The 114,479-nt window shown below is 71.9% G+C and carries 93 protein-coding genes, 1 tRNA gene and 2 pseudogenes (1 of these 96 running past the window's edge); 41 read left to right on the top strand and 55 right to left on the bottom strand.

The features are described from left to right. Positions 1–89 precede the first annotated feature (89 nt). The 4 genes and pseudogenes from ACZ45T_RS22150 to mgt all read right to left on the bottom strand — a co-directional run bounded on the left by ACZ45T_RS22150 (position 90) and on the right by mgt (position 3,537). Positions 90–755: a DUF4360 domain-containing protein gene (locus tag ACZ45T_RS22150; RefSeq protein WP_468443847.1), complete on the bottom strand. Its 666-nt coding sequence runs from the start codon at positions 753–755 to the stop codon at positions 90–92. 60 nt (positions 756–815) lie between these two features. Then, the gene (locus tag ACZ45T_RS22155; RefSeq protein ID WP_468443849.1) at positions 816–1,472 is read right to left on the bottom strand and encodes a DUF4360 domain-containing protein; all 657 of its coding nucleotides are present in this window, start codon (positions 1,470–1,472) and stop codon (positions 816–818) included. 239 nt (positions 1,473–1,711) lie between these two features. Then, positions 1,712–2,260: a DUF1697 domain-containing protein gene (locus ACZ45T_RS22160; RefSeq protein ID WP_468443851.1), complete on the bottom strand. Its 549-nt coding sequence runs from the start codon at positions 2,258–2,260 to the stop codon at positions 1,712–1,714. A 9-nt stretch (positions 2,261–2,269) separates the two neighbouring features. Next, positions 2,270–3,537, bottom strand: a pseudogene (gene mgt, locus ACZ45T_RS22165) (macrolide-inactivating glycosyltransferase). A 50-nt stretch (positions 3,538–3,587) separates the two neighbouring features. Between mgt and ACZ45T_RS22170 the strand changes: the two are divergent. Next, entirely contained in the window at positions 3,588–4,442 is an 855-nt protein-coding gene (locus tag ACZ45T_RS22170) for a phosphotransferase enzyme family protein (protein WP_468443853.1), read from the top strand. A 36-nt stretch (positions 4,443–4,478) separates the two neighbouring features. Here ACZ45T_RS22170 and ACZ45T_RS22175 read toward each other — a convergent pair whose 3' ends face one another. The 3 genes from ACZ45T_RS22175 to ACZ45T_RS22185 all read right to left on the bottom strand — a co-directional run bounded on the left by ACZ45T_RS22175 (position 4,479) and on the right by ACZ45T_RS22185 (position 6,993). Further along, positions 4,479–4,643: a hypothetical protein gene (locus tag ACZ45T_RS22175; protein WP_468443855.1), complete on the bottom strand. Its 165-nt coding sequence runs from the start codon at positions 4,641–4,643 to the stop codon at positions 4,479–4,481. 203 nt (positions 4,644–4,846) lie between these two features. After that, on the bottom strand, positions 4,847–5,635 hold the full coding sequence (locus ACZ45T_RS22180) for an exonuclease domain-containing protein (protein WP_468443857.1): 789 nt from the start codon (positions 5,633–5,635) through the stop codon (positions 4,847–4,849). 68 nt (positions 5,636–5,703) lie between these two features. Further along, entirely contained in the window at positions 5,704–6,993 is a 1,290-nt protein-coding gene (locus ACZ45T_RS22185; RefSeq protein WP_468443859.1) for an SAV2148 family HEPN domain-containing protein, read from the bottom strand. Between the two features lie 287 nt (positions 6,994–7,280). Here ACZ45T_RS22185 and glgX point away from each other — a divergent pair, with 287 nt between their 5' ends. Continuing rightward, positions 7,281–9,395, top strand: a complete 2,115-nt coding sequence (gene glgX, locus ACZ45T_RS22190) for a glycogen debranching protein GlgX (RefSeq protein WP_468443861.1) — start codon at positions 7,281–7,283, stop codon at positions 9,393–9,395. Here the strand turns inward: glgX and ACZ45T_RS22195 are convergent. Continuing rightward, positions 9,380–10,672: an MFS transporter gene (locus tag ACZ45T_RS22195; RefSeq protein WP_468443863.1), complete on the bottom strand. Its 1,293-nt coding sequence runs from the start codon at positions 10,670–10,672 to the stop codon at positions 9,380–9,382. The two genes, glgX and ACZ45T_RS22195, sit on opposite strands and share 16 nt — an antisense overlap. An 82-nt stretch (positions 10,673–10,754) precedes the next feature. On the opposite strand from ACZ45T_RS22195, the gene treY reads away from it, so the two are divergent. Next, on the top strand, positions 10,755–13,016 hold the full coding sequence (treY, locus tag ACZ45T_RS22200; protein ID WP_468443865.1) for a malto-oligosyltrehalose synthase: 2,262 nt from the start codon (positions 10,755–10,757) through the stop codon (positions 13,014–13,016). Here the strand turns inward: treY and ACZ45T_RS22205 are convergent. Further along, positions 12,999–13,871 carry a LysR family transcriptional regulator gene (locus ACZ45T_RS22205; RefSeq protein ID WP_468443867.1) on the bottom strand — a complete coding sequence of 291 codons (873 nt, stop codon included), beginning with the start codon at positions 13,869–13,871 and terminating at the stop codon, positions 12,999–13,001. The two genes, treY and ACZ45T_RS22205, sit on opposite strands and share 18 nt — an antisense overlap. Before the next feature lie 83 nt (positions 13,872–13,954). Between ACZ45T_RS22205 and lpdA the strand changes: the two genes are divergently transcribed. After that, a complete protein-coding gene (lpdA, locus tag ACZ45T_RS22210; RefSeq protein WP_468443869.1) occupies positions 13,955–15,376 on the top strand; it encodes a dihydrolipoyl dehydrogenase in 1,422 nt (473 codons plus the stop codon). Positions 15,377–15,506: 130 nt separating this feature from the next. Further along, positions 15,507–16,781, top strand: coding sequence for a M14 family zinc carboxypeptidase (locus ACZ45T_RS22215; protein ID WP_468443871.1), 1,275 nt, complete (start codon positions 15,507–15,509; stop codon positions 16,779–16,781). Positions 16,782–16,814: 33 nt separating this feature from the next. Here the strand turns inward: ACZ45T_RS22215 and ACZ45T_RS22220 are convergent, their stop codons facing one another. Beyond that, positions 16,815–17,288, bottom strand: a complete 474-nt coding sequence (locus tag ACZ45T_RS22220; RefSeq protein ID WP_468443873.1) for a GNAT family N-acetyltransferase — start codon at positions 17,286–17,288, stop codon at positions 16,815–16,817. A 104-nt stretch (positions 17,289–17,392) separates the two neighbouring features. Next, positions 17,393–17,956, bottom strand: a complete 564-nt coding sequence (locus ACZ45T_RS22225) for an FHA domain-containing protein (protein ID WP_468443875.1) — start codon at positions 17,954–17,956, stop codon at positions 17,393–17,395. 110 nt (positions 17,957–18,066) lie between these two features. Between ACZ45T_RS22225 and treZ the strand changes: the two genes are divergently transcribed. Further along, entirely contained in the window at positions 18,067–19,812 is a 1,746-nt protein-coding gene (treZ, locus tag ACZ45T_RS22230; protein WP_468443877.1) for a malto-oligosyltrehalose trehalohydrolase, read from the top strand. 9 nt (positions 19,813–19,821) lie between these two features. Here the strand turns inward: treZ and ACZ45T_RS22235 are convergent, their stop codons facing one another. Further along, positions 19,822–20,961: a M24 family metallopeptidase gene (locus ACZ45T_RS22235; protein WP_468443879.1), complete on the bottom strand. Its 1,140-nt coding sequence runs from the start codon at positions 20,959–20,961 to the stop codon at positions 19,822–19,824. Next, positions 20,958–21,803, bottom strand: a complete 846-nt coding sequence (locus ACZ45T_RS22240) for a LysR family transcriptional regulator (protein ID WP_468444158.1) — start codon at positions 21,801–21,803, stop codon at positions 20,958–20,960. Before ACZ45T_RS22240 ends, ACZ45T_RS22235 begins: the two co-directional genes overlap by 4 nt. A gap of 77 nt (positions 21,804–21,880) precedes the next feature. Here ACZ45T_RS22240 and ACZ45T_RS22245 point away from each other — a divergent pair, with 77 nt between their 5' ends. Both ACZ45T_RS22245 and ACZ45T_RS22250 read left to right on the top strand, forming a co-directional pair. Beyond that, a complete protein-coding gene (locus tag ACZ45T_RS22245) occupies positions 21,881–22,708 on the top strand; it encodes a CTP synthase C-terminal region-related (seleno)protein (RefSeq protein ID WP_468443881.1) in 828 nt (275 codons plus the stop codon). 74 nt (positions 22,709–22,782) lie between these two features. Continuing rightward, positions 22,783–22,855: transfer RNA gene (locus ACZ45T_RS22250), tRNA-His, on the top strand. 59 nt (positions 22,856–22,914) lie between these two features. Here ACZ45T_RS22250 and ACZ45T_RS22255 read toward each other — a convergent pair. Together ACZ45T_RS22255 and ACZ45T_RS22260 are read right to left on the bottom strand one after the other, a co-directional pair. Continuing rightward, positions 22,915–23,670, bottom strand: coding sequence for an alpha/beta fold hydrolase (locus ACZ45T_RS22255; protein WP_468443883.1), 756 nt, complete (start codon positions 23,668–23,670; stop codon positions 22,915–22,917). 727 nt (positions 23,671–24,397) lie between these two features. Continuing rightward, complete coding sequence (locus tag ACZ45T_RS22260; protein WP_468443885.1) at positions 24,398–26,458, bottom strand: phosphocholine-specific phospholipase C; 2,061 nt, start codon at positions 26,456–26,458, stop codon at positions 24,398–24,400. 298 nt (positions 26,459–26,756) lie between these two features. Here ACZ45T_RS22260 and ACZ45T_RS22265 point away from each other — a divergent pair, with 298 nt between their 5' ends. Genes ACZ45T_RS22265 through ACZ45T_RS22285 form a run of 5 tightly spaced genes read left to right on the top strand, consistent with a single transcriptional unit; the run spans position 26,757 to position 32,005 of the window. After that, entirely contained in the window at positions 26,757–27,779 is a 1,023-nt protein-coding gene (locus ACZ45T_RS22265) for a 3-oxoacyl-ACP synthase III family protein (protein WP_468443887.1), read from the top strand. Positions 27,780–27,784: 5 nt separating this feature from the next. Continuing rightward, complete coding sequence (locus ACZ45T_RS22270; RefSeq protein WP_468444160.1) at positions 27,785–28,516, top strand: glycosyltransferase family A protein; 732 nt, start codon at positions 27,785–27,787, stop codon at positions 28,514–28,516. After that, positions 28,516–29,997: an AMP-binding protein gene (locus tag ACZ45T_RS22275; RefSeq protein WP_468443889.1), complete on the top strand. Its 1,482-nt coding sequence runs from the start codon at positions 28,516–28,518 to the stop codon at positions 29,995–29,997. The genes ACZ45T_RS22270 and ACZ45T_RS22275 overlap by 1 nt, the downstream gene beginning before the upstream one ends. Beyond that, on the top strand, positions 29,994–31,088 hold the full coding sequence (locus ACZ45T_RS22280; protein ID WP_468443891.1) for a cytochrome P450: 1,095 nt from the start codon (positions 29,994–29,996) through the stop codon (positions 31,086–31,088). The genes ACZ45T_RS22275 and ACZ45T_RS22280 overlap by 4 nt, the downstream gene beginning before the upstream one ends. A 14-nt stretch (positions 31,089–31,102) precedes the next feature. Then, positions 31,103–32,005, top strand: a complete 903-nt coding sequence (locus ACZ45T_RS22285) for an NAD-dependent epimerase/dehydratase family protein (RefSeq protein ID WP_468443893.1) — start codon at positions 31,103–31,105, stop codon at positions 32,003–32,005. On the opposite strand, the gene ACZ45T_RS22290 is transcribed toward ACZ45T_RS22285, so the two are convergent. The 8 genes from ACZ45T_RS22290 to ACZ45T_RS22325 all read right to left on the bottom strand — a co-directional run bounded on the left by ACZ45T_RS22290 (position 31,995) and on the right by ACZ45T_RS22325 (position 39,224). Next, positions 31,995–32,594 carry a GTP-binding protein gene (locus ACZ45T_RS22290; RefSeq protein WP_468443895.1) on the bottom strand — a complete coding sequence of 200 codons (600 nt, stop codon included), beginning with the start codon at positions 32,592–32,594 and terminating at the stop codon, positions 31,995–31,997. The two genes, ACZ45T_RS22285 and ACZ45T_RS22290, sit on opposite strands and share 11 nt — an antisense overlap. Beyond that, a complete protein-coding gene (locus ACZ45T_RS22295) occupies positions 32,581–32,949 on the bottom strand; it encodes a DUF742 domain-containing protein (RefSeq protein ID WP_468443897.1) in 369 nt (122 codons plus the stop codon). Before ACZ45T_RS22295 ends, ACZ45T_RS22290 begins: the two co-directional genes overlap by 14 nt. Beyond that, positions 32,949–33,353 (bottom strand): roadblock/LC7 domain-containing protein, encoded by a 405-nt coding sequence (locus tag ACZ45T_RS22300; RefSeq protein WP_468443899.1) that lies wholly within the window; start codon positions 33,351–33,353, stop codon positions 32,949–32,951. Before ACZ45T_RS22300 ends, ACZ45T_RS22295 begins: the two co-directional genes overlap by 1 nt. Further along, positions 33,350–35,689, bottom strand: a complete 2,340-nt coding sequence (locus ACZ45T_RS22305) for a sensor histidine kinase (protein WP_468443901.1) — start codon at positions 35,687–35,689, stop codon at positions 33,350–33,352. Before ACZ45T_RS22305 ends, ACZ45T_RS22300 begins: the two co-directional genes overlap by 4 nt. 247 nt (positions 35,690–35,936) lie before the next feature. Continuing rightward, a complete protein-coding gene (gene msrB, locus ACZ45T_RS22310) occupies positions 35,937–36,350 on the bottom strand; it encodes a peptide-methionine (R)-S-oxide reductase MsrB (RefSeq protein WP_468443903.1) in 414 nt (137 codons plus the stop codon). Between the two features lie 15 nt (positions 36,351–36,365). Further along, the gene (murC, locus tag ACZ45T_RS22315; RefSeq protein WP_468443905.1) at positions 36,366–37,763 is read right to left on the bottom strand and encodes a UDP-N-acetylmuramate--L-alanine ligase; all 1,398 of its coding nucleotides are present in this window, start codon (positions 37,761–37,763) and stop codon (positions 36,366–36,368) included. Positions 37,764–37,823: 60 nt separating this feature from the next. Further along, a complete protein-coding gene (locus tag ACZ45T_RS22320; RefSeq protein WP_468443907.1) occupies positions 37,824–38,291 on the bottom strand; it encodes an indole-3-glycerol phosphate synthase in 468 nt (155 codons plus the stop codon). Positions 38,292–38,441: 150 nt separating this feature from the next. Further along, a complete protein-coding gene (locus ACZ45T_RS22325; RefSeq protein WP_468443909.1) occupies positions 38,442–39,224 on the bottom strand; it encodes a pyrimidine reductase family protein in 783 nt (260 codons plus the stop codon). An 84-nt stretch (positions 39,225–39,308) separates the two neighbouring features. Here ACZ45T_RS22325 and zapE point away from each other — a divergent pair, with 84 nt between their 5' ends. From zapE to ACZ45T_RS22345, 4 genes are all read left to right on the top strand, one after another. Further along, entirely contained in the window at positions 39,309–40,367 is a 1,059-nt protein-coding gene (gene zapE / locus ACZ45T_RS22330) for a cell division protein ZapE (RefSeq protein WP_468444162.1), read from the top strand. Positions 40,368–40,428: 61 nt separating this feature from the next. Beyond that, positions 40,429–40,857, top strand: coding sequence for an OsmC family protein (locus ACZ45T_RS22335; RefSeq protein ID WP_468443911.1), 429 nt, complete (start codon positions 40,429–40,431; stop codon positions 40,855–40,857). Between the two features lie 102 nt (positions 40,858–40,959). Beyond that, positions 40,960–42,312, top strand: coding sequence for an alkaline phosphatase PhoX (locus tag ACZ45T_RS22340; protein ID WP_468443913.1), 1,353 nt, complete (start codon positions 40,960–40,962; stop codon positions 42,310–42,312). 82 nt (positions 42,313–42,394) lie between these two features. Beyond that, on the top strand, positions 42,395–43,321 hold the full coding sequence (locus ACZ45T_RS22345) for a PPK2 family polyphosphate kinase (RefSeq protein ID WP_468443915.1): 927 nt from the start codon (positions 42,395–42,397) through the stop codon (positions 43,319–43,321). 21 nt (positions 43,322–43,342) lie between these two features. Here the strand turns inward: ACZ45T_RS22345 and ACZ45T_RS22350 are convergent, their stop codons facing one another. After that, complete coding sequence (locus tag ACZ45T_RS22350) at positions 43,343–44,581, bottom strand: HTTM domain-containing protein (protein ID WP_468443917.1); 1,239 nt, start codon at positions 44,579–44,581, stop codon at positions 43,343–43,345. Then, positions 44,578–45,225: a DUF5819 family protein gene (locus ACZ45T_RS22355; RefSeq protein WP_468443919.1), complete on the bottom strand. Its 648-nt coding sequence runs from the start codon at positions 45,223–45,225 to the stop codon at positions 44,578–44,580. Before ACZ45T_RS22355 ends, ACZ45T_RS22350 begins: the two co-directional genes overlap by 4 nt. 106 nt (positions 45,226–45,331) lie before the next feature. Between ACZ45T_RS22355 and ACZ45T_RS22360 the strand changes: the two genes are divergently transcribed. Then, positions 45,332–45,763, top strand: a complete 432-nt coding sequence (locus ACZ45T_RS22360; RefSeq protein WP_468443921.1) for a hypothetical protein — start codon at positions 45,332–45,334, stop codon at positions 45,761–45,763. Between the two features lie 352 nt (positions 45,764–46,115). After that, positions 46,116–47,024 (top strand): polysaccharide deacetylase family protein, encoded by a 909-nt coding sequence (locus ACZ45T_RS22365; protein WP_468443923.1) that lies wholly within the window; start codon positions 46,116–46,118, stop codon positions 47,022–47,024. A gap of 22 nt (positions 47,025–47,046) precedes the next feature. Here ACZ45T_RS22365 and ACZ45T_RS22370 read toward each other — a convergent pair whose 3' ends face one another. Next, positions 47,047–47,256: a hypothetical protein gene (locus ACZ45T_RS22370; protein WP_468443925.1), complete on the bottom strand. Its 210-nt coding sequence runs from the start codon at positions 47,254–47,256 to the stop codon at positions 47,047–47,049. A gap of 227 nt (positions 47,257–47,483) precedes the next feature. Between ACZ45T_RS22370 and ACZ45T_RS22375 the strand changes: the two genes are divergently transcribed. Genes ACZ45T_RS22375 through ACZ45T_RS22385 form a run of 3 tightly spaced genes read left to right on the top strand, consistent with a single transcriptional unit; the run spans position 47,484 to position 51,090 of the window. Continuing rightward, on the top strand, positions 47,484–48,815 hold the full coding sequence (locus tag ACZ45T_RS22375; protein WP_468443927.1) for a discoidin domain-containing protein: 1,332 nt from the start codon (positions 47,484–47,486) through the stop codon (positions 48,813–48,815). Continuing rightward, positions 48,815–50,104, top strand: coding sequence for an MFS transporter (locus ACZ45T_RS22380; protein WP_468443929.1), 1,290 nt, complete (start codon positions 48,815–48,817; stop codon positions 50,102–50,104). The genes ACZ45T_RS22375 and ACZ45T_RS22380 overlap by 1 nt, the downstream gene beginning before the upstream one ends. Further along, positions 50,101–51,090 carry a TolB family protein gene (locus ACZ45T_RS22385; protein WP_468443931.1) on the top strand — a complete coding sequence of 330 codons (990 nt, stop codon included), beginning with the start codon at positions 50,101–50,103 and terminating at the stop codon, positions 51,088–51,090. Before ACZ45T_RS22380 ends, ACZ45T_RS22385 begins: the two co-directional genes overlap by 4 nt. Before the next feature lie 15 nt (positions 51,091–51,105). On the opposite strand, the gene ACZ45T_RS22390 is transcribed toward ACZ45T_RS22385, so the two are convergent. From ACZ45T_RS22390 to ACZ45T_RS22400, 3 genes are read right to left on the bottom strand one after another with little or no spacing between them, the layout of a single operon-like run. Next, the gene (locus ACZ45T_RS22390; RefSeq protein WP_468443933.1) at positions 51,106–51,756 is read right to left on the bottom strand and encodes an ABC transporter; all 651 of its coding nucleotides are present in this window, start codon (positions 51,754–51,756) and stop codon (positions 51,106–51,108) included. After that, a complete protein-coding gene (locus tag ACZ45T_RS22395; protein ID WP_468444165.1) occupies positions 51,753–52,562 on the bottom strand; it encodes an ABC transporter ATP-binding protein in 810 nt (269 codons plus the stop codon). Before ACZ45T_RS22395 ends, ACZ45T_RS22390 begins: the two co-directional genes overlap by 4 nt. After that, positions 52,559–53,233 (bottom strand): AIM24 family protein, encoded by a 675-nt coding sequence (locus ACZ45T_RS22400; RefSeq protein ID WP_468443935.1) that lies wholly within the window; start codon positions 53,231–53,233, stop codon positions 52,559–52,561. Before ACZ45T_RS22400 ends, ACZ45T_RS22395 begins: the two co-directional genes overlap by 4 nt. Before the next feature lie 71 nt (positions 53,234–53,304). On the opposite strand from ACZ45T_RS22400, the gene ACZ45T_RS22405 reads away from it, so the two are divergent. From ACZ45T_RS22405 to ACZ45T_RS22415, 3 genes are all read left to right on the top strand, one after another. After that, positions 53,305–54,057 (top strand): aminoacyl-tRNA hydrolase, encoded by a 753-nt coding sequence (locus tag ACZ45T_RS22405; RefSeq protein WP_468443937.1) that lies wholly within the window; start codon positions 53,305–53,307, stop codon positions 54,055–54,057. Positions 54,058–54,177: 120 nt separating this feature from the next. Further along, positions 54,178–55,515 carry an MbnB/TglH/ChrH family RiPP precursor modification enzyme gene (locus ACZ45T_RS22410; RefSeq protein WP_468443939.1) on the top strand — a complete coding sequence of 446 codons (1,338 nt, stop codon included), beginning with the start codon at positions 54,178–54,180 and terminating at the stop codon, positions 55,513–55,515. Next, on the top strand, positions 55,512–56,519 hold the full coding sequence (locus ACZ45T_RS22415; protein ID WP_468443941.1) for a TIGR04222 domain-containing membrane protein: 1,008 nt from the start codon (positions 55,512–55,514) through the stop codon (positions 56,517–56,519). Before ACZ45T_RS22410 ends, ACZ45T_RS22415 begins: the two co-directional genes overlap by 4 nt. Positions 56,520–56,747: 228 nt before the next feature. Here the strand turns inward: ACZ45T_RS22415 and hemQ are convergent, their stop codons facing one another. Together hemQ and hemG are read right to left on the bottom strand one after the other, a co-directional pair. Further along, complete coding sequence (hemQ, locus tag ACZ45T_RS22420) at positions 56,748–57,461, bottom strand: hydrogen peroxide-dependent heme synthase (protein ID WP_468443943.1); 714 nt, start codon at positions 57,459–57,461, stop codon at positions 56,748–56,750. Between the two features lie 4 nt (positions 57,462–57,465). Then, entirely contained in the window at positions 57,466–58,944 is a 1,479-nt protein-coding gene (gene hemG, locus ACZ45T_RS22425; RefSeq protein ID WP_468443945.1) for a protoporphyrinogen oxidase, read from the bottom strand. Positions 58,945–59,083: 139 nt separating this feature from the next. On the opposite strand from hemG, the gene ACZ45T_RS22430 reads away from it, so the two are divergent. Both ACZ45T_RS22430 and ACZ45T_RS22435 read left to right on the top strand, forming a co-directional pair. After that, complete coding sequence (locus ACZ45T_RS22430) at positions 59,084–60,103, top strand: DUF4349 domain-containing protein (protein WP_468443947.1); 1,020 nt, start codon at positions 59,084–59,086, stop codon at positions 60,101–60,103. A gap of 63 nt (positions 60,104–60,166) precedes the next feature. Continuing rightward, positions 60,167–61,579 carry an FAD-dependent oxidoreductase gene (locus ACZ45T_RS22435; protein ID WP_468443949.1) on the top strand — a complete coding sequence of 471 codons (1,413 nt, stop codon included), beginning with the start codon at positions 60,167–60,169 and terminating at the stop codon, positions 61,577–61,579. A gap of 196 nt (positions 61,580–61,775) precedes the next feature. Here ACZ45T_RS22435 and hemE read toward each other — a convergent pair whose 3' ends face one another. Then, positions 61,776–62,840 (bottom strand): uroporphyrinogen decarboxylase, encoded by a 1,065-nt coding sequence (gene hemE / locus ACZ45T_RS22440; RefSeq protein ID WP_468443951.1) that lies wholly within the window; start codon positions 62,838–62,840, stop codon positions 61,776–61,778. 91 nt (positions 62,841–62,931) lie between these two features. Here hemE and ACZ45T_RS22445 point away from each other — a divergent pair, with 91 nt between their 5' ends. The 3 genes from ACZ45T_RS22445 (at position 62,932) to ACZ45T_RS22455 (ending at position 66,032) form a co-directional block, all read left to right on the top strand. Then, the gene (locus tag ACZ45T_RS22445) at positions 62,932–63,588 is read left to right on the top strand and encodes a DUF3000 domain-containing protein (RefSeq protein ID WP_468443953.1); all 657 of its coding nucleotides are present in this window, start codon (positions 62,932–62,934) and stop codon (positions 63,586–63,588) included. A 348-nt stretch (positions 63,589–63,936) separates the two neighbouring features. Further along, positions 63,937–64,599 carry a helix-turn-helix transcriptional regulator gene (locus ACZ45T_RS22450; RefSeq protein WP_007267191.1) on the top strand — a complete coding sequence of 221 codons (663 nt, stop codon included), beginning with the start codon at positions 63,937–63,939 and terminating at the stop codon, positions 64,597–64,599. Between the two features lie 149 nt (positions 64,600–64,748). Next, the gene (locus ACZ45T_RS22455) at positions 64,749–66,032 is read left to right on the top strand and encodes an HRDC domain-containing protein (protein WP_468443955.1); all 1,284 of its coding nucleotides are present in this window, start codon (positions 64,749–64,751) and stop codon (positions 66,030–66,032) included. A 50-nt stretch (positions 66,033–66,082) separates the two neighbouring features. Here ACZ45T_RS22455 and ACZ45T_RS22460 read toward each other — a convergent pair whose 3' ends face one another. Then, on the bottom strand, positions 66,083–67,240 hold the full coding sequence (locus ACZ45T_RS22460; protein ID WP_468443957.1) for an alpha/beta hydrolase: 1,158 nt from the start codon (positions 67,238–67,240) through the stop codon (positions 66,083–66,085). Positions 67,241–67,569: 329 nt separating this feature from the next. Between ACZ45T_RS22460 and ACZ45T_RS22465 the strand changes: the two genes are divergently transcribed. Next, entirely contained in the window at positions 67,570–68,796 is a 1,227-nt protein-coding gene (locus ACZ45T_RS22465) for a thiolase family protein (RefSeq protein WP_266634213.1), read from the top strand. Beyond that, complete coding sequence (locus tag ACZ45T_RS22470; RefSeq protein ID WP_468443959.1) at positions 68,793–70,922, top strand: 3-hydroxyacyl-CoA dehydrogenase NAD-binding domain-containing protein; 2,130 nt, start codon at positions 68,793–68,795, stop codon at positions 70,920–70,922. Before ACZ45T_RS22465 ends, ACZ45T_RS22470 begins: the two co-directional genes overlap by 4 nt. An 81-nt stretch (positions 70,923–71,003) precedes the next feature. Here ACZ45T_RS22470 and ACZ45T_RS22475 read toward each other — a convergent pair whose 3' ends face one another. The 7 genes from ACZ45T_RS22475 to ACZ45T_RS22505 all read right to left on the bottom strand — a co-directional run bounded on the left by ACZ45T_RS22475 (position 71,004) and on the right by ACZ45T_RS22505 (position 82,953). Next, positions 71,004–71,966, bottom strand: coding sequence for an endonuclease/exonuclease/phosphatase family protein (locus ACZ45T_RS22475; RefSeq protein ID WP_468443961.1), 963 nt, complete (start codon positions 71,964–71,966; stop codon positions 71,004–71,006). Then, a complete protein-coding gene (locus tag ACZ45T_RS22480) occupies positions 71,963–73,930 on the bottom strand; it encodes a PIG-L family deacetylase (RefSeq protein ID WP_468443963.1) in 1,968 nt (655 codons plus the stop codon). Before ACZ45T_RS22480 ends, ACZ45T_RS22475 begins: the two co-directional genes overlap by 4 nt. After that, positions 73,927–76,032 carry a glycosyltransferase family 4 protein gene (locus ACZ45T_RS22485; RefSeq protein ID WP_468443965.1) on the bottom strand — a complete coding sequence of 702 codons (2,106 nt, stop codon included), beginning with the start codon at positions 76,030–76,032 and terminating at the stop codon, positions 73,927–73,929. Before ACZ45T_RS22485 ends, ACZ45T_RS22480 begins: the two co-directional genes overlap by 4 nt. Further along, positions 76,029–77,792, bottom strand: coding sequence for a stealth conserved region 3 domain-containing protein (locus tag ACZ45T_RS22490; RefSeq protein WP_468443967.1), 1,764 nt, complete (start codon positions 77,790–77,792; stop codon positions 76,029–76,031). The genes ACZ45T_RS22485 and ACZ45T_RS22490 overlap by 4 nt, the downstream gene beginning before the upstream one ends. Beyond that, entirely contained in the window at positions 77,783–79,426 is a 1,644-nt protein-coding gene (locus tag ACZ45T_RS22495) for a sugar phosphotransferase (RefSeq protein WP_468443969.1), read from the bottom strand. Before ACZ45T_RS22495 ends, ACZ45T_RS22490 begins: the two co-directional genes overlap by 10 nt. Before the next feature lie 12 nt (positions 79,427–79,438). Next, complete coding sequence (locus ACZ45T_RS22500; protein ID WP_468444167.1) at positions 79,439–81,052, bottom strand: stealth family protein; 1,614 nt, start codon at positions 81,050–81,052, stop codon at positions 79,439–79,441. Between the two features lie 149 nt (positions 81,053–81,201). Then, complete coding sequence (locus ACZ45T_RS22505) at positions 81,202–82,953, bottom strand: PIG-L family deacetylase (protein ID WP_468443971.1); 1,752 nt, start codon at positions 82,951–82,953, stop codon at positions 81,202–81,204. 159 nt (positions 82,954–83,112) lie between these two features. Between ACZ45T_RS22505 and ACZ45T_RS22510 the strand changes: the two genes are divergently transcribed. After that, complete coding sequence (locus ACZ45T_RS22510) at positions 83,113–84,180, top strand: LCP family protein (RefSeq protein ID WP_468443973.1); 1,068 nt, start codon at positions 83,113–83,115, stop codon at positions 84,178–84,180. 27 nt (positions 84,181–84,207) lie between these two features. On the opposite strand, the gene ACZ45T_RS22515 is transcribed toward ACZ45T_RS22510, so the two are convergent. The 6 genes from ACZ45T_RS22515 to ACZ45T_RS22540 form a co-directional block, all read right to left on the bottom strand. Further along, positions 84,208–85,731, bottom strand: coding sequence for an amino acid permease (locus ACZ45T_RS22515; protein ID WP_468444169.1), 1,524 nt, complete (start codon positions 85,729–85,731; stop codon positions 84,208–84,210). A 117-nt stretch (positions 85,732–85,848) separates the two neighbouring features. Then, positions 85,849–87,765 carry a 1-deoxy-D-xylulose-5-phosphate synthase gene (gene dxs / locus ACZ45T_RS22520; RefSeq protein WP_468443975.1) on the bottom strand — a complete coding sequence of 639 codons (1,917 nt, stop codon included), beginning with the start codon at positions 87,763–87,765 and terminating at the stop codon, positions 85,849–85,851. Between the two features lie 278 nt (positions 87,766–88,043). After that, entirely contained in the window at positions 88,044–89,354 is a 1,311-nt protein-coding gene (locus tag ACZ45T_RS22525; protein ID WP_468443977.1) for a sugar ABC transporter permease, read from the bottom strand. Continuing rightward, on the bottom strand, positions 89,351–90,139 hold the full coding sequence (locus ACZ45T_RS22530) for an ATP-binding cassette domain-containing protein (RefSeq protein ID WP_468443979.1): 789 nt from the start codon (positions 90,137–90,139) through the stop codon (positions 89,351–89,353). The genes ACZ45T_RS22525 and ACZ45T_RS22530 overlap by 4 nt, the downstream gene beginning before the upstream one ends. Before the next feature lie 156 nt (positions 90,140–90,295). After that, positions 90,296–91,408 carry a sugar ABC transporter substrate-binding protein gene (locus tag ACZ45T_RS22535; RefSeq protein ID WP_468443982.1) on the bottom strand — a complete coding sequence of 371 codons (1,113 nt, stop codon included), beginning with the start codon at positions 91,406–91,408 and terminating at the stop codon, positions 90,296–90,298. A gap of 117 nt (positions 91,409–91,525) precedes the next feature. After that, the gene (locus ACZ45T_RS22540; protein ID WP_468443984.1) at positions 91,526–92,740 is read right to left on the bottom strand and encodes an ROK family transcriptional regulator; all 1,215 of its coding nucleotides are present in this window, start codon (positions 92,738–92,740) and stop codon (positions 91,526–91,528) included. 565 nt (positions 92,741–93,305) lie between these two features. Here ACZ45T_RS22540 and mgtA point away from each other — a divergent pair. Together mgtA and ACZ45T_RS22550 are read left to right on the top strand one after the other, a co-directional pair. Next, the gene (gene mgtA, locus ACZ45T_RS22545) at positions 93,306–96,053 is read left to right on the top strand and encodes a magnesium-translocating P-type ATPase (RefSeq protein WP_468443986.1); all 2,748 of its coding nucleotides are present in this window, start codon (positions 93,306–93,308) and stop codon (positions 96,051–96,053) included. 60 nt (positions 96,054–96,113) lie between these two features. Continuing rightward, positions 96,114–96,836, top strand: coding sequence for an MgtC/SapB family protein (locus ACZ45T_RS22550; protein ID WP_468443988.1), 723 nt, complete (start codon positions 96,114–96,116; stop codon positions 96,834–96,836). Positions 96,837–96,846: 10 nt separating this feature from the next. On the opposite strand, the gene ACZ45T_RS22555 is transcribed toward ACZ45T_RS22550, so the two are convergent. The 5 genes from ACZ45T_RS22555 to ACZ45T_RS22575 all read right to left on the bottom strand — a co-directional run bounded on the left by ACZ45T_RS22555 (position 96,847) and on the right by ACZ45T_RS22575 (position 104,404). Further along, positions 96,847–97,773 (bottom strand): carbohydrate ABC transporter permease, encoded by a 927-nt coding sequence (locus tag ACZ45T_RS22555; RefSeq protein ID WP_468443990.1) that lies wholly within the window; start codon positions 97,771–97,773, stop codon positions 96,847–96,849. A gap of 13 nt (positions 97,774–97,786) precedes the next feature. Further along, a complete protein-coding gene (locus tag ACZ45T_RS22560) occupies positions 97,787–98,731 on the bottom strand; it encodes a carbohydrate ABC transporter permease (RefSeq protein WP_468443992.1) in 945 nt (314 codons plus the stop codon). A 46-nt stretch (positions 98,732–98,777) separates the two neighbouring features. Then, entirely contained in the window at positions 98,778–100,208 is a 1,431-nt protein-coding gene (gene ngcE, locus ACZ45T_RS22565) for an N-acetylglucosamine/diacetylchitobiose ABC transporter substrate-binding protein (protein ID WP_468443995.1), read from the bottom strand. A gap of 315 nt (positions 100,209–100,523) precedes the next feature. Further along, the gene (gene acnA, locus ACZ45T_RS22570; protein WP_468443997.1) at positions 100,524–103,253 is read right to left on the bottom strand and encodes an aconitate hydratase AcnA; all 2,730 of its coding nucleotides are present in this window, start codon (positions 103,251–103,253) and stop codon (positions 100,524–100,526) included. A 140-nt stretch (positions 103,254–103,393) separates the two neighbouring features. Beyond that, positions 103,394–104,404, bottom strand: coding sequence for a LacI family DNA-binding transcriptional regulator (locus ACZ45T_RS22575; RefSeq protein WP_468443999.1), 1,011 nt, complete (start codon positions 104,402–104,404; stop codon positions 103,394–103,396). A 298-nt stretch (positions 104,405–104,702) separates the two neighbouring features. On the opposite strand from ACZ45T_RS22575, the gene ACZ45T_RS22580 reads away from it, so the two are divergent. Further along, complete coding sequence (locus tag ACZ45T_RS22580; protein WP_468444007.1) at positions 104,703–106,472, top strand: amidohydrolase; 1,770 nt, start codon at positions 104,703–104,705, stop codon at positions 106,470–106,472. A 61-nt stretch (positions 106,473–106,533) separates the two neighbouring features. On the opposite strand, the gene ACZ45T_RS22585 is transcribed toward ACZ45T_RS22580, so the two are convergent. Next, complete coding sequence (locus ACZ45T_RS22585; RefSeq protein ID WP_468444009.1) at positions 106,534–107,409, bottom strand: haloalkane dehalogenase; 876 nt, start codon at positions 107,407–107,409, stop codon at positions 106,534–106,536. 97 nt (positions 107,410–107,506) lie between these two features. Between ACZ45T_RS22585 and ACZ45T_RS22590 the strand changes: the two genes are divergently transcribed. Both ACZ45T_RS22590 and ACZ45T_RS22595 read left to right on the top strand, forming a co-directional pair. Then, positions 107,507–108,004 carry a MarR family winged helix-turn-helix transcriptional regulator gene (locus tag ACZ45T_RS22590; RefSeq protein WP_468444011.1) on the top strand — a complete coding sequence of 166 codons (498 nt, stop codon included), beginning with the start codon at positions 107,507–107,509 and terminating at the stop codon, positions 108,002–108,004. 83 nt (positions 108,005–108,087) lie between these two features. Next, the gene (locus ACZ45T_RS22595; RefSeq protein WP_468444013.1) at positions 108,088–109,617 is read left to right on the top strand and encodes a helix-turn-helix domain-containing protein; all 1,530 of its coding nucleotides are present in this window, start codon (positions 108,088–108,090) and stop codon (positions 109,615–109,617) included. 165 nt (positions 109,618–109,782) lie between these two features. Here ACZ45T_RS22595 and ACZ45T_RS22600 read toward each other — a convergent pair whose 3' ends face one another. Further along, the gene (locus ACZ45T_RS22600; RefSeq protein ID WP_468444015.1) at positions 109,783–110,109 is read right to left on the bottom strand and encodes a GYD domain-containing protein; all 327 of its coding nucleotides are present in this window, start codon (positions 110,107–110,109) and stop codon (positions 109,783–109,785) included. 531 nt (positions 110,110–110,640) lie between these two features. Between ACZ45T_RS22600 and ACZ45T_RS22605 the strand changes: the two genes are divergently transcribed. Both ACZ45T_RS22605 and ACZ45T_RS22610 read left to right on the top strand, forming a co-directional pair. Next, positions 110,641–110,955 carry a 4a-hydroxytetrahydrobiopterin dehydratase gene (locus ACZ45T_RS22605; RefSeq protein ID WP_468444017.1) on the top strand — a complete coding sequence of 105 codons (315 nt, stop codon included), beginning with the start codon at positions 110,641–110,643 and terminating at the stop codon, positions 110,953–110,955. Between the two features lie 597 nt (positions 110,956–111,552). After that, complete coding sequence (locus tag ACZ45T_RS22610; RefSeq protein WP_468444019.1) at positions 111,553–111,954, top strand: cupredoxin domain-containing protein; 402 nt, start codon at positions 111,553–111,555, stop codon at positions 111,952–111,954. A 224-nt stretch (positions 111,955–112,178) separates the two neighbouring features. On the opposite strand, the pseudogene ACZ45T_RS22615 reads toward ACZ45T_RS22610, so the two are convergent. Both ACZ45T_RS22615 and ACZ45T_RS22620 read right to left on the bottom strand, forming a co-directional pair. Continuing rightward, positions 112,179–112,856: pseudogene (locus tag ACZ45T_RS22615) on the bottom strand (transposase family protein); the annotation flags it as partial. 41 nt (positions 112,857–112,897) lie between these two features. Next, on the bottom strand, positions 112,898–113,662 hold the full coding sequence (locus tag ACZ45T_RS22620; RefSeq protein WP_468444021.1) for an IS5 family transposase: 765 nt from the start codon (positions 113,660–113,662) through the stop codon (positions 112,898–112,900). A gap of 168 nt (positions 113,663–113,830) precedes the next feature. Between ACZ45T_RS22620 and ACZ45T_RS22625 the strand changes: the two genes are divergently transcribed. Further along, on the top strand, positions 113,831–114,479 hold the 5' portion of the coding sequence (locus ACZ45T_RS22625) for an HAD family hydrolase (protein WP_468444023.1). 26 nt of this gene lie beyond the right edge of the window; 649 of the gene's 675 nt are visible here — the first part of the coding sequence; its start codon is at positions 113,831–113,833; its stop codon lies beyond the right edge, outside the window.

Here is a 114,479-nt window from a genome sequence, read left to right on the forward strand (position 1 = left end):
GTGCTGTCGCGAGGGTTTCGAGATCTGTCGTCACAAACGGATCAACGAGACCCTCGCTTCATGCCCCCGAAGACTTCGGACTTACTCGTCTAGGGGGTCGGACACACCTTCCAGGCGAGGTGGTAGAGGGTACTGACGCTGGCGTCCGTGGAGTCCATGGCCATGAAGCTGGTGGACGCCGGGTTGGACGTGCCCGCATTCACGCGCAGTTCGGTATTGATGTTGAAGTTGCGCCTTTCTCCGCACGGCGCCCAGACCAGATCGGCGTACTCCGTCTTGTCGGTCGCTTGCCAGTTGTCGTTGAGCGGCCCGTTGAACTGATGGGTCCGATGGAAAGTCTGGGGCATTCCCTGGAAGTAGTAGTTCGCCCGCTCCTGGCCCCAGGCGCCGGGCTGCAGAAATGCGAATCCGCGGTAGTCCGCCTGGACGATGGCGTAGGTGAAGCCTGAAGGCACGTGGACCCGGAGATTGAGCTGGCAGTTCTTGCGGAATGCCGTGGGCGGGGCGCCGGGGCCGACCTGCGCGAGGTACTCACTGTAGGTGACCGTGAAGGCGGTGTTGTCCGGTGCGACGGCCACCTCGGCGGTGCCTTCCCGACAGCCGGATCCGTTCACCGTGGCGAGCTCGATCACGATCTTGTCGGGCGGCGCCGTGATCAGCGGGCCGTGACCGGCGGCTCCGGCGGGCGTCGCCGTGGCGATCAGCGCGGCGGCCGCGCCGATGGTGAGCAGGGTACGAGACAGGGAATGAGACATCGTTGTCACTCCTGACCATGAGTCGGGTTCCTGCACTCACTCGGTGTCGGACGGCCGGTGTCAGACCGCCGTGCAGTCCTTCCACGCGAAGTGGTAGACCGTACTGACGCTGCCGTCCGTGGAATCCATGCTCATGAAGCTCAGGGCCTGCGGGTTGGACGTCCCGGCGTAGACGCGCAGTTCGGTGTTGACGTTGAGGTTGCGCTCCTCGCCGCACGGCGCCCAGACCAGGTCGGCGTACTCCGTCTGATCGCTCGCCTGCCAGTTGTCCGTGTAGGGGCCGTTGAACTGGTGGGTCGTGCGGGCCGTCTGCGCGGAGCCCTGGAAGTAGTAGTTCGCGCGCTCCTGGCCGAAGGCCCCGCGCTGGAGGTGTGCGAACCCGCGGTAGTCGGCGCGGGCGATGGCGTAGGTGAACCCCTGGGGCACGTGGATCCGGAGGGCGAGCTGGCAGTTCTTGCGGAACTCGGTACCGCCCGCGCCGGCTCCCGCCTGGGCGAGGTAGTTGCTGTACGTGACGGTGAAGGCGGTGTTGTCGGAGGCTGCGGCCACGTCCGCCGTCCCCTGCGCGCATCCCGAGCCGTTGACTCCGACCACGTCGACCGTAATTCTCCCGGGGGGCGTGTATGCGATATCGGATGCGACATCGGCCTGCGCGGGTGCGGCCACGGCCGATAACGCCGCCGCCGCCGCACTGACGGTCAGTCTGCGGAGCAACATCTTCATTTCTCCATTCATGCGGACCGGCGCCTGAATTAGGCATGCACATGTCATCACGAAGGAATGGGGTCGGGAAGGGTGCGATACGGCCAACGACCTCCGGCCGCATTCTCTGGCCGGTTCAGGGCACGGGCCCGCCCCCTCCCCGCCTCCCCATCAGCCCGCTCCCCCGCCCCTGCGGCCATCACGGCCACCCACGGACCGGGAGAATGACCAGAACCACCCGGGCGCGCCCCCGCTCAACCCTGCGTCAGTTCCACGAGCTTGGCGACGGTGTTCCAGTTGCGGGTGGTCACGTCGATGCCCTTGACGACGGCGGGCTTGGCGAGGGCCTCGGCCAGTTTGGAGCGGCCCAGGCCGTTCGGCGCGTAGAGGTAGAGGACCCGGTCGCCGAGCCGGTACTCCTCCGGGAGGTAGCCAACCCCGTCGATCGCGGCGAAGCGCTCCGCGCCGGGCTGCTCGGAGAAGAAGGTGGCGTGGAGCTGCTTGCCCTCCAGTTCGGCGGCGGGGAAGGGACAGGCGTCGGCGACGGCGCGCAGGTACGCCCCGTCGACGACCAGGCACCGCACCGGAAAGCCGAAGTGGGCCTCGATGGCCGCCTCCAGCTCCCGGGCGAGCGCCACCGGGTCCTTCTTCGCGCTGCTGAAGACGGCGTTGCCGCTCTGCAGGTACGTCTGTACGTCGCCGTGGCCGAGCCCCTCCAGCACGGAGCGCAGCTCCACCATCGGGACCTTCTTGCTCCCACCGACATTGATCCCGCGCAGCAGCGCCGCGTACTTCTTCGCCATGGGGGCAATCTAGTGCTGTGACAGTTCGGCTTCGATGAGGTCTGCGGCCCGCCGCGTGCCGCCCTCGGTGGCCATCTGTGCGCGGATCGCCTCGGCGCGGGCGGCGACTTCGGGGTCGGCGACCAGGGAGAGGACCGCCTCCCGGAGGGTCGCGGCGTCCGCCTCCGCCATCGGGACGTGCCGGGCCACGCCGAGGGAGGCCAGCATGTCGGCGTTGCCGAACTGGTCGACGGCCTGCGGGACGGCGACCATCGGGGTGGCGGTGGCGAGTCCTTCCTGGCTGCCGCCGGCGCCGGCGTGGGTGATGAAGGCGTCGGCCTGGCGCAGGATGTCCAGCTGGGGAACCCAGCGGTGGACCTCGACGTTGGCGGGGATCGCGCCCAGGTCGGCCTCGTCGGTGAACGCGCCGATCTGGAGGACGACGTGCCAGTCGGGCAGGTCCGCGAAGGCGTCGATGCAGGCGCGGTAGAAGGCGGGCTGCTTGGTGAAGGCGGAGCCGAGCGAGACCAGCACGACCTTGCTGCCCTCGGCCGACTCCGGGCGCCGCCAGCTTCCCCGGGTGGCCGTACGGTCGCCCTGGCAGGCGCCGACGAAGGTGTAAACGGACGCGTCGACGCGGTCGGCGTTCGGCTGGAGCGCCCGGGGGATCAGGACGACGCTGCGGCGCGGGCGGCTCTGGAAGCGGTCGACCTGGTCGCCGAGACCGTTCTCCCGCAGCCAGGCACCGAAGGTGGCGTAGTAGGCCTGTCCGCGCTCGGACGCCTTCAGCTCGGCGAACATCGGCTCGGCGACCTCCTCCTCGTACCCCTCCCAGGCGACGAGGTTGGGCGAGAGGGAAACGGCGGGGACTCCCCACCGGTGGGCGAGCATGGGCGCCGGGTAGGAGGCGATGTCGTGGATGACGAGGTCCGGTTCGTCGCCCTCGAAGGCGGCGACGAGCTGTGGGAGGGCCTGGACGGCGTCGTTCAGGAAGGGCTCCAGGTGGTCGATGAGCTCGGTCCCCCAGGCCTCCGGGTCGTCGTCGGTGGGGAGGGTGGAGCTGTAGATCACGGGTGTGGCGCCGGTCTCCGAGACCTTCTCGGCGAAGGCGGCGGGGATGGCGTAGCTGACGCGGTGGCCCCGGGCGACCAGCTCCCGGATCACCTCGATGCTCGGGTTCACGTGGCCGTGGGCGGCGATGGAGAACATGGCGATGTGTGCGGGCTTCGCTGAGGTCATGCCCCGACCATAACGAGACGAGACGTCTCGTGCAATTCCCTTTCGCCGTCCCCCCGCACCCGGATGGGAGACTTGGCGCATTCACGACGATCCGGAGCCGGGGTACGAAATGGACGAGGCGCGGGCCAGGGACGTACTGGCGACCGCCGGCCTGGGTGGCGGCGCCGCCCTGCTGGCCCTGGGCGAGAACGCGGTCTTCGCGATCGGCGAGCTGGTGATGAAGGTGAGCCGCGCGGATCCGGCCCTGGAGGCGCGGGCCGCGCACGAACTGGCCGTCGCACACTGGCTGGAACAGGCCGGCGTCCCGGCGGTCCGCGCGGCCGAACCGGAGCCGCGGCTGATCGCCGGGCACCCGGTGACGCTGTGGCACCGACTCCCGGACGCGGTGCGCCCCGCGGGACCGCAGGACCTCGCGGTGCTGCTGCGGCGGATCCACGCCCTGCCCGCGCCGCCGTTCCCGCTGGCCGCGCGGGACCTGCTGGGCGGTGTCGAACGCTGGCTGCGGCTGGCCGGCGACGCGATCGACCCAGCGGACGCGGCGTACCTGCGGGCCCGCCGCGACGCCTACGCGGACGAGGTGGCCGGGCTGGTTCCGCGGCTGCCCCCGGGGCCGATCCACGGCGACGCCCTGCCCCGCAACGTGCACGTCGGCCCGGACGGCCCGGTCCTGGTCGACCTGGAGACCGTCTCGGCCGACCTGCGCGAGCACGACCTGGTGGTGATGGCCCTCTCCCGCGACCGGTACGGGCTGCCCGCCGAGTCCTACGAGGCGTTCGTGGCGGCGTACGGCTGGGACGTCCGCGACTGGAAGGGCTGCACGGTGCTGCGCGGGGCCCGCGAGACGGCCAGCTGCGCCTGGGTCGCCCAGCACGCCCCGACCGACCCGAAGGCGCTGGCCGAATTCCGCCGCCGCGTGAACTCCCTGCGCGACGGCGCGTCCGAGGTCCGCTGGCACACCTTCTGAGGCGGGCCGCGAGCCGGTCGTCAGACCGTCAGACCGTCAGACCGTCGTTCCGGCAGTGTCGGCGACCACCGGGATCGCGCGCAGCCGGTGCAGGTAGAACTCCCCCATCGGGGGAGCGATGCAAGGCGACTGCACCTGGTAGCGGCCGTGGGGGATGTCGACACGGATCGAATGCTCCTCGCCTGCCTCTTCGCCGGGCACCAGGGAATCGATCAGGACCGGGAAGAGCCTCGCCGCCGATCGTGAGGACTTCTCCGTGGCCGGGGAGCAGAATCTTGCCGACGTGTTCCGACACCAAGTCGAACGCTTCCGTACCGTCCCACTCGCTTACATATCGGGCGGGGCACAACGCGTAGACGCCGAAGTCGGTCCCGTCGAGCCAGCCGATCGAAGCGGACACGCCCTCAGCCGCCCGCCGGAACCAGGCCCCGCAGCGGCCAGGCCGTGTCGATCACCGCGTCCGGGGTGCCCTGCCGGCGCAGGTACGACTGGAAGTCCCGGGCCCAGCGGGCGTGCCAGGCGCCCTGCCTCGCGTGCAGGTCGGCCGGGGTGAGCGCGGCCACCTCCGGATGCCGCTGGGCTATCGCGCGGGCCACCTGGACCGCTGCCAGCGCGTCCGCCCCCGCGTCGTGCGCGTCCTCCAGGGTGACCCCGTACACCCCGCAGACCGCCTCCAGGGTCCGCTTGCCCCGCCGGTAGCGGTCCACGGCCCGGTCGATGGTCAGCGGGTCCACCACCGGCCCGGTCCGTCCTCCCGGCTCCGCCGGGGGGACCCCCGCCCCGCCCAGCCGGTCGGCCAGCGACGGCAGCCCGTGCCGGGCCAGTTCCGCCGAGAGCAGGGTCAGGTCGAAGGCCGCGTTGTACGCGACGACCACCGCGCCGGCGCGCCAGTGCCCGACCAGCGCCTCCGCGACCTCGTCCGCGACCTCGCGCACCGGACGGCCCTCGGCGACCGCCCGCTCCGTGCTGATCCCGTGGATCGCCGAAGCCTCCCGCGGGATCGGTATCCCCGGATCCGCGAGCCAGCCGCGCCGCTCACCGACCACCGCGCCCCGTACCTCGACCAATGCCGCCGTCACGATCCGCGACTCCTCCGGCTCCGTGCCGGTCGTCTCCAGGTCGAACCCGATCAGCACACCGCCGTGCCAGTCCTCCACCCCGTGCCCCTCCCCCGTACGTACACCTTCGGTCAACGACTTTCAGCCTGCCACGGGGCACTGACAAGCCGCACGACGCCCCCCTCAGGTCTCCCTCGGGTCCCTCACGACACCGGGCGGGAGTCCTCCCACATCAACTCGAATTCCTCCCGGTACGTCGTGAACAGCCCGTGGTCCGCGTCCTTCGGCACACCGCGCCCGCCCCCGCGCAGCACCAGGACGGGCGACTCCATGCCGCGCGCCCGGCGCAGGTACGACTGGACCACGGCGATGCCCGAGGACTCCCCCTCCACCAGATAGGCGGTGAAGCGGGGCGTCTCGTCGAAGACGTGGATCTCGAACCGGGAGGGATCGCGCAGGCCCGCCCGGACCCGGCGGACGTGCAGGATGTTCATCTCCACCGAGCGGCTCAGCTCGCCCTTGCGCAGCCCGAGCTCCCGCTCGCGCCGCTTGACCGCGCTGCTCGCCGGGTTCAGGAACAGCAGCCGCACCCGGCAGCCGGCTTCCGTGAGCCGGACGAGTCTTCGGCCGGAGAAGTTCTGGACCAGCAGGTTGAGCCCGATGCCGATGGCGTCGAGCCGCCGCGCACCCCCGAACAGGTCCTCGGCCGGGAGCTGCCGCTGGAGCCGCACCCGGTCCGGGTGGACCGAGATGACGTCGGCGTACCGGTCGCCCACCAAGTCCTCGACGGCGTCGATCGGCAGCCGGTCCGCCGAGGGGCTGCCCGCGCCCCCGCCGAGCACCTCCAGCAGCCGCGCCGAGGCCCGCTCCGCCTGCTCCAGCACCGGACGCGACAGCGCCCGGTTGCGGGACACGACGTTGCGCGTGACCTCGAGCTCGTCGAGGGCCAGCTCGATCTCGCGCCGGTCGTCGAAGTACGGCTCGAAGCACGGCCAGTGCTGGACCATCAGCTCCCGCAGCTGCGGGAGGGTCAGGAAGCTCAGCACGTTGTCGTCGGCGGAGTCGAGCAGGTAGCCCTTGCGCCGGCTGACCTCGCGCACGGCCACCGCCCGCTGCACCCATTCCTGCCCGGCGGGCCCGGCGGCCGCGACCACCCAGTCGTCCCCGCCGTGCACCGGCTCGTAGATGGGCCGCAGCACCGCCCCGACCACCGACCGCAGCCGCTGTTCGATCAAGTTCAGCCAGATGTACGCACGGCCCGCGCGCTGGGCCCGCGTACGGACCTCGCCCCAGGCGTCCGCGCCCCAGTCCAGCTCGGCGCCCGCGGATCCCGGCCCCCGTGCGCTGCCGGCCGCCGCCGGTCCGCCCGCCAGGGAGACCGCTCCGGCGGCGATCCCCGCCGGTGCCCCGTCGGGGGCACTCTCCGGTGCGTCCGCCGGGCCACCCTCGTGACTGCTGTCACCAGGGGGCAGCTCCAGACCTCCCGAGCTCACCCGTGCACCGCCTTCTGCGTCTGGACGCCCGTCTCCAGTGATCACGGAAGGGTACTCCGCGCGCGCGGCCCGGTGCAGCCCGATGGTCCGCACACCGACTGCCGGTTGACCCATTATCGGATGCGCAGACAGTCCGTTGACCCGCATATCAGCTCTGCGGGTCACCCGGTAGGACCCCTCCCAAGTCCGCGTGTGCGGCCCCTCTTTCGGGGAAGATCGGGCAGTGACGTGGTCCACGCCGGATCAGCCGGGAACATCCTCCGACATAGAGGGAAGAGTCGTTATCCATGCAGGTCTGGCCGGGACAGGCGTATCCGCTCGGTGCCACTTACGACGGCGCCGGCACCAACTTCGCGGTCTACTCCGAGGCCGCCCGACGCATCGAGCTGTGCCTCCTCCACGACGACGGATCCGAGTCGGCCGTGGAACTGCGCGAGACGGACGCCTTCGTCCGGCACGCGTACCTGCCCGGGATCATGCCGGGCCAGCGCTACGGCTTCCGTGTCCACGGCCCCTACGAGCCCGAGCGCGGGCTGCGCTGCAACGCGGCGAAGCTCCTGCTGGACCCGTACGCCCGGGCGATCAGCGGCAGCGTGGCCTGGGGCGAACAGGTGTACGGCTACCACTTCGGCCGCCCCGATTCGCGCAACGACCTGGACTCCGCCCCGCACACCATGAGTTCGGTGGTGGTGAACCCGTACTTCGACTGGGCCAACGACCGGCCGCCGCGCCACGAGTACCACCACACCGTGCTGTACGAGGCCCACGTCAAGGGTCTGACCATGAACCATCCGGACCTTCCGGAGGAGCTGCGCGGCACGTACGGGGCGCTCGCGCACCCGGCGGTCATCGGTCACCTCGCCAAGCTCGGGGTGACGGCGCTGGAGCTGATGCCGGTGCACCAGTTCGTCAACGACCACCGGCTGGTCAACGACGGGCTGAGCAACTACTGGGGCTACAACACCATCGGGTTCTTCGCCCCGCACAACGGCTACGCCTCGGGTGACCGCGGCCAGCAGGTGCTGGAGTTCAAGTCGGCGGTCCGGGCCCTGCACGAGGCCGGGATCGAGGTGATCCTGGACGTGGTCTACAACCACACCGCCGAGGGGAACCACCTGGGCCCGACGCTGTCCTTCCGCGGGCTGGACAACGCCTCGTACTACCGGCTGGCGGACGATCCCCGGCACTACATGGACACCACCGGGACCGGGAACTCGCTGCTGATGCGCTCCCCGCACGTGCTCCAGCTGATCATGGACTCGCTGCGCTACTGGGTCACCGAGATGCACGTGGACGGCTTCCGCTTCGACCTGGCCGCCACGCTGGCGCGCCAGTTCCACGAGGTGGACCGGCTGTCCTCGTTCTTCGACCTGGTCCAGCAGGATCCGGTGGTCAGCCAGGTGAAGCTGATCGCGGAGCCCTGGGACCTGGGCGAGGGCGGCTACCAGGTGGGCAACTTCCCGCCGCTGTGGACCGAGTGGAACGGCAAGTACCGCGACACCGTACGGGACTTGTGGCGCGGGCAGCCGCGCACGCTGGCGGAGTTCGCGGGCCGGCTGACGGGCTCCTCGGACCTCTATCAGGACGACGGGCGGCGCCCGCTGGCCTCCATCAACTTCACCACCTGCCACGACGGTTTCACCCTGCACGACCTGGTCTCGTACAACGAGAAGCACAACGAGGCGAACCGGGAGGGCAACCGGGACGGCGAGACCCACAACCGTTCCTGGAACTGCGGGGTGGAGGGTCCGACCGAGGACCCGGAGATCGTCGAGCTGCGCGAGCGCCAGATGCGCAACTTCACGGCCACCCTGATGCTGTCGCAGGGGGTGCCCATGCTCAGCCACGGCGACGAGTTCGGCCGCACCCAGGGCGGCAACAACAACGCCTACTGCCAGGACAACGAACTGTCGTGGGTGCGCTGGCCGGAGCCCGGCAAACCACCGCCGTCCCTGCTGGAGTTCACCCGGCGGATGGTGTGGCTGCGCCGCGACCACCCCGTCTTCCGGCGGCGCCGGTTCTTCCACGGCCGCCCGGTGGAGGGCACGCACGACGAGCTCTCCGACATCGCCTGGTTCACCCCGCACGGCGAGGAGATGCGGGCGCGCGACTGGCAGGCGCAGCACGCGCGGGCGCTGACCGTCTTCCTCAACGGGGAGGCGATCTCCGAGCCGGGCACGCGCGGGGAGCGGATCACCGACGACTCGTTCCTGCTGATGTTCAACGCCGGTGCGGAACCTCAGGACTTCACCGTCCCGGCGGGGCACGGCGCGCAGTGGCGGCTGGTGGTGGACACGGCCCGGGCTGACGTGCTGCCACCCGGCACCGGGCCGCAGTACGCGGCGGGTGACCGGGTGGCGCTGACAGGACGGTGTCTGGTGGTGCTTCAGCGCCCGGCGTAGGCGGCGCCGCCCTCCCCGGCCACCGGGGATGCGGCCCGGCCGGTCTGCCGGCCCGGGAGGGCCTTGACGGTGTGCGTACGGTCGGCGGGCACCCGGGTGACCAGGGCGAGGGTCAGGCAGAGCGCGGCCGCCCCCACGGCCACGGCGAAGGCCCCGGCGGGCCCGTACGCCTCGGCGAGGCGCCCGCAGACGACGAGGGCCGTGGCCTGCCCGGCCACCAGGCAGCTGGCGGCGAAGGCCATGGACGCGGAGAGCCGGGCCGGCTCCACGGCGCGCTCGGTGAGCGCGAAGGCGGTGATCAGGTGGGGTGCGTAGGCGGCCCCGAGCACGGTGACGACGGCGTACAGCGGCAGCAGGCTGTCGGTGAACAGCAGGGGCGCCGAGAGCACCAGGGCCGCGCCGGTCGCCACCCGCCAGCGCAGCCGCAGTCCGAAGCGGGCGGGCAGCGCGCCGAGCGAGATGCCGACGACCGCGCTGACGACGCCCATCGCGGAGTAGACGACGGCGGCCTGGTCCGGAACGCCCAGCCGGACGGTGAGCGCCGTGATGCCGGCCTGACAGGCGCCGAACATGGCGCCCTGGAGGGCCAGCGAGCCGCGTACGGCGTGGACCACGCCCGGCGGCCGGACCCGGCTCCCCGTGCCCCGGGCGCGCGCGGGCGACCCGGCCGTGACGGCGGCGGTCGGGTGCAGCGCGTAGACGGTGCCGAAGACGGCGACGAGTCCGGCCGCGCCGGCGAGGGCGACGGCCGGGTGCGCGAGGAGCGCGGCGATCCCGACGAGGGCGGGCCCGAAGACGAACGAGACCTCGTCCAGGGTGCCTTCGAGTGCGTGGACGGCGCCCACGACGCTCTCGTCGGACTTGGCGCGGTGGGCCAGGGCCACGGAGCGGGTCCGGGCGAGCGGCCCGATCAGCGGTACGGAGGCGCCGGTGAGGGCGCCGATCGCGGCGAGCGGGACGGTGGCCAGATGGCCGAGCGCCCCGGCGACCAGAGCGGCGGTGGCGACGGCGTTGACGGCGGCGGCGGCCAGGACCACGGGCCGCTGCCCGTGCCGGTCGGCGAGCCAGCCGAGGACCGGTCCGAAGAGGACCTGGCCGAGGGAGAGGGCGCCTCCGACCACACCGGCGGTGGCGAGGGAGCCGCTGGTCTGGGCGACCAGCAGGAAGCTGCCGAACTGCGACATCGCGACGGGCAGTCGGGCGAGGAAAGAGACGAGCGGAAGTAGGGGCCCGGTCAGGGCGATGACTCTTCGATAGGTGTTGACGGTTCCAACCACTTGATCGACGATAACCCGGCGCAGTCACTCGGATGCATTGGGTAATGGCACGGAATCCGGCAGGCTGGGTACGTACGTTCTCATGAGCCAGCCGCACCCGACCACCGAATCGGAACCTGACGTTCCGACACCTGTCACCCCGGCGTCGACCTACCGCCTCCAGCTGCGTCCGGAGTTCCCCTTCGCGGCGGCCGAGGCGGCCGTGCCGTACCTCGCCTCGCTCGGCGTGTCGCACCTGCACCTCTCCCCCGTCCTGGAGGCGGTGCCCGGATCGGCCCACGGGTACGACGTCACCGACCACTCCCGCGTGCGGGCCGAGCTCGGCGGCGAGCCGGGCCTGCGGGCCCTCGCCGCGGCCGCCCGGGAGCACGGGCTCGGCCTGGTCCTCGACATCGTGCCCAACCACATGGCGGTGCCGACGCCGCTGCGCCTGAACCGGCCGCTGTGGGAGGTGCTCCGGGACGGGCCGGGCTCGCCGTACGCCCGCTGGTTCGACATCGACTGGGAGGCCGGCCGCGGGCAGGTGCTGCTGCCCGTGCTCGCCGGACCGGTGGAGACCTGCGAGCTGTGGGCCGACGGCGAGGTGCTGCGGTACGGGGAGCAGGAGTTCCCGCTGCGCGAAGGGACCGCGGGGCTGGCGCTGCCCGAGCTGCTCGCCGCGCAGTGGTACCGGCCGGCCTGGTGGCGGGAGGCCCGCACCTCCCTCAACTACCGGCGGTTCTTCACCATTTCGGAGCTGATCGGGGTCCGCGTGGAGGACCCCGAGGTGTTCACGGCCACCCACGCGAAGGTGCTGGAGCTGGTCCGGGACGGGGTCGCGCAGGGGCTGCGGATCGACCACGTGGACGGGCTGGCGGACCCGGAGCAGTACCTGCGGCGGCTGCGGGCGGCGGCCGGGGACGGCTGCTGGGTGGTGGTCGAGAAGATCCTGGCCCGCCACGAACGGCTGCCGCCGTCATGGCCGGTGGCGGGGACCACCGGATACGACGCGCTGCACCGGGTGGACGGGGTGTTCACCGACCCGGCGGGGGCCGCCGAACTGGCCGACCGCTACGGGAGGTCCACCGGTCTCCCGCCGTGGCCGCAGGCCGCCCGGGCCTCGGCGCGGGAGGTGCTGACCGGGGACCTGGCCGCCGAGCTGGGGGCACTGGAACGACAGGCCGGTCCGGAACTGGCGCAGGCCGTGAGGGAGTTGCTGATCGCCTATCCCGTCTACCGGCCGTATCCCGGTGATCCGGAGCCCGCGCCGCAGGCCCTGGAGCAGGCCGCCGCGCTGGCCGGTCCGGACGCGGTGGCCGGCGTACGGGAGCTGCTGCTGCGGGATCCGGCCTTCGCGGCCCGCTTCGCCCAGACCTCGGCGGCCCTGCGCGCCAAGTCCCTGGAGGACCGGGCCTTCTACCGGTACGCGGCCCTGCTGTCGGCCACCGAGGTCGGCGGGGAGCCGGGGCGGCCGGCGGTGTCCGCCGCGGAGTTCCACGCGTACTGCGCCGCCCTGGCGCGGGACTGGCCCGGGGCGGGCACGGTGCTGTCCACGCACGACACCAAGCGCAGCGCGGACGTCCGGGCCCGGATCTCGGCGCTGTCGCAGGCGCCGGAGCTGATGGGCGGCCCCGCCGGCCCGGACCCCCACCTGGCCTGGGTGGCCCGGCAGAGCGCGCTGGGGCTCGGCCGGGTCCCCGAGGCCGTGCCCCGGCTGGCCGAGGCCCTGCTCAAGTCGGTCCGCGAGGCCGCCCTGCACACCAGCTGGACCGACCGGGACGAGGACTACGAGGCGGGCGTCCCGGCGTACGTACAAGGCCCGCTCGACCTTCCGCCGGAGCTGGCGGAGGCGGCCCGCGCCAACCTCCTCGGCATGACCCTGCTGCACCTGGCGATGCCGGGCGTCCCGGAGGTCTACCAGGGCGCCGAGACGGAGTACCGGGCCCTGGTCGACCCCGACAACCGGCGCCCGGCCCGCTTCCCGCACCGGGAGCTGGCCCGGCTGGACGCGGGGGCCGCCCCGCAGGGACCGGCCGAGGAGAAGCTGGCCCTCACGGCCGCCCTGCTCCGGCTGCGCCGGGACCGGCCGGACCTGTTCGCCGGGTACGCCCCGCTGCCGGCCCGGGGCCCGGCGGCGGACCACTGCCTGGCCTTCGCCCGCTCGCCGGGCCTGCTGGTGGCGGCCACCCGGCTCTCGCACCGGCTGGCCGCGTCGGGCGGCTGGCGCGGCACCACCCTGCCGCTGCCGCCGGGGCGGTGGACCCCGCCGGCGGACGGGTCCCCGTACCGGTCCTACGAAGGCCGGCCGCGGCTGTCCGAACTGCTGGCCGCCCGGCCCGTGGCGGTCCTACTGCGCGAGGAGTAGCTCGGCGAAGGCCGCCGCCGCGCCGGTCAGCGGGACCCGGGAGAAGACCGCCAGGGGCCGGTGCCACGGCGGGTCGAGGGAGAGCAGCACGCAGTCCTCGCCGACGGCCCCCCGGACCATGTGGGCCGGGGCCATGACGACGCCGACCCCGGCGGCCGCCATCCGTACGGCGGTCGAGGTGTGCTCGGTGCGCAGGACCGTGCGCGGGGTGAATCCGGCCTCGCCGCACGCCCGGTCGAGGACGAGCTGCCCCTGGACCAGCGGTTCCATCGCGCAGCGGATCCAGTCCCGGTCGGCCAGCTCGGTCAGCTTGACGGCGCCCCGCCCGGCCAGGGGGTCGTCGAACGGCACGACGATCACCAGCTCCTCCCGGCCCAGCCGCAGCACCGGCCCGGCCCACTCCCTGGGCTCCGGACCGACCGCGAGATCGGCGACGCCGCGCTCCAGCTGCTCCGCCAGGGCCTCGGTGGAGCCGTACTCGCGCAGCACCAGTGCCACCCCCGGGTGCAGGGTCCGCCAGCGGGCGGCGACGCCGGGGAGCAGGCCGACGGCGAGGGCGTGGACGGTGGCGAGGTGCAGTTCCCCGCCGTCGGCCCCGGCGGCGGCGCGGGCGGCCCGCTCGGCCTGGCGGGCGCTGTGGACGGCGAGCTGGGCGTGCGGGAGGAAGGCGCGGCCCATGGGGGTGAGCCTCACTCCGCGCGGCATGCGCTCCAGCAGTTCGCCGCCCACGGACCGCTCCAGGGCCTTGACCTGATGGGAGAGCGCGGGCTGGGTCACGTGCAGGGCATCGGCGGCCCGGGTGAAGGAGGACTCCTCCACGACGGCGAGGAAGTACTCCATCTGACGCAGGCTCATGAGCAGGAAGCATAAACAGCCTGCATGGCGCCGAGAAGATCATTGCCTTGGACTCATGGGAACGGGCCGCGCAGGCTGGGCGCATGAACAGCGACAGCGGCAACACCGTGGACGTGATCGTGATCGGCGGCGGCACCGGCGGCTACAGCACCGCCCTGCGCGCCTCGGCCCTCGGACTGACCGTCCTCCTCGCGGAACGCGACAAGATCGGCGGGACCTGCCTGCACCGCGGCTGCATCCCCAGCAAGGCCATGCTGCACGCGGCCGAACTCGTCGACGGCATAACCGAGGCCCGGACCCGCTGGGGCGTGCGGGCGAGCGTGGAATCGGTGGACTGGGCTGCCCTGACCGCCACCCGGGACGACATCGTCTCGCGCAACCACAAGGGCGTGGAAGGGCACTTGGAGCACGCCGGGGTGCGCGTGGTGCGCAGCGGGGCCCGGCTGACCCGGCCGCGGTCGGTACGGACCGAGGATGGCCGGGAGTTCACCGCCACCCGCGGCATCGTGCTGGCCACCGGGTCGCGGCCGCGCACCCTGCCCGGCCTGGAACCCGACGGGCACACGGTCGTGACCAGCGACGACGCGCTGTTCGCCCCCGGGCTGCCGCGCTCGGTCCTGGTGCTGGGCGGCGGGGCGATCGGCGTGGAGTACGCCTCCTTCCACCGGTCGATGGGGGCCGAGGTGACGCTGGTGGAGGCCGCGGACCGGCTGGTTCCGCTGGAGGACGCCGACGTGTCCCGGCATCTGGCGCGGGGCCTGAAGAAGCGCGGGATCGACGTGCAGACGGGGGCCCGGCTGGAGGAGGCCGTCGTACGGGACGGGACGGTACGGGCCACCGTGCGCACCGCGCGCGGGGAGCTCCGGGAGCTCCGCGCGGAGCGGCTGCTCGTGGCGGTGGGCCGGGTCCCGGTGACCGACGGGCTGGACCTGGCGGCGGCCGGACTGGCCACCGACGAGCGGGGGTTCGTGGCGCCGGCCGACTGGTCGCGGCTGGAGACCGCCGTCCCCGGGATCCACGTGGTGGGCGACCTGCTGCCGCCGCCGTCACCGGGCCTGGCGCACGCCTCCTTCGCGGAGGGGCTGCTGGTGGCGGAGACCCTGGGGGGCGTGCCGACCGTGCCGGTGGACTACGCGACGGTGCCGCGGGTGACGTACTCGGCGCCGCAGACCGCCGCCGTCGGCCTGACGGAGGCGCAGGCGCGCGAGGCCGCGTACGACGTGGTGGTGAACTCGATGCCGCTGACGGCGGTGGCCAAGGGGATGGTGCACGGGCAGGGCGGCACGGTGAAGGTCGTCGCGGAACGGGGCGGGCGGGTGCTGGGCGTGCACCTGGTGGGGCCGCACGTGTCGGAGATGATCGCGGAGAGCCAGCTGATCGTGGGCTGGGACGCGGAACCGTCCGACGTGGCCCGGCACGTCCACGCCCACCCGACGCTGTCGGAGGCCGTGGGCGAAGCCTTCCTGTCGCTGGCAGGCCGCGGCCTGCACCAGCAACTGAAGTGAAGCCCCGCCGGCGTTTGAGGCGCGGGGGCCCGGGGGCAGCGCCCCCGGCAACGGCGCCGCACCCGACTGCCCGGGAACTGCGGGACCTGCGGAGCAGTAGGCGGTGGGCGCGGCGGGCATGGCATCCCTTGTGACTCTCCTCCGTGACATGTGCTACCCCACACCGCAGGAACTCGGGCTCGCCGCCCGTGCGCTGGCGGACGAACACCCCGGCGAGGCCCGGCTCCGCCAGGCCGGCACCTCCCGGGCCGGGCAGCCGCTGTGGGTGCTCTCCGTCGCACCCGTGGGCCCCGGCACCCGCAACGTCCTCGTCGTCGCCGGGGCGCACGCCAACGAGCCCGTCGGCGGCGCCACCGCGCTCTCGCTCGCCCGCCGCGTCCTGGGCGACCCGGCGCCGCGGGCGGGCTGCGGCTGGCACTTCCTGCTCTGCGCCGACCCGGACGGCGCGGACCTGCACCGTACGCCCCGCCCGTACTCGCTCCTGGACTACCACCGGAGCTTCTTCCGGCCGCCCGGCCCCGAACAGCCCGAGTGGGCACCGTCTTTACTGCCTCCGGACCGGCTGCCGCCCGAGACCCTGGCCCTGACCGCGCTCATCGACGAGCTGCGGCCCGTCCTCCAGGTCTCCCTGCACGCCACCGATCTCGGCGGCTCCTGGGTGCAGCTCACCCGGGACATACCGGGCCTCGCCGAGCCGTTCGCCAAATCGGCCGCCGAGCTGCGCATCCCGGTGGAGAACGGGGCCTCGGACGCCGCCGGCTGGCCCTCCCCCGGGCCCGGGATCTTCGTGATCCCGCAGCCGGGGAGCGAGGCCGCCGGGGCCTTCCACCCGGAGGACACCCGGCTCAGCACCTGGTACCACGCGCACCGGTACGCCGGCACGACCGCCATCGTCGAAGTCCCCATGTGGGCCTCCGACCTGGTGGACGATCCGGCCCCGCACCCCGATCCGCGCGGGGCCCTGCGGATGCTGGCCGGGCGGCTCACCGCGGACGCCGCGCTCGTCGCCGGGGTGCGGGACCGGATCCGGTCCGGCTCGCTGCCGTACGAGGACCCGGCCACGGCGCCGCTGCTGCGCGCGGTGGACTGGACGCTCGCGCTGATCCCCCGGATCGCCGTCGAGTGGACCGGCGCCGAGGCGCCCGCGGAGGCCACGGCCGCGTACATCGCCAGCATCGACGCCTTCGGCCGCCGGCTCTCGCTGCGCGCCGCCGCGATGCTGCTCCGGGTGCTGCGCGCCCAGGGGCATCCGGCGGCGCCCGGGCTGGACCGGCTGGTCACGGGGTGGTGCGAGGAGTTCGCGGCCCGCTTCGGTGCCCGCTGGGTCCCGGTGGCCACCCAGGTGGAACACCAGGCCCGGACCGTCCTGGCGGCCTACGAGCGGCTCGTGGCGGCCGAGCGGTAACCGACCGGCGCCCGGGGCTCGGCCGGCCCCCGCTCAGGACCCGGCGGGGGCCACGGGCAGGCCGTACCGGCGCTTGGGGTGGCCGGTGGCGCCGAGCCGGTCGTAGAAGCGGATCGCGCCCTCGTTCCAGTCGGGGGTCTGCCACTGGACCTGGTCCATGCCGAGCTCGCGGGCCAGGCCCGTCACGCCGTCCATCAGGGCGGCGCCGAGGCCGTGGCCGCGGGCGCCCTCCGCCAGGTAGAGGCAGTCCATGTGGAGGTAGTGCCGGGCGTCCCAGAAGGAGAACTCGGCCGAGCAGGAGGCGTATCCGGCGACCACGCCGTCCGGGGTCTCGGCGAGCAGCACCCACAGCCGCGCCTCCTCGGCGAAGAGCTGGGGGCCGAGCCGGCCGGCGAGGTCCGGCGGACGCGGCGCCGACTTCTCGTACGCGATGTGCTCGTGCATGAGCTCGACCAGGCGGGGCAGGTCCCCGACGCGTGCGCGGCGGATGACGGAGGTGTGTTCCATGTCCGCCATCCTGCGCGGTGCCCCCCGACGCCGAACCGGCGGGTCCGGCGGAGCGGCCGGCTCCTGTCCCGCGGACCTGTTTCCCGCGGTCCTGTCCCGCGGTCCTATCCCGCGGAAAGCCGGAAGGTCATCTTCCCGAAGCTGACCTGGTCCCCGTCCCGGACGACCGCGGAGCCCGTCACCCGGCGCCCGTTGACCGCGGTCCCGTTGGTCGAGCCGAGGTCCTTGAGCACCCACACCCCGTCGCGCAGGCTGAGCTCCGCGTGCGCCCGGGAGACGGTCTCGTGGCTGAGCCGCAGCCCGTTGCCGGGGTCGCGGCCGATCCGCAGGGCTCCCGCGCTCGGGTGCGGGAGCAGCAGCTTGGGCAGTCTCTCGGCGGCCCAGGCCTGCCGGATGCCGACGGACACCGCCGAGGCCCGGCCGACCCAGCCGAACAGCCGACGGGTCCACGGGCTTTCGGCTCCCTGCCGGGCCTGGAGATCGGCCGTGAGGACGGCGAGGTCCTCGGAGCGGCGGGCGACCAGGGCGAGTTCCATCCGGCGCAGGAAGGTGTCGTGGGACAGCTTGCCGAGGGCAGCCCCTTCCCGGAGCTGGCCCAGCGCCCGGTCGCGCTCGGCGTCGGACAGCCGCGGCGCGGGGAAGGCGGGGATTTCGAAACTCGACGTCACAGGGTGATTGTCGGCCCGTCGGGGCCGGAGTGTCCAGAACTCCCCCGCCACGCCCGGAATGATGGGCACGATACGCATGCTGGACACCGCCGGAGACGAGGGGACCGTCCGTGCAGTTCGAGGTGTGGGCACCGCTGACAGGTCATGTCGCCATGCGACTCGACGACGCCACGTACGAGATGGCGCGCGATCCGGACCGGGACGGCTGGTGGACCGTGCAGGCCCCGGCCGCCGACGGAAGCCGCTACGGGTTCGTGCTGGACGGCGACCCCGGCCCACGGCCCGACCCCCGCGGGCGGCGGCTCCCGGACGGCCCCGACGGACTGTCGGCGGTGGTCGACTTCGAGGCCCTCGCCCCGCAGCACGCGCCGCCGCACACCCCGCTCCAGGACGCCGTCCTGTACGAGCTCCACATCGGCACCTTCACCCCCGAGGGCACCTTCGACTCCGCCGCCGCCCGCCTCGGCCACCTCACCGCCCTCGGCGTCACGCACGTGGAGCTGATGCCGGTCTGCTCCTTCTCCGGCCGGCACGGCTGGGGCTACGACGGGGTCGCGCCCTGGGCGGTGCACGAGCCGTACGGCGGCCCGGCCGGCCTGGCCCGCTTCGTGGACGCCGCGCACGCCGCCGGGCTGGGCGTGGTGCTCGACGTGGTCCACAACCACCTCGGTCCCTCCGGGAACCACCTGCCCGCCTTCGGGCCGTACTTCACCGACACCCACCACACCCCCTGGGGGGCGGCGGTGAACCTGGACGCGCCCGGCTCCGACGAGGTGCGCGCGTACCTCCTGGGCAGCGCGCTGGCCTGGCTGCGCGACTACGGCATCGACGGGCTGCGGCTGGACGCCGTGCACGCGCTGGCCGACGGGCGGGCGCTGACCTTCCTGGAGGAACTGACCGCGGCCGTCGACGAGCTGGCGGCGGACTCCGGCCGGCCCCTGTTCCTGATCGCCGAGTCCGACCGGTGCGACCCGCGCACCACCACCCCGCGCGCCGCCGGCGGCCTGGGCCTGCACGCCCAGTGGAACGACGACTTCCACCACGCCCTGCACTGCGCGCTGACCGGCGAATCCCAGGCCTACTACGCCGACTTCGCCGCCGCCCCGCTCGCCGCCCTCGCCAAGACCATGACGCGGGCGTTCTTCCACGACGGGACCTGGTCCTCCTTCCGCGGCCGCGCCCACGGCCGCCCGGTGGACCGCCGCCGGACCCCGGCCCACCGCTTCCTCGGCTACACCCAGACCCACGACCAGATCGGCAACCGGGCCCTCGGCGACCGGCTCTCCGCCTCGCTCTCCCCCGGCCTGCTGGCCTGCGCCGCGACCGTGGCGCTGACCGGGCCGTTCGTGCCGATGCTGTTCATGGGCGAGGAGTGGGGCGCCGGGACCCCCTGGCAGTTCTTCACCGACCACCCCGACCCGGAGCTCGCCGAGGCGGTACGGACCGGCCGGCGCCGGGAGTTCGCGGCGCACGGCTGGAAGGCCGAAGAGATCCCGGACCCGCAGGACCCGGCCACCCGGGACCGATCCTGCCTGGACTGGTCGGAGCCCGAACAGGGCGCGCACGCACGCCTGTTGGACTGGTACCGCACCCTGATCGCGCTCCGCCGCACCCACCCGGACCTGCGCGACCCGGACCTGGCGGCGGTCCGGGTCGCCCACGACGAGGAACGGCGCTGGCTCACCTTCCGGCGGGGCGACGTACGGGTGTCCGTGAACCTCTCCCCGGAGCCGGTGACGATCGCGCTGGGCCGCAACGGGGTACGGGTGCTGGCCGCGTGGGAGCCGCTCGCACACCCGGGACCGGACGGACGGATCCACGTACCGGGCGAATCGGCGGTGGTCCTGGGCCCGTAAGCGGTCTTCCTACTCGACGATCGCGAGCTCGCGCGGGGCGTTGTTGAGGCGGCGGCCGCCGTCCTCGGTGACCGTCACGATGTCCTCGATGCGGACGCCGAACCGGCCGGGCAGGTAGATGCCCGGCTCCACGGAGAAGCACATGCCGGGGACGAGGGGCTGCTCCTCGCCCTCGATCATGTACGGCGGCTCGTGCGTGGTGACCCCGATGCCGTGGCCGGTGCGGTGGATGAAGCGGTCGCCGTAGCCGAACTCGGTGATCACCGCACGGGCAGCGCGGTCCACCTCCTGGCAGGAGACGCCCGGCCGGACCGCCGCCACACCGGCCTGCTGGGCCTCGCGGACGATGTCGTGGACGCGCTGCTCCTCGGCGCTCGGCTCGCCCACGTGCACGGTGCGGGAGATGTCGGAGCCGTAGCCGAACCTCAGGCCGCCGAAGTCGAGGACGATCATGTCGCCGTGCCGGATGACCCGCTCGCCGGCCTCGTGGTGCGGGTTGGCGCCGTTGGGGCCGGAGCCGACGACGGTGAAGTCGACCTGGGAATGGCCGTGTACCCGCAGCAGCGCGGCCAGGTCCTCGGCGACGTCGGTCTCCCGGCGGCCGGCGAAGGGGACGTGGAGGATCTGCGCGTAGGCGGCGTCGGCGGCCTCTCCCGCCGCGGCGAGGCGCTCCAGCTCGCGCTCGTCCTTGACCGCGCGGAGCATGGGCAGGCAGTCGGTGAGCGGCGCGTAGGAGGTGGCGGGCAACTCCCGCTGGAGTCCGAGGAGATGCAGCGCCCAGGTGTTGTCGCTCACCCCGAAGCGCCCGGCGGCGTCCAGCAGGGGCGCGGTCACGGTGTACGGGTTCTTCCCGTCGACCCAGTCCCGCAGGGTCAGCGCGCCGGCACCGGCGGCCTTGGCCGCGTCCGCGGCCTCCAGCGCGGGTACGACGAGCACCGGCTCCTGCCCGGCCGCCAGTACGAGCAGGGTCAGCCGCTCGGTCTCGGCGGTGGGCCGGTATCCGGTGAGGTGCGTGAGGTCCGGTCCGGGGGCGATCAGCAGCCCGGCCAGGCCCGCGTCGGCGGCGCTCCGCGCGGCGGCGGTCATCCGGGCGGCGTAGTCATCGGCGGTGAAGGGTGCGGGGGCTTCAGATGAGGCGTCACGTGTCATACGGGTGATCCTGCCGTGAGTCGCGCGGCGAGCGCAGCGGCCGCGCCGGTCGGGCTGCCCGGCGACAGGAGCTCCGTACGGTGCACCAGGCGCGGCGCGGACACCGGTACGGCGACCCCCGCGCCGGCGGCCTCGGCGACCCGGCGCGGCAGCATGACGAGGCCGTGCCCGGCAGTGGCGAGGGCGCACAGCGCCAGCAGGTCGGTGCCGTCGTAGCGCACGGAGGCACGGGCGGCGGTGAGCGGCAGCCCGACGCCGGGGGCGTCGAGCCAGCGCGCGTCGGCGAGGTCGTCCAGCCGGACGGCGGTCCTCCCGGCGAAGGGGTGCCCGGCGGGCAGCAGCACGGCCAGCTCCTCCTCCGCCACGCCCGTCACGGTGAGCGGGGCCACGTCGGGCAGCCGCAGCGGATCGCTGGGCGCGGCCGGACCGTCGACGAGGCCGAGGTCGCAGCCGCCGGTGGCGACGGCGGCGGGCACCTCGGCCGGGGGCAGCACCCGCAGGGTGACCCCGGTGGCGGGCAGTGCCGCGAGCAGCGCGGGGCCGACGGCCAGCGGGGAGGCGGCGAGCGTGACCCGGCCGGGCGGCGCGGCGGCCAGCCGCAGCACGTCGGCCCGCGCGGCGTCGAGCCGCAGCAGCAGCGGCCCGGCGTGTTCGAGCAGCCGCGTGCCGGCCGGGGTCGGTGCGACGGGCCGGCGGGTGAGGAGCTCCGTGCGCAGGTCTCCTTCGAGGGCGGCGATGTGCTGGGAGACGGCGGACTGGGTGTAGCCGAGCTCGCGTGCGGCCGCGGAGAAGGAGGAGAGCCGGGCCACGGTGACGAAGGTGCGGAGCAGGTGCGGATCCATGGTCATCAGGATCACTTATCGAAGGTGCAGGAACAATCGTTGGCGCTGAAGCCGGGCCCGCCCACAGGATGATCCCCATGACCACCGCACCGACCGCCCCGACGCCGACGCCGCCGACCACGAGGATCGCGAGGATCGCCCTCGTCGGCGACCGCTCCCCGCACGTGAAGTCCCACATCCGCGTCCCGCTCCTCCTCGACGCCCTGGCCTCCCGCGACGGGCTGGTCCTCGACGCCTACTGGATCCCCACCGGCGACGCCGAGGCCGAGGCCGCCGCCGGGACCCTGGCCCGCTTCGACGCGGTGTGGGTGCTGCCCGGTAGCCCGTACGTGAGCGAGGCCGGGGCGCTGGCCGCGATCCGGGTGGCCCGCGAGGAGGGCATCCCCTTCCTCGGCACCTGCGGCGGCTTCCAGCACGCCCTGCTGGAGTACGCCCGGACGGTCTGCGGGCTGACCGGGGCCGCGCACGCCGAGAACGACCCCGGGGCTCAGGACCTGCTGATCGCGCCGCTCGCCTGCTCGCTCGTCGGGCACGAGGGCCTCGTACGGGCCGAGCCCGGCTCGCTCGCCGAGTCCGCACTCGGTGCGGAGCGGTCGATGGAGCGCTACCACTGCAACTACGGGCCCGCGCCCCGCCACCTGCCGGCCCTCACCGCGCACGGGCTGCGCCTGTCGGGGCACGACGAGGACGGGCAGGTGCGCATCGCGGAGCTGCCCGGGCACCCCTTCTTCCTGGCCACGCTGTTCCAGCCCGAGCTGCACGGGGACGGGACGCGGCCGCACCCGATCGTCCGGGCCCTCGCCGTGGCGGCCGTCGCCCACGCCACCCGCCGCACGGACGGTGTCGGCGACCGGTTCGCCGCCGCACTCGCCGCCACCCTCGTCGGCAGCCGGTCCGCCGGATAACGCGTCGCGGGACCACCCTTCTGATCGGCTATGCTGTGCTTGCACATCGAACGGGCGGTCCGCCGCCCTTCGTGGTGGGTGTAGCTCAGTTGGTAGAGCACCTGGTTGTGGTCCAGGTGGCCGCGGGTTCAAGTCCCGTCACTCACCCTGTTGGTCCCGTGAGGGGTACGAGGTTTCCTCGTACCCCTCACGGGCTTTTTGGGGTTCTAGGCGCGCAGGAAGGCCTCGACCTCGGTGGCGAGGGCCACGGGGGTCTCGTGCGGCGGGTAGTGGCCCGCGCCGGGGAGGGGGTGGATCCGGCAGTTCGGATACCAGACCTGCCAGGTGGCGCGCATCACGTCGGCGGTGAGCGCGAGGTCCTGCTCGCCGACCAGGACCAGCACCGGGACGGTGTTGCCCTTCACGGCGGAGGACAGGTCGAGCGGCTGCCAGCTCGCGAGGTAGGCGGCGAAGGCCTCGGGCCGGGAGACCTCCAGGGAGTGGGCGACCATGCGCTCCAGCCAGTGGCGGCTCGTCCGGTGGCCGGTGACCAGGTCGAGGATGGCCCGGCGCTTGGCCGGGTCCTCGGCGGCGCCGTGGAAGAGGGCGTGGGTCGCGTCGTCCATCTCGTAGGGCCCGGCCGGGACCGGGTTGATCCCGGCGAGTTTCTCGATCCGCTCGGGGGCCCGGACGAGGACCTGCTGGGCGGCCTTGCCTCCCATGGAGTGGCCGAGCAGGGAGAAGGTGTCCCAGCCGAGCTGGTCGGCGAGTTCGAGGACGTCGTCGGCGATCTCGGGGAGGCTGTGGCGGCCGGGGACGTCGCGGCGTTCACCGTAGCCGCGGTAGTCGAGGAAGGCGTACGAGAACCCTTCGGGGTCCAAGTAGTCCAGCACGGAGCCCCAGTTGGCGGAGGTGCCGAACCAGTCGTGCAGCACGATGACGCGGAGGGGTCCGGTGCCGATCCTGCGGTGGGCGATGGCCATGCGTTCTCCCTCGGTGACGGGGGGCGGTGCAACCGACGCCGTACGTTCTGCCCGCCCGGCCTACGATCACACCGTGAAGCCGACATCAGGGTCAGAGCCGCCTGCCGAGGGGGACTTCTCGCGCCCCGACGGGGACGGGCACCCGTACCACCCCCGGGGGTTCGAGGTCACCGACCCGGACGAGCTCCGCGAGGTCGCCGCCACCGACACGTCCCACGAGGCCGCGGGCGGCCGGCTCTGCACGGTCGGCGAATACTGCGGAAGGCGCCATCCCGACCGCGGGCGCGGACGGCTGCTCGGCCCGGGGTCCCCCGACGGGATCCCGGCCCGCCACCGGGCCCGGTGGGCCGCGTCGGCGCCCGAGGAGCTGCGGGCGTACGCCTGGGCGCTGGCCCGGGGCGAAGAGGCGCCGGACCTGCCCCGGGAGGTGCCGCTGAGCCTGGTGTTCAGCTGGCTGGGCGCCCCGCGCGAGGAGCCCGGCGACGCGGCGTCGCTGCTCGCGGAGCTGGGCCCGTGGCGGCTGCTCGCCGGGGCGCCCACGCGGGAACTGGCCTGGGCGGTGCGGGAGACGGACCGGGCGGGCCTGGAGGGGGCCGTGCGCTTCTTCCCAAGCACCGCCGGGTCCCCGACACCGCCCGCGACCTGCTGCTCCGGCACGCCCGCAGCCACCGCCCCGCGGACCTCCCGGTCCTGGAACGGCGGCTGCTGCGCGGGGCGGAGGACCGGGTCAGACGGTCTTGATCGCCGGGTCGGAGATGCCCGGTGCGCCCGTCTCCACGTGGCCGGCGAAGCGGCGCAGGAAGGTGGTGTCCGCGTCGGAGACGACCTTGACGTCGTACCAGCGGCCCGTGGCGCCCAGGTCCGCCGTGTACGTGGCCGTACCGCCCGCCGCGACCCGCAGGGTCTGGGTCGCGCCGCCGTAGGAGTTGGTCACCGTGAGGTTGACCGCGGCCGAGCCGGAGTTGGTCAGCGTCAGCTTGAGGTTTCCGGTGGCCGCGTCGTGGCGGGCCGTGACCTCGGGGCCGGCCTTCTTCGCCGGGCCCTTCCAGGTGCGCAGGAAGCCGTTGGGACCCCACACCGTCAGGTTGATCTGGTTGCCGGTGGAGCTGCTCGTGGACCAGGTGTCCGAGAGGGTCTTGCCCGCCTCGACCGTGTAGGGCCAGGGGCCGTCGGTGCGGTTGCCCGAGGTGCTGTGGAAGTGGGCGCCGAGGGTGGGGCCGGAGGCGAAGGTCAGGGTGAACTTGCCGGTGGAGGTGGTGGCCCTGCCGTCCACGTACGGGCTGTAGCCCAGGGCGCGGGTCGGCTTGGAGCCGGCCTCCTGCTTCGGCAGCGTGCCGGTCGCCGGCGGGGTCGGGTGGTAGGACGGGTGGCGGTCCTTGTCCGGCGGGACGTACCCGGCCGTGGACGGCAGCGCGGCGGGCGCGGTGTCCGCCTGCGTGAAGTCGAAGGCGGAGGTCAGGTCACCGCAGACGGCGCGGCGCCACGGCGAGATGTTGGGCTCCTGCACCCCGAAGCGCTTCTCCATGAAGCGGATGACCGAGGTGTGGTCGAAGGTCTCGGAGCAGACGTAGCCGCCCTTGCTCCACGGGGAGACCACGATCATCGGGACGCGCGGTCCGAGCCCGTACGGTCCGGCCGCGTAGCCGCCGCCCCCGTTGTAGAGGTCGCCGGTCACGCTGGCCGTGGACAGGCCCCAGGCCGAGGACGTGGGCGGGTACGGCGGCACCACGTGGTCGAAGAAGCCGTCGTTCTCGTCGTAGGTGATGAACAGGGCGGTCTTCGCCCACACCGCCGGGTTCGCGGTCAGCGCGTCCAGGACCTGCGAGATGTACCAGGCGCCGAAGTTCGTCGGCCAGTTGGAGTGCTCGCTGAACGCCTCGGGGGCGGCGATGTAGGAGACCTGCGGCAGGGTGCCGTTCACCACGTCCGCGCGCAGCCGGTCGAAGTAGCCGTCGCCCGCCTTGACGTTGGTGCCCGTGCGCGCCTTCTCGTACAGGGCGCTGCCGGGCTGGGCGTTGCGGTAGTTGTTGAAGTACAGCAGCGAGTTGTCGCCGTAGTTGCCGCGGAAGGCGTCGTTGATCCAGCCCCAGGAACCCGCGGCGTTCAGGCCGTCGCCGATGTCCTGGTAGACCTTCCAGGAGACTCCGGCGGTCTCCAGGCGCTCGGGGTAGGTCTTCCAGCCGTAGCCGGCCTCCTGGTTGCCGAGGACCGGGCCGCCGCCCACCCCGTCGTTGCCCGTGTAACCCGTCCACATGTAGTAGCGGTTGGGGTCCGTGGCTCCGATGAAGGAGCAGTGGTAGGCGTCGCACACGGTGAAGGCGTCGGCGAGGGCGTAGTGGAACGGGATGTCGTTCCGGGTCATGTAGGACATGGTCGTGGCCGTCTTGGCCGGGACCCATTTGTCGTACTTGCCGTTGTTGTACGCCTGATGGCCGCCGGCCCAGTCGTGGTCCAGGCCCTCCAGGAACTGCATCCCGAGGTCCTCGATCTGCGGGTTGAAGGGGAGGATGTCCTTCGTCCCGTTGGACTGGTGGAAGACCGACTTGCCGTTGTCCTGGGTGACCGGCCGCGGGTCGCCGAAGCCCCGGACACCCTTCATCGCGCCGAAGTAGTGGTCGAAGGACCGGTTCTCCTGCATGAGGACGACGATGTGCTCGATGTCCTTGATCGTTCCGGTGGTGCCCTGCGCCGGGATGGCGGCAGCCCGCGCGATGCTGTCGTTCAGCATCGTGAGGGCGGCCGTGCCGCCGGCTATCTGCAGGAACCTGCGACGGTTGAGTTCTGCCATGGCGTGACGACCTCTGGGGGTGAGGGGGGAGTCGAGGGGCGCCCCAAGGACAGCGGTCCAGGGGGACCGGACGGAGATCCTTGTCTGACACTTGGCCGTACAGCCGGAGAACGAAAGGTCGCTCCCCCACGGCCCGCGCGTCTGGCGAAGACGGTAGGCGAACCGCCTTTCGCGCAACAGCCCCTGGAATCACTCCACTTCGAGGTCAGGGCACCGACCGGGGTACTCATCCGGCCCGGGCGGCCATCTGAGCATCCGTACTCATGCCCGGGAGATGGCGGCTTGTCATCGTGTGGGCATGTCCTTTCAGCCATGTGACCCACGGCCGCGCGCCGGGATAACCGCCGTCGGCAGCCTGCTGCCCGACGACGCGCTGTCCTCGGACGCCCTTCAGCGGGAGGTGGCGCGCGGCAGTGGCCTGACGCTGCCGCCGAGGCTGCTGACGCAGGCGACCGGGATCGTCTCCCGCCGCGTCGCCGCCGAGGGGGTGTACGCCTCCACGCTCGCCGTGGGCGCCGCCCGCCGGGCCCTGGCCGCCGCCGGGCTCGGCCCGCTCGACGTCGACCTGCTGATCTTCGCCTCCGCCTCCCGCGACATGGTCGAGCCCGCCACCGCGCACATCGTGCAGGCGGAGCTGGGCTCGCGAGCCCACGCCCTGGACGTCACCAACGCCTGCAACAGCTTCGTCAACGGGATCGACCTGGCCCGCTCCATGATCCTCGCCGGGCGGGCGCGGCGGGCCCTGGTGGTCACCGGTGAGACCCCGAGCCGGGCGGTGCGGCGCGCGCCCGCCGGCCCGGCGGAGTTCCGCAGCGGCTTCGCCGGCTACACCTTCGGCGACGCGGGGGCGGCCGTCGTCGTGGAGGCCGTGGAGCGCGGCGGGATCCTCGACGTGGACGCCGAGACCCACTCGGAGCACTGGGAGGTCGGGGGCATCCCGGGCGGCGGGTCCCGGCACCCGCGCGGGGACGCGTACACCTACTTCCGCGGCGACGGTCACGAGCTGCGGGGCGTCTTCGAGAAGGTGGGCACCGCCGTCATCGACCGGACGCTGCACCGCACGGGAATGGACTGGGACGGCTTCGCCAAGGTGCTGGTGCACCAGGTGACGGTGCCGTACCTGGAGCGGTTCGCGGAGCTGACCGGGGTGCCGGCCGGGAAGCTGGTGGTGACCGTGCCCGAGCTCGGCAATGTCGCGAGCGCGAGCATCGGGGTCCAGCTGGACCGGGTGTTCGGGGAACTGGCGCCGGGGGAAAGGGTGTTGTTCGTCGGCCTGGGCGGCGGCATCAGCATCATGACGATGGTCTGGGAGAAGTCGTGAGCCGGATGTGGGTGGTGGTGCCCGCGCACGAGGAGGAGGCCCGGCTCGCGGACACCCTGCGGGCCCTCGCCGCCCAACGGGACCTGGACTTCACCCTGTTGGTCGTCGACAACGCCTCGGCGGACCGGACCGGGGCGATCGCCCGCGAGTTCGCGGCGGACGCGCCCTTCCCGGTGGAGGTGATCGAGGAGCCGGAGAAGGGCGTCGGCTCCGCCGTGGACACCGGCTTCCGGTACGCGATCGGCCGGGGCGCGGCCCTGCTCGCCCGCACCGACGCGGACTGCCTGCCCCGGCCCGGCTGGACCGGCGCCGCGCGGGCCGCGCTCACGCACAGCCCCGGGCTGGTCTGCGGGCGGATCGTCGCCCGCCGCGACGAGCACGGCCCGCTCGGCCGGGCCGGTTTCGGGCTGCTCGTGGCGCTCGCCGCGCTCTTCGGGCGGCTGCGGCCCGCGCACTCCCGGCGGGGCGGCTACCGGGCCCCGTACCGCATGCACGCCGGGAACAACATGGCCATCACCGCCGAGCTGTACCTGGCCGTCGGCGGCATGCCCCGGCGCCCCTCACCGACCGACCGGCTCTTCCTCAACGCCGTACGCCGGCACACCGACCGGATCGCGCACTGCCCGGCGATGGTCGTGGAGAACTCCACGCGGCGCCTGCGGGCCTACGGACTCGCCGGCACCGCCCGCTGGTACCTCGACCGGGGCAGCGGCCGCCACGGAACGGACCCCCGCTGATGCTCGACCGACTCGACCACGCGCTGCGCGCCCGCCCCGAGCGGCCCGCCGTCCTCACCGCCACCCGTACCGGAGCACCCCGGGTACGCGCCACCCGCGGCGAACTCGCCGAGCTGGCCGACGCGTTCGCGGCCGCCCTGCACGCCCGCGGGCTGCGCGCCGGGGGCACCGTCGGCGTCGCCGTGCGCCCCGGACCCCGGGCGCTGGCCGTGCTGCTCGCCCTGTGGCGGCTCGGGCTGCGCGGGGCCGTCCTGGACCCCGGCGCGGGGCCCGACGTGCTGCGGGCCCGCCTCGCGCTGGCCCGGCCCTCGCTGGTGCTGGCCGACGCGGCCGCGCAGGCGGTGGCGGGCTGGGCCCGGCCGCTGGCCCGCCGGGCCCGGCTCGCACTGCCGGACCTGGCCGAGCTGGGTCCGGTGGCCACGGTCGGGCCGCGGCTGCCGGGCTGCGCCCCGGCGCTGGACCTGGCGGCGCCGCGGCTCGGCGTGCCCGTCCGCGCCGAGGTGGACGGCGACGCCGACGCGGTGATCGTGTTCACCTCCGGGACCACCTCGCGGCCGCGCGCCGTCGTGCACACCCGGGCGAGCCTGTCCGCCGGGATGGCCACGGTCTCCTCCCTCTTCGACGGGAGCGGGGACCGGCCCGTGCTCGGCGGCACCTTCTTCGTCCTCGTCCCCTCCCTGACGCGCGGCGCCCCCGTCGCCCTCCCGGCCCGCAACTCCCGGGTACTGGCCCGGCAGTTGCACCGGCTGCGGCCCCAGGACACCTATCTGACCCCGCCCCGGCTGCGGGACGCGCTGGGCGCGGGTGCCCGGTTCCACGGCCGGGTGTGGACGGGCTCGGCCCCGGCCGGCGCCGGGCTGCTGGAGCGCGTACGGAGCGCGGGCGCGGCCGAGGCGTGGGGAGTGTACGCGCTCACCGAGCTGTTCCCGGCCGCCGCGGTCGAGGCGCGGGAGAAGTCGGCCTTCGACGGACCGGGCGACCTGGTCGGCGCCCCGCTGCCTGGTGTGCTCGCCGAGGCCGACGCGGACGGCCAGCTGCTGCTCGCCGGGGCCGCGGCCCGCCACCGCTACCTGGGCGAGGAGCCCGACGCGTGGGTGCGTACGGGCGACCGGGCGCGGCTGGACGGCGCGGGCCGCATCGTCCTGGAGGGCAGGTGCAAGGACATGGTGCTGCGCCGGGCCGAGAACATCTACCCGGGGCTGTACGAGCCCGCCCTGCACGTGCCCGGGGTGGAACTGGCCGTGCTCGTCGGGATCCCGGCGGGCGACGGCGACGAACGGCTGGTGGCCGTCGTACAGCCGCAGCGCGGCGCGGACGAACTCGCCCTGCGCGCCGCCCTGTCGGAGCCGGTCGGGCGGATGGGCACGGCCCGCCCGGACGAGGTGCTCCTCGCGCGGATTCCGCTGTCGGGGCGCTCGCGCAAGCCGGACCGGGCGGCGACCGCCGCGCTGGCGGCGCGGCGCCTGGGGGTGCCGGCATGAGCGCCGGGTCCCACGCTCGGGCCCGCCGCCGCGACCGCCGGGTCTATCTGCGCAGCCATCCCGTGCTGTTCGCCCTGCTCGCCGTCACCCGCGGGCGGCCCGTGCGCCGGCTCGGCCGGACCCTGCTGGTGCACGAGGCGGGGGCCTACCGGGAGGCGCTGACGCGGCTGCCGCTCGACCGGACGGCGGCCGGTACGACGGGCGCCGCCGCCCGCGCCGCCCTGCGGGACGGCGGGGGCGTGCTGTTCGACCAGGAGGGCGGCGGGCACCGGGCGGACCGGCGGGACCTCGCGGGCGGGCTCGGCGCGGCCGGAGTGGAGGAGCTGCGGGCGCGGTGGCAGCCGTTGCTCGTACGCCGCCTCGCGCCGCTGGCACGGGGCGGCGAGGTGGACCTCGTCGAGCTGGCGCGGGAACTCGCCGGGTCGGTGGTGTGCGAACTGCTGGGCTCCGCAGCCGATCCGCGGGACGTGGCGCACGCCGCCGCCGAGGCCGCGGCCGCCTCCGTACGAAGTCACCTGCCCGGGCCGCGCCGCCCGCGCGCCGAGGCCGCCGCGGCCCGGGCGGCCGACCGGCTGCGGCGGCTCCTGGCCCCGGCCGAGGGGGCGCAGGGCGCGATGGTGGCGGTGGCCGCGGTCAACACCACCGTCGCCGCGCTGCCCCGGGCCGTGGCCTGGTGCGCCGACGCGGGGCTGTGGGGGCAGGCGGCGGACGGGGCGTTGCGGCCGGCGCTGGCCGAGGAGCTGCTGCGGGTCACCGCGGCGTCGCCGCTGCTGCCCCGGGTGGCCGCGGCGGACGGCTCGGTCGGCGGCTGCCCGGTGCGCCGCGGCGACCGGCTGCTGCTGGTCGCCCGGCACGCGGCCGGGGCCCACCGGCGCGACCCGGACGCCGCCCTGCCCGCCGGCCCGGCCGTGGCCCGGCTGGTGTTCGGGGCCGGGCCGCACGCGTGCCCGGGAGCCCGGCTGGCCTGCGTACAGCTCGCGGACGTGCTGGCGGCGCTGGCCCCGTACCGGCCGGTGGTGACGCGGGCCCTGGTCGACCGGGGGGCGGCGCTGCCCGGCTGGCGTGCGCTGATCGTGCGGGCCGGCGCGTGAGGGCCCGTGTCGCGGTGACCGGGGCGAGCGGCTTCTGCGGCGGGCACGTGGCCCGGGCGGCCGCCGCGAGCGGGGCGGAGGTGCTCTGCGTGGGCCGCAGGCCGGGCCCGGTGGGAGAACACCGCTTCTGGGACGCCGCGTACGGGGAGCCGGACCTCACGGGCGCGGACGTGATCGTGCACTGCGCGGCGGCGGTCGGCGATCCGGCGCCCGGCTCACCGGCGCAGGCGCAGATGCGCGCGGTCAACGTGGACGGCACGCGGCGGCTGCTCGGGGCGGCGGGCGGGCGGCCCGTGGTCTGGGTGAGCAGCGCCAGCGTCTACGACCCGCGCCTCGACCGGAGCATGGTGGGCGAGGACCATCCCCGCGCAGGCCACCTCAACGCCTACGGGCGGACCAAGGCGGCGGGCGAGGCCCTGGCCCTGGCCGCCGGCGCGGTGGTGCTGCGGCCCCGGGCCGTCTACGGCCCCGGTGACACCCAGCTGCTGCCCCGGCTGCTCTCCCGGGTCCGGGCCGGGACCCTGCTGCTGCCGGGCCCGGACGTCCGGCTGAGCCTGACGGCGGTGGAGAACCTGGCCGGGGCCTGCCTCGCGGCCCCGTCCTGGGCTCCGGGCGCGTACAACATCGCCGACGCCGAGCCGTACGCCCGCGACGACGCGGTCCGCGCGGTCCTGCGCGCCCACGGCGTCCGGGCCCGGATCCGCCACCTCCCGCTGCCGTTGGCCCGTACGGCGGCACGGATCGCGGAGGCCGCGGCGACGGGCGAACCGGCTCTCAGCCGCTACGCGGTGGACCAGCTGGCCCACCCGGTGGTCCTGGACCTGACGCGGGCCCGGTCGCGGGGCTGGGCCCCGGGCCGGACCCTGGCGGACTACCTGGCGTCGGTGGCCGCAGCCGGCCCCGGGGTCAGCCGTTGACGGCCACCGGGGCCTGCGCCTTGACGATGAGCAGGTCGAGGAGCGAGAGGAGGGACGCGCGGACGTCCGCACGGGAGCGGGCGTCGAGTATGAGGACGGGCGTGTTCGGGTCGCGCAGGTGCAGGGCCGCCCCGATCTCCTGCGCGGTGTACGGCTGTTCGCCGTGGAAGCAGTTCGCTGCGACCACGAACGGCAGCCCGCGGCTCTCGAAGAAGTCGACGGCCGGGAAGCTGCGGTCGAGGCGTCGCGTGTCGACCAGCACGATCGCCCCGAGCGCCCCGGCCAGCAGGTCGTCCCACATGAACCAGAAGCGTTCCTGGCCCGGCGTGCCGAACAGGTAGAGGACGACTCCGGCGTCGGTGAGGGTGATCCGGCCGAAGTCCATCGCCACGGTGGTGACCGTCTTGGACTCGATGCCGTCGAGGTCGTCGACGCCGACACCCGCGGCCGTCAGCCGCTCCTCCGTGCGCAGCGGCTCGATCTCGGAGATCGTCTCCACCAGGGTCGTCTTGCCGACTCCGAACCCGCCGGCGACGAGGATCTTGACCGGGGCCGGTTCCTGGGGGGCGGGCGTGTCATATCCGGGCAAGGTTGTCCCTGATTCTCATGAGCAGGTGGACGTTGGTGGTCTCGGCGCCCTCCAGGGGCGGCCGGTGGTGGACCAGCCCGCGGTCGGCGAGTTCGCCGAGGAGCAGCGTCATCGGGGTGAGACGGATGTGCATCCGCGCCGCTATCTCGGCGACCGCCCGACCGCCCGGCGGCGCGCACATGGCGAGGATCTCCTGCCACTCCGTGGGCAGACCGGCGTCGGCGTCCTCGGCCACCGCCGCCGTGATCGTCGTGTCCATGGTCAGGACGGTGTGCGGAACGGCCGTACGCCCATCGGTCAGGGCGTACAGCCGCGTCCGGCGGCCGCTCGCGGGCTGCTGCTCGTCCTCCGGCATTACGCGGTCGGCACCTGGGCGCGCTCGGGGGTCCCCAGCCACTCGCCGAGCGCCTGGGCGGTCCGTACGGCCTCGCCGCCCAGCTCCCCGAGCCGCGCCTTGCGGGAGGTCACCACGATGAGCGTGCTGCCCTCACCGCATCCGACGATGCAGAGGTACCGGTCGTCCATCTCGACCAGTTGCCGGATGACGCGGCCGCCGTCGACCTCCCGGGATATCGCCTTCATCGTGGCCGCGATGCCGGAGGCCGCGGCCGCCATGCGCTCGGCCTGGGGCTGGTCCAGCAGGTAGGCGCTGAGCTTGATGCCGTCGTTGGACAGGAGCACGGCTCCCTGGATGCCGGCGATCCTGCTCAGGTTGTTGTCCAGGACGCTGTAAATCATGTCTTGCGATGAGGTAGTCATGGCTGATCCCGTCGGAGCTCTTCTTCCACTGTCTGGGTCCCGTGTTCGTAGTCCGCCCAGGCGTCGGCCACCTCTTCGGGTGTCTCCGCGTCCGGCCGGACGGGTGTTTCGGGCGCACGGGGCGCACGTAGTTGCTCGGCAATGTGGGTCTGCGGGACGCGCTCGGGGAGGGCCGGCCGGACCGCGGGCTCGGGCACCGCCGCAGGCGCAGGTACAGGCGCGGACACGGACGCGGGCGCCTTCGTACGGCGGCTCGGCAGCCCGGCGGCCGTGTGCAGGACCAGCTCGGGTGCCCGTTCCCCGGAGGGGTGCGGCTCCGGGGCGGCGGCGGACGGCGCAGGCACCACGGGAGCTGCCGCGGGCGCGGGTGCGGGCACGGGGGCGGGCGCGGGCTCGCGCGGTGCGTCCCCTTCGGTCGCCACCAGCAGGTCCCCGGGGAGGATCACCACCGCGGAGGTCCCTCCGTACACCGAGCGGCGCAGGGTGACCGTCGCCCCGAGCTGGTCGGCGAGGTGACCGACCACGAAGAGCCCGAGCCGGTGCGCGTTCTGCGCCAGGACGGAGTACGGCGGGGCCTGGTGCAGGCGCCCGTTCATCTCCTCGTACCGCTCGGGGGTCACGCGCGGTCCGCGGTCCTCGATCTCGACCGACAGCCCGTCCGCGACCACTTCGGCGCGGATGACCACCTTCGACCGCGGCGGGGAGAAGCGGGTGGCGTTGTCCAGCAGCTCCGCGAGCAGGTGGCTGATCTGGCTGATCACGCGCGGTTCCACGCTGATCTCGTCCATGGCCTGCCGCTCGATGCGCCGGAAGTCCTCGACCTCCGCGGCGGCTTCGCGCAGCAGGTCGGCGACCCGCATGGGATCGGTGTGCGGGTCGGGGACCTCGCCGCCCGCCAGGATGAGGAGGTTCTCGATCTGCCGCCGCATGCCCACCGTCAACTGGTCGGCCCGCATCAGCTGGGCGAGCAGCGCCTCGTCGTGGCCGAAGGTGTCCTGGAGGTCCTCGGTGAGGCTCAGCTGACGGCTGACCAGGTTTCCGGTGCGCGAGGCGATGCCCGTGGCGAACAGACCGAACCCGTGGCGCTCGGCCGCGAGCTGTGCGTGCCCGTCGACGGATACGGCCACGGCCCGGGCGAACGCGTCGCTGATGCGGCCGACCTCGTCCCGGTCCCCGCGCACCGCCGGCAGGGCCTCGGCGTCGACGGACTGCCCGCGCTGGAGCCGGGCGACGACGTCGGGGAGGGTCTCCTCGGCGACGGTCACCGTGCGTTCGTGCAGGTCGTGCAGGCGGCGGAGCACCGATCGCGTGGTGAACACGACGACGACCACGACGAGCAGCAGCCCGCCGCCGCTTCCGCCGATCAGCCAGGCGACCTCGGTCTCCAGCTCCGCGGCCTTGGCGTCTCCGCGGGCGAGCACCGAGCGCGCCAGGTCGATGTTGAGCGTGGCGATCTGCACGGAGAAGTTGGCGTGCGCGGACGACCAGCCGCCGACGTCGGCGGGCAGCCTGATGCCCGAGACGGTGTCCTTGTGCCCGGAGAGGACCGCGTTCTCGATGCGCGTCTTCGTCTGCCAGTCCGCGGAGCCGACGACCCGCTCGTAGAACCGGTGGTCCCCCGCCACCAGGTGCGGCACGATCAACGCCTCGTGCAGGTACCGCTGGGCCCCCAGGGCACTGACGAACTGGTCGTAGCCGACGAAGCTCAGTTCCCTGGACGGCCCGGCCAGGGCCAGGACGGTGTCCTCGCGCGCCACCATCTCGGTGGCCTGGAGCATCGACACGACGGGCCGGCTCGCCTGGGCGAGTTCGGCGTCCTCCGCGTGGCTGAACTCCTGCTGGTACACCTGGATGACCTTGCCGATCACCTCGGAGTAATAGGCCAGGGTGCTCTCGGCGGCGCCGCTGCGGGTGTCCGCGCGCTGGCGGTGCGCGGCCAGTTTGTCGAGTTGCCGGGTCACTTCCGAGAAGGACCTCGAGGGATCGTCCGCCAGCCGGCGGAACTCGGCGGCGGCCAGGTCCGTGGCCTCGCGCCGGGTGCGCAGTTCGCCCTCGGCCCCGTCGGTGCCCGCCCACTGGGCGGCGGTCGCCGTCCGCTCGGCCTGCATGTCGACCATGAGCGTGTAGAGCGGTGCGCCGATCCGCTCGGCCGCCACCACGTCGGCTCTCAGCTGCTGCGACTGCGCCAGCAATCGCTGTGCGGTCACCGCCACTTGGGTGCCCATCGCCACGAGGGGGAGCACCGCCAGCCAGATGAGCAGGGTGCGCAGGCGCACGGTGCGCCGCCGACGGGTCGTCGACTGCCCTCGTACGCCTTCGGGTTCTATGGGAGTCATCGGACCTCGGGAGCGGGGATGGCGGGGGGCCGATCATAACCAGCCACGCCGAGGAAACCGATAGGTGTCTTCCGCGATCAAAGCGTGCTATTGGCGGCAGATCCTCACCGGCGGGAGACCTGATCGAAATCCAACCGCGATGTCCCCGACACCGGGGCGGGCCCTCCGGGCCGACGAGCGCGAGGCGCGCGCACGAGGCACGCGCGCGAAGCACGAGGTCGGAGGGACCCGCCGGGGTCGCGCGGGATCAGCCCTCGTCGGAGGCCGGGGTCAGCCGCAGCGAGATCGAGTTGATGCAGTACCGCTGGTCCGTGGGGGTGGGGTAGCCCTCGCCCTCGAAGACGTGGCCCAGGTGGGAGCCGCACGTCGCGCAGCGGACCTCGGTACGGATCATGCCGTGGGAGGTGTCGGCGATCAGTTCGACCGCGTCGGTGTCCTTCGGGTCGAAGAAGGACGGCCAGCCGCAGTGCGACTCGAACTTCTCCGAGGAACGGAACAGTTCGGCCCCGCAGCCCCGGCAGGAGTAGACCCCTTCCGTCTTGGTGTCCGTGTACTCACCACGGAAGGCGGGTTCGGTGCCGGCGAGGCGCAGCACCTGGTACTCGGACGGGGTCAGCTCCGCCTGCCACTGCTCGTCCGTCTTCTCGACCTCGTACGCCATGACGTTCCCGCTCCCTCAGTTCGACAGGCGGGCGAGGATCTGAGGCCCCAGATCCGTGACGTCGCCCGCGCCCATGGTGAGAACGAGATCGCCGGGCTTGGCCATTCCCGCGATCACGTCGGCGACGGCTTCCTTGGAGTGCTCGGCGGTGACGTCGGCTCCGGCCGCGCGGGCGGCGGCGATGATGAGCTCGCTGGTGACGCCCGGGATCGGGTCCTCGCGGGCCGGGTAGATGTCCAGGACCACGGAGGCGTCGGCGAGGGCCAGCGCCTGGCCCATCTCCTTGCCCAGCTCCTGGGTGCGGGAGAAGAGGTGCGGCTGGAAGACGACCAGGATCCGGGAGTCCCCGGCGGCTCCGCGGATGGCCTCCAGGTCGGCGGTCATCTCGGTGGGGTGGTGCGCGTAGGAGTCGATGACCTGGACGCCGGCGGCCTCGCCCTTGAGCTGGAGGCGGCGCTTGACGCCGGTGTACTTGCCGAGCGCGGAGGCCAGGTTGTGCGCGGGGATGCCGAGGGCCACACCGGCGGCGAGGGCCGCGACGGCGTTGTGCGCGTAGTGGCGGCCGGGCACGGAGACGGTGAAGGTGAGCATCCGGCCGTCCAGGACCACGGTGACCTCGCTGGTCAGACCGCGCGCGGTGATCTTGGTGATCCGGACGTCGGCCTCGGGCTCCTCGCCGTACGTGACGACGTTCAGGCCCTCGCGGCCGGCGACCCGGCGGGCGATCTCGGCGGCGCCCTCCTGGCCGTGGGCGACGACCAGGGTGCCGCCGGGCACGACCTTGCCGACGAAGGTCTCGAAGGACTCGTAGATCTCCTCGATCGACGCGTAGTTCGCGTGGTGGTCGAGCTCGGCGTTGAGGATGATCGCGACCTGCGGGGTGTACTTGTGGAAGGTGCGGTCGCTTTCGTCCGCCTCGGCCACGAAGATGTCGCCCTCGCCGTGGTGGGCGTTGGAGCCGGGGGCGTCCAGGTCGCCGCCGATGGCGTACGAGGGGTCCAGGCCCAGGGCCGAGAGGGACACCGCCAGCATCGAGGTGGTGGTGGTCTTGCCGTGCGTACCGGCGACGGCGATCGGGCGCAGCCCGTCCATCAGGGCGGCGAGGGCGTCGGAGCGGTGCACCACGGGGATGCCGAGCTCGGCCGCGCGGGCCAGCTCGGGGTTGTCGGCGCGGATGGCGCTGGAGACGACCACGCAGGTGGAGTCGGCGGCGAGGTTGCCGGCCGCGTGCCCGCCGTGGACCGTGGCGCCGTGGGCGCGCAGCGCCTGGGCGGTCTCGGAGTCCCCGCGGCTGTCGCTGCCGGCGACCCGCGCTCCGCGCTGGGCCAGGATCTTCGCGATGCCGGACATCCCGGCGCCGCCGATGCCGATGAAGTGGGGCCGTTCCATGGCGGTCGGCAGGCCGGGCTTCATTCAGGTCGCTCCAGGATCGATGGTGGTGCAGTGGCGCTTTCGAGCTCTGACGGCCCAAGCCTATTCGTTGTGGGCGAAGAGCTTGAGCACGGGAACGCCGACCTTGTGGCGTGCCCGGGAGGCCCAGTCCCGGTGGAAGAACTCCTCCACGAAGTGCGGGGCGGTCAGAACGATCACCTCGTCGGCACCGGTCTCCTCCACGACGGCCTTCAGTTTGTCGAGCGGGTGCTGCTCGATGATCTGTCCGGTGGCGCTGGCACCCTTCTGGCGCAGGGCGTTCAGGGAGTGCGCGAGGGCGTGCGCCGCGGGGCCGCGGGCGGCCTCGCCCTCGGGCTCGTCACCCTCACGGATGGCCTCGGGGAGCTCACCGAGCGCTACGTCGTCGATGGCGCGCAGCAGTCGGTCCTGGTCGCCCCGGGGTTGCATGAGGACGACGAAGGAGACCTGGTCGTCCCCGTGCAGGGTGGTGACGAAGTCCACGTCCACCGTGGTCAGGGGCTGCTCGATCATCAATACGCTCGTGAACACGGACGCCCTCTCCTTCATGGGCCGAGGCCGGCTGGCCGGCCCCCTGCGGAAACCATCCTGCCCCGCTGTGGCGCGGGACCTTGCGCAGATATATGTGCCCAGGTTCGTGCCCGGCGGAAGCTAAGCGGAACGAGAAATTCCGCCCGCTTGTCAGATCCGACGGTAGCTCGTGAAGAGGAACCCGGCCTCTTCCAGTACGCAGGCGGGCGCGAGCCGGTGCGGAACCGTGACGGAGGGGCCGCCGGCGATCCGCTGGGCGCCGCCCGCCGTGAGCATCGGGGAGATCGTCAGGCACAGCTCGTCCAGGGCGTCGGCGGCCACGAACTGGCCCAGGAGGCGGGGCCCGCCCTCGGTCAGCTGGCGGCGCAGCCCCCGCCCGGCGAGCTCCCGGACGGCCCGGGCCGCATCCACCGCCGTGCCCTCGCCCGCCACCACGACCTCGACCCCGGCCTTGACGGCCTCGGCCACCCGCCCGGCGGGCGCGGCGGCCCCGGTGACCACCAGGGTCGGCACCAGCGGGGATGTGAAGAGGGGGAGGGAGAAGTCCAGGTCCAGGCTCGCGGTGACCACGGCGATGGCCGGGGCCGGGCCCTGTCCGGCGGCCGCGCGGCGGGCCGCGAAGGCCTCCCGGGCCCGGGCCGGGCGGTAGCCCTCCTGGCGAACCGTTTCCGCGCCGACGACCACCACATCGGCCAGCGCCCGCAGGGTGCCGAAGATCCGCATGTCGGTCTCGCCGGAGATGGGCTGCGAGCGGCCCTCGTGCTGGGCGGCGCCGTCCAGGGTGGACACCATGTTGGCCCGCAGCCAGTGTCTGTCCGCCCCGAGCGGGGGGTAGGCGTAGGCCTCCGCGAGCTCGTCCAGCGACCACTCCCGGTCGGCCGGGTCCTGGGACGGAGCTGATGTCTGATCGGTCACAGGGAACAGGCGTCGCATCGGTGCAGTGTGCCACGCCCCGTAGAGTTAAGAGCTGTGTCAACATCACTCTCCACCTCTGGTTACACCTCCGGGCGGCCTCCGATAGCCGACGACGCGGGCCCCCAGGCCCTGTGCGCGCGCGAGCCGCGAGTGCCCGCCGAACGGCTGGTGGCCGAGATGGTGCCGCCGCCGCGATTCGACTCGGTGCGCTTCGACACGTACGACCCGGACCCCACCCAGCCGAGCCAGACCGAGGCCGTCACCGTCCTCAGCGGCTTCGCCGCCGGGCTCGGCGGCGCGCACGCGAGCGGCGCGGGCAAGAAGCGCTGGTTCTCCAAGAAGCCGGCGGCCCCCACCGCCCCGCGCGGGGTCTACCTCGACGGCGGCTACGGCGTCGGCAAGACCCACCTGCTGGCCTCCCTGTGGCACGCCACCCCGGCCGAGCCCGCGCTCAAGGCCTTCGGCACCTTCGTGGAGCTGACCAACCTGGTCGGCGCGCTCGGCTTCCAGCAGACCGTGGCGACCCTGGGCGGGCACCGGCTGCTGTGCATCGACGAGTTCGAGCTGGACGACCCGGGCGACACCGTACTGGTGTCCTCGCTGCTCAGCCGCCTCGTCGAGCAGGGCGTGGCGCTGGCCGCCACCTCCAACACGCTGCCCGGCAAGCTCGGCGAGGGCCGCTTCGCCTCCGCCGACTTCCTGCGGGAGATCCAGGGCCTGTCGGCGCACTTCCGGCCGCTGCGGATCGACGGCCAGGACTACCGCCACCGCGGCCTGCCGGAGGCTCCGGCGCCGTTCTCGGACGAGCAGGTCGCCAAGGCCGCGTACGCGACCGAGGGCGCGAGCCTGGACGACTTCCCGGGCCTGCTGGAACACCTGGCCCGGGTGCACCCGAGCCGCTACGGAGCGCTGACCGACGGGATCTCGGCGGTCTGCCTGACCGACGTCGGCCCGGTGCCGGACCAGTCGACGGCGCTGCGGCTGGTGGTGCTGGCCGACCGGCTGTACGACCGCGAGGTACCGGTGCTCGCCTCGGGGGTCCCCTTCGACCGGCTGTTCAGCGAAGAAATGCTGAACGGCGGCTACCGCAAGAAGTACTTCCGCGCCATCTCGCGGCTCACCGCACTGGCACGCGACGCGAAGCCCCTGGTGTCCCAGTAGGTTTGGGGACGCCGGGCCCCTGCGGGGGTCCGGCCGTCCCACTTCTACGAAGGGATCCACCATGGCCGCCACACGCAACGCACACGCCGTCTGGGAAGGCGACCTGCCCACGGGCAAGGGCGTCGTCACCCTCGACTCGTCCGGCCTGGGCGAGTACCCGGTGTCCTGGCCCGCGCGCACCGACGAGGCGGCGAACGGGCGGACCAGCCCGGAGGAGCTCATCGCCGCCGCGCACTCCAGCTGCTTCAACATGGCCTTCTCGAACGTACTGGCGAAGGCGGGCAACCCGCCGGCCAAGCTGACCACTTCGGCCGCCGTCACCTTCGTGCCGGGCAAGGGCATCACCGGCGTCCACCTCACCACCGAGGGCGAGGTGCCCGGCCTCGACAACGACGCCTTCGTCGCCGCGGCCGAGGACGCCAAGAAGAACTGCCCGGTCAGCCAGGCCCTGACGGGCACGACGATCACCCTGAGCGCCAAGCTCGTCTGATCGCGTGCGGCTCCGGCGGGGCACGCCCCGCCGGAGCGCGCCCCGTGGTACCACGGGCCGGTACATCCCGTACATCTCCTGTTCCGTCGCGGGGAGTTGCCGATGTCCGTCACCCGACGCAGCCTGCTCGCAGCCGGCGGGATCGCCTTCAGCGGGACGCTCGGCGCCCTCTTCGCCGGCGACTCCCGCGCCGCCCGGGCGAGACGGGGCTACGGGGCCCTGCTGCCCGATCCGCACGGGCTGCTCGATCTGCCCGCCGGGTTCTCGTACCGGGTGCTCTCGCGGGCGGGAGAACCGCTGCGCTCCGGCGAGGGCGCCGTCCCCGCCAACTGCGACGGCATGGCCGCCTTCGACGCCGGCGACGGCCGCGTGCGGCTGGTCCGCAACCACGAGAACCGCACCACCGCCGCGCTGCGGGTGCCCGCCGTCCGGGGACTGACGTACGACCCCCAGGCCCTGGGCGGCTGCACGGCCCTGGACCTCGACCCGGCGGGCCGGGTCACCGGCGAGCGGGTCGCCCTCGCCGGTACCGCCGTCAACTGCGCGGGCGGCCGGACCCCCTGGAACACCTGGCTGAGCTGCGAGGAGACCGAGGACCGGGCCGGCACCTCGGGATACACCCGCGACCACGGCTACGTCTTCGAGGTGGACCCCGCCGACCCCTACCGCTCGGGCGCGGTCCCGCTCACGGCGATGGGCCGCTTCGCGCACGAGGCGGTGGCCGTGGACCCGTACCGCGGGGTCGTCTACGAGACGGAGGACGCCTTCGTCCGGCCCTTCGGGCTGTTCTACCGGTTCCTGCCGCAGCGGCCGCTCGGGGGGCCCGGCTCGCTACGGGCGGGGGGCCTGCTGGAGGCCCTGCGGGTGCCCGGGCTGGCGGACCTGTCGGTGGTGGACGAGCCGGGGGCCCGGTTCCCGGCCGAGTGGGTCCCCGTACCCGACCCCTCGGCGGCCGGGACCCCGATCCGGCACCAGGACTTCGGGCCGGGCGGGATCACCCACGCGCAGAAGCTGGAGGGCTGCTACTGGGGCGGCGGTGCCGGCGGGGGCGTCTACTTCGTCTCCAGCTTCGCCCGCCGCGGTGAGGGCGCGGCCGCCGACCACCACGGGCAGGTGTGGTTCTACGACCCGCGCAGCGCGCGGCTGCGGCTCGACGTGCTCTTCGGCCCGGCCGCCGACGTGCGGCTGCCCGGGGACTCCCCCGACAACATCTGCCTGGCCCCGGACGGCGGCCTGATGGTGTGCGAGGACGGCGGCGGGGCGCAGTACGTCTTCGGCGTGACGGTGGGCGGCGAGGTCTATCCGATGGCCCGCAACGCGCAGGACATCGGGCAGCCGGGCGCGCCGGAGTTCGGGGAGTTCGCCGGGGTCACCTTCTCCCCGGACGGGCGGACGATGTACGTCAACGCGTACGCCCCGGGGACGACGTTCGCGGTGACGGGGCCCTGGCACTGACCTCGGGCCCCGGCACTGACCTCGCGGTCCCGTTCGATCGGGGGAAGGATCCTGGGCAAACGACGGGATTGGGGCAGAGACGGTGGCCAAGAAGCAGACCTCGAAACGACCCACCAAGGCGGACCGGGCCGCGGGCCCGAAGAAGGCCGGGGCCAAGGCCGCACCGGAGGCCGCCGCGCTGCGCGAGCTGTTGCGGGTCCCGGCCGGGGAGCGACCGGACCTCGGGCGGTTCGACCCGGCGGCGACCCCGGCGGGCCCCGCGGACAAGGCCGCCGGGCGGATCGCCACCGCCGGGATGGCGCAGCCGCTCGCCTCCCTCCAGGAACGGCTCTACGCGGCGAGCACCGCCGGTGACCGCCGCCGCCTCCTGCTCGTCCTGCAGGGCATGGACACCAGCGGCAAGGGCGGCACGGTCAAGCACGTGATCGGCCAGTTCAATCCCTCCGGGTGCCGCATCAAGGCCTTCAAGGCGCCCACGCCCGAGGAGCTGAAGCACCCCTTCCTGTGGCGGATCAGGAAGGCCCTCCCCCAGCCGGGCGAGATCGGCATCTTCGACCGCTCGCACTACGAGGACGTCCTCATCGGCCGCGTCCGCGGGCTGGCGCCGCGCAGCGCGCTCGCCCGCCGGTACGCCCAGATCAACCGGTTCGAGGAGTCCCTAGCGGACGAGGGCGTGACCGTGGTGAAGGTCTTCCTCCACATCAGCTACGAGGAGCAGCGCCAGCGGCTCCTGGAGCGGCTGGACAACCCCGAGAAGCACTGGAAGTTCAATCCGGGCGACATCGAGGAGCGCGGCATGTGGCCCGCGTACCAGGAGGCGTACGAGGTGGCGCTGGAGCGCTGCTCCACCGAGGCCGCGCCCTGGTTCATCGTCCCCGCGGACCGCAAGTGGTACCGCAACTGGGCGATCAGCAGGCTGCTGCTGGAGCACCTGGAGGCCATCGGCCCGCAGTACCCGAAGGCCGACTTCGATGTGGAGGACTGCCGTAGGCGCCTGCTGGCGGGTTGAGATCCACTCGCTCCCCGACGGTCACTTCCGGGCGTTCACGGCGCTCCGGACGCGGGCGTCCAGGGCAAGCAGCACGGCGGTCGGCAGGAAGAGCGCGTCACAGACGATCATGGCCAGGGAGAGGAACGGGAGCCCGAGGGCCACGGCGATTCCCGCGTGCTCGGCCATCATCACGGCGAGCAGGACGTTCTTGATCCTGCGGTTGGCCAGCGTGAAGGGGAACGCCACCTGGATGACGACCGTGGCGTACGCCATGACCACGAGCGGGACCATCCCGGAGGCGAGCAGCTCGGACAGCCACGGCCAGGGCCGGAAGTCGTCCAGGTGCAGGGCGTAGTACAGGGCGCTGCCCTCCTGCCAGCGCGAGCCCTGGATCTTGTACCAGCCGGCGGTGGCGTAGATGAAGCAGACCTGCAGGGCCACGACGGCCATCGCGCAGTTGTGCAGCATCCCGGTCAGGCGGTCCAGCACCGCGCGGGCCTCGTGCCGCGGGAACCACAGCTCGGCCGCGTGACGAAGACCGTGGGCCGCCCAGAGAGCCCACAGCACCGCGCTCCAGCCCCACTGGGGAAGTCCGAACAGCACTCCGAGGAGCACGCCCGTCCCCTGCCACAGGCGCAGCCCGGACCTGTCCCGCGCATCGGTCTCCCGCAGTCGGCGCCGGCGGGCGTCAAGTGACCAGACCTCGGCGCAGCGGAGGAAGACCAGGTAGATCGCCATGATCCGCAGGACGTTGTCGCCCCCGTCACCGAGGAAGGGGGAACGGAACTCCAGCGACAACACGCCGATCATGAAGAACACGGAGGTGCCGCGGGTGCGCCAGCCCACCATCAGCAGCAGGGCGGCCGCCAGGGTGCCGTGGTAGACGGTTTCGAACCACCACCGGCCGGTCCACCAGGTGAGCACGGTGAAGGCCTGGTCCTCGCCGATCACCCGGACGGCCATGTCCAGCGACCAGGGGTTGCGGTCGCCGAACAGGATCCGGCGGTGCGGCCATTCGCGCAGGAGGAAGCACGCGGAGACGAAGGCGATGCCGATGCGGACGATCGCCGCCTGGTGGGGGAACCGGGTCCGGCCGGTGGATTCGACGAACGCGGTCAGCCGCTCGGCAACGGACGGCCGGGGGGCGGGGTCCTCCTCGGCGACGGCGACCGGCAGGGCCTCAGGGCGGGCGGGCGCCCGGACAGCGGGCGCGTCCGGCGCCGGGGCGGGCGCCGGGATGCGCGCGATCATGTCGCCCGGTTTGCGGTTGAGGGTCACAGGTCCTCCCCGTCCTTCATCGCGACCGGCCACCAGGGCAGCGTCAGTTCGCGGGGGTTGCTGTCGAGGGGGCTGATGTCCCAGTCGGGCGATTCCACGGGCGTCACCCGGGTCCTGAGCTGAACCTCGACGGGCTGCTCGCCGCCCGCGGCGGGACCGAGGCGCTGGAGCACGATGCGCTTGAGGTACTGCTCGGACAGGCCCGCACGCACGTCCGAGGCCGCTCCGCCGTCGCCTCGATGGGTCACCGTGTAGAAGTCCCAGGCCCGGCGCAGCAGGTTCTGGTGCAGGTGGCTGGGGACCGGAGTGCCGCGGATGGCCTCGATGTCCTGCGCGGTCAGATCGGTCCACCGTCCGACGCGGCCGCCGTCACCCGGGCCGGTCCGCACCCGGGCGGCGATCGCCACGTTGTTCTGCACCGGGTTGGGGGCGAAGAGCTTCCAGTCCTGCCCGAACTCCGGGCGGACATGGCCATCGATCTGCTCTTCGTACTCCCGTGAGATGCCGTTGGGGGGCGCGAGGGAGAGGAACAGCGTCGCGCCGTGCCACAGGGCGGCACCGGCCAGGATCGCGGCGCCCGTGACGAGCGCCGCGAGGGCCGGTGGGGACCAGACCCGGGGAAGGTGTTCCTGAGTGCCCGTCATGGCTGTGCGCTCCTGATTCCGCCGGGCCTGATCGCGAGTCCTAGTGCGGCGTCAGCGGCCGAGGCCGAGGCCGCCGAGCAGCGTTCCGCCACCGGGAAGACCGAGCGTGCCGGACGAGCCGGAGGAGCCGGAGGAGGAGGCGCCGGAGGAGCCAGAGCTCCCCGACGTACCGGAGGAACCGGAGGAACCCGAGGTACCCGAGGAGGAGGCGCCGGAAGAGCCAGAGCTCCCCGACGTACCGGAGGAACCCGAGGTACCCGAGGAGGAGGCGCCGGAAGAGCCAGAGCTCCCCGACGTACCGGAGGAACCCGAGGTACCCGAGGAGCCTGAGGAGCCTGAGGTACCCGAGGAGCCTGAGGAGCCCGAGGCACCCGAGGAGCCTGACGTGCCGGAAGAGCCCGAGCTGCCCGAGCTGCCCGAGCTGCCATCGTCGTCGTCGCCGACGCCGAGAAGCAGCCTGCGGATGTTCAGGTCGACACGTGGCCGGAACTCGTTGGTCTGGTTGCAGAAGCCGTTCAGTACCTGGCCGCAGCTGTGATTGAGCTCGTGCGTCTGGGAGTTGTTGACGAAGTCTCCGTTGTGGATCGACTCGTTGTCGTCCGCCCTGGCGATCTGGCCGAACGCCGAAGCACCGGCAATCGACACCACCACCAGCAATGCCTGCAGAGCGCGCTTCATCGCGCCACCTTTCTTCGCGTCCGAACGGCGACCGCACCGGTGCCGCAGCCGCCCCAACGAAAGGATCCGGCCCAGGTCACGGAGGCGGACCCCCGCGATAGGCCGAGCCAGTGACAGAGGGCCGCGGCAGCCTGCGTCCGGGGGACGGCCGCCCACCCGCTTGACCGCCTGTCGCGAAGCCTTCTTATCGGAACGTCATATATTTTGCGGACGTGACCATTTCTGTACGCAAAGTGGCAGCCGTAGCCGCTCTCAGTGCCGCCCTCGCGGGGTGCGGAGGCGGCGCCGGCACCCCGGACGCCGACCGCGGGGCCCGTATGGGCACCCCAGCGGCGTCCGCCTCCGCCGCCGCCTCCCCCTCCGGATCCCCGTCCGCATCCCCGTCCGGCTCAGCCTCCCCGCAAGCAGGCGCACCCGCCAAGGCCCCCACCCTGACGCCCGGGCCGAACGGCCTGACCCCGGTCTTCGAGCGCGCGAAGCAGCAGAGCGAGAAGACCGTGGCGCTGACCTTCGACGCCGACATGACCTCCGACCAGGGGCCGCGCGCCGCGGGCGGGGAGCACTTCGACAACCCGCAACTGATCTCGACCCTGCGCAAGCTCCAGGTGCCCTCGACGATCTTCATGACGGGCCGCTGGGCGGAGGAGTACCCGGACCAGGCGAAGTCCATCGGCACCGACCCGAACTTCGAGATCGCGAACCACTCGTACAGCCACCACGCCTTCACGTCCCCCTGCTACGGGCTGCCCGCGCTCGACGGCGCCGCCGCCCGCGCGGACGTGGACCGTGCCTTCGACGCCTTCCGCAAGGCGGGCGCGGTCAACACCGTCCCGTACTTCCGCTTCCCCGGCGGCTGCTACGACGACGAGGCGCTGCGCGCCCTGTCCACGGCCAAGGTCACGGCCGTCCAGTGGGACGTGGTCAGCGGGGACGCCTTCGCGAAGGACCCGGGCGCGGTGGCCGAACAGGTGCTCGCCGGGGTGAAGCCCGGCTCGGTGGTGGTAATGCACTGCACGCGCAGCGCCGCCCCGGTCACCGAGGAGGCGATCCAGAAGATCGTCCCGGAGCTGCGCAAGCGCGGCTACCGGTTCGTGAAGGTCTCCGAGCTGATCGGGAAGTAGCAGCCCGGCCTACGGGGCGGCCTCAGCCGGAGCAGGCGGTGCGCTGCGCGTCCTGCCACTCGCACACCGGGCAGAGCACCACGCCCGGGGTGGCGACCCCGTACTCGGTGGGCTTGCCGCACTCCAGGCAGTCCGCGTACGGCGGGCCCGGCACCCGCCCGGCCGGGGCCGCGGGGGCGGGGCAGTACGACCCGGTTCCGTCCGGCTCGTTCGGCTCTTCCAGCTCGTCCATGCACAGAAGCGTACTCGGCCGTGCCGAAGCACTGGTAGGAAACTTTCCTTCCTGTTAGTGTCCCGGGCGGCGGCTTGGCGCGGTGCCCCACCCCCACGGGCATGACGCGCTCAGCGAGAGCTCTGACCCGGCCGCCGTGGCGCTGCCCCCTGCCCGGCGACGGGCCGGGTGCGGCGTCCCGCGCCAGAGTCCAGCTCTCGCCGCCCTCAAGGCCAGGGAGTCCAGGTATGCGCCTGAAGACCTTCCGCACCAGACTTCGCACCCTCCTCCTCGTCGCCGCCGCCGTGTTCGCACTCGTCGGCGGCCTCCTCCTCACCTGGCCCGAACGGGCCGGGGCCGCCACCGACCCCCTCATATCGCGCGGGAAGCCCGCCACCGCGTCCTCCGTCGAGACCTCGTCGCTGGGCGCGAAGAACGCCTTCGACGGCGACCCGGCCACCCGCTGGGCCAGCGCCGAGGGCGCGGACCCGCAGTGGATCCGGGTCGACCTCGGCGCCTCGGCCACCGTCTCCCGCGTACGGCTGAGCTGGGAGGCGGCCTACGCCAGGGCGTACCGCGTCGAGGTGTCCGCCGACGGCGCCGCCTGGACCCCGCTCGCCACCGAGACCGCGGGCAACGGCGGCGTCGACGACTGGACCGGCCTCGCCGGGAAGGGCCGCTACCTGCGCGTCTACGGGACCGCGCGCGGCACCGCGTACGGCTACTCGCTCTTCGAGGCCGAGGTGTACGGGGCCGTCGACGGCGGCCCGCCGCCCGGCGGGGCCTTCACCGTGGTCGCGGCCGGTGACATCGCCGCCCAGTGCACCGCCTCCGACAGCGGCTGCGCGCACCCCAAGACCGCCGCGCTCGCCCGCGGCATCGACCCGAAGTTCTATCTGACGATGGGTGACAACCAGTACGACGACGCCCGGCTCTCCGACTTCCGCAACTACTACGACAAGAGCTGGGGCGCCTTCAAGGCCAAGACCCGCCCGGTCCCGGGCAACCACGAGACGTACGATCCGGCCGGCCCGCTCGCCGGGTACAAGGCGTACTTCGGCAGCATCGCCTACCCGCAGGGCAAGAGCTACTACAGCTACGACGAGGGCAACTGGCACTTCATCGCCCTCGACTCGAACTCCTTCGACCAGGCCGCCCAGATCGACTGGCTCAAGGCCGACCTCGCCGCCAACGGCAAGCAGTGCGTCGCCGCCTACTGGCACCACCCGCTGTTCTCGTCCGGCGGGCACGGCAACGACCCGGTCTCCAAGCCGGTGTGGAAGCTCCTGTACGCCGCGAAGGCCGACCTGGTCCTGAACGGGCACGACCACCACTACGAGCGGTTCGCCCCGCAGGACCCCGACGGCCGGGCGCGCGCCGACGGGATCGTGGAGATCGTCGGCGGGATGGGCGGCGCCGAGCCCTATCCGATCGAGGACGTCCAGCCCAACAGCCAGAAGCGGATCAGCGGACCGTACGGCGTGGTGAAGCTGGACTTCACCGACTCCGGCTACGGGTGGACGTACGTCGCCGCCGACGGGCAGGTCAAGGACACCAGCCCGAAGTACAGCTGCCACTGATGTACCTGGCCGCCAACGGCCGCCCGGACGCGCCGCCCCGCCCCCAGGGGGCCCGGCGGCGCGTCCCCGCCGCCGTCCTCGCGCTCGGCGCGGTCAGCCTCGTCACGGACGTCTCCTCCGAGATGGTCACGGCCGTGCTGCCGCTCTACCTCGTCCTGGACCTTGGCCTCTCGCCGCTCCAGTTCGGCTTCCTGGACGGCATGTTCAACGGCGCGACCGCGCTCGTACGGCTGCTCGGCGGCCGGCTCGCCGACCGCGGGGGCCGCCACAAGCGGGTCGCCGGCGCCGGTTACCTCCTCTCCGCGCTCTCCCGGCTCGGGCTGCTCCTCGCCGGCGGCGCCGCCGGGATCGCCGCCGCGCTCGCCGCCGACCGGCTGGGCAAGGGCGTCCGGACGGCCCCGCGCGACGCCCTGATCTCGCTCAGCGGCCCCCCGGAGTCCCTCGGCCGGTCCTTCGGCGTGCACCGGGCCATGGACACCACCGGCGCCCTGATCGGGCCGCTCGCCGCGTTCGCCGTGCTGTGGGCGACCGCCGACGCCTACGACGCGGTGTTCGCCGTCAGCTTCTGCGTCGGCCTGCTCGGCGTGCTCCTGCTCGTCGTGTACGTCCCGGCGACGCCCGGGACGGCCCCGCCCCGGGCCACCGTCCCCGCGCCCGCGCCCGGCCCCGCGTACGCGGCGCTGCGCGACCCCGCCTTCCGCCGCGTCCTGTACGCCGCGGCCCTGCTCGGCGCCACCACCATCGGCGACGCCTTCGTCTACCTGCTGCTCCTGCGCGGTCTCGACCTGCCGCCCGTCCTGTTCACGCTGCTGCCGCTCGGCGCCGCCGCGGTCTACCTCCTGCTCGCCGTCCCCGCGGGCCGGATCGCCGACCGCACCGGGCGGCGGGCGGCCTTCCTGTTCGGCCACGGCGCCCTGCTCGGCGCGTACGCCGTGCTGCTCGCCCCCGTCTCCTGGCCGACCGTCGTGGGCGTACTGGCCCTGCTGGGGATCTTCTACGCCGCCACCGACGGCGTGCTCATGGCGCTCGCCGCGCCCGCGCTGCCCGCGCACGGCCGGGCGGGCGGCCTCGCGCTGCTCCAGACCGGCCAGGCGCTGGCCCGGCTCCTGGGCGCCGCCGGATTCGGGGCGGCGTGGACCCTCTGGGGGCAGCGGCCCGCGCTGTGGGTGGCGGCGCTCGCCCTGGCCGCGGCGCTCGCGGCCGCCTGGCGCGTCATGCCCTCCCCCACCGTCACGCCCACCGCCACACCCACCCCCACCCCCGCCCCCCTCACCGCGGAGCCGTCGTGAATCTCCGGTCCCGGCGGCTCCGGCTCGCCTTCGTCATCACCGCCGTGCTCCTCCTCGCGGGCGGCTCCCTGGGCTACGTCCTGCACGCGCGGCATCGCGAACGCCCGCCCGGCCGGGCAGAGGCCGACGCCTCGTTCAGCCTCGAAGGGCCCGGCCTCTACTTCCAGGACCCGGCTACCGGCCGGATCGCCCGCCAGCCCGGCGAGGAGGTGCCGCGGGTGCCGGGCGGCCCCTCCTGCGACCGTTTCCACACCGCCGGGGAACACGCCCTGTGCCTGCGCAAGCTGCCCGGCGCCCCGGCCCGCACCGAGGCCCTCGTACTGGACCGGCACCTGCGGGAGGTCCGCCGGGTGACCGTGCCCGGCATCCCCAACCGGGCCCGCGTCTCCGCCTCCGGGCTGCTGCTGTCCTGGACGACCTTCACGACCGGCGACTCCTACGCCACCTCCGCGTTCTCCACCCGGACCGCGATCCTGGACCTGCGCACGGGCTATCTGATCAAGTCGATGGAGCAGATCCCGCTGGCCCTGGACGGAGCCCGCCACCACGACTCCGACGTCAACTACTGGGGCGTGACCTTCGCCCGCGACGACAACCGCTTCTACGCCACCGTCTCCACCGGGGGCCGCACCCACCTCGTCGAGGGCGACCTGCGGAACTGGTCGGCCAAGGCGCTGCGCGAGAACGCCGAATGCCCCTCGCTGTCCCCGGACGACACCCGCATCGCCTTCAAGAAGAAGGTCTCCGACGACCCCCGGGCCCCCTGGCGGCTGTACGTCCTCGACCTGGCGACGATGCGCGAACACCCGCTTTCCGAGCCGCACAGCGTCGACGACCAGGCCGCCTGGCTGGACGCCGCGACCATCGGCTACGCCCTCCCGGGCCAGGGCGGCCGCGCGAGCGACATCTGGTCGGTGCCGTCCGACGGCACGGGAAGTCCCCGCCTCCTCGTACCGGGCGGCTCGTCACCCGCGAACGTGCCCTGATCGACAAGACACCCCCTAGCCCCGCCGCGCAGCGATCCGGCAGGCCACCGCGCCCGCCGCGCCGGCCAGCAGCAGCGCGCCCGCCAGGGCCCGCAGCGGCAGCGGTACGGTCCCCGCGTGCGCCCCCGTGACCAGCGCGGACACCGCCGCGTGGGCCGGGGAGGGTGCGAGGACCCAGGCCAGCAGGGAGCCCAGGGCCCCGGCCAGGACCGCGTAGCCCCGGCGGCGCACCAGGGGGCGGCTGCACACGGCCCCCACGGCCGCGCCGGTCAGCCCGCACGCCGTCACCGCCGACGCCCCGGCGAGAACGGCCCGGCCGGGGTCCGCCCCGGCGAGGTCGCCGAGCAGCAGGGCCACGGCGGCTCCCGCCGCTCCGGCGAGCAACGCCCCCGCGAGGGCGGTGAGCAGGGCCGCCGTGTGCACCCGTACGGGACCGGCCGCGGCGGCCGTGCAGGCACGCGCCGCGGCGGGTTCCTGGGTGACGCAGATCCGGACCAGCCAGGCCGTCAGCGGGACCAGGCCCGCGGCCGCCCAGCCGAGCGCGTCCAGAGCCGGGTTGCCCGGCTGGATCCCGGCGGCCACGAAGCCCGCGTACACGACCAGGGGGGCGAGCCACTTCTGGGAACGCAGCAGCAACGCGCCCTGGTAACGGAGCAGCGCGGTCACGGCAGTTCCTCCACGGTGCGGATGTGCCAGGGCGGCCGGGCGGTGAGCAGCGTGCGCAGCACCTCGTCCGACCGGGCGGCCTGCACGGTCAGCAGGACCGTGCCGTCGGGAGCGGGCGCACCGTCCAGGCCCGGGGGCAACGGGCACCCGGGCGCCGCGGCGGCGTGGATCCGTACGCGCGGTCCGACTGCGGCGGACACCGGCACCAGGCCCCCGCCTTCGACCCGGTAGTGCGCGTCGGGTCGGCCCGCGAGCCGCCCCGGGTCGTGGTCGACGAAGACCACGGTGGCTCCGGCGGCGGTGCGTTCGGCGACGGCCAGGTCCAGCTCGGCGCGGGCCGGGGCGTCGAGCCCGGTCCACGCCTCGTCGAGGACGAGCAGACCCGGCGCGGCGAGCAGGGCCTGGGCGACCGCAACCTTCTGGCTGGTCCCCTTGGACAGTTCGGCCATCGGGGTGCGCCCGTGCCCGGCGGCCCCGAACCGCTCCAGCCAGTGCTCCGCCCGCCGGGCCGCCTCGGCGCGCCGCAGCCCGTGCACCCGGCCCAGGTGCGTCAGGTAGGAGACGGCGCCCAGCGGCAGCGCCGCCGGGAAGCGCTCCGGCACGTAGGCCGTGCGGCGCGGGCGGCCGCCGACGCGCCCCTCGGTCGGCGTGTCGATCCCGGCGACGAGCCTCAACAGGGTGGACTTGCCGCCGCCGTTGCCGCCATCGATCCGGACCAGCGCGCCGGGCGGCAGCTCCAGCGACACCCCCCGCAGCACCCAGGGCCGGCGCGGCCCGTAACGCCGGCCCACATCGATGAGGTTCAGTGCGCCGCCGGCGTCTCGACGAGCTCGCTCGGGCGCACGATGACGAAGCCCTCGCCGCTCAGCTTCAGCTGGACGGCCTCGCCGGATCCGCCGCGGATCATCGAGCCGACCGACTGGGAGCGGTGCAGGCCGGTCTCCAGCTGGGCGCTCCAGCCGACCACCGCGTCCGTGTCCACGAAGACCGGGGCCTGCGCGGTGACCGGGATGATGATCGGGTTGCCGTCGCAGACCACGGCGAGCTTGCCGGTGCCGGTGAAGACGCTGTTGAAGAGGCCGCCGCCGGTCATGCCGGCGCCCTTCACCATCTTGATCTCGTAGGCCAGGGTCGGGTCGAAGCAGAGCACGTTGCGGCCGTTGATGGTCAGCGAGTCGCCCGGCTCGAAGTCGATGATGAAGCAGTTGCCCGCCTGGTGGGCGAACCAGGCCTCGCCCTGGCCGCGTACGGACATGAGCGCCAGGCCCTCGCCCGTGACGGCGCGCTTGAGCATGCCGCCTATGCCCTGGCCCTTGCGCTCGAACTGGAGGTTGCCGCGGAAAGCCACCATCGAGCCCTGGCGGGCCAGCATCTCGCCGTTGACGGCGTACTTCACGGACTTGGCGTTCTGCAGGGTCATGCCAGGGGCTACGGCTGCCTGGACCAGGTTCTCGGACGCAAAAAGATCACTCTTCATGGCTCCGATCTTCGCCTGGAGCGACCACCCGGGACATCATCCTCAAGGCGGACCCTGGCATCCTTGGCGGGATGAGCAGCCAGCACACGAACGACATCTCCGACGTGCCCGCGGTCGGGGCGGACAGCCCCTTCCGGCAGGAGCACGCCCTGCGCGACGAGGCCCCGCAGTTCGTCCTCCCGCTGGTGGTGCGGATCGAGAAGACCGAGCCGCCCGCCCGCACGGACGCCCTGGAAACGGCGGCCCGCGCGGTGCTGGTCCTGCTCACCGACGAGCGGGCACAGGGCGACGGCGAGTGGGCCGAGGCGGTCCGCGACTGGCAGGACGCGCGGATCCGCAAGGTGGTCCGGCGGGCGCGCGGCGCGGAGTGGCGCAAGGCGGAGACCCTGCCGGGCGTCACGGTGCACGGTGCCGGCGCGGAGGTACGGGTCTTCCCGCCGGTGCCGCTGGACGGCTGGCCCAAGGAGCTGGCGAAGCTCCAGGTGTCGGGCACCGACCTGGACGACCCGGAGCCGGTCCCCGCGGACACCGAGCCGGGTCTGCCCGTGCTGTGGCTCAACCCCGAGCTCGACATGTCCGCCGGCAAGGCGATGGCCCAGGCCGGGCACGCGGCGCAGCTGGCGTGGTGGGAACTGACGGACGCGGAGCGGGCGGTGTGGCGGGCCTGCGGTTTCCGGCTGGCCGTACGGACGGCCGCGCGCGAGCGGTGGGCGGAGCTGAGCGGGAGCGGGCTGCCGGTGGTCCGGGACGCCGGCTTCACCGAGATCGCGCCGGGCAGCGCGACGGTGGTCGCCGACCATCCGGCCCTGCGGGCCCGGCTCTGACGGACTCCCGCGGTCGCCTGGAACCTCAAATGTTGCTCTGAACGTCCCCTCCTGCGGTTGGCCGGGCTCCGCCGGGGCCATGACATCGGCACACGGTGCGGAGAGAGGGGGCGAGGGGACATGAAGCCCATGGCACACCTGGGGGTGGGCATCGGCTGGCGGCCGGAGATCGCGGACGCGGTCGAGCGGCTGCCCGGCCTGGACTGGGTCGAGGTGGTGGCCGAGAACATCTGCCCGGGCCACCTGCCCGAGGCCCTGCTGCGGCTGCGGGAGCGCGGCACGCGCGTCGTGCCGCACGGGGTCTCGCTGGGCATCGGCGGCGCCGACCGCCCGGACCCGGAGAAGCTGGCGGCGCTCGGAGAGCGGGCGGTGGCGCTGGGGGCGCCGCTGGTCACCGAGCACATCGCCTTCGTACGGACCTCCTCGCCGGTGCTGGAGGCCGGGCACCTGCTGCCGGTGCCGCGGACCCGCGACGCGCTGGACGTGCTGTGCGAGAACGTACGGATCGCGCAGGACGCGCTGCCCGTGCCGCTGGCGCTGGAGAACATCGCCGCGCTGTTCTCGTGGCCGGGCGAGGAGCTGACGGAGGGGCAGTTCCTCACGGAGCTGGTCGAGCGGACCGGCGTCCGGCTGCTCATCGACGTGGCCAACCTGCACACCAACCGGGTCAACCGGGGCGAGGACCCGGCCGCCGTGCTGGACGCGATCCCGCTGGAGGCGCTCGCGTACGTGCACGTGGCGGGCGGCGTCGAGCGGGGCGGCGTCTGGCACGACACCCACGCGCACCCGGTGCCCCCGGTGGTCCTCGACCTGCTGGCCGAGCTGCGCTCCCGGGTGGACCCGCCGGGGGTCCTCCTGGAGCGGGACGACGACTTCCCGCCGGAGGCGGAGCTCGCGGGCGAACTGGACGCGATCCGGGCGGTGGTGACGGCGGAGGCGGTGCGGGGCCCGGCCGCCGCCCGGCCCGGCGCCACGAGGGCCGGGGGCGTCGGTGCGCCGGAAGCCGCGCAGGAGCCCGCCGACGAGCCGGAGCTCCGCGGCGCCACCGAGGCCGCCCGGACCCGGGTGGCGCTCGGGCAGGCCGCGCTGCTGTCGGCGCTGGTGGCCGGGACCCCCGTACCCGAGGGCTTCGACCGCCCGCGCATCCGGGTACAGGCCCGGGCACTCGCGGCCAAGCGGGCCGATGTGGTGGCCAGGCTGGCTCCGGAGCTGCCCGCGATCCTGGGCGGCCAGGGCCCGTACCGCGAGGCCTTCCTCGGCTACGCCAAGGGCCGCCCCATGACCGCCGGGTACCGCCGGGACGCGCTGGACTTCGCCGAACACCTGCTGATCCGGGACCTGCCGGCCGACCCGGCCGCCCGTCGCCGGCTCACCGCGTGGTGGCGGGACCGGTCCGGGGCCAGGCCGCCCCGCCGGGTCGTGCGCTGGGCCCGGGCGCTCGCGGGGAGGGCGGCATGAACCTCCTCGCCATCGCGGTCTGGATCGCCGTCATCGCCTCCAGTGTCCTCCTGCTGCGCGGGCTGCGCCGGTCCCGGCCCCCGTCGGACGGAGCGGCGTCCCGCTTCCACGACCTGACCGAGGCCGCCTTCGTGGTGGGCGGTCCCGCCACCGTCGTGGACGCCGCGCTCGTCTCGATGCTCGGGGACGGCAGGCTGGTGATCGGCGGCCCGGGCATCGTCCAGGTGCGCCCCGGGGCGCGGGCCTTCGACCCCGTCGAGCGCGCCGTCCTCCAGGCCCACCGCGGGGCCCCGTCGGGGTGGCTGTACCAGGTGCGTTACGCCGCCATGCTCGACCCGGCCGTCCAGGAGGTCGGGGACGCGGTGGCCGCCCGCGGGCTGGTCTCCCCGCGCGGCACCGGGCGGACCTGGCGACGCTGGGGACTGATCCAGCTCACCGTGTGCGCGGTCATGCTGCCGGTGTCGCTGGTGCTGACCTTCGTGGGCTTCGTCCTGGGGCCGGGCTGGCAGGCGCCGTTCATCCTGAAGGTGCTGGTCCCGCTGCTGGGCGGAATCATCGTGGGCGCCATCTGCGCGGCCCGGGCCCGGAGCTGGGTCACGCCGGCCGGGCGGCGGGCGCTGCTCGCGATGCGAGCCCAGTACATGAACGACCGGACCCCGCACGTGCAGACCGCGCTGTTCGGGCTGCGGGGCCTGCGGGACCCGTACCTGCGCCAGCAGCTGCTGCCCGCCGCACGCGGTACGCGGCTGGCCGCCGCCCAGTCCCGGTCGGGGGGCGCCGAGGTGCTGCCCGTGGTCTGGTGCGCCGCGAGCGACAGCGGCAGCGGCGGCGGTTCGAGCTGCGGCTCCTCGGGGGGCGGTTGCTCCTCGGGTTCCGGTTGCGGCTCCAGCGGCTCCAGCTGCGGTTCTTCCGGAAGCAGCTGCGGAGGCAGCAGCTCCAGCTGTGGCGGCAGCAGTTCGAGTTGCAGCAGTTCGTCCAGCTCAAGCTGTTCGAGCAGTTCCTGAGCCGGCAGTGACAGCGGTGACCGTCACGAGTGCGCCGCATCCGGAGCCCGCACCGGTGTCGCTGGACGACCGGGCAGCGAGTGCCCGCAGGGCACTGCTGCCGCCAGTCGTCTGAACTTCCGGGCGGGATCTCCGGCTGCGTCGTTTCGGGGGCAGGGCCTCCCGATCCACCGGAGGGGGTCACCTGACGGTGTGGTCTTCCTCCGGTCCTTCCCCCCAGGGGAGGTATCAGGCGAGCCCGGCCACCAGATCGGCGACGGACTTGCGGCGCCCGGTGTAGAAGGGCACCTCTTCACGCACGTGCATGCGGGCCTCGGAGGCACGCAGGTGACGCATCAGGTCGACGATGCGGTACAGCTCGTCCGCCTCGAAGGCCAGCAGCCATTCATAGTCGCCCAGCGAGAAGGAGGCGACGGTGTTGGCGCGCACGTCGGGGTAGCCGCGGGCCATCAGACCGTGGTCCTTGAGCATGCGGCGGCGGTCCTCGTCGGGCAGCAGGTACCAGTCGTAGCTGCGGACGAAGGGGTACACGCTGACGTAGTCGCGCGCGACCTCGTCGGCCAGGAAGGCCGGGATGTGCGACTTGTTGAACTCGGCCGGGCGGTGCAGGGCCATGTTCGACCACACCGGCTCCATCGCGCGGCCCAGCTTGGTGCGGCGGAACAGGTTGTACGCGGTCTGCAGCTCGTCCGCCGTCTCGGCGTGCCACCAGATCATGATGTCGGCGTCGGCGCGCAGGCCGGAGACGTCATAGGTGCCGCGGACGGTGATGTCCTTGGCGGCCAGCTGGTCGAACAGCTCCTGGACCTCGTCGGCGAAGCCGGTGCGGTCCTCCGGGAGTACGTCCTTCAGCTTGAAGACGGACCACAGGGTGTAGCGGATGACCTCGTTGAGGTCCTTCGCCTTCTTCCCCGCGTTGGGAATCTTCTCTGGTGCAGTCATGTTCCTATTGTCCCGTGCGCTGATCAGTGGTCTGTCCCAGGGGTGCCGTAGGCGCACCGAGCCCGTCGATCACCGCGTCCACGGCCTTGCCGGCGCTCGCGATGCAGGCCGGGATGCCCACCCCGTCGTAGAGCGCGCCGCACACCGCGAGGCCCGGCAGGGCCGCGACGGCGCCACGGATCCGGGCGATCCGGTCGAGGTGGCCGACGGGGTACTGGGGCAGCCCGCCGTCCCAGCGGGTGACGGTGGAGGCGACCGGCCGGGCCGCGAGGCCGACGGCCTCGCCGAGGTCGGCGAGGGAGACGTCGACGAGCTCGCCGTCCTCGCGCTTCAGGTCCGCCTCGTCGGCGTACCGGCCCACGGAGGTGCGCAGCAGGAAGAGCTCCGGATCCGCCCCGGCCCAGGCCCACTTGTTGCTGGAGAAGGTGGAGGCCTTGATGGTCCGGCCGTCGACGGGCGGTACGAGGAACCCGCTGGCGCCGCCTTCGGAGATGGCAGCCGGCAGGTCGGAGCGGCGGAAGGCCATCGTGATCAGGGCCATGGAGGCGTATTCGACCCCGCGCAGCTCGGCCGCCGCGGCGGGCGCGAGGGCGTCGAGCAGCCGGGCGGCCGGCCCGGCCGGGGTGGCCAGGATCACGCCGTCGGCCTCGATGACCTCGGCGTCGGCCACGACCCGCCAGCCTTCAGTCGTACGAATGACCTCGCGGACGGGGGTGTCGGTGACGAGGCGCGCTCCGGCCGAGCGACAGGCCTCGGCCACGGCGAGCGGGAGCCGGCCGATCCCGCCCTCGAGGCCGGCGAAGACCGGACCGGCCTGCTGGGGCTGCGCCTCGGCCCTGTGCTGGAGTTCCCGTACGCCGTCGCCCAGCAGCACGTGCGTGCGGGCGGCCTCGAAGAGCTGGGGCACGGCGGCCCGCATGGAGATGCGGTAGGCGTCGCCCGCGTAGACCCCGCCGAGCAGTGGTTCCACCAGCCGGTCGACGACCTCGCGGCCGAGGCGGGCGGCGACGTACGCGCCGACGGCGACGTCCTCGCCGATCTCGGCGGGCGGCAGTTCGCGCTCGGCCTCGATGCGGGCCAGGCCCTGCGGGGAGAGCACCCCGGAGGCGGCGAGCGGCGCCAGGTCGCCGGGGACGCCCATGACGTGCCCGCGCGGCATCGGCCGCAGCGCGCCCCGGGTCCACAGGCGGGCGATGGCGGTGGCGGGCGGCTGAAGGGCTTCGCCGAGGCCCACGGCCTTGGCCAGGGCCAGGGCTTCGGGGCGGCGGGCGAGCATGGATTCGGCGCCGAGGTCGACCCGGGCCCCGGCGAGCTCACCGGCGTACAGCTTGCCGCCGAGCCGCGGTCCGGCCTCCAGCAGCGTGACGCGGACGCCTTCGGCGAGCAGCCGGTGTGCTGCCGCGAGGCCCGCGATGCCGCCGCCGATGACGACGACGTGCCGGGTCCGGCCCGGTCGATCCGTACGCATGTCCGCTTCGTGCATGGACACATCGTCTCAGACCCGATCTCCGAGGCCGGAACGTGACCGCATCGGGATCGGCCCGGGACCGCGGAAGCGAAACCCGCGAGGGGACTCTGGGCGTCGAAACGGCAACACCAGCCGACCTTCGGGGGTTTACACGATGCGCGCTCTGCTCGGACACCGATCCGCGGCGGCCCTGGCCGCCCTCTCCCTGGCCGGTGCGCTCGCGCTCACCGGCTGCGGCTCCGGCGCGGACGCGGGCCGGTCCGCCTCGGACGGCAAGGCGGCGATCGCGCCGCAGGAGGGCGCGGCCCAGAACGGTGCGGCGCAGAAGGATGCGGCGCAGGGCAAGCCCGGAGCGGCCGCGGCGGCCCCTCAGCCGGCCGACAAGAACGCGCAGCAGCCCCCGGCCGCGGTCCGCCCGAACGTCATCCGTACGGCGACGCTCGGCATCGAGACGACGGACGCGCAGAAGACCCTAGCGGCGGCCCGCACGGCGGCCGACGGGGCGGGCGGGTACGTCGGCAACGAGTCCACCAAGCGCGGCGAGGACGGCCGGATGACCTCCACGCTGACCCTGCGGGTACCCGGCGACCGCTACGACTCCGTCCTCACCGCGATGGAGGGCAGCGGCAAGCTCCTGCACCGGAAGGTCGACGCGCAGGACGTCACCGAGAAGGTCGCCGACATCGGCAGCCGGGTGGCCTCGCAGCAGGCCAGCGTGGGTCGGGTGCGGGAGATGATGGGCAAGGCCTCGGCGCTGAGCGAGGTGGTGATGCTGGAGAGCGAGCTGAGCCGGCGCCAGTCCGACCTGGAGTCGCTGCTGGCGCAGCAGTCGGCGCTGAAGGACCAGACCTCGATGGGCACGATCACGCTGGAGGTCTCGGAGCCGGCTCCGAAGCCGGTGGCGGAGGAGAAGAAGAAGGAGAAGGAGCCCACCTTCCTGGGCGCCCTGCACGGCGGCTGGGAGGTCTTCGCGAAGATCGTGCGCTACCTGACGGTGGCGGTGGGCGCGATGCTGCCGTTCCTGCTGACGGCCGCGCTGCTGGGGCTGGGCTTCCGGTTGTACCGCAGGTTCCGCCCGGCGGCGCCGAAGACGGGCCCGGTCCCCAAGAGGGCCCCGGTCCCGGCGGCCCGGCCGGCGGAGACTTCGGACACCGGGGCCGACGTGCAGGACTGAACGCGGGTTCGCCCGTAGCGTGTTCACCATCTGGTGGGCGGCGGTGAAGGGGCGGTGCGGGCGATGGCAGCGGCGAGGGCGACGGAACGGCTGGTGGTGGTCGGCGGTGACGCGGCGGGGATGTCCGCGGCGTCACAGGCCCGCAGGCTCAAGGGCCCGGCGGAGCTGGAGATCGTCGCCTTCGAGCGCGGGCACTTCACCTCGTACTCCGCGTGCGGGATCCCGTACTGGATCGGCGGCCGGGTCGCCGAGCGCGACGATCTGATCGCCCGCACCCCCGAGGAGCACCGCGCCCGCCACATCGATCTGCGCACCCGCACGGAGGTCGTGGAGCTGGATCCGGCCGGATCCCGGGTGCGCGCCCGGGATCTGGACAGCGGATCCGAATCCTGGACGCATTACGACAAGCTGGTCCTGGCGACGGGCGCCCGCCCGGTCCGCCCCCGCCTCCCCGGCATCGGCGCGCACGGGGTCCACGGCATCCAGACCCTGGACGACGGCCAGCGCCTCATGACCACTTTGAATCTCGAAGAGGAGCGGGAGCGCACGAAGGGCCGCCGGGCGGTCGTCGTCGGCGCCGGCTACATCGGGGTGGAGATGGCGGAGGCCCTGGTCGGGCGGGGCTACGAGGTCACCGTCCTGCACCGGGGCGAGCAGCCGATGGCCACGCTGGACCCGGACATGGGCGACCTCGTGCACAGCGCGATGAACAGCATGGGGATCCGTACGGTCTCCCGCGCCGAGGTCACGAAGATCCTCACGGACGAGGAGGGCCGGGCCCGCGCGGTGGCCACGGCGGCGGGCGAGGAGTACGAGGCGGACGTGGTCGTGCTCGGGATCGGCGTCGAGCCCCGCACCGCCCTGGCCCGCGCGGCGGGCCTCCCGCTCGGGCCGTCGGGAGGCATCCTCACGGACCTGTCGATGCGGGTCCGGGGCCACGAGAACATCTGGGCGGGCGGCGACTGTGTGGAGGTCATGGACCTGATCGCGGGCCGCACCCGGCACATCCCGCTGGGCACGCACGCCAACAAGCACGGCCAGGTCATCGGCTCGGGCGTGGGCGGCGGCTACGCGACGTTCCCGGGCGTCGTCGGTACGGCGGTGAGCAAGGTCTGCGACCTGGAGATCGCCCGTACGGGGCTGCGCGAGCGGGACGCCAGGGAGGCGGGCCTGCGCTTCGTGACGGCCACGATCACCTCCACCAACACGGCGGGCTACTACCCGGGCGCGGCGGAGATGACGGTGAAGATGATCGCGGAACGCCGCACGGGCCGGCTGCTGGGCGTCCAGATCGTCGGCGGCCCGGGCTCCGCGAAGCGGGTGGACATCGCGGCCGTCGCCTTGACGGCGGGCATGACGGTGGAGCAGGTCGTGTCCCTGGACCTGGGCTACGCCCCGCCGTTCTCTCCCGTGTGGGACCCGATCCTGGTGGCGGCCCGCCGCGCGGTGTCCGCGGTGCGGGCGGCGGGTGCCTGACGGTACCGCTGCGCGCAGCCTCCCGGGCTCCGCCCGGACCCGCGCCTCAATCGCCGGCGGGGCTGGAATTGCCGCTGCGCGGCAATTCAGCCCGCCGGCCGGCACCTTCGAGCGCAGCTCAGCCAAAATCCAGCCCCGCCGGCGTTTGAGGCGCGGGGTCTGGGGCGGAGCCCCAGCGGACGGCCCGCAGGGGCCGCTAGCGCTGCGTACGGGTGTGGACGTAGTCCACCAGGCGGGTCAGGGCGTCCGGGTCCGTCGTCGGGAGGACGCCGTGGCCGAGGTTGAAGACGTGGCCCTCCAGACCCGCGGCGGCCGCGAGGACCTCGTCCGTCTTGGCCTCGACCGCCTCCGGAGTGGAGAACAGCACGGCCGGGTCCAGGTTGCCCTGGAGCGCCTTGCCCGGGCCGACGCGGCGGACGGCCTCGTCCATCGGGATCCGCCAGTCGACGCCCATGACGTCCGCGCCGGCTTCACCCATCAGGCCGAGCAGCTCGCCCGTGCCCACACCGAAGTGGATGCGGGGGATCCCGTACGAGGCCACCGACTCGAAGACCTTCGTCGACGCGGGCATGACCGAGCGGCGGTAGTCCGCCGGGGCGAGCGCGCCGACCCAGGAGTCGAAGAGCTGGACGGCCGAGACGCCCGCCTCGATCTGGACCTTCAGGAAGGCGGAGGTGATCTCCGCGAGGCGGTCCAGCAGGTCGGCCCACAGCTCCGGGTCCCCGTACATCAGGGCCTTGGTGTGCTCGTGGTTCTTCGAGGGGCCGCCCTCGACCAGGTAGCTCGCGAGAGTGAACGGCGCGCCCGCGAAGCCGATCAACGGCGTGGAGCCCAGTTCACCCGTGAGCATGCCGATCGCCTCGGTGACGTACGAGACGTCCTCAGGGGTGAGGTCGCGCAGCTGTGCGAGGTCCTCGCGGCGGCGGATCGGCTGGGCCACGACCGGGCCGATGCCCGGCTTGATGTCCAGGTCGACGCCGATGGCCTTCAGCGGGACCACGATGTCGGAGAAGAAGATCGCCGCGTCGACGTTGTGGCGCCGCACCGGCTGCATGGTGATCTCGGTGACCAGGTCGGGGCGCATGCAGGACTCCAGCATCTGGGTCCCCTCGCGCAGTTTCCGGTACTCCGGGAGCGAGCGCCCCGCCTGCCGCATGAACCACACCGGGGTGTGCGGCACCGGCTCACGCCGGCACGCCTTCAGGAAGGCGGAATCGTACGTCTGACTCGGCTGGCCCTTGGGGGTCTCGTTGGCGCTCACGACCCAAATCTTCGCACGTATGAAGAAGTGCCCGGCAAGGCGCGGGTGTCCCTGCGCCGTACGGGCGCTCATTCCGCCTAGTCTTCCCGGCATGGCTGCGGCTCAGGGACGATTTTCAGATGGCGCTGACGGTATGGACAGCGCGGAGGAGAGCTCCGTCCCGCTCCCGTTCCGGCGGGCGGTCGACGGCTTGAAGAAGGCGCGGCTGCGTTCGGGGATCGAGATCGACCCCACGAAACCGCCCCAGAGACTGGCCCCGCACGCCTACGCGCTGGAGGCCGCGGTCGTGGACGGGGAGGACGATCTGGCCGACGGCCGGCTCATCCTGCTCCACGATCCGGCCGGGCACGAAGCCTGGCACGGTACCTTCCGGCTGGTGACGCTCGTACGGGCGGAGCTGGAGCCGGAGATGGCCGCGGACCCGCTCCTGCCGGAGGTCTGCTGGTCCTGGCTGACGGGGGCGCTGGACGCGCGCGGCCTGACGTACGGGGAGGCGAGCGGGACCGTGACCATGGCGAGCTCGCACTACTTCGGCGGGCTCGCGGAGCGGCGGCCGGCGACGCAGATCGAGATCAGAGCCTCGTGGACGCCGCGCGAGGGGGTGGGTGGGGTGCCGGACACCTCGGCGCACCTGTCGGCGTGGTGCGAGCTGCTGTGCCAGATCGCCGGGCTGCCGCCGGTGGGGCCCACGGACACCGTCACGGGAGTGGTCTCCCTGCCACAGCGGCGCGGCCCGCACCACCCGTAGGCGCACGTCCGTCCGGCCGACCCCATGCCCGCCGCACGGCCCGTCGCACGGGCCGTCGCACGGGCCGCCGCACGGCCGCCGGAATTCGGGGAACCGTCGATCGAAGCCCTGGGGGCACCTCCCAGCGGTAGCTGGGGGAAGAGTGTCGCAAGGCGGCCTCCGTTGCGGGCTTCTGATCACCCGATGATCGATCGTGCGTCCGAATTGCCCGAATTGTTACTCACCAAATCGTGATCATTCCCTAAAGCCGAGCGGGTGACGTGCCGAAGGAGTCAGTGACCATCCGCACGGTTCGCACCGGCTTCCTTCCCCGAGCCGGCCGTCCCGCCACTCCCCCAGGAGGCCTAGGTGTCCGTTCTTCTCGAGCAGCCCGCAAGCCTGGTCGCCTACCGCCCGAACAAGCCGACGGCCATGGTCGTCGTGGCCGACCCGCGCGTCCGTTCCACCGTGACCCGCCATCTGTGGGCCCTCGGAGTACGTGACGTGATCGAGGCGTCGTCCATCGCGGAGGCCCGCCCCCGCGTCGGCAGCCCGCGCGACATCTGCGTGGCCGACGTACACCTGCCCGACGGTTCCGGTCTCACCCTGCTCTCCGAGACCCGTGCCGCCGGCTGGCCGAACGGCCTGGCCCTGTCCGCCGCCGACGACATCGGCGCCGTACGCAACGCCCTCGCGGGCGGAGTGAAGGGCTACGTCGTCACCGGTACGCGGACCAACATCGGGCTCCCCACCCGGCCCGGCGCCGCCCCCATCGGCGCTGCAGCCGCCCGTATGCACCGCCGCCCCCCGGGTGCCCCGAGCCACCCGGGCGGCTACCGAGAGCTCTCCGGCCGCGAGGTCGAGGTCCTGCGCCTCGTCGCGGAGGGCCAGTCCAACAAGGCCATCGGCGTCTCGATGGGTCTGTCCGCCCTGACCGTCAAGTCCCACCTCGCCCGGATCGCCCGCAAGCTGGGCACCGGTGACCGCGCCGGAATGGTCGCCGTGGCGCTGCGGACCGGGATCATCCACTGAGCGCGGGCCGGAGCTCCCGGATAACCTCCCCCAGACTCCGTCCGGGGGGACCCCCAGGGTCCCCCCGGAAAACTCCCGGCATACTGATCGCGCCCGTCGACGGAACATTCCGGCGACGGGCGCGTCGTATCCACGGATACCCTTGACCGGTGACCGACGCCCAAGAGACCGCAGCAGACCTGCGCACCACCACCGGGGGCGGCCCCCCGGACGAAGTCGTCAGTTCGTCCGATGGGCCGATTCCCCTGCTGGAACCCCGTGAGGGGATTCCTCCCGTGGTCGCCGACGCCGACGCCCTCGCCGAAGTGGTCGCGGCCTTCGCCGCGGGCACCGGCCCCGTCGCCGTCGACGCCGAGCGAGCCTCCGGATACCGCTACGGCCAGCGCGCCTACCTGGTGCAGCTGCGTCGCGAGGGTGCGGGATCCGCGCTGATCGACCCGGTCGGCTGCCCCGATCTGTCCGCACTGGGCGAGGCCCTGTCCGGCACCGAGTGGATCCTGCACGCTGCCACCCAGGACCTGCCGTGCCTGCGGGAAATAGGCATGGTGCCCACCTCCCTGTTCGACACCGAGCTGGCCGGCCGCCTCGCCGGTTTCCCGCGGGTCGGTCTCGGCGCGATGGTCGAGAGCGTGCTCGGCTACGCGCTGGAGAAGGGGCACTCCGCCGTCGACTGGTCCACCCGCCCGCTTCCCGAGCCGTGGCTGCGCTACGCCGCGCTGGACGTGGAGCTGCTGGTGGACCTGCGGGACGCGCTGGAGAAGGAGCTGGACCGGCAGGGCAAGCTGGAGTGGGCCCACCAGGAGTTCGACGCCATCGCCTCCGCTCCGCCCGCCCCGCCGCGCAAGGACCCGTGGCGCCGTACGTCCGGCATGCACAAGGTGCGCCGGCGCCGCCAGATGGCGGTCGTACGGGAGCTGTGGGAGTCCCGGGACCGGATCGCGCAGCGGCGTGACGTGTCTCCCGGCAAGGTGCTGGGCGACGCCGCGATCGTCGAGGCCGCCCTCGCCCTGCCGGCGAACGTGCAGACCCTGTCCGCCCTGCCCGGCTACGGGCAGCGGATGGGCCGGCGTCAGCTGGACCAGTGGATGGCCGCCGTGGACCGGGCCAAGGCCCTGCCCGAGAACGAGCTGCCGCAGCCGGGGGCGACCCCGGCCGGTCCCCCGCCGCCGCGCTCCTGGGTGGACAAGGACCCGGCGGCCGCGGCCCGGCTGTCGGCGGCCCGCACCGCCGTCTCGACGCTGGCGGAGGGGCTGAACCTGCCCCAGGAGAACCTGATCACTCCGGATACGGTCCGCCGGCTGTGCTGGGAGCCGCCGCAGCGGCTCGACGCGGACGCGGTGGCGGAGGCCCTGGCGGGCTACGGCGCCCGGCCCTGGCAGATCGAACAGGTGACCCCGGTCCTGGTGACGGCGCTGGCGACCGCCACCGCCTGATGGACGGCGCGAGCCCCCGGCCCGGCGCCGGGGGCTTCGCAAGACACCCCCTAGATCATGTCCGTGACGGCGCCTTCCTCGTCCACGGAGTAGCTGCCCTTGTCGAGGTCTTCGACCTTGCCGTGCTTGAGCCACTGCTTGGACAGGTGGTGCAGGGCCTTGGACTGGCGCTCCCAGACCATGGAGTGTCCGGCGCAGGCCACCCGGAACATCAGCTTGCGGGTGCCGGGGATCGCGTCGTAGAGCGCCGGAACCGAGAAGGTCGGCGTGTTCGCCGTCATGTCGTGCTCTCCGTAGACGATCATCACCGGCACCTTGTCCCCGAGTACGTTGCCGAGCGCGACGGTGTCCTTGTTCCAGCCCCACCAGTAGGAGTTGCGGAACCGGATCGCGCCCTCGGGCTGTCCGGACGTCGGGCCGCCCCAGTTCGCCCCGACCGCGTCGACGGCCATGCACTCCTTCCACACCGCGTCGACCATGCCGGGCGCCCGCTGGTCCGGGCACCGCACCTCCTTGTCCCAGGCACTGGTGAGGCCCGGCTTGCTGGACAGGTGCATCGGAAAGCCGAACAGGGAGGGCGGGGTGGACACGGGGAAGGAGCCGACCGGTGCGCCGAAGCTCTTCGGCGGCACGCTGGCGCGGCCGTCGGGCGGATAGATCGGCGCGAGGAGCAGCAGGCTCTCCACCTTGACGGGGTTCTGGATCGCGTACGGCCCGAGCACATAGGCGGCGGCGGACTGGCCGACGAGCGCGACCTTGCTCACGCCCCGCTGGCTCTTGATGTACTCGACGACCTCGTCGACCTCGCCCCACTCGCTCTCCGAGTTCCCGAGCTCGTGCGGGTAGGGCGCGGTGCAGGTGTACGACAGCGGGTTCGGGTCCAGGATCGCCTGGTGCTGCGGGTTGGTGTTGCAGGGCTTGTCCATCTCCGGCCGCGGTGACAGGCCGGAGCCCGTGAGTTCCATGAGGAACACGTCGAATCCGGCCTTGGCCAGGTACTGCGCCCAGCTGTACTTGCCGCCGTCGTGCTGGAGGTCGAAGGCCACGACCGACGGAATGCTCCGGCCGTGCAGCATCAGTACGGCCTTGCGCTGCGCGTTGGGACCGGAGGGCGTGCCGTCGTACTCCCGCACGAACAGCCGGACGGTCTGCCCCGCGTTGGCGGGGACGGCGGAGATGTGCTGGACCGCGTGGTCATGGACATTCATGGGGGGCATCGCTCGCATCCGATCCGTCGACTCAGCCGGCGGGGACGCTCCGGCTGCCCGGCCAGGATCGGGACTCCGCCGGAGCCGCGCCACGACCCCGGCCGGGGGCCGCGCGCACGTGACCTGAACGGGTTGGCCGTACGGGTCCGATCGGTCGGGGCGCACGGTCCGGCCGCCGGGTCGGGGTGTGACCTTCGCCGCTCCTCGGGGAGGGGGTGTGCACATTGGTTACCCGCAAGTAGCATGGGTCGGGTGAGCGGGCGCTCAGTAACGCAAGTCGAGCATGCCCCCGCGCAGCAGTGCACACCCGCACCTGGAGGAGAGCCAACGTGCCTCGTACCGTCAGGGACGTCGTCTTCGTCGACGGCGTCCGCACCCCGTTCGGCAAGGCGGGCCCGAAGGGCATCTACAACGGGACCCGCGCCGACGACCTCGTCGTGAAGGCGATCCGGGAGCTGCTGCGCCGCAACCCGGACCTGGACCCCGCGAAGATCGACGAGGTCGCCATCGCCGCGACCACCCAGATCGGCGACCAGGGCCTGACGCTGGGCCGTACCGCCGGCATCCTCGCGGGCCTCCCGCAGTCCGTCCCGGGCTACTCCATCGACCGCATGTGCGCCGGCGCGCTGACCGCCGTGACCGCCGTCGCGGGCGGCGTGGCCTTCGGTGCGTACGACGTCGCCCTCGCCGGCGGTGTCGAGCACATGGGCCGCCACCCCATGGGCGAGGGCGTGGACCCGAACCCGCGCTTCGTCTCCGAGAAGCTGGTCGACGAGTCCGCCCTGTTCATGGGCATGACCGCCGAGAACCTGCACGACCGGTACCCGACGATCACCAAGCTCCGCGCCGACGAGTACGCCGTGCGCTCGCAGGAGAAGGCCGCCAAGGCGTACGCCGACGGCAAGATCCAGCAGGACCTCGTCCCGATCTCGGTGCGCAACACCAACGAGGCGGCCGGTGAGACGGGCTGGGGCCTGGTCACCACCGACGAGCCGATGCGCCCGGGCACCACGCTGGAGAACCTGGCCGGCCTGAAGACCCCGTTCCGTACGCACGGCCGGGTCACCGCGGGCAACGCCGCCGGTCTCAACGACGGTGCCACCGCCGCGATCATCGCGTCCGAGGACTTCGCCCGCGAGAACAACCTCCCGGTCAAGATGCGCCTGGTCTCGTACTCCTTCGCGGGTGTCGAGCCGGAGGTCATGGGCTACGGCCCGATCCCGGCCACCGAGAAGGCCCTCGCCCAGGCCGGCCTGTCCATCGAGGACATCGGCCTGTTCGAGGTCAACGAGGCCTTCGCCGTGCAGGTGCTGGCCTTCCTGGAGCACTACGGCATCGCCGACGACGACGCCCGCGTGAACCAGTACGGCGGCGCCATCGCCTTCGGTCACCCGCTCGCCTCGTCCGGCGTGCGCCTGATGACGCAGCTGGCCCGCCAGTTCGAGGAGCAGCCGCACGTCCGCTACGGCCTGACCACCATGTGCGTCGGCTTCGGCATGGGCGCCACGGTCATCTGGGAGAACCCGAACTTCAACGCCGAGGGAGACTCCAAGTGAGCACCACCGCCGAGCTCCTGAAGGGCGCAGCCGAGCTGTTCCCGGACGAGGTCGTCACGTCCGCGCACGTCCGCCACCTGGACCTGCCGTTCGGCGCCGGGCGCTTCGCGCTCATCACGCTGGACAACGGCTTCGACCACACCAAGCCGACCACCTTCGGCCCGCAGTCCCTCGCCAACCTGAACGCGGCGATCGACCAGGTCGAGCAGGAGGCCCTCGCGGGCTCCATCGTCGGCGCCGGCATCACCGGCAAGCCGTTCATCTTCGCGGTCGGCGCCGACCTCAAGGGTGTCGAGCTGCTGAAGAAGCACGACGAGGCGCTCGCCATCGGCAAGGGCGGCCACGACGTCTTCAAGCGCCTGTCGGCCCTCGCGGTCCCGACCTTCGCCTACTACAACGGCGCGGCGATGGGCGGCGGTGTCGAGGTCGGTCTGCACTGCACCTACCGCACCGTCTCCAAGGCCATCCCGGCCTTCTCGCTGCCCGAGGTCTTCCTCGGTCTGGTCCCGGGCTGGGGCGGCTGCGCCATCCTGCCGAACCTGATCGGTGCGGAGCGCGCGGTCTCGGTGATCATCGAGAACTCGCTCAACCAGAACCGCCAGCTCAAGGGCAAGCAGGTCTTCGAGCTCGGCATCGCCGACGCGATCTTCGAGGGCGCCGACTTCCTGGAGCAGTCGCTCCTGTGGACCGCGAAGGTCCTCAAGGGCGAGACCGAGGTCGTACGCGCCGAGGTCGACCGCGGCGAGGCCTGGGACGCGGCCGTCGCCAAGGGCCGCTTCATCGCGGACTCCAAGGTGCACGGCGCCGCTCCGGCCGCCTACCGCGCGCTGGACATCATCGCCGCGGCCAAGGACGGCGACCTCCAGGCCGGCTTCGACGCCGAGGACACCGCCCTCGCGGACCTCATCATGGGCGGCGAGCTGCGCTCGGGCATCTACGCCTTCAACCTGGTCCAGAAGCGCGGCAAGCGCCCGGCCGGCGCCCCGGACAAGTCCCTGGCCCGTCCGGTCACCAAGGTCGGCGTCGTCGGCGCGGGCCTGATGGCCTCGCAGCTGGCGCTGCTGTTCCTGCGCCGCCTGGAGGTGCCGGTGGTCCTCACCGACATCGACCAGGAGCGCGTGGACAAGGGTGTGGGCTACGTCCACGCCGAGATCCAGAAGCTGCTCGGCAAGGGCCGCATCAACCAGGACAAGGCCAACCGCCTGACCGCCCTGGTGACCGGCGTCCTGGACAAGGCCGAGGGCTTCGCGGACGCGGACTTCATCATCGAGGCCGTGTTCGAGGAGATGTCCGTCAAGCAGAAGGTGTTCGCGGAGGTCGAGGCTGTCGCCCCGGCGCACGCGATCCTCGCCACCAACACCTCCTCGCTTTCGGTCTCCGAGATGGCCTCCAAGCTCCAGCACCCGGAGCGCGTGGTCGGCTTCCACTTCTTCAACCCGGTCGCGATCCTCCCCCTGCTGGAGATCGTCCGCGGTGAGCAGACGGACGAGGCCTCGCTGGCCACGGCCTTCGGTGTCGCCAAGAAGCTGAAGAAGACCGCGGTCCTCACCAAGGACGCCCCGGCGTTCGTCGTGAACCGCATCCTGACCCGCTTCATGGGCGAGATCCAGAACGTCATCGACGAGGGCACCCCGGTGGTCACCGCCGAGAAGGCCATCGAGCCGCTCGGCCTGCCGATGTCCCCGCTGGTGCTGCTGGAGCTCGTCGGCCCGGCGATCGGTCTGCACGTCTCCGAGACCCTGAACCGCGCCTTCCCGGAGCGCTTCACCGTCTCCCCGAACCTCGCTGCGGTCGTCAAGGCCGGCAAGCGCGGCTTCTACGTCTACGACTCCGGCAAGCCGGAGCTGGACCCCGAGGTCGCCGCCCTCCTGGTGCAGGGCGACGTCGTCCTGACGGAGGAGCAGGTCCGCGACCGCGTCCTGGACGCGGTGGCGCAGGAGATCGGCCTGATGCTGGAGGAGGGTGTCGTGGCCGAGGCCCAGGACATCGACCTCTGCCTCATCACCGGTGCCGGCTGGCCCTTCCACCTGGGCGGCATCACGCCGTACCTGGACCGTGAAGGCGTCTCGGAGCGCGTGAACGGCAAGAAGTTCCTCGCCCCCGGCGTGGCGAGCGTCCCGGCGTAACGGGTCACCCGCGACACACGAGAAGCGGGCTGTACGGGGTCACCTCCCGTACAGCCCGCTTTTTCGTCGTGCGCCGCCGGCTCAGTCGCGGAAGCGGAAGGTGCCCTCGTAGAGCGAGTGGTCGGATTCGGGGAAATCGGCGGTGCGCCCCGTGGGGCTGTCGAAGTGCTCTTCGGTGGCGAAGATGTAGTCGATCTTCCGGCCGTCGATCGCGGTCGGCGCCCCGTTGCGGCACCGGTCGGTCTCCGACGCCGAGCACTGGACCCCGCCCGCCGCTCCCTGCGCGAACCAGGACCGGTCCGTCTCGTCCGCCTCGATGAAGCGGCCGCTCGGGTCGCCCGAGTCCTTCGGGCCCCGGGTGTGCGCGTAGAGACCCGCCAGGGAGGGCTCGTTGGGCTGCTGGTTCAAGTCCCCCGCGAACACCATCGGGATCTCCGGGGGGAACAATGCGGCGTCGGCGAACCATTTCCGCGCCTCGGTGAGCTGCTCGGGCTCGGTCCCCGCGTGCGCGCCGCACAGGACGACAGGCCTGTACCGGACCATCGTGGGTACGCACAGCACGCCGCGGCGCACCTGTTCCGCGCGGCCCTTGGCCACGTACTCCTCCGAGGTACTGGCGAACGGCCGGTAGGCGGTCGGCCCGGTCAGCGGCGCCCGGGAGAAGACCGCCTGTCCGTAGGAACCGTCGGATCCGCAGGACGGCACGTTGTCGTGCATCTGCGCGTACGCGCCCTGCATCCGCCACCCCCGCAGGGCGAGCAGCTTCACCAAAGCCTCGTACTGCGAACGGCATATCTCGTTGACGGTCAGCAGATCGGGGGTGCGCGTCTGCGCCTCCTCGGCCAGCCGGGCCACGGAGGTCCCCGAACCGGTCCCGCCCCGGTTCTCGCAGTTCTGGGCCGCGCCGCAGATGTTCCAGTGCATCACTCGCACCAGCTCCCCCGGCGGCTCCTTCTCCCCCGCCGCGTAGCGCTGTACCAGCAAGCCCGCGATGGTCAGCGGCACCAGGGCCACGGCCATCGCGAACACACGTCGACGCCTCATACGATCACGGCGGGCCCCAGCGGGCCGCCGGTCCCCGGGGCGAGCTGGCGGCGGACCTGCAGCCGGCCGTCGGTCCCGATGACCGCGGCGACCAGACCTCCTGCCGCGTCGTAGGCGAGCGACGGGGCCTGCGCGAACATCCCGCCGGCCTCCCGCCAGCGCGGTCCGGGGACCCCCGGCTCGCCGGGCAGCGAGATGCAGAGCCGGCCGCGCGCACTGCGGTGGGCCAGGTACGCCTCGCGGGCGCCGCGCTGCGGGGCCCAGGCCGCCGCGACCGCGCCCGTACCGCCGGCGCCGCCGAGCGGGGCGCCGGAGCCGGGCCAGCGCCCGTTGTCGTGCTGTCGGTAGGCCATGACCTCCTGGGTTTTGGCCTGCCGGTAGTACAAGCAGATCCGTCCGCCGCCGGAGTCCACGGCGGTGATGCCGCCCGTGGCGACCGTGCCGGTGGCGAGGGTGTTGTCCGGGACGAAGGGGCCGCCGACCGTCTTCTGATACCAGCGGGACACCGAGTTCTTGCCGGGGACGTACAGCTCGACCGTGCCGAGCTCCGTGGTGATCGCGATGCCCGCGTCCTGGAGGAAGCGGCCACCGAGGCTCTCCCACGGCTCCCAGCCGCCGCGGTCGTTCTGCCGGCGCATGGAGACGCCCTGATCGAAGTCGCGGGCGAAGACGTGCAGCCGTCCCGCCCCGTCGACGGCGGCCATCGGGACGCCGAGCTCGCGCTGGCGGCGCGGGTCCTGGTGCACCCAGTCGGGATTCTCCAGCGAGTGCCAGCCGCTGAAGCCGCTGTCGTCCGGGCTCTGCATCGCGTGGACCATGTCGACCGTGACGCTGCCGTTCCCGGCCGTCCGGCGGCGCAGCGCGACCACGTGGGCGGGCCCGCCGGGTGCTCCGGCCACCGCGAGGGAAGGGGAGATCCAGTCCCCGTCGAGCATGAACGGGCCGTGCCACACCCCGGTGGCGGGTTCCGTCTCGGTGAAGAATCCGAGCCGGCCCGCGAAGACGCCGTACGCGTTGAGCCGGCCGCCCGGGCCCAGCCGCAGCCAGTCGGTGCCGGGCGAGAACCGGTAGGCGCTGCTGCGCATGTGCGTGCTGCGGTACGGGTTGGTGCCCAGCTGGCGGTCGCCGCACTGCCGGCAGGTGCCCTGGGGGCAGTGGGTGGCGCCGAGGCCCATGTAGACGGACAGGTAGTCGGCCTTCTCGGCCAGCTCCATCGCGTCGAGGTTCTCACCCCAGAACCGGTTGGCGTAGGCGCGGTAGTACTCGACGACCGGGGCCCGGTTCACCGTCTGCCGGTACCGCTCCAGGGCCGCGATGGCGAACTGGGCCGTGATGGTGTGGTCGAGGTGGTCGGACATCACGAAGTCCTGCTTGCCACCGTCGTGTTCGGGGTCCGGGTCCATGGTGCGGACCACGGTGGCCTGCGTCTCGGCGAGCAGCGCGGCCAGACCTGCGATCACCATCTCGCGGGTGACGTGCTGCACATGGCTCAGCGCGGATCCCCACACCGGGACGGTGGCCTGGCTGTGGGCGGTGCCCTCCCACAGCTGGTGAATCCGGATGCGCGCACCGTCCTGCGTGGGCACGCCCATGTGTAGCTGGCAGAAGTACATCCGCACGGAAGGCTTGGCGAGGAGGGTGAAGCTCTCCACCGCGAAGCCGTGGACGAGTTCGGTCACCTCGCGCTGCCAGGGGCTGTTGCGGTCTCCGGTGGCCATCCGGGCGTAGGCCGCGCGCAGGCCGCAGCCCCGGGCCGTGCTGTACCCGGCGAAGTCCGGTACGACCGAGCCGCGGTCGGGGTCGTTCACATCGACGTTGACCCCGTCGGCCTCGCCCGCGGTCAGCACGACGGTCGTGATGCGGTCTCCGTCATGCAGCGAGCGGACCAGGTCCGGGTTCATGAAGTACAGGTCGTCGTCCTGGTGGGCGACGATGTGCAGGATCGAAGGGTTGTTGCGGTTCAACGGTCCACCACGTTCATGGCCATGGCCCCGGACACGGAGCAGTACGGTCGGACGTGCACCGGACGCACCGGGCTCGCGATGACGAATCGGGGGTCCTCGTCCAGGGAGACGGGCACCGCAGGGTACGCGCACGCGCTCTTGACGTCGGGGAAGTCCTCGAAGAGGTGACACACGCGGACCCGGCGCCGGTCGAAGGGATCCGGCTGGATCCACCAGTCCCAGTCCTCCCACCGCTCCAGCCGCTCTTCGACGACCTGGGCCAGCGGGAGGTCCGCCTGGAAGAACCGCCCGCCGTAGACATCGGTGGGAACGGAGAGTTCGGACGCGTAGTGCCCTCGCCGGGTGACGATCACGCGGGCTCCGGGCAGCAGGTCCAGCTCGCCCAGCAGCACCGCGGACATGGTGATGCGGTCGTCGGCGACCTGGACGGTGGAGACCTCGGCGTGCGCGGCGCGCAGGACGGTGCGGAGCATCAGCTTGCCGTTGGGCTGCGCGTACGGGAGGTTCCACAGCACGGGCTCGCCGCTCGGCTCGGCCAGCAGACGGGTCCGGACGCCGATCAGGGACCGTGTGTCGCGGATGCCCGCCTTGAGGTGGACGAATTCGCCCTTGGCCGACTCCATCATCACCTGCCAGCGGCCGTCGCCGAGGGTCCCCAGAGCGTCGGGGGTGATGTTCGCGGTGTACCGGGTACCGCCCGTGTCGAGCACGGCCCGCTGGGTGGTCAGCGGCAGGTCGGGGAGCTGCGTGCCGCCCGAAGCCAGGTGCCGCAGCCGGAAGTTCCACCGGGTCCGGCCCTCTTCGGGGCCGTCCGCGGCCAGCCTGAGCCAGCCCGCGTCCACGGCGGTCGCATGGCAGACGGCGGTCTGCATGGAGGCGGGCGCGGCGGTCGCACCGGATTCGCGTCCGAGCAGCTTCCCGGAGGGCTTGCGGTACTTGCCGTCGGACCGCGCCCGGCGACGCGCGCAGTCCTCGAAGAGCTCGACGTACCGGGCGGCGATCACGGCCGGGTCGTACCGGGAGGAGTTGCGCAGGGCCGCGGCGGCCATCCTGCGGCGCAGCTCGCCGTCGGCCATCACCGCGCGGAGCCCCGCCGCGACGGCGGAGGCGTCCCCGTTGGTGACGAGCAGGCCGTCCTCGCCGTGGGTGAGGATCTCGCGCGGGCCGACCGGGCAGTCCGTGGAGACCACCGGCAGCCCGCACCGCATGGCTTCCACGAGGGTCATGCCGAAGGACTCGGCGCTGGAGGTGACGACCGCGATCGAACCCTTGGCCCACTCGGACTCGATCGGCGAGAAGCCGCCCATCAGCAGGACCTGTCCGGCCAGGCCCAGTTCGTGCACCATCGTGCGCAGCTTGGCGGCCTCGCCGCCGTCCCCGTAGATGCGCAGCTGCCAGTCGGGGAACTCCCCGGCCAGCTGCGCGAACGCCTCGAGCAGCAGGTCGTAGCGCTTGACGTGGTGCATGCGGCCGGCGCTGACGATCACGTTGCGGTCGCCTTCGGAGGGCCTGACCACGGGCGCCGGGACGCTGTTGGGGATGCCCACCACGGGCAGCCCGCTGGGTACCGGGGTGTGCTCCAGGAAGGAGCGGGCGTCCGCTTGCGTGACCGTGGTCACGGCGTCGAGGCGCGGGTACACGCGGGCCATCTCGGCGCGGACCGCCGGGGGGATGGCCAGGTGGGTCATGTGTTCCTGCGCCACCCGCAGTGCGGAGTCCGGCGTGTACTGCGCGACGAACAGGTTGAGGCTCGGGCGGGTCCCTATGACCACGTCCGCGGTGGTCTTGGCCAGGTAGTCGATGATGCGCTGGTCGGAGAGCCGGCTGTACTGCGCGTAGAACTCCTCCTGGCGCGGTACGACCGAGCCGGGCTCCTCCAGTCCCGGGTCGCCCCGGTCCGCGCCGGTCTTGCCGGGCCGCAGGTCGACCAGGGGCCGGACGGTGACCTGGGGGGAGATCTCGAACTTTGTGGCGGTTGCGCGCCGGAAGACCGAGACGATCTCCACCTCGTGGTCGGCCGACAGGGCCTCCGCGAGGTTGATGACGGTCCGGTTCGTACCGCCGATCCCGTAGATGTTGTTGATCAGGAAGGAGATTTTCATCGGGCGTGGTACTCCTTCCGCTCGAAGGGACTGGGTATGGGGAAGTAGGCGCCGAGGAAGTTCCTCAGCATCCGGGACTGGCGCTCCATGTCCCGGCCGTCGGAGACGGTGTCGTTGATGCAGAACGCCTGCCGGTCGCGGCGGGCGAGGAGGATTCCCATCCGCCGCTCTATCTCCGGCTTGTCCAGGGCGAGATACGCGAACTCGATGTCCGAGGGCACCGCCCGGCCGGTGAAGTACGCGTAGTAGTGGTAGAGCGAGGACGGGATCGAAATGTCCGTCACGTTGCGGAACCGGCTGAGGCTCGTGCCCTGGTGGTGGTCGGCGAACTCCTGCTGTATCTCGAAGAGGATCGAGCGGCGCAGCGGGTACGGCGCGTGCCGCATCTTCTGCACGATGGTCGGGCCGAAGCGCTCGGCGATGATCCGCCGGTTGTTCTTGCCGGCCGCGTCCACCGGGCGGTCCTCGGGGCTCACCCTCTGCTGCGGCACCTGGGACGGGGAGAAGAAGACCCTGGTCGTGCCGTTGGAGAGGAAGAAGTCCTGGGGGGTGACGGGCCTGCCGAGGAACATGTCGTCGTTGAAGTACAGGAAGTGCTCGGCCAGCCCGTCGATGTGGTGCAGCCGGCTCTCGATGGCGTGCGAGTTGAAGGTCGGCAGCGCCCTCGGGTCGTCGAATATCTGCGTGTGGTCCACCACGGTGATCCGCGGGTGGTCCGGGTCCAGCCAGGCCGGCCGCTGGCGGTCGGTGACCAGGAAGATGCGGCGCACCCAGGGGGCGTTCTGCTCCAGCGAGCGCAGCGAGTAACGCAGTTCGTCGCGGCTGATGTAGCGGGCCGCGTTGGCGGCCTCCTCGTGGTAGCCGGCGTGGCCGTACTCCCGCCGGCGGTGCTGCCAGGCGGGGTCGTTGCCGTCGACCCACGTGTAGACGACGTCGATGGGGAACCGTACGTCCTCGGGCAGGGCGGCGGCGTACGGCTCCAGGGTGCGCACCGAGCGGGTGCGCCGGGTGTGCCGGGAGGCGAAGCCGGTGAGCCGGGAGACCGGCACCATCACGCGCGGGGCGTCCAGCGCCACCTCGTCGGTGACCAGGTTGGGCCGGGGGGCGATCAGCCGCCCTTGCTCGGTCCTCCAGAACTCGATGTCGCTGCCGTACTCCAGGCCGAGCGGGAGCGAGCCGCCGGGATCCCGCCAGACCATGCCGACGCGCAGGATGCCGGCTTCGGCGCCGATCCGGCGGGCACGGCGGGATCCGCACAGGGGGGCGCGCAGGGCCGGCTTGGGAGCGTCGCCGCGGGAGAGGTAGACGGGGGCCTGCCGGCCGCTCTCGGTCAGGGCGTCGAGCACCCTCTCCCGGTCCTCGGACCGGACCGCGAAGCAGGCGCGGAAGTCGCTGGCTCCGCGCACGGCGAAGTAGTCGACGCCGGCCGATTCCAGGGCGGTGACGACGAGTTCGAGATTGGCCTCGCGCAGCCCGAGCGGCGATGCGGTCGGCCGGACCAGGGCGATCTGCGCGCCGCGGTCCATCAGCGCCGCGAGCCGCTCGCCCTGGTGGAACAGGTGCGGCCAGCGCCTGCGGGCCCGCAGGGCGCGCAGCGATTGGCTCAGGCCGATGCCCAGCTGCAGTCGGCGCAGGATCCGCTTGATCAGGCCGCGCAGCCGGATCGGGATGTGGCGGGCCAGCGTGCGGCGCAGCGAGGTGGGCAGCACGCTGCGGTAGATGGCGACGAGTGACGAAGCCTCGGGGTTCATCACTGCCATTGACCAGCGCTCTCGTACGGATCCCCGTGGGTCTCGTCGGGGCTGGGCTCCGGCAGCTCGAACGGGCTGGGCACCGGGTAGTAGCGGTGCAGGAAGTCGAGGAGGATGGCGGTTCCGGCGGCGCCCTCGGGGCTGCCCAGGCCCACCAGTTGGATCTGCTGGGTGTCCCGGCGTACCAGCAGCCGCTCCAGCAGTCGGGTGATGCGGGGCATCCCCGCGTGGAGCGTGAGCGTGCCCTCGCCGGAGGGATCGGCGAGCCCGACGACGTGTGCGGCGTGGTGGACGAGGGCGTCCACCGGGTGGGAGCCGGGGACCTCGGAGACGTACTGGACGTCCGGCGGGAGCCACTTGGCGGTGTGCGCGTCGCGGACGGCGCCGAGGACCTCCACGGTGTGGGGCTGGGGGCCGTGCGCGTATCCGTGCGCGACGGCCCGCCCGGTGTACGCGAAGGCCGCCGAGGTCCAGGGCGCCGCGGCTTCGGTGGCGGACCAGCCGCCCCGGCGGGGCCGGGTCCCGCCGAGCGGGGTGAAGTAGTCGAAGGGACGGACCGGGCGGGCGACAGACGCGCCCGGACGGAAGAGCAGGGACCGGGCCGCCGCTCCGGGCAAGGGCTGCAGGGCGGGGTCCGTACCCCTGGCGGCGCCGATCAGCTGCAGCCGTTCGCTGGGGTTGACCCATGCGGGCAGGGGCTGGGAGGCGACCAGGTGCACGACGTCGATCCAGGGGGCGTACTGGTGGATCGAGCGGAGCGTGGCGCGCAGCAGTTCCTCGGCCCAGGGCTCGGAGTGCTGCCAGAGGACCACCGCGTCGACGGGATAGGTGATCTCCTCCAGGCGCGGGACGTCGAAGCCCTCGCGGGTGAGGGTGCGTTCGGCGTTCGCGTCGATGTCGGCGTAGCCGCTGAGCCGGTCGAGGCCGATCTCGATCAGCCGGGGGTCGGCCTCGACCGGCACCACCCGCTGCACGCGGTTGGGGCGCGGGCCGACCAGGCGGGGGGTGTCGAGGGCCGTGTTGTGCGTCCAGAACTCGATCTCCACGCCCTGGTCCTCACCCACCCACAGGGACCAGCTGGGGTCGGTCCGCAGCCATGTCAGCCGGATCACGCGGGCCTTGGCGTAGGGGTTCCAGGCCTTGACGTGGCTGCCGGGGACGTTGGCGCACGACTCGTCGGACGGGGACACGGAGACGACGTAGCCGGTGTGCTCCTCCAGCAGCGCGCGCAGGACGCGCCGTACGTCGGCCTTGCGGTCCTGCGGGACGGCGAGGGAGATCCGGCGGTCGTCCAGGGCGGGCACCGCGAACCACGGGATCTCGGCCACGTCGAAGGCGGTGGTGACCAGGCTCAGGTCGGTCCGCAGGGCGACGTCGGGGGTGAGGCCGGAGTGCACGTGCCCGACCCTCCCGTCCTTGGCCTCGGCCCGGCCCTCGGGGACGTTGCTGAAGTCGCTCTCGCGGACGCGCCGCAGGGCCCGCTGGTGCAGGCGTGCCTCTCGGGAGGCCAGGGTGCGCTTCAGCCGCTTCTTGACCTTGCGCCGCATCTGCGGCGGCATCTTGCCGGCAGCGGCGCGCAGGGGCTGGGGCACCAGCTTGGCGTAGACGTGAGCGGCGGAGCTCAGCGTTTCGGGGTCAGCCATGTCGTGCGCTCCTCACTCGTATTCGCAGGGGCTGGGCGTCGGGAAGTAGGCGTTGAGGAAGCCGTCGAGGACTTCCGTCTGTGCCTCCATGTCCTCCGGGGTGGAGAAGGCGTCGTTGAGACAGAAGGAGTACTGGCTGCGTCCGTCGAGGAGTTTCTGCAGCCGGTCCGCGAGGTCCGGCACCGCCAGCTGGAGGTAGGTGAAGCGCATGGAGCCTGGCTGTGCGCGGCCGGTCAGGGCCGCGTAGTACAGGGCGAAGGAGGAGGTCGGCGAGAGGTCCGTCATGGCCCTGAACCTGCTGGCCGCGGTGCGCGCCCAGGCTTCGGGGAAGTCCGCCTCCGCTTCCTCCATGGCGCTGCGGCGCAGCGCGTAGGGGATGTGCTCCATGGGCTGCGTGATGACCCGGCCGAAGCGTTCCAGCAGCAGGGCCCGGTTGTTCTTGCAGGCGGCGTCGACGGGCGTGTCGGTCTCCACCACGGGCCCTTGGGGGATGCGGTTGCGCGAGGGGAAGTAACGGGCCGTGCCCACCGGGGTGAAGAAGGCTTGCGGGGTCACCGGGCGGCCGATGAACATGTCGTCGTTGAAGTAGAGGAAGTGCTCGGCGAGCCCGGGGATGTGGTGCAGCTGGCTCTCGATGGAGTGCGAGTTGAAGGTGGGGAGGTCGGCCGGGTTCCGGAAGATCTCCCGGTGGCTCACGACCTGGAATCCGGGCACGTCGGTGCGCATCCACGCGGGCACCTGATCGTCCGTCACCACATAGACGTTCCGGATCCACGGGGCGAACAAATGCAGCGATCGGATGGAATAGCGCAATTCGTCACGGCTGATGAATCGGGCATCGCTCGCGGATTCCGCGTGATACACCTCACCCTTTGCCGCTGCTTTGCGTGCGGCCCAGACGGGGTCATTTCCGTCAACCCACGTATAAACGGCGTCCACGGGGAAATCGATGTCCTCGACTCCGGGCGCCAGGAATTCGGGCCGGGTGGCAAGCGGCGGCGCCAGCTCCTGTGACGTCGCGTCGGATACGAAGCGGCTGAACATGCGCGGCGCGCACCACACGTTCGGCCCGGCACCGGCCACGGACCACGCGCTCCGGTTGGCGCGGGGAGCGACCAGCCGGTCGCCCTCGCGCTTCCAGAACTCGATGGCGCAGCCGTACTCGTGGCCGAGCAGCAGATGCCCGCCGAGGTCGGTCTGGTACCAGCTGACCTGCACTCCTATGGCGGAGGCCAGGTCCCGCCATACCTGCGGGTCGCCGCTGGGGACAGGGCGGGGAGCCTTCGCCGACGGCTCGCGCAGCAGGGTCACGTGGCCGGGATAGCCGCTCAGGTACCGGGCCAGCCCCTCGACGACACGCATCCGGTCGTCCTCGACGACGGCCACGACGGTGCCGTGGTCGGACTTGCCGCGCACGGCGAAGAAGGCGATTCCCAGATGATCAAGGAGATTCGCGACCGCGACCCGGTTCCATTCCCGTGCGGCCAGTGGAGTGGCGCTCGGGTGGACATAGGCAAGGTCACCCGCGTCACCGACACGAAGTTGCGGGCGCGGAACCCGCGGCCGGGCCGCCCCGCCGGGCAGATGACCGGCCCCCGCCCCCGCCTGCGTCACAAAGTCGGGCATGGTCGTCACGTGCGGCCTCCCCGCAATGCCGGAACTGGACACTCGCACTGCAGAGCCTCGATCCAACCATCGCAAGATACGAAAAGAGTAAACGTTTTATCGACAACCCCCCGGTCGGTCGTGCGAGCTTCGCTCACCCCCCGGTCCCTCTACGCCGTCACCCACCCGCCGAGTGCCAGTCCGGAGACCGACACGTCCTGACGGACCACGGCGAGCCGCCCGTCACCGTCCAGTGAGGCGATGACCAGCCTGCCGAGCGCGTCCACCTCGGCCGCGGGCTCCCGCACGCCGCTGCCGCCCGTCCGCTCCCACCACAGGCCCGCGTGCTCCTGCTCGGTCGGGTACGCGCCGACGGCCACGAGCCCTTCGGCGGAGCGCTGGAGCAGCACCGTGCAGTCGTAGCCCTCGATGGCCATCCGCAGGGCGCTGACACCGGCGCCGCCCGTGGTCCCGATCGCGGTCGCGGCCCGGTCGGTCCGGTAGGCGTAGAGCATGCGGTCGCGCGTGTCACACCCGTAGACGGTGACGCGGCCGGGTCCGGTGCGGAGCGCGGCGATCGCCGTGCCGGGCGCCGGGAAGAGGGGCATACGGTCCTCGTACACCTCACGGAGCTTCCCGTTGGCGTCACTTCGCCAGCGCAGCACTCCGTCGCCGGAGGGGGCGAAGAGCTCGGGGCGCCCCCCCTCGTCGACCAGGGCGACCATGCCGTCCTGTACCTCGGAGCCCTTCACGTCCTCCCAGGGGCTCCACGAGCCGTCCGGGCGCTGCGACCGGGCGCTCACGCCACGGCCGAAGTTCCGTGCGAAGACGTGGACGCAGCCCTCGCCGTCCACCACCACGGCCGGTACGCCGACCTCCCGCCCCTTCTCCGGGCCCCCGCCGTTCGGATTGCCGAGGGAGCGCCATTCCCCCAGCGGCCGTCCGCTCTGGTACTGGACGGCGTGCATCACCTCGACCGTGGCTCCGCCGGATTCATGCGGAGTGCGGCGCAGCGAGATCAGGTGCACCCAGCCGTGCTGGGTCTGGGCCACCGCCAGAACGGGGAGCAGTTCAGGGGTCTCGAGCAGCTCGCACTCCCCCCACTCGGACCCGCCGGGGGTGCGCTCCGTCCAGCGCGCCAGGGTGCCGCCGATGGCCGCGTACGCGGTGAGGTGGCCCTGCGCGCCACGGGTCAGGGCGACCCTGCGGCCGGGGTAGCGCACGACCGCCGGTATCTGGGCGGGTTCCCCCTCGCAGGGTCCGGAGGCCCTGAAGCACTCCACCACCATCGGGGCTGCTCCGGCCGCGGTGGCCCGGTGTACCGCTTCCAGGGTGGCCTGGGCCACGGCGGAGTGCTCCGGGTGGCCGGGCCGGGTGGCTCCGTCGCGGTCGTTCCAGCCGGTGTGCTCGGGATCCGGGTCCAGCGTGCACACGGTTCCCGGAGCGAAGAGCTCCAGCAGAGCCGCCACTCGCTCGACCAGTTCGGCCGGGGCGCCCTGGGCGGGCGGCTCGGCCGGGTCCGCGAAGCAGACTTCGACATGGGGGGCGTCGGCGAGCGCGAACACGTCCAGCACCGCACCGTCGGGCAGCGACTCGGCCGTACGCCGCCACGAGGCACCCCTGCCCAACGTCCGCAGCAACCGGTCCCGCTCCGCCGAGCCGCTGCGGGCCAGGCAGACCACGACCACCGGCCGGCCCGGTTCGCGCAACGAGCGGTACAGCTCGGACCCGGTCGCGGTGAACGCGTCGCCGGGATGAGCCAGTACGTACAGCATCGTGGTGGAAGCCGCGCGGGAGGAGTACGACTCGGGCGTCGAGGGCCGGGCGTCGGCTGCCCGCTTTCGGCGCCCCCGCGCCCCCGAGCGCTCGCCCCTCTCCGAACCCCGGCCCACTCTGCCCTCCTCCTCACGCCGCCTCGTCATGTCCGCTGACACCTTATGTCAAGCCAACATTTGCGTGAACACGCGCTCTCATCGCGGGCGTGGCGAGGGCACGGGGGGCCGGCGCCCGTGGTAGGCGTCCCTGGCGCTCCCCCCTATAGTTCTCGATCAAACAGATGTCCAGTAAAGGAATTCGACGCGATGACGCAGACTGCCCCGACGTCAGCCGAGCGACCGGCGCGGCGACGCGCGCCGCGCAAGCGGCGCGTGCTGAGGATCGTCCTCATCGTGCTCGCGCTGCTCGTCCTCGGTGCCGCGGGCGCGGGCTGGTGGGCGTACAGCCACCTCAACGGCAACATCGACAGCGTCGACCTGGACAAGGCGATCGGGGACAACCGGCCGCCGAAGGTGGTCGCGAACGCGCAGAACATCCTCGTGCTCGGCTCCGATTCACGGGCCGGGGCCAATGCCGATCTCGACCACGGCGACGTCAGCGGGGCCCGCTCGGACACCGCGATGCTGGTGCACATACCCGAGGGCCGGGCCAAGGCGACCGCGGTGAGCATCCCCCGCGACACCCTGATCACCCGGCCGGAGTGCAAGGACAGGGACGGCAAGACCGTGCCGTCCGCGAAGCGGGTCATGTTCAACTCCGTCTATTCGCTGGCCGGTCCGGCCTGCGTGGTGAACACCGTCGAGCAGCTGTCCGGGGTTCGTGTGGACCACTTCGTCGAGGTGGACTTCGCCGGCTTCAAGGGCCTGGTGGACGCGCTGGGCGGGGTGACCGTCACCCTGGACAAGCCGATGAGCGGCGCCAAGGGCGGCCTGAAGCTGGACGCCGGCGAGCACCGGCTGAACGGCGCCGACTCGCTGAAGTTCGTCCGTACCCGCTACGGCTACGGCGATGGCAGCGACCTCGGACGCATAGGCCTGCAGCAGCAGTTCATGATGGCGATGCTGTCCGAGATCAAGAAGCAGGACGCCCTCGGCAACCCGGCGCGGCTCTACAAGCTCGCGGACGCCGGGACCAAGTCGCTGACCACCGACTCCGACCTCGACTCGCTCACCGCGCTGGCCGACTTCGCGCAGAGCATGAAGGGCGTGGACCCGGACACGATGGAGACGATCATGCTGCCGGTCGCCTACGACAAGGTGGACCCGAACCGCGTGGTCGTGGCCGAGCCGCAGGCGACCGCACTGTGGGAGGCCCTGCGCAACGACCGGCCGATACCGGCCTCGGCGAAGAAGTCTCCCGCCCAGGGCGGCTGAACCGCCGGGGTTGCCCGGCGCCGGATGTCACGTGCCCGGCGGCGGGGGCTTCGGCGCCGTGTCCGCCGTCTCGGGGCCGATCTGGCTCTCCAGGCCCAGCCGGCTGTGCCAGACGCCGTAGAACGAGTAGACGACGAAGCCGCCGGCCATCCAGACGCCGAACCGGACCCAAGTCTCGACCGGCAGGTTCAGCATCAGCCAGAGCGAGGCCGCGATCGACAGGATGGGGATCACCGGCACCCACGGGGTACGGAAGGCGCGGTGCAGTTCGGGGCGGGTGCGGCGCAGGATCATCACTCCGAGCGCGACGACCACGAAAGCGAAGAGCGTGCCGATGTTCACCAGTTCGGCGAGCTTCTTCAGGCTGGTGAAACCGGCGAGGAAGGCGATGAGCACACCGAGCAGGATGGTCGCCCGGTAGGGAGTGCGGTACTTCGGGTGGGTGACGGAGAAGAAGCGCGGCAGCAGTCCGTCACGGCTCATCGCGAAGAACACCCGGGTCTGGCCCAGCAAGAGGATCATGCAGACGGTGATCAGGCCGATGGTGGCGCCCACGTCGATGGCACTGGCGACGAAGGGCTGATCCACGGACTTGAAGGCATCCGCGAGCGGGGCGGAGTCCGAGATCTGCGTGTAGTGCTGCATGCCGGTGATGACCAGGGTCACGGCGACGTAGAGGACCGTGCAGATGAACAGCGAGCCGAGGATGCCGCGTGGCATGTCCCGCTGGGGCTGCCTGGTCTCCTCCGCGGCGGTGGCCACGACGTCGAAGCCGATGAAGGCGAAGAAGACCAGCGAGGCGGCGGTGAAGATGCCCATGACGCCGAAGTTGGTGGGCTCGTAGCCGAACAGCGCCTGGACCGCCGGCGCGTGCCAGCCGCTGCCCGCCGGCTGGGGCTGGGCCGGCGGGACGAACGGCTCGTAGTTGTCGGCCTTGACGAAGAACAGGCCGGCGACGATGACCAGCAGGACCACGATGACCTTGATGGCGACCACGATCGCGGTGATCCGGGCCGAGAGCTTCGTCCCCAGAACCAGGATCGCGGTCAGGGCCAGGACCAGCACGAAGGCCAGCAGGTCGAAGTCCGCGCCCTGATCCTTCCCGGCCAGCGCGACGGGCAGGTCCCAACCGAGGTTGGTGTGCATCAGGTGGCGCACGTACCCGGACCAGCCGACCGCGACCACCGCGGTGCCCAGGGCGAATTCCAGCACCAGGTCCCAGCCGATGATCCAGGCGGGGACCTCACCGAGGGAGGCAAAGGAGAACGTGTACGCCGAGCCGGCCACCGGCACGGTGGACGCGAACTCGGCGTAACACAGCGCCGCGAGGGCGCAGACGATGCCCGATGCCACGAAGGCGAGGGCGGTGGCGGGTCCGGCGTTGTTCCTGGCCGCGATGCCGGTGAGGACGAAGATGCCGGTGCCGATGATGACACCCACGCCGAACACCGTGAGGTCCCACGCGGAGAGCGACTTGCGGAGCGCGTGTTCCGGCTCCTCCGTGTCGCGGATGGACTGCTCCACCGTCTTGGTGCGGAAGGGGCTGTTCATATCCCTGCTCACCGACGCACCTCCGAGGGTGTCGACGCACGCGAACGGGCCGGGAGGCCCACCCCCTCAGGGTGATCTCCCGGCCCGTGACGTGCAACCGCGCGTGGATCAGGTGGGCTAGTCGCAGGCGGCGGCCGGCTCGCTGTCGTAGCGCCCGTCCAGCTTGGCGACCAGGCCGGTGACCTGCCGTGCGATGTCCGGTGCCGTCAGCCCGATCTCGGCCATGACCTCCTTGCGGGAGGCGTGGTCGAGGAAGCGCTGCGGGATGCCGAAGTCGCGCAGCGGTACGTCGACCCCCGCGTCCCGCAGGGCCTGCGAGACGGCGGAGCCCACGCCGCCGGTGCGGCCGTTGTCCTCGACGGTGACGACCACGCGGTGGCGGTCGGCGAGCGGGGCCAGCGCCTCGTCCACGGGCTTGACCCAGCGCGGGTCGACCACGGTCGTGGTGATGCCCTGCTTGTCGAGCAGGTCGGCGATCTCCAGGCACATCGGGGCGAGCGCGCCGACCGAGACCAGCAGTACGTCCGGCCGGGCGACGTCGGCGCCCGGGGCGCGCAGCACGTCCATGCCGCCGACCTTGCCGACGGCCGGGACGGCCGGGCCGACGACGCCCTTGGAGTACCGCACCACGGTCGGGGCGTCCTTGACCTCGACGGCCTCGCGCAGCTGGGCGCGCAGCTGCTCGGCGTCACGCGGGGCGGCCAGCCGCAGACCGGGCACGACCTGCATGATCGACATGTCCCACATGCCGTTGTGCGAGGCGCCGTCGGTGCCGGTGACACCGGCCCGGTCCAGGACGAAGGTGACCCCGCACTTGTGCAGGGCCACGTCCATCAGGACCTGGTCGAAGGCGCGGTTGAGGAAGGTGGCGTACACGGCGAAGACCGGGTGGGCGCCGCCGGTGGCCAGGCCCGCCGCCGAGGTGGCGCCGTGCTGCTCGGCGATGCCGACGTCGAAGATCCGGTCGGGATAGGCGTCCGCGAACTTCTTCAGGCCGACCGGCTGGAGCATGGCCGCGGTGATCGCGACGATGTCCTTGCGCTCCTTGCCGAGCTTGACCATCTCGTCGGCGAAGACGGAGGTCCAGCTGGCGGCGTCGGTGGAGACCGGCAGACCGGTGTCCGGGTGGATCGGCCCGATGCCGTGGAAACGGTCCGCCTCGTCCTGCTCCGCGTGGGTGTAACCGCGGCCCTTCTGGGTGAGGCAGTGCACGATGACCGGGCCGCTGAAGCGCTTGGCGCGCTGCAGGGCGGACTCCAGGGCCTCGATGTCGTGGCCGTCGATGGGCCCGATGTACTTGAGCCCAAGGTCCTCGAACATGCCCTGCGGGGCGATGAAGTCCTTGAGGCCCTTCTTGGCGCCGTGCAGGGTCTCGAAGAGCGGCTTCCCCACGACGGGGGTGCGCTCCAGGATCTCCTTGCCGCGGGCCAGGAAGCGCTCGTACCCGTCCGTGGTGCGCAGGGTGGCCAGGTGGTTCGCGAGGCCGCCGATGGTGGGGCCGTAGGAGCGCTCGTTGTCGTTGACGACGATGACCAGCGGGCGGTCCTTGGCGGCGGCGATGTTGTTCAGCGCCTCCCAGGCCATGCCGCCGGTCAGCGCGCCGTCGCCGATGACGGCGGCGACGTGGTGGTCCTCGCGGCCCAGCACCTCGTTGGCCTTGGCGAGGCCGTCGGCCCAGCCGAGCACGGTGGAGGCGTGCGAGTTCTCGATCACGTCGTGGTCGGACTCGGCGCGCGAGGGGTAGCCGGACAGACCGCCCTTGGAGCGCAGGCTGCCGAAGTCCTGGCGGCCGGTGAGCAGCTTGTGGACGTAGGCCTGGTGGCCGGTGTCGAAGAGGACCTTGTCCTTGGGCGAGTCGAAGACCCGGTGCAGGGCGATCGTCAGTTCGACCACCCCGAGGTTGGGGCCGAGGTGCCCGCCGGTCTTGGAGACGGCGTCGACGAGGAAGGACCTGATCTCGGCGGCGAGCTGGTCGAGCTCCTCCTGGCTGAGCCGGTCCAGATCGCGCGGTCCCTTGATGCGGGTCAGCAGCACCCGTGCCTCCTTGCAGTTGCTTGCTGGTCTGACGAGTCTAATGTTCCGTCCGTCGGCCCGGTCATCGGGCCATCCCGGCAGCGTCACACCTTTGTCATACATGTACGCACCGCCGCGCGGTCACACCTCACATACGGGCGTATACCCGCACAGGAGCACGTGCGCACACATGTACGCACGGATGCCCGGCGCCACTCGAAGTGGCACCGGGCACTGTGACCGGTGTTACCGCCGGATGCCGTTCCGGCGCTCGGCGGGGTGCGTGGTCGGGTGCGCGGTCAGGCGCGTCCGGCCGTCTTCTGGGTCTTGCGGGTGATCGAGTCGATCACCACGGTGGCCAGCAGCACCGCACCAGTGATCATGTACTGGATCGGCGTCGCGATTCCCTCCAGGGCCAGACCGTACTGGATCGAGGTGATGACCATGACGCCGAGGAGGGCGTTCCAGGTCCGGCCGCGGCCGCCGAAGAGGCTGGTGCCGCCGATGACGGCCGCCGCGATCACGTTCATCAGCAGGTCGCCGGCGCCGGCGCTCTGGTTGGCCGCCGCGATCTTGGAGGCCCAGAAGAGGCCGCCGATGGCGGCGAAGGTGCCGGCGATCGCGAAGACCGTGATCCGGATCCGGTTGACGTTGATGCCGGCGCGGCGGGAGGCCTCGACGCTGCCACCGAGTGCGAAAACGTTTCGCCCGAAGGTGGTGCGGCGCAGGACGAAGTCCGTGCCGACCAGGGCCAGCACGAACAGCACCACCGCGAGCGGCAGGCCCTTGTACTGGTTGAACACGACCGCGGGACCGAAGGTGAACAGCGCGAGCAGGCCGGTGCGCAGCAGGATCTCACCGAGCGGCCGGGACGGGACCCCGGCGGCCTCGCGACGGCGGTTGTCGAAGAAGGTGGCGAGGAAGTACCCGACCACCGCGAGGGCGGCCAGCCCGTAGCCGACGGCCACGTCCGAGAAGAAGTACGTGGTCAGCTGCCCGACCACGCCCTCGGAGTCGAGGTTGATCGTGCCGTTGCTGCCGAGGATCTGCAGCATCGCGCCGGACCAGAACAGCAGGCCCGACAGGGTGACGGCGAAGGCCGGGGCGCCGATCTTGGCGAAGAAGAAGCCGTGGATGGAGCCGATCAGGGCGCCACCCGCGACGGCGGCCAGGATCGCCAGCCATTCGTTCACGCCGTGGGTGACGGCGAGGACGGCGACGATCGCGCCCGAGACACCGCTGACCGAGCCGACCGAGAGGTCGATCTCGCCGAGCAGCAGCACGAAGATGATGCCCACGGCCATCATGCCGGTGGCGGTCATCGTGATCGCGATGTTGCTGAGGTTCTCCGGGGAGAGGAAGTTCGAGTTCAGGCCCTGGAAGATGGACCAGATGATGATCAGACCGACGACGACCGGGAGGGATCCCAGGTCACCGGCCTTCAGCTTGCGGCCGAACTCGGTCACGTAGCCGCCGAAGCCCTGCTCGCGCACCAGCAGGCGGGGGTCCACCGCCGGGATGGCGTCCGCCGGGGCGGCGGGGTTGGCCAGGTCCGCCACCGCTTCCGCGTGCGCGTGGTGCTTGTCGGTGGCCGGATTCTCGGTGCTCACTTGCGGGCCTCCCCGGTGCGGGCCGCCCGGCGGGTCACGGCGTTGTCCGTGGCACCGGTGATGGCGGAGATGATCTCTTCCTGCGAGGTCTCGGCGACCTTGAAGACGCCGTTGTTGCGGCCCAGCCGCAGGACCGCCACCTTGTCGGCGACGGCCTTCACATCGGCCATGTTGTGGCTGATGAGGATGACGGCGTGGCCGCGCTCGCGCAGCCGCTCCACGAGGTCGAGGACCTGTGCGGTCTGCTCGACGCCGAGGGCGGCGGTGGGCTCGTCGAGGATGACGAGCTGCGGCTCGCCCAGCATGGAGCGGGCGATCGCCACGGTCTGGCGCTGACCGCCGGAGAGCGAGGCGATGGGGATCCGGACACTGGGGATCCGGATGGACAGGGTGGTCAGGAGCTCGCGGGCGCGGCGCTCCATCTCCACCTCGTCGAGGATGCCGCGGCGCTTGAGCTCGCGGCCGAGGAAGAGGTTGCCGACGACGTCGATGTTGTCGCACAGCGCCAGGTCCTGGTAGACCGTCGCGATGCCCAGGTTCTGGGCGTCGTGCGGCTTGCCTATGGAGACCGGGCGGCCCTCCCACTCGATGACTCCGTCATCGATGGGGTGCACGCCGGCGATCGTCTTGACCAGCGTGGACTTGCCGGCACCGTTGTCGCCGACGAGGGCGACCACTTCACCGGAGTGGATCTCGAGTTCTACGTCGGTCAGGGCCTGAACGGCGCCGAACCGCTTCGAGACCCCTCGCAACGCCAGCACGGGCGCAGCGGACACATGAACCATCTCCTTCGCCGCCTGACCGGCGGGGATGTCGTGCAAAAGAGCAGGAGCGGGGCGAATAGGGGAACGTTTCTGCCCGGCGCCCCGCGGTGGCGGGGAAGAGGGGGCGGGGCGCCGGTCAGGCACGGGGGGCCGCCTCGGGGGAGGCGGCGGTGGCCGCTACTTCAGGCCGATGGTGGCGCAGGCCGCCGCGTACTTGTCGGTGCAGATCTCGTCGGCCTTGTAGACGCCGTCCTTGATGACGGTGTCCTTGATGTTGTTCTTGGTGAGCGAGACGACCGGGATCAGCACGGACGGAACGCCCTTGGCGGTCGGGCTGTCGACCGTGGAGGTGGTGACACCTTCGAGCTTCTCACCCTTGGCGAGCGCGACGGCCATCTTCGCCGCGGCCTCGGCCTCGGGGGCGTACGGCTTGTAGACGCTCATGAACTGCTCGCCCGCGACGATCCGCTGCACACCGGCGAGTTCGGCGTCCTGGCCGGTGACCGGGGGCAGGGTGGACAGGCCGGCCGCCTTGAGGGCGGTGATGATGCCGCCGGCCATGCCGTCATTGGCGGAGTAGACGCCGATGACCTTGTCCTTGCCGAGCGCCGAGAGGGCGGCCGCCATGTTGGTGTTGGCGTTCTCCGGCTTCCACTCGACGGTGTCGTACTCCTTGCCGATGTTCACCTTGCCGTCGAGGACGGAGTGCGCACCGGACTTGAAGAGCTTGGCGTTCGGGTCGGTGACCGAACCGTTCATCATGACGATCTGGCCGTCCTTGGCCTTGTCGCCCAGCGCCTCCAGCAGCGCCTTGCCCTGGACCTTGCCGACCTCTTCGTTGTCGAAGGAGGTGTAGGCGTCGATCGGGCCTTCGGCCAGACGGTCGTAAGAGACGACCGGAATGCCGGCGTCCTTGGCCTTCTTCACCGAACCGGCGATGGCCTTGGAGTCCACCGCGTCGACGATCAGGACGTCCACCTTGTTGGTGATCATCGTGTCGACCTGGGAGTTCTGCGTGGTCGCGTCCTGCTTGGCGTTGGCGTAGACGACCTCGCCCTTGCCACCGGTGAGCTCGGCGACCTTCTTCTCGATCAGCGGCTTGTCGAACTTCTCGTAACGCGCGGTCTGGTTCTCCGGCAGGAGCAGACCGACCTTGATCGCATCACCCTTGGCGGCGCCGGTTTCCTTCGTCTTGTCCCCGGCCTCCTTCGCACTGCCACAAGCGGCGAGCGACACGGCCATGGCACCGGCGGCAACGGCTACGGCGGTTCTGCGCATACGCGTGTTCATTACTTGAACCTCCCTGACGAGGCCGCAACGCTGCGGCCGAGGTGGATGTGAGTCAACCCCGGCCGCGTTTTGCCGTCAAGGAGTGAATCCTTAACGAGATGACAACGGTGCCATCCGTTATCTACCTGAAGGCAAGACGGCTGGAGCTCGCACTCCACTTCCATGATCTGACAAAAGCGTCGAATCGCCCATCTCGCTGAGCACGAGGGCCAGCGCGCCCAACACCTCGGCCCGTCCGCCCAGGGACCCCGTCAGCACCGACAGTTGGCGGGCCGCGCTGGGGATCGCGTATCTCCCTACGGATTCACGGATGGGAGTCAGAACAAGTTCACCGGCCTCCGCGAGCGAGCCGCCGAGCACCACCCGGCTGGGGTTCAGGAGGTTGCACAGACTGGCCACGCCGCTGCCGATGTGGCGGCCCACGTCCGTGATCACCCGGCGGCAGCCCGGGTCCCCCTCGCGGGCCAGTTCGACCACCCGCTCCATCGTCAACTCCGGCCCGTGCGTGCCCTGGAGCAGCGGCAGGACGTACCGGGCGGCGGCGAAGGTCTCCAGGCAGCCGCGGTTGCCGCAGCGGCAGACGGGGCCCGATTCGTCGAGCGTGATGTGCCCGATCTCGCCCGCGGTGCCGCCCGGACCGCGGTAGATCTGGCCGTTGATCACCAGGCCCGCGCCGACGCCGCTGGCGACCTTGATGTAGGCCAGGTCCTTTACTCCCCGGCCACTCCCCCAAACGAGTTCACCGAGGGCTCCGAGGTTCGCGTCGTTGTCCACGTACACGGGCACCCCGAGGCGCTGCGAGAGCTCCTGGCGGGGGTTGATGCCCGCCCAGCCCGGCAGGATCGCGGTGGAGCCCAGGGTTCCGGACTCCACGTCGATCGGGCCGGGGACGCCGAGCCCCACGCCGATGACCTTCTCCAGCCCGACTCCTATGCCCGCGATCAGCCGCCCGACCAGGGCTTCCGCCCGGTCGAAGCCCTCCGCCCAGGAGGCGTCGACGTCCAGCGGCTCGGACTCCTCGGCCAGCACCTGGTGGGCGAGGTTGCCCACCGCCACCCGCAGGTGGGTGTGGCCGAAGTCCACGCCGATGACGATGCCCGCGTCGCCGCTGAGCGAGACGCTGCGCGCCCGCCGGCCGCCGGCCGAGGTGTCGGTGACCTCGACGGTCCCGCCGTCCTTGAGTTCCCGGACGATGTTGGAGACCGTGGCCGCCGACAGTCCGGTGGTGCGGGCGATCTCCGCCTGGGTCAGCGATCCCGCGAGCCGCACCGCCCGCACGACCCGTTCGAGATTCGCGCGATGCAGCGACGACTGCGATCCGGGAGTCTGCACGACTCATCCACTCCTGCCCATAAGCGACGGCCAGCCGTCGCCCCCCGGCCGGGACACGTCGCGACTTCGCGCTCCGAGACCCCGGCGTCTCTCCAACTTGTGAACCTTAAGTCGAGCCTTTGCGCATCGGCACGTCAAGAGGCTGACACGGCACGAAACGGCCACTACCGACCAAAAGGGGGAGATGGTGACCTCTTAGATCGTGCTACGGTCGATGAGACGCCGATCCTCTGCGGCCTTTCCGGCCGGATCGAGCGTCCTTCAATGACGGCGCCAGGCGAGGAGGTGTTCGGGATGAGTCCCGATCGAAGTCCTTGCAGCGCTCTCGTCGGCTGACCCGCTGATCGGCTGACCCTTCCCCGAGTGCGCACGGCCGCGGTACACCGCTGACCCCGTGCGTTTTTCCATGCCCTCCGCACGCCCCGGCCCTTGCGTCAGGCGTGTGTCATCCATGCCCATCGGCGCGCCCCGCGGCCCCACGGGGCCGAGGCGCGCCGACCCATGATCACTCCACGTGACCGCGCGGCTTCGCGCTGCCCGGACACCGTGGAAAGAGGTATTCGTCATGACCATGCTCACCCCTCGTACCCCGGTCAAGCTCGCACCGCCGGGCCGCTCCCGCCGCGAGCGCAAGGCCGCCGAGCTGGAGTCCCGTACCCGGCTCGTCGGCGAGCGCCTCGCCGAGATCAGCGCCCGCCCGGGCGTCCAGGTCCTGCAGGGCGTGGACGCCTCGCGCAACGGCCTCACCCACACCGAGGCCGCGCTGCGCCTGGAGCGCCACGGCTCCAACGTCGTCGCCCAAGAGCGCGCGCCCCGCTGGTTCGTCCAGCTGGGGAAGGCGTTCTGGAACCCCTTCATCGGCGTCCTGGTCTTTCTGGCCGCCATCATGTTCTGGCAGGACCCCGCGGACGAAGGCGTCATCATCCTCTCCGTGATGGTGGGGATCAGCGGTCTGCTGCGCTTCTGGCAGGAGTACCGCTCGGGCCGCGCCGCCGACGCCCTGAAGAAGCTCGTCACCACCACCTGCGCGGTCCAGCGCCGGGCCGGCACCGGCTCCGGGCCCACCACCTTCGAGGTGCCCATGGAGCAGGTGGTCCCGGGCGATGTGGTCAAGCTGGCCGCCGGCGACCTGATCCCGGCCGACCTGCGGCTCATCACCTCCAAGGACCTGATGGTCAGCCAGGCCGCGCTGTCCGGCGAGTCCCTGCCGGTCGCCAAGGCCGACACTCCCCCTCGCTCCGCCGAGGGGACCCCCAGGTCCGAGGACCTCGGCCGGCAGCACACCGACGACCCGGTCGAGGCCGACAACCTCTGCCTGATGGGGACCTCGGTCACCTCCGGCACCGCCACCGGGGTGGTCGTCGCCACCGGCGCCGACACCTACTTCGGCTCGATGGCCGGCTCGCTGGTCGGCGAGCGCCCGCAGACCAACTTCGACACCGGCGTGCGCAAGGTCAGCTTCCTGCTGATCCGCTTCATGCTGGTCATGGTCCCGGTCGTCTTCATGATCAACGGTTTCACCAAGGGTGACTGGAACGAAGCCTTCCTCTTCGGTATCGCCGTCGCCGTCGGCCTGACCCCCGAGATGCTGCCGATGGTCGTCTCCGCCAACCTGGCGCGCGGCGCGGTGGCCATGTCCAAGCGCAAGGTGGTCGTCAAGCGGCTCAACGCGATCCAGAACCTGGGCGCGATGGACGTGCTCTGCACGGACAAGACCGGCACCCTCACCGAGGACCGGATCGTCCTGGACCGCTACCTGGACGTGCACGGCAAGGAGGACAACGAGGTCCTGGAGTACGGCTACCTCAACTCGCACTTCCAGACGGGTCTGAAGAACCTGATGGACCAGGCGGTCATCGACCGCGTCGACGAGGCCGAGGAGGTTGTCGTCGACGCACGGTTCTCGATGGTCGACGAGATCCCCTTCGACTTCGCCCGGCGCCGGATGTCCGTGATCCTGAACCGCAACTCCATCGTGGGCGACTTCGGCCGCTCCGAGCACATCATGATCACCAAGGGTGCGGTCGAGGAGGTCCTGGACCTCTGCACGCACATGACGGACCGCGGCGAGCAGGTCGAGCTGACCGAGCAGCTGCGCTGGCACGTCACCCGGATCGCCGAGGACAACAACCGCCAGGGCCTGCGCGTCCTCGCCGTCGCCACCCGCACGATCGGCACGGCGCGCGACACCTACACGGTCGCCGACGAGGACCAGCTGACCCTGGTCGGCTTCCTCGCCTTCCTCGACCCGCCGAAGGCCGACGCCGCCCGGGCCCTCCAGGGCCTGGCCGACAAGGGCATCGCGGTGAAGGTGATCACCGGCGACAACGACCTCGTGGCCGCCCGGGTCTGCGCCGACGTCGGCGTCGAGGTCGGGCACGTGGTGCTCGGCACCGAGATCGACGGCCTCGACGACACGCGGCTGCGCGCGCTGGCCGCCCGTACGACGGTCTTCGCCAAGGTCAACCCGGTCCAGAAGGCCAGGATCGTACGGGCCCTGCAGGCCGACGGGCACACGGTCGGCTTCCTCGGGGACGGCATCAACGACGCGGCCGCGCTGCGCGACGCCGACGTCGGCATCTCGGTGGACACCGCCGTCGACATCGCCAAGGAGTCGGCGGACATCATCCTGCTGGAGAAGGACCTGACCGTCCTGGAGCAGGGCGTCGTCCAGGGCCGCACCACCTTCGGCAACACGATCAAGTACATCAAGATGACGGCGTCGTCGAACTTCGGCAATGTCTTCTCGGTGCTGGTGGCGAGCGCGTTCATCCCGTTCCAGCCGATGCTGGCGATCATGCTGCTGCTGCAGAACCTGGTCTACGACATCGCGCAGCTGGCGACCCCGTGGGACCGGATGGACGAGGAGTACCTGCGCAAGCCCCGCAACTGGGACGCCAAGGGCATCTTCCGCTTCATGGTCACCATCGGCCCCGTCAGCTCCATCTTCGACATCGCGATGTTCCTGATCATGTGGAATGTCTTCGGTGCGAACAACGAGTCCGCCCAGTCCCTGTTCCAGTCCGGCTGGTTCGTCGAGGGCCTGCTCTCGCAGACCCTGATCGTCCACATGATCCGTACCCGGAAGATCCCCTTCATCCAGTCCCGCGCCTCCTGGCCGGTGATGGTGATGACCGTCCTCGCGGTGCTGACCGGGCTCTACCTGCCCTTCTCGCCGCTGGCTCCCTCGCTGGGCTTCGTCGCCCTGCCGGCGAACTACTTCCCGTGGCTGATCGGCGTACTGCTCGCCTACTGCACCCTGACCCAGTTCGTGAAGACCTGGTACATCCGCAGGTTTCACAGCTGGCTCTGACGACACCTGGCTCTGACGACACCTGGCCGTAAGGGCCGCACGGAAGGAAGGGAGGGGCCGATGCTGCTCACCCAATGGGAAATGGCCGGGCACCTGGCCGCCGCGCTCGGGCTCGGAGCGGTCATCGGCCTCGAACGGCAGTGGCGGGCCCGGCTCGCGGGACTGCGTACGAACGCCCTGGTGGCGGGCGGCGCCGCGCTGTTCGTGCTGCTCTCGCAGTACGGGTTCCTCAGTGCGGCCTCGGAGGTGAACTACGACGGCTCGCGGGTCGCCGCCCAGATCGTGTCCGGGATCGGCTTCCTCGGCGCCGGCGTGATCATGCGCGACGGTCTGAGCGTGCGGGGCCTGAACACCGCCGCCACCCTGTGGTGTTCGGCGGCCGTGGGCTGCCTGGCCGGGGTCGGCCTGTTCGTCCTGGCGATCTGCGGCACGGTGGGCGTGTTGGGAGCCAATCTCCTGCTGCGCCCCCTGGGCCGGCGCCTGGACCGCGAACCGCACGGCGGGGCCGAGGTGGCCAACGACTACCACTTCGAGGCGGTGTGCCTGGAGGCGGAGGAGGCCCACATCCGGCACCGGCTGGTCGACGCGCTGGGCCGGCCCGGCCACCAGCTCCGGGAGATCCGCAGCGTGGACGGGCCGGAGCCCGGCAAGGTGACCGTGTCCGCGCTGCTGACCGCCGAGGGCGCGGGCGGGCGGGCGTTGGAGGAGGCGGTGAGCAACCTCTCGCTCGATCCGTCGGTGTCGGCGGTCAGCTGGTCGGTCGTCCCGACCGCTTCCTTCTGACCCCAGGGGGCTACTTGAGGGTGGCGGAGGTCAGGCCGGCCTGGATCTGGCGCTGGAAGGAGAGGTAGACCACCAGCATCGGGATTATCGCGATGGTCACGCCGGCGAAGAGCACCGGCAGGTCGGTCTCGTATCCCTGCTGCTGCTGGAGCTGGATCAGACCCTGGGTGAGCAGGTAGCGCTCGGGGTCCGATCCCGTCTGGGGCTGCATCAGCACCGAGGGCAGGATGTACTGGTTCCACTGGCCCAGGATGTTGAAGATCCCGACGCTGATCAGGCCGGGCTTGGCCATCGGCACCATCACCTGGAAGAAGATCCGGGTGTCGGAGGCTCCGTCGATCACCGCCGCCTCGTGCACCGCCGTCGGCAGCGTGCGGAAGAACGAGTGCATGAAGAAGACGGTGAACGGCATCGAGTAGGCGACGTACACGAGGATCAGGCCCTGGTACGTGTTCAGCATGTCGAACCGCTTGACCATGAAGAACAGCGGGACGAGCGCCAGGAAGACGGGGAACATCGCCCCGCTGACGAAGAAGTAGTAGATGAACCGGTTGCCCGGGAAGGGGTAGCGGGCCAGTACGTACGCCGCCATCGAGCCGAGCAGCATCGTCAGCGGGACCGAGAACACCATCACGATCAGCGTGTTGGCGAAGTAGTCGCCGATGCCCTTGTCCCAGGCCCGGCCGAAGGCGTCGAGGTTCCAGTTGGAGGGCCAGCTGAGGGCCGAGCCGCCGATCTGCGCGTCGGTCTTGAAGGAACCGAGGGCCAGCCAGATCAGGGGCAGGACGATCAGTATGGCCCAGACGGCGAGGAAGCCGTGGGAGAAGACGTTGAGGACCATGCCCTCGGAGCGGCTGCCGCCCCGCTCGCCGGCCGGGCCGGCTCCTGCGGACCGCTCCGCGGCGGGCTCGCCCGGAGCCTTGATCACTGTGGTCATTCTGGTCTCCCGCTCAGAACTCGATGCGCTCGCGGCGGGTGGCGCGCAGCGTGATGACGGAAAGGATCATGGTGAGGACGAGCATGACCACGCCCATGGCGCAGGCGTAGCCGCTCCTGCCGAAGTAGAGGAAGTTCCTCATCAGCACGGTCGCCATGACCTCGCTGTGGTGGTCGGGGCCGCCGCCGAACTGGCCCGAGGTCATGGTCGACACCAGGACGAACATGTCCATCGCGGCGATGCCCAGGTAGACCGCGGAGGTCTGCACGGAGTCCCACAGCAGCGGCAGCGTGACCTTGAAGAAGGTCTGGGCGCGGCCCGCCCCGTCGAGCAGGGCGGCCTCGTAGATGTCCTTGGGGACGGACTGCATGGCCGCCGAGAACAGGACGAGGTAGAAGCCGACGCCGTGCCAGACGACCACGAGGAGCAGGCACCAGAGCACGAGCCTCGGCTCGTTCAGCCACTCGATCGGGTGCAGCCGGTCGACGAGGCCGAGCTTGATGAGGACGCCGTTGAGCAGGCCGCCCTCGTCGGTGCGGTACACGGCCCCGAAGAGGACCGCGAGGATGGCGAGGGAGAGGACCTGCGGGAAGAAGTAGACGATCTTGTAGAGGCCCGACCCCCGCACGCCCTGCACCCCGCCGGCCCCGCCCCGCCCGCCCGCGTTCACCATGAAGGCGAAGAAGAGGGCGAGCAGGATGGTCACCGCCGGGACGAACACCAGGAGCAGCAGGTTGTGCCACAGGGCGCCGCGGAAGACCTCGTCCTTCATCAGGGCCGTGTAGTTGTCCACGCCCACGAAATCGAACGTCGGCGACTGGCCGGACCAGTTGGTGAAGGAGTAGCCGAACGTCTGTACGTACGGCCAGATGACGAAGGTCAGATACAGCGCGAGGGGCCCGAGGAGGAAGCCGGCGATGAAGCCGCCTCGTCCCCTGCCCTGGGCTACTTGGCTCATGGTGTCCGTCCCTGGAGTGCTGCCCGGTGACCGGTGGAGCGCGTCGTCAGCTGCGTCGGTTGTTCTTGGCGTTGGGGTCCTGCGCGGCCTTGTTCACCGCGGCCTGGGCCCGCTTGATCCACTCCTTCGGCTGAATCCGCTTGGCCATCAGCTCATTGGACGCGTCCTGGATCGCCGTGTCCATCTCGCTGTACCAGTCGGGGTAAAGGTAGTTGAAGGTGTTCGTCCCCGCCGCCTTGAGCGCCGTCACCGCCGACTGGGTGCCCGGCCGCAGTTTCACTCCCGGGTCCACGCCGTCCTTGACCACGGTGAGCGAGTTGGCCTGCTGGGCGAAGAGCGTCGACCATTCGCGTGACAGCATCGAACGGACGAACTCCAGGCCCCCGGCCTTGTTGGCGGCCTTCTCCGGAACGATGAAGGGCTCGCCGGCGCCGGCCCGGATGGCCTCGAAGGGCAGCTTGCTGTCGGCCAGCAGCGGGACCGGCAGGAACTGCATGTCGAAGTCGTCGGGCGTCTGCTTGAGCTGCTCGTTCTCCAGCCAGGAGCCGGAGGGGATGAAGGCCGCCTTGTACTGGTTCCAGGCGGTCTGGGACTCCGTATGGGTCAGCCCGTTGGTGCCCGGCAGCAGCAGGTCCTTCTCGACCACCTCGTAGACCGCCTCGACGGCGGCGAGGGCCGCCGCGCTGCCCTCGAAGGCGTTCGGCTCCAGGTTGTCGATCGCCTTCATGGCGTCCAGACCGCCCTTCTTGGCGATCAGGTCCATGATGACGACATTGATGTAGTACGGGTACTTGCCCTGGTGGGCGAGGCCGCCGATGCCGGCTTCCTTGGCCTTCGTGCAGACCCCGAGGAACTCGTCCCAGGTCTTGGGCGCCGTCCAGCCCTTCCCCTTGAAGAGCTTGCCGGAGTACCAGAAGCCGAAGACGGTGTACACGTAGTTCAGCGAGACGAACTTGCCGCCCTGCGTCCCCTGTTCGATGGTGCCCGCGATCAGCGTGTCGCGGACCTTCTTGCCCGGGTCGTCGAGCGAGGGCGCGTCGAGCACCGGGGTGAGGTCGGCGAGCTGGTTGCTCTTGAAGAGCACGTCCAGCTTGATCTTCTGGGCGCCGGAGTCGTCCACGACGTCCGGCGGGTTTCCGCCGTTGAAGCGCGTCTGGAGCTTTCCGGTGATCTCCTGGGTGCCGAGGTGGGAGCTGGTGGTGCCCCACTTCTTGTCGAAGGCGGCCTCCCAGGCCTTCGCGTAGTCGTCGCCGAACCCGCCCTTGAAGACGACCACGTCCAGCTTGCTGCCCTTCGCGACGCCGAAGGGGTTCTGCGCGCTCGTCGCGGCCTTGGACGGGCCGTTCGTGGGCTCGTCCCCGCCGGAGGCACAGGCGGACAGAAAGCCCATCGTCGGCACGGTGATCAGGCCGAGTGCCGCAGAGCGCTTGATCAGATCACGGCGGCCGAGGCCCTCACCGGTGGATGCCATGCTCATGTCCTCGCCTTCGTCAGAAGTATGAAGGAGGCGGGAAATCACGGCAGTTGCCGTGCCTGCGGACGAGGCCGCAGATCCCCGCTGTCCCCCGGGTCCGGGGCCGCTCCTGCCGGATCGACCTGGACGCGCACAGGTATAGTCCACTTCCGCTCGACTCAGCAAGATCGTGCACAAGGATGACCGCCAGCTTTTCCGAGTTGAGACCTGTCCGTCATCTGGCACCGCCGGAACGAAATGCGGAAGGGCCGTACCCCCATAACGGGGATACGGCCCTATGGTGCCGATAAGCGGAGAATGGCTCCGCTTGGCGCGCCCTTAGCCTCGGATGAGGTTCCGGAGCACGTACTGCATGATGCCGCCGTTGCGGTAGTAGTCCGCCTCACCCGGCGTGTCGATGCGGACGACCGCGTCGAACTCCACACCGGTGTCGGTGGTGACCTTGACGGTGCGCGGGGTGGTGCCGTTGTTCAGCTCCTCCACACCGGTGAAGGCGAAGGTCTCCTCGCCGGTGAGGCCCAGGGAGGCCGCGGTGGCACCCTCGGGGAACTGCAGGGGCAGGACGCCCATGCCGATCAGGTTGGAGCGGTGGATGCGCTCGTAGGACTCGGCGATGACGGCCTTGACGCCGAGCAGCGCGGTGCCCTTGGCCGCCCAGTCGCGGGACGAGCCGGAGCCGTACTCCTTGCCCGCCAGGATGACCAGCGGGATGCCGGCGGCCTGGTAGTTCTGCGAGGCGTCGTAGATGAAGGAGACCGGCGCGTCCGGGGCGGTGAAGTCGCGGGTGAAGCCGCCCTCGGTGCCCGGCGCGATCTGGTTGCGCAGGCGGATGTTGGCGAACGTACCGCGGATCATGACCTCGTGGTTGCCGCGGCGGGAACCGTACGAGTTGAAGTCGCGGCGCTCGACGCCGTGCTCCGTGAGGTACTTGCCGGCCGGGGTGTCGGCCTTGATCGCACCGGCCGGGGAGATGTGGTCGGTGGTGACCGAGTCGCCCAGCTTCGCCAGCACGCGGGCGCCGGCGATGTCGGAGACCGGGGTGGTCTCCATCGTCATGCCCTCGAAGTAAGGGGGCTTGCGGACGTACGTGGACTGCGGGTCCCACTCGAACGTGTTGCCGGTCGGGATCGACAGCGCCTGCCACTGGGCGTCGCCCGCGAAGACGTCCTGGTAGGACTTGCTGAACATGTCCTCGCCGATGGCGTTCGCCACGACGTCGTTGACCTCGGCCTCGGAGGGCCAGATGTCCTTCAGGAAGACCGGCTTGCCCTCGGTGTCGATACCGATGGCCTCCGTGGTGATGTCCACCTTCATGGAGCCCGCGATGGCGTACGCGACGACCAGCGGCGGGGAGGCCAGGTAGTTCATCTTGACGTCGGGGTTGATCCGGCCCTCGAAGTTGCGGTTGCCGGAGAGCACCGAGGTGACCGCGAGGTCGTGCTCGTTGATCGCCTTCGAGATCTCCTCGTCCAGCGGACCGGAGTTGCCGATGCAGGTGGTGCAGCCGTACCCGACGAGGTTGAAGCCCATCTTGTCGAGGTACGGGGTCAGGCCGGCCTTGTCGAAGTAGTCGGTGACGACCTTCGAGCCCGGGGCCAGGGTGGTCTTGACCCACGGCTTGCGGGACAGGCCCTTCTCGACCGCCTTCTTCGCCACGAGCGCCGCGGCCACCATGACGTACGGGTTCGAGGTGTTGGTGCAGGAGGTGATCGCGGCGACGGTGACGGCGCCGTGGTCGATCTCGAAGGAGGAGCCGTCGGCCAGGGTGACCAGGGTCGGGCGGGTCGGAACGCCGTCAACGGTGGCCGGGGAGTCGGAGGCCGGGAAGGACTCCTTGCCCGCCTCGTCGTCGTCCTCGACGTAGTTGCGGACGTCCTGCGCGAACTGCTGCGAGGCGTTGGCCAGGACGATGCGGTCCTGCGGGCGCTTCGGGCCGGCGATGGAGGGGACGACCGTGGAGAGGTCGAGCTCCAGCTTCTCGGAGAAGTCCGGCTCGGCGGCCGGGTCCAGCCACAGGCCCTGCTCCTTGGCGTACGCCTCGACGAGCGCGACCTGCTGGGCGTCGCGGCCGGTCAGGCGCAGGTACTTCAGCGTCTCGTCGTCGATCGGGAAGATCGCGGCGGTGGAGCCGAACTCCGGCGACATGTTGCCGATGGTGGCGCGGTTCGCCAGCGAGGTGGCGGCGACGCCCTCACCGTAGAACTCGACGAACTTGCCGACGACACCGTGCTTGCGCAGCATCTCGGTGATGGTCAGCACCAGGTCGGTGGCGGTGGTGCCGGTGGGCAGCTCGCCGGTCAGCTTGAAGCCCACGACGCGCGGGATCAGCATGGAGACCGGCTGGCCGAGCATCGCGGCCTCGGCCTCGATGCCGCCGACGCCCCAGCCCAGCACGCCCAGGCCGTTGACCATGGTCGTGTGCGAGTCGGTGCCGACGAGGGTGTCGGGGTACGCCTGGCCGTTACGGACCATGACCGTGCGGGCCAGGTGCTCGATGTTGACCTGGTGGACGATGCCGGTGCCCGGGGGGACGACCTTGAAGTCGTCGAAGGCGGTCTGGCCCCAGCGCAGGAACTGGTAGCGCTCCTTGTTGCGGCCGTACTCCAGCTCGACGTTCTGCGCGAAGGCGTCCTTCGTGCCGAACTTGTCGGCGATGACCGAGTGGTCGATGACCATCTCGGCGGGCGAGAGCGGGTTGATCTTCGCCGGGTCGCCGCCCAGGGCCTTGACGGCCTCACGCATGGTGGCGAGGTCCACGACGCAGGGGACGCCGGTGAAGTCCTGCATGATCACGCGGGCCGGCGTGAACTGGATCTCCTCGCTGGGCTGGGCCTGCGAGTCCCAGTTTCCGAGCGACCGGATGTGGTCGGCGGTGATGTTCGCGCCGTCCTCGGTACGGAGCAGGTTCTCCAGCAGCACCTTCAGGCTGTAGGGAAGGCGGGCCGAGCCCTCAACCTTGTCCAGCCGGAAGATCTCGTACGACTCGTCGCCCACCTGCAGCGTGCTGCGGGCGTCGAAGCTGTTCGCCGACACGACAGTCTCCTTCATGCATGAATTCGCGCGTATTTACCGCATCCTGCCGCCACGCCCCTTGGCCAATCCGCTAAGGTAAGGCTAAGTTAGGTAACCCTTACCAGCGGGGGCGGCTGCGGTACGCCTTCGGCAGATATCTCGATGTCGAGATAACTCTAGTACATGTCCGGGGGCAGGGACGAGGCGCGCACCCGTAGGCCCGCGGAGACGGTGCGCTGTCCCGGGGATTCCGCATGCCCGGATTCGATCAGTGTGACCAGCTCGGACACCGCCACCTCGGCAATCCGTTCGGGATTGAGGGTGACGGTGGTCACGGGAGGCTCACCGCTCGCGTAGGCCGGGTCCTCGCTCGCGCAGACCAGCAGGAGGCCGCCGGGCGTACGGATTCCATGGCGCGCGGCGGCGGCCAGCACCTGGCGGCCGCCCGGATCGTAGAGGGAGTAGACCGCGTCGGGACGGCCGGGCCCGGCGAAGGCGCGGTCGAAGGCGTGCCCCTGGTCGTCCTCGGGACGGAAGGGGACCACCAGCGGGGGCACGGCGCGCTCCGCGCACCAGCGCTCGTAGGCGGCGGTGACGGCCGCCGTGTAGGACTCGTGGCCGAAGGCGGAGTGCAGGGCCGTGTGCCGGGCGCCGGACGCCGCGAGGTGGTCGAGCACCTCGCGGGTGGTGGCCTCGTGGTCGTTGTCCACCCACACGTCCTCGGGCCGGGGGTCCGCGGGCCGCCCGTCGAACACCACGGGCAGGCCGCGCGCCCGCAGGGCCCGGAGCACCGGATCGCCCTCCGGGCTGTCGAGCAGCAGCATCCCGTCGACCGCCAGGGTGTGCCACAGCGGCTCGGCGCCGCGGTCCGCGGGCAGGCTGATCAGGGCGTAGCCGTGGGAGTGGGCGGCGGAGGTGGCGGCGGTGAGCAGCCGGGAGAAGTAGGCGACGCCCGCGAAGTCCCAGGTCCAGTCGGCGTAGGTGGTGACCGCGAAGCCGAGGGTGCGGGTGCGGGGCCCGCGGTGGGTGCCGTAGCCGAGGGCGGCGGCCACCTCACGGACCCGCCGGCGGGTGCCGTCGCCGAGGCGGCCGGTGCCGTTGAGGGCGTGCGAGACCGTCGCCGTGGAGACCTCCGCGGCGCGCGCGATGTCGGCGATGGTCGGTCCGGGTCCGGGCACGCGGGCCATCGTACGGATTCCGTCGATCGGGGCGGGTTCTGGTTACGGGGTTAATCAAAGAGTCTCCTCGCCACATCAATGATTTGGAGTGGCCATGACGTCTCCTCTACCCCCTCTGTCCCCTCTATCCCCTCCGCCGCCTCTGTCCCCTCTGTCCCCTCTGTCCCGTCCACCCCTGTCCCGTCGGGGACTGCTCGCGGCGGCCGGCGCCGTCGGCGCGGCGGGTCTGCTCGGCCCGGCGGCCGGCAGCGCCTCCGCGGCGCCCTCGGGGCGCGGCCCGGCCGCCCTCGTCATCCACAACGCGCGGGTGTTCACCGGCGCGGCGCCCGACCGTCCGGTCGAGGCCGTGGCCGTCGGCCGGGACGGGAAGATCCTGGCCACCGGGGCCGGCTCGGCGCTGCGCCGGTTCGTGGGCCGGGACACCGAGGTGGTGGACGCGGGCGGCAACACGGTGATGAGCGGCATCCACGACGGGCACGTGCACCCGCTGGGCGCCGGTGACCGTTCGCTGAATCCCTCCCTGGACGGGGTGGAGACCACCGTGGAGGAACTGCGGGAGATCCTCGGCGGGCTCCTCGCCGACACCGGCGGCGCGGGGGCGGAGCCGGACCGCTGGCTGGTGGTGGAGGACTGGAACCCGGTCGGGCTGCTGCCGACGGGGACCGTACCGCACCACGCGATGCTGGACGCGCTGGCGACCCGCCGCCCGATCGCCCTGGTCGGCGGCGACGGGCACAACCTGTGGGTCAACCAGCGGGCGCTGGACATCGCAGGCGTCACGGCGGCCACGCCCGACCCGGTGGGCGGCCAGGTCGTGAAGGGTCCGGACGGGAAACCGACGGGCGTGCTCAAGGACGACGCGCAGGGCCTGGTCAAGCGGCACATCCCCGAGCCCTCCCGGGCCGAACTGGTCGCGGCCTGCGCCCGGGTGCTGGAGCTGGCGGCCGCGTCCGGGATCACGACGATGATGGACGCCCTGGTCGGGCGCCGCGAACTGGAGCTCTACCGGGCCCTGGTGGAGGCGGGGAAGCTGCCGCAGCGGATCGTTCCCGCGATCCGGCTGGACGCCGCGCAGGCCAAGGACCCGGCGGGCGCGCTGGAGTACGCGCGTGGCCTGCGGCGGGAGTTCGGGCTCGCGGACGGGGTGCCGGGGCTGCGGTTCGGGATGATCAAGGTGTTCCTGGACGGGGTGATCGAGTACCCGGCGCAGACGGCCGCGCTGCTGGAGCCCTACCTGGACGGGAACGGCAGGCCCACACAGAACCGGGGCGAGCTGTACACCTCGGCGGCCGACTACGGCCGGCTGACCGCCGCCTTCAACCGGGCGGGCTGGCAGATGCACGCGCACGGGCTGGGCGACCGGGCGGTACGCACGGCCCTCGACGGGTACGCGTACGCCCGCCGGGTCACCGGGCAGCGCGACCCGCGCAATGCCGTCGCGCACCTCCAGATCGTGGACCCGGCAGACCTGCGGCGCTTCGCGCAGCTCGGGGTGGCGGCCTGCATGCAGCTCCAGTGGGCGGCGAAGGACACCTGGACGATGGAGGCGCTGCTGCCGTACATCGGGCCCGAGCGGCACCGCTGGATGTACCCGGCGCGGAGCCTGGAGAAGGCGGGCGCGCGGCTGACCGGCGGTTCCGACTGGCCCGTGGACGCGCTCCAGGTGTGGAACCAGGTGCGCACGGCGATCGACCGGCAGGGCGCGGCCGGCGAGGGCGAGCTGTACCGGGAGCTGGAGGGCCTCGGCCGCACGTCGGCCCTGCGGATGCACACGGCCGGCACGGCCTGGCAACTGCGCCAGGAGGGGCTGACGGGCACGGTGGAGCAGGGCAAGGCCGCGGATCTGGTGGTGCTGGACCGGGATGTGACCCGCTGCCCGGTGGCCGACATCAGCGGGACGGAGGTACGGATGACGCTGGTCGGCGGCCGGGTGGTGCACGACGCGGAGTCCGCGGCGGGACGGGCGGCTTCGGCGCGGGCGGCCCGCGGCGCGGCGTCCGGCCCGCGCCCGGCCTCGTACACGGCGGTGCACGGCGGGCGGCACCGCGCGTGCGGGTGCGCCGGCGGCGGGGGCTGAGCGGGGGCCGGGGCGGGCGGGGGCGGGGGCGGGGCCTGAGCGTTCCCTGCCCCGGCCGCGGTCAGCCGAGGAGGTCGTGCCGCAGGGCCCAGGCGTTGACGGCGGCGGCGATCTCCTCGGGCCGGTCCTCCGGGCAGAGGTGGGCGGCCGGGCCGCAGTACGCACTCTCCAGCGCGGAGATGTTCTCCGCGCACCAGGCGGCCGTCTCGGGCCCGACCATCAGGGCGGGCGAACCGTCGAAGGTGAGCAGCAGCTTGGGCACCTGCGGGCTGGCGGCCAGCCAGGCGTCGTAGCGCTCGACGACGGCGAGCACGTCGGCCGGCTGTCCGTCGATCGGCAGCGAGCGGGCCCACCGGAGCATGGGCCACCGGCTCTCGCGGGTCGGGTAGGGCGCGGCGTAGACGGCCTGGTCGGCCTCGCTCAGCGGGTTCAGCACCGTCTTCCCGATGCTGTCCTCGATGAAGAGGTTCCGGTCCAGGACCATCTCCTCCCCCACGCCCGGGGTACGTATCGCCTCGAACCGGGCGCGACCGCCGGGCGGGTACTCGTCCCAGGTCAGCGGCCGCACGATCGTCTCCATGAAGGCGATCCCGCGGACCCGCTTCGGGTGCCGGGCGGCCCAGTCGAAGGCGAGCGCCCCGCCCCAGTCCTGGCCGACCAGGACGACCTGGTCCAGGCCGAGGGCGTCGAACCAGGCGTCCAGGTAACGGGCGTGGTCCTCGAAGCGGTACTCCCCGCCGGGCTTGCCGGAGCGTCCCATGCCGATGAGGTCGGGGGCCAGGACGCGGACCTGCCCGTCGATCCGGGGCAGCACGCCCCGCCAGAGGTGGGAGGAGGTGGGGTTGCCGTGCAGGAAGACGAAGGGGACCCCGTCGGCGGCTTCGCCGCCGCGGTCCTCGTAGTACATCGTCGAGTCGAGTACGTCGATCGTGGCCACGGGAGGCCCCTTCCGGAAATCGTTTGGGTGACTAACGTTGGTGACACGAACGAAGCTAGACCGTTAGTGCCACTAACGCAAGGGGTAGCATCACGCCATGACCGCGGAAGAGAACGAAGCCGAAGCCGTCCCGGCGCGACTGCGCGAACTGCCCAGCCGACTGCTGAGCCAGGCCTCGACCCACGCGCAGCGGCTGGTGGCCGAGGGGCTGAACCGGGCAGATGCCCGCAAATGGCACTATGCGGCCCTGGTCGCCCTGGAGGACTCCGGACCGGCGAGCCAGGCCGCGCTGAGCCTGCGCACCGGCATCCACCGCAGCGACCTCGTCGCCGTCATCAGCCAACTCGCCGAGCGCGAACTGGTCGAGCGGACCCCCGACCCCGCGGACCGCAGGCGCAACGTCATCACCCTCACGCCGCTCGGCAGGCGGCGGCTGCGCCGGCTGGAGCAACTCCTCGACGCGGCCCAGGAGGAGCTCCTCGCCCCACTGTCCGGGCAGGAGCGGGAGCAGCTCACCCGTCTACTGGGCCGGATCGCCGAGCATCACGCGCGCGGCAACCCCGCAATGGGACCTGACGGACCAGAAGGTACATAACGCCCACCAACCATCCACACCACCTGCACCCGTCTGCCACACCCGGCGCATATCTCATCTCATATCTGAGATACCGTGCCCCCATGGCAGACGACTACCTCGTACGCATCGGCAAGCTCATCCGTGACGCCCGGCAGCACCGGGGCTGGACACAGAGTCAGCTCGCGGACGCACTCGGCACCAGCCAGAGCGCCGTGAACCGGATCGAGCGCGGCAACCAGAACATCAGCCTTGAGATGATCGCCCGAATCGGTGAAGCTCTCGACAGCGAGATCGTCTCCCTGGGCTACGCCGGCCCGATGCACCTGCGCGTGGTCGGTGGCCGCCGACTGTCCGGCGCCATCGACGTCAAGACGAGCAAGAACGCGTGCGTCGCCCTGCTCTGCGGCTCGCTGCTCAACAAGGGCCGTACGGTGCTGCGCCGCGTGGCCCGAATCGAAGAGGTCTACCGCCTCCTGGAGGTCCTGAACTCCATCGGCGTCCGCAGCCGCTGGATCAACGACGGCGTGGACCTCGAGCTCGTCCCGCCGGCCCGCCTCGACATGGAGGCCATGGACGCGGACGCGGCGCGCCGGACCCGGAGCATCATCATGTTCCTGGGCCCCCTGCTGCACCGGATGGACACCTTCCGACTCCCGTACGCGGGCGGCTGCGACCTCGGCACCCGCACCATCGAGCCGCACATGATCGCCCTGCGCCGCTTCGGCCTGGACATCACCGCGACCGAGGGCATCTACCACGCGAAGGTCGCGGCCGGGGTCTCCCCCGACCGCCCCATCGTGCTGACCGAGCGCGGGGACACGGTCACCGAGAACGCGCTGCTGGCCGCCGCCCGGCACGACGGCGTCACCGTCATCCGCAACGCCTCCTCCAACTACATGGTCCAGGACCTGTGCTTCTTCCTGGAGGCGCTGGGCGTCAAGGTCGAGGGCGTCGGCACCACCACGCTCACCGTCCACGGCGTCCCGAACATCGACGTGGACGTGGACTACTCCCCCTCCGAGGACCCGGTCGAGGCGATGAGCCTGCTCGCCGCCGCGGTCGTCACGGAGTCGGAGCTGACGATCCGCCGGGTCCCGATCGAGTTCATGGAGATCGAGCTCGCGGTGCTGGAGGAGATGGGCCTGGACCACGACCGCTCGGCGGAGTACGTCGCCGACAACGGCCGCACGCGCCTGGTCGACCTCACGGTCCGCCCCTCGAAACTCGAAGCCCCGATCGACAAGATCCACCCGATGCCGTTCCCCGGGCTGAACATCGACAACGTCCCGTTCTTCGCGGCCATCGCGGCCGTCGCCCAGGGCCAGACCCTGATCCACGACTGGGTGTACGACAACCGGGCCATCTACCTGACCGACCTGAACCGCCTCGGCGGCCGCCTCCAACTCCTGGACCCCCACCGCGTCCTGGTCGAGGGCCCCACCCGCTGGCGCGCGGCGGAAATGATGTGCCCGCCGGCCCTGCGCCCGGCGGTGGTCGTCCTCCTCGCGATGATGGCGGCCGAGGGCACGTCGGTGCTGCGCAACGTCTACGTGATCAACCGCGGCTACGAGGAACTGGCCGAGCGCCTCAACTCCGTGGGCGCCCAGATCGAAATCTTCCGCGACATTTAAGTGCGCCGCAGGTCAGGACGCTTCCCCGTCCGCCTGGGCTGCCTGTGGGCCGTCGCCGGTGTCTCCGCCCCGCGGAAGCCACTGTCGACGGCCCTCCGCGCTCTCGCGCCTCGGCCATGGCGCGGGGTGCGGTGCCGTCACCCCAGAACGCATCGGCCCGGACCGCTACGCGCCCGGCGGCCGGTACTGGACCCGTTCGACTTTGCGCAGGGCCTCCAAGGTTTCGTCGACGGTCAGGAGAACCGTCGTCTCGAACGAGCTGAGCGCGCCGCCTCCACTGATCGCCAGCGCAACCGCGGCCATGGACACGTTGTCGGGGGCCTCCCACAGGTTGTAGCCGTCGTGCGTGCCGAAGGCGTACCAGAAGCCGTGGAGCTTCCCCCCGACGGACTCGATGTACGACTGAGCGGCCTTTGCGCGGTCCTCGGGGTGGACGATCAGCCTCGCCCAAGTCTCCGGTGTGTAGCTGAACCTCGATAGATAGAGCGGCATCACGTCTCCCTTTCGTTCCACCAAGGGATGCCCCGGCGGGGCGGGAAACGCGCCGGATGCGACCCCCGTGTCCCCCGAACGGCTGGGGACGATGACCGGCGGCCACAGCCAACGGGGCGCGACCCGAACTCACAAAAGCAGATGTCGGCGCTTCGAATCCGTCCGCGCCAACCATGCCTGACCAGGCATCGAGCCCCGGACCGTGATCGGTCCGGGGCTCTTCAGGTGCCCGATGGGGACAAAGCGGGAGATCAACTTCTCTCGATCCACTAGCTAGCTGAACTACCGGATTCGCCCGATGTCCTCGCACGCGTGCCGACACCGGGGAGGCGCCATCCCACGTAGCTGGGCTATGGCAATCGTCGACGCGAACAAGTGCGGCAAGACAGAGGCATTGACTCGTACCGGGGCACCCACAAAGGGCACTTCGCGAACTGCGGCGCCTGGAACGGGCCATGCAGCCATGGCACGATGCCCCGGTAGGCCGGGACCTCGCCGAGATCCTGCCGCCCGTGAACGAGGGGAGCTGACATGGGCGTACTGAAGCCGCTGACGCACGAGGAGATCGCCGAGGGTCTGGCCAAGCTTCCGGGCTGGACCCAGGAGGGCGACACCATCGCCCGGACCTACCCCATCCGGTATCACGCGGCGGTGGCCGCCATCGTGACGATCGCGGACCGGTCCCGGCGCATCCAGCATCACCCGGACCTCGACCTGCGCATCGACAGCCTGCGCGCCTCGATCACGACGCACGACGCCGGAAACCGGCTGACCGCGGCGGACTTCAACCTCGCGCACCGCATCGACGCGATCGTGGCCGCCCACCAGGCGATTCCGCTGGACTGAGCCCGGACCCACGAACGCCTACGACTCGGGTCGATGGGGAGAACCGCAGCGGCCCGGGACGATGCTCAGCTCAGGTCAAAATGCCTCTGGCGGAGGCGCCGTGCGCGGGCGCCGGTGCGTTGGGGGGCACGCTTGCTGAGGCGCTCACCCTTGCCCTGGACACGAACGAATGGCCGGCCACGAAATGCCCCGGTAGCGGCGGCCTGGGATAATGGGGGAAGAGACTCAGATCCGAACGGGAGCCTTCTGCTCCCGGCCCAGCACCGATGCGGTCATCATCGTGGCAGCTCTGTTGTCAGCACTCATCGACGCACTGATTCTCGACACCATGCTGCAGACATCGCGCGGCTGATCACGGCCACAGAAGGCCGCCCCCTCCCCTGGCACGGCGGCGTGGCCGGGGCCCGGCTCTGCGAAGCCACCGAACAGTGGTGCGTCGATACTGCTGCTCCACAGCAGGTATCGATGCGGCCGATGACCAGCGGCGCATGAGCCGCCTCGCCCACGGCAGGCGGACGTGAAGCGGCCGGGCGAGGTCAAGAAGGAGAGACCCCCAGGGCCGGTCAAGACCATCACAGATCCGTGAGAGGGGTGGCCATGTCGCTCACCCGTTCCCGCCTCATTCGTAACCGTACTCGCGGGGCAGCGGTCGGCGCCGCCTGCGCCTTGCTCGCCATCGTCGGCGTCACCAGCACCAGCGCCGCGCCCCTGTCCCCACCCGCCAGCACGTCGACCGTCACGGTCGAGGGTACAGAGGTTCGCATCAAGGGCTTCAAATTCATCCCTGCGGACGTCAAAGTACGCGCTGGCGCAACAGTCACCGTGACGAACGAGGACTCGGCTCCGCACACCTTGACCGCCACCGAGGGCGATGCTTTCGACACCGGCACGATCGAAGGCGGCGCGTCCGCCACCTTCACTGCACCGTCCAAGCCCGGCAGCTACCCCTTCTTCTGCTCCGTCCACCCGCACATGAAGGGGACACTCATCGTCAGCTGAAGCTTCACGTCGTCACACGTCTTCCGCGTGCCCCTTGCGTGCCCGATCGAGCGGGGAACAGCGGAGAGTGCGACTCCCCACGCGCGCTGGGCGGCCAAAGGTGACAACCGCTGACCGCCCGACCGCAGGTCAGGGCTCGGGTGCCGGGTGAAGGCCCAGGCCGGAGCAAGAACCAGGGCAAGAGGTGACCCTAGTACTCCAGCTGAAGATCGTGATCTTTGTGGTTACTGAGCGACCCGCCGTTGGTAGTGGCAAGCCCGTGCCCAGGTTTGATGGCGTCGTCGCCACTCGGACCAGCGGAGTCTGTGCGTGACTGTGTGGACGGTCTGGGCGAGGAGCGAGATGAACAGGTGCTGGATCTCGTTGCAGGTCAGCGGGATCAGGCCGTCCAGAGCTTCTTCTTGAGCACGTTCGTTGGCGGTGGCCGCGGCGAGGAAGGCGTGGGCGAGCATCGCGAGCGTGACCCAGCGGTGCCAGGACGTCCACCGCCTGACCTGGTGGTCGTCCAGTCCGGCCAGACCCTTGCTGGATTGGAAGGTCTCACCGTCCACCTGCGCCCGGCCACTTTCACGAGGTAGAAGGCGAGTTCACCGGTGCGCCGGTTGTGGCGGACGAGCAGGTGGCGGTGGCCAGGCCGGTCGTCGGCGATGTCGGCCAGGGCCCAGTAGTAGAAGCGGTGTCCCTTGGCTCCGGCGCCGGCGGAGCGCTTCTGCCAGGCTCGTTTCGGCAGCTTCTTGACCAGGGCGTCGGCGCGGAACTTGCCCGCGTGGGTGGTGATCTGATGGTCGCAGGCGACAGCGAGGACATAGCCGACCTCGCGCCCCTCCAGCGCGGTCCGAAGGTGCGGGGTTGCTTCCGTAGACCTCGTCACCGGCCACCCAGGACCCGGGTACGTCGGCGTCTGCCCACGAGGGGTGGAGTAGCCAGTGAGCCTTTTCCAACCTCAGTTTGAGCAGGTGAGGTGGAGGGTGAGGACGGCTTGGACGAGGCCGGTGATCCGGGTTGTCGAGCATCGCAGCTTGCGTAGTAGCCGCCAGGTCTTGAGGGTGGCGATGGCGGGTTCGACCAGGGCTCGGATCTTGGCCTGCGAGCGGTTCACGGCCTGCTGGCCGCGGGAAAGGTTCTCCCAGCGGCCTCGGTAGGGCACACGGACAGCCGGGCCCGCACCCTGGTAGCCCTTGTCCGACCAGCAGTTGACGTCTGCTGCGGCGAGGGCGGTGAGGATGCCGTGTTCGCGTGCGGCTCGGATGTCGTGAACGGCCCCCGGCAGGGCGGGTGAGGCCCACAGCAGGCGTCCGGCCGGGTCGGTCAGAACCTGGACGTTCATGCCGTGCTTCTTGTGTTTTCCCGAGTAGAAGGGCCGGTCGGCGGCGATCCGGTCGATGGACACAAGTGTGCCGTCGAGCAGGACGAATGCTTTCCTCGACGCGGCGCGGACGGCTTGCTCGAGGGTCGGTGCCAGGGAGGCCAGGAGTTCGACGGCTTCGGTGATGTACCGGTAGGCCGTGGTCGTTCCGATGCCGAACCCGGTCGCGAGCTGGGCATAGGGATGCCCGTTGCGCAGGTGGGCGAGGGTGAGCAGGGCTTGTCGGCCGGCGCTGAGCCGGCGCCACCGGCTCCCGATCACGCGGCGGCGCTCGCGTATGCGTGCGGTCAGGAAGCGAAGGTGCGAGCTGGACAGGTCCAGCCCGGACGGGTAGACAAGCACGTGAAGCCTCTGGTCGGCACGGGTGATCTTCGTCGTGAACCCGTCTACCAGGGGCTTCACTCATCTGTCACGCCAACTGCCGGACCAGCACGGCAGGCTGGAAAGAGCTCCGTGCGGGAGCGGCTGAATCGTCTCGTCCTCGCGTGATCGCCAACGAAAGAGCAACCGATGCAACCGATTATCCTATTCGACCTAGACGGCCTTTTGATCGACTCCGAGCCGATCTGGGACGCGGCAAAGCGTGAAGTGTTCGGTCCGCTTGGCCTGCACCTCGCAACGGAGATGCAGGCGGCGACGCGCGGGCTGCGGCAAAGGGACATGGTGGCCTACTGGTTCGATCGGGCCACCATTCAAGCCGACCCCGACGACGTCGAGCAGAAGATCGTGGCCGCCGTGTGCCGTAGGCTGGAGGGAGTGGCGCTGAAACCCGGCGCCGAACACGCCGTCGCGGCGTGCGCGCGTGCATCGAGGGCGATGGCCGTCGTGTCATCTTCGCCGGAGTCGGTGATTCGGCATGCGCTCGCGAGCACCGGCCTTGACCGATCTTTCGATGCCGTGTTTTCGGCCGAAGACGACGAACACGGCAAACCCCACCCGGGCGCCTATCTCCGCGCAGCCGCCGCCCTCGGCGCGTCACCCGACGAATGCATTGTGATCGAGGACTCGCTCAACGGCGTCCTCGCTGGCGTGTCAGCCCAGATGACGGTCGTCGCCGTTCCCGAGGCTGCTGATCGCTGCGATCCTCGCTTTGCGATTGCCACTCTGGTACTGGAGTCCCTCAAGGATCTCGATACCTCTGTATTCGGCGCGTATGTGT

It is taken from the genome of Streptomyces sp. NPDC030995, from assembly GCF_055571215.1.

What these genes read in the sequence shown, in the direction of transcription:
- ACZ45T_RS22495 (WP_468443969.1), bottom strand. Translation starts at nt 79,426, where the DNA reads ATGGCTGACCCCGAAACGCTGAGCTCCGCCGCTCACGTCTACGCCAAG.
- ACZ45T_RS22205 (WP_468443867.1), bottom strand. Translation starts at nt 13,871, where the DNA reads ATGAGCCTGCGTCAGATGGAGTACTTCCTCGCCGTCGTGGAGGAGTCC.
- glgX (WP_468443861.1), top strand. Translation starts at nt 7,281, where the DNA reads ATGCAGGTCTGGCCGGGACAGGCGTATCCGCTCGGTGCCACTTACGAC.
- lpdA (WP_468443869.1), top strand. Translation starts at nt 13,955, where the DNA reads ATGAACAGCGACAGCGGCAACACCGTGGACGTGATCGTGATCGGCGGC.
- ACZ45T_RS22355 (WP_468443919.1), bottom strand. Translation starts at nt 45,225, where the DNA reads ATGACGGGCACTCAGGAACACCTTCCCCGGGTCTGGTCCCCACCGGCC.
- ACZ45T_RS22610 (WP_468444019.1), top strand. Translation starts at nt 111,553, where the DNA reads ATGTCGCTCACCCGTTCCCGCCTCATTCGTAACCGTACTCGCGGGGCA.
- ACZ45T_RS22445 (WP_468443953.1), top strand. Translation starts at nt 62,932, where the DNA reads ATGGCTGCGGCTCAGGGACGATTTTCAGATGGCGCTGACGGTATGGAC.
- ACZ45T_RS22460 (WP_468443957.1), bottom strand. Translation starts at nt 67,240, where the DNA reads ATGAATGTCCATGACCACGCGGTCCAGCACATCTCCGCCGTCCCCGCC.
- hemQ (WP_468443943.1), bottom strand. Translation starts at nt 57,461, where the DNA reads ATGACTGCACCAGAGAAGATTCCCAACGCGGGGAAGAAGGCGAAGGAC.
- ACZ45T_RS22275 (WP_468443889.1), top strand. Translation starts at nt 28,516, where the DNA reads ATGCTCGACCGACTCGACCACGCGCTGCGCGCCCGCCCCGAGCGGCCC.
- ACZ45T_RS22505 (WP_468443971.1), bottom strand. Translation starts at nt 82,953, where the DNA reads ATGACGAGGCGGCGTGAGGAGGAGGGCAGAGTGGGCCGGGGTTCGGAG.
- hemG (WP_468443945.1), bottom strand. Translation starts at nt 58,944, where the DNA reads ATGCACGAAGCGGACATGCGTACGGATCGACCGGGCCGGACCCGGCAC.
- ACZ45T_RS22325 (WP_468443909.1), bottom strand. Translation starts at nt 39,224, where the DNA reads ATGCGACGCCTGTTCCCTGTGACCGATCAGACATCAGCTCCGTCCCAG.
- acnA (WP_468443997.1), bottom strand. Translation starts at nt 103,253, where the DNA reads ATGAAGGAGACTGTCGTGTCGGCGAACAGCTTCGACGCCCGCAGCACG.
- ACZ45T_RS22430 (WP_468443947.1), top strand. Translation starts at nt 59,084, where the DNA reads ATGCGCGCTCTGCTCGGACACCGATCCGCGGCGGCCCTGGCCGCCCTC.
- treY (WP_468443865.1), top strand. Translation starts at nt 10,755, where the DNA reads ATGAGCCAGCCGCACCCGACCACCGAATCGGAACCTGACGTTCCGACA.
- ACZ45T_RS22405 (WP_468443937.1), top strand. Translation starts at nt 53,305, where the DNA reads ATGAGCAGCCAGCACACGAACGACATCTCCGACGTGCCCGCGGTCGGG.
- ACZ45T_RS22340 (WP_468443913.1), top strand. Translation starts at nt 40,960, where the DNA reads ATGTCCGTCACCCGACGCAGCCTGCTCGCAGCCGGCGGGATCGCCTTC.
- ACZ45T_RS22155 (WP_468443849.1), bottom strand. Translation starts at nt 1,472, where the DNA reads ATGTTGCTCCGCAGACTGACCGTCAGTGCGGCGGCGGCGGCGTTATCG.
- ACZ45T_RS22400 (WP_468443935.1), bottom strand. Translation starts at nt 53,233, where the DNA reads ATGAAGAGTGATCTTTTTGCGTCCGAGAACCTGGTCCAGGCAGCCGTA.
- ACZ45T_RS22265 (WP_468443887.1), top strand. Translation starts at nt 26,757, where the DNA reads ATGTCCTTTCAGCCATGTGACCCACGGCCGCGCGCCGGGATAACCGCC.
- ACZ45T_RS22375 (WP_468443927.1), top strand. Translation starts at nt 47,484, where the DNA reads ATGCGCCTGAAGACCTTCCGCACCAGACTTCGCACCCTCCTCCTCGTC.
- ACZ45T_RS22415 (WP_468443941.1), top strand. Translation starts at nt 55,512, where the DNA reads ATGAACCTCCTCGCCATCGCGGTCTGGATCGCCGTCATCGCCTCCAGT.
- ACZ45T_RS22595 (WP_468444013.1), top strand. Translation starts at nt 108,088, where the DNA reads ATGGCAGACGACTACCTCGTACGCATCGGCAAGCTCATCCGTGACGCC.
- ACZ45T_RS22150 (WP_468443847.1), bottom strand. Translation starts at nt 755, where the DNA reads ATGTCTCATTCCCTGTCTCGTACCCTGCTCACCATCGGCGCGGCCGCC.
- ACZ45T_RS22370 (WP_468443925.1), bottom strand. Translation starts at nt 47,256, where the DNA reads ATGGACGAGCTGGAAGAGCCGAACGAGCCGGACGGAACCGGGTCGTAC.
- ACZ45T_RS22295 (WP_468443897.1), bottom strand. Translation starts at nt 32,949, where the DNA reads ATGCCGGAGGACGAGCAGCAGCCCGCGAGCGGCCGCCGGACGCGGCTG.
- ACZ45T_RS22490 (WP_468443967.1), bottom strand. Translation starts at nt 77,792, where the DNA reads ATGGCAGTGATGAACCCCGAGGCTTCGTCACTCGTCGCCATCTACCGC.
- ACZ45T_RS22220 (WP_468443873.1), bottom strand. Translation starts at nt 17,288, where the DNA reads ATGGAACACACCTCCGTCATCCGCCGCGCACGCGTCGGGGACCTGCCC.
- ACZ45T_RS22575 (WP_468443999.1), bottom strand. Translation starts at nt 104,404, where the DNA reads ATGGCCCGCGTGCCCGGACCCGGACCGACCATCGCCGACATCGCGCGC.
- ACZ45T_RS22410 (WP_468443939.1), top strand. Translation starts at nt 54,178, where the DNA reads ATGAAGCCCATGGCACACCTGGGGGTGGGCATCGGCTGGCGGCCGGAG.
- ACZ45T_RS22260 (WP_468443885.1), bottom strand. Translation starts at nt 26,458, where the DNA reads ATGGCAGAACTCAACCGTCGCAGGTTCCTGCAGATAGCCGGCGGCACG.
- ACZ45T_RS22380 (WP_468443929.1), top strand. Translation starts at nt 48,815, where the DNA reads ATGTACCTGGCCGCCAACGGCCGCCCGGACGCGCCGCCCCGCCCCCAG.
- ACZ45T_RS22590 (WP_468444011.1), top strand. Translation starts at nt 107,507, where the DNA reads ATGACCGCGGAAGAGAACGAAGCCGAAGCCGTCCCGGCGCGACTGCGC.
- ACZ45T_RS22160 (WP_468443851.1), bottom strand. Translation starts at nt 2,260, where the DNA reads ATGGCGAAGAAGTACGCGGCGCTGCTGCGCGGGATCAATGTCGGTGGG.
- ACZ45T_RS22535 (WP_468443982.1), bottom strand. Translation starts at nt 91,408, where the DNA reads ATGAACACGCGTATGCGCAGAACCGCCGTAGCCGTTGCCGCCGGTGCC.
- ACZ45T_RS22560 (WP_468443992.1), bottom strand. Translation starts at nt 98,731, where the DNA reads ATGAGCCAAGTAGCCCAGGGCAGGGGACGAGGCGGCTTCATCGCCGGC.
- msrB (WP_468443903.1), bottom strand. Translation starts at nt 36,350, where the DNA reads ATGGCGTACGAGGTCGAGAAGACGGACGAGCAGTGGCAGGCGGAGCTG.
- ACZ45T_RS22305 (WP_468443901.1), bottom strand. Translation starts at nt 35,689, where the DNA reads ATGACTCCCATAGAACCCGAAGGCGTACGAGGGCAGTCGACGACCCGT.
- ACZ45T_RS22435 (WP_468443949.1), top strand. Translation starts at nt 60,167, where the DNA reads ATGGCAGCGGCGAGGGCGACGGAACGGCTGGTGGTGGTCGGCGGTGAC.
- ngcE (WP_468443995.1), bottom strand. Translation starts at nt 100,208, where the DNA reads ATGAGCATGGCATCCACCGGTGAGGGCCTCGGCCGCCGTGATCTGATC.
- ACZ45T_RS22555 (WP_468443990.1), bottom strand. Translation starts at nt 97,773, where the DNA reads ATGACCACAGTGATCAAGGCTCCGGGCGAGCCCGCCGCGGAGCGGTCC.
- ACZ45T_RS22270 (WP_468444160.1), top strand. Translation starts at nt 27,785, where the DNA reads ATGTGGGTGGTGGTGCCCGCGCACGAGGAGGAGGCCCGGCTCGCGGAC.
- ACZ45T_RS22550 (WP_468443988.1), top strand. Translation starts at nt 96,114, where the DNA reads ATGCTGCTCACCCAATGGGAAATGGCCGGGCACCTGGCCGCCGCGCTC.
- ACZ45T_RS22300 (WP_468443899.1), bottom strand. Translation starts at nt 33,353, where the DNA reads ATGACTACCTCATCGCAAGACATGATTTACAGCGTCCTGGACAACAAC.
- murC (WP_468443905.1), bottom strand. Translation starts at nt 37,763, where the DNA reads ATGAAGCCCGGCCTGCCGACCGCCATGGAACGGCCCCACTTCATCGGC.
- ACZ45T_RS22500 (WP_468444167.1), bottom strand. Translation starts at nt 81,052, where the DNA reads ATGCCCGACTTTGTGACGCAGGCGGGGGCGGGGGCCGGTCATCTGCCC.
- ACZ45T_RS22515 (WP_468444169.1), bottom strand. Translation starts at nt 85,731, where the DNA reads ATGAACAGCCCCTTCCGCACCAAGACGGTGGAGCAGTCCATCCGCGAC.
- ACZ45T_RS22245 (WP_468443881.1), top strand. Translation starts at nt 21,881, where the DNA reads ATGACCACCGCACCGACCGCCCCGACGCCGACGCCGCCGACCACGAGG.
- ACZ45T_RS22475 (WP_468443961.1), bottom strand. Translation starts at nt 71,966, where the DNA reads ATGAGGCGTCGACGTGTGTTCGCGATGGCCGTGGCCCTGGTGCCGCTG.
- ACZ45T_RS22240 (WP_468444158.1), bottom strand. Translation starts at nt 21,803, where the DNA reads ATGGATCCGCACCTGCTCCGCACCTTCGTCACCGTGGCCCGGCTCTCC.
- ACZ45T_RS22170 (WP_468443853.1), top strand. Translation starts at nt 3,588, where the DNA reads ATGGACGAGGCGCGGGCCAGGGACGTACTGGCGACCGCCGGCCTGGGT.
- ACZ45T_RS22235 (WP_468443879.1), bottom strand. Translation starts at nt 20,961, where the DNA reads ATGACACGTGACGCCTCATCTGAAGCCCCCGCACCCTTCACCGCCGAT.
- ACZ45T_RS22485 (WP_468443965.1), bottom strand. Translation starts at nt 76,032, where the DNA reads ATGAAAATCTCCTTCCTGATCAACAACATCTACGGGATCGGCGGTACG.
- ACZ45T_RS22530 (WP_468443979.1), bottom strand. Translation starts at nt 90,139, where the DNA reads ATGGTTCATGTGTCCGCTGCGCCCGTGCTGGCGTTGCGAGGGGTCTCG.
- ACZ45T_RS22510 (WP_468443973.1), top strand. Translation starts at nt 83,113, where the DNA reads ATGACGCAGACTGCCCCGACGTCAGCCGAGCGACCGGCGCGGCGACGC.
- ACZ45T_RS22255 (WP_468443883.1), bottom strand. Translation starts at nt 23,670, where the DNA reads ATGGCCATCGCCCACCGCAGGATCGGCACCGGACCCCTCCGCGTCATC.
- ACZ45T_RS22600 (WP_468444015.1), bottom strand. Translation starts at nt 110,109, where the DNA reads ATGCCGCTCTATCTATCGAGGTTCAGCTACACACCGGAGACTTGGGCG.
- mgtA (WP_468443986.1), top strand. Translation starts at nt 93,306, where the DNA reads ATGACCATGCTCACCCCTCGTACCCCGGTCAAGCTCGCACCGCCGGGC.
- ACZ45T_RS22605 (WP_468444017.1), top strand. Translation starts at nt 110,641, where the DNA reads ATGGGCGTACTGAAGCCGCTGACGCACGAGGAGATCGCCGAGGGTCTG.
- ACZ45T_RS22335 (WP_468443911.1), top strand. Translation starts at nt 40,429, where the DNA reads ATGGCCGCCACACGCAACGCACACGCCGTCTGGGAAGGCGACCTGCCC.
- ACZ45T_RS22280 (WP_468443891.1), top strand. Translation starts at nt 29,994, where the DNA reads ATGAGCGCCGGGTCCCACGCTCGGGCCCGCCGCCGCGACCGCCGGGTC.